73 protein-coding genes, 2 tRNA genes and 1 pseudogene are annotated in these 88,169 nt (G+C 62.9%); 24 read left to right on the forward strand and 52 right to left on the reverse strand.

Going from position 1 to position 88,169, the window contains the following annotated elements; all coding sequences use genetic code 11:
• Positions 1–27 precede the first annotated feature (27 nt).
• The 19 genes from HMJ39_RS08730 to rfaH all read right to left on the reverse strand — a co-directional run bounded on the left by HMJ39_RS08730 (position 28) and on the right by rfaH (position 23,667).
• Entirely contained in the window at positions 28–474 is a 447-nt protein-coding gene (locus HMJ39_RS08730) for a hypothetical protein (RefSeq protein ID WP_194297005.1), read from the reverse strand.
• 385 nt (positions 475–859) lie between these two features.
• Entirely contained in the window at positions 860–2,164 is a 1,305-nt protein-coding gene (locus HMJ39_RS08735; protein ID WP_228462250.1) for a lipopolysaccharide biosynthesis protein, read from the reverse strand.
• Between the two features lie 212 nt (positions 2,165–2,376).
• Positions 2,377–2,997: an acetyltransferase gene (locus HMJ39_RS08740; RefSeq protein ID WP_194297007.1), complete on the reverse strand. Its 621-nt coding sequence runs from the start codon at positions 2,995–2,997 to the stop codon at positions 2,377–2,379.
• On the reverse strand, positions 2,994–4,850 hold the full coding sequence (locus tag HMJ39_RS19230; protein ID WP_194297008.1) for a sugar transferase: 1,857 nt from the start codon (positions 4,848–4,850) through the stop codon (positions 2,994–2,996). The genes HMJ39_RS08740 and HMJ39_RS19230 overlap by 4 nt, the downstream gene beginning before the upstream one ends.
• A gap of 1 nt (position 4,851) precedes the next feature.
• Positions 4,852–6,699: a heparinase II/III family protein gene (locus HMJ39_RS08750; protein ID WP_194297009.1), complete on the reverse strand. Its 1,848-nt coding sequence runs from the start codon at positions 6,697–6,699 to the stop codon at positions 4,852–4,854.
• Positions 6,696–8,828 (reverse strand): bi-domain-containing oxidoreductase, encoded by a 2,133-nt coding sequence (locus HMJ39_RS08755; RefSeq protein ID WP_194297010.1) that lies wholly within the window; start codon positions 8,826–8,828, stop codon positions 6,696–6,698. The genes HMJ39_RS08750 and HMJ39_RS08755 overlap by 4 nt, the downstream gene beginning before the upstream one ends.
• A gap of 3 nt (positions 8,829–8,831) precedes the next feature.
• A complete protein-coding gene (locus tag HMJ39_RS08760) occupies positions 8,832–9,410 on the reverse strand; it encodes an SIS domain-containing protein (RefSeq protein ID WP_194297011.1) in 579 nt (192 codons plus the stop codon).
• A complete protein-coding gene (locus HMJ39_RS08765) occupies positions 9,407–10,423 on the reverse strand; it encodes a glycosyltransferase family 9 protein (RefSeq protein WP_194297012.1) in 1,017 nt (338 codons plus the stop codon). Before HMJ39_RS08765 ends, HMJ39_RS08760 begins: the two co-directional genes overlap by 4 nt.
• Positions 10,424–10,426: 3 nt before the next feature.
• Complete coding sequence (locus HMJ39_RS08770) at positions 10,427–11,338, reverse strand: sulfotransferase domain-containing protein (RefSeq protein ID WP_194297013.1); 912 nt, start codon at positions 11,336–11,338, stop codon at positions 10,427–10,429.
• Positions 11,339–11,340: 2 nt separating this feature from the next.
• A complete protein-coding gene (locus tag HMJ39_RS08775; protein WP_194297014.1) occupies positions 11,341–12,222 on the reverse strand; it encodes a sulfotransferase domain-containing protein in 882 nt (293 codons plus the stop codon).
• A complete protein-coding gene (locus tag HMJ39_RS08780) occupies positions 12,209–13,447 on the reverse strand; it encodes a hypothetical protein (RefSeq protein WP_194297015.1) in 1,239 nt (412 codons plus the stop codon). The genes HMJ39_RS08775 and HMJ39_RS08780 overlap by 14 nt, the downstream gene beginning before the upstream one ends.
• A gap of 86 nt (positions 13,448–13,533) precedes the next feature.
• On the reverse strand, positions 13,534–14,811 hold the full coding sequence (gene wecC, locus HMJ39_RS08785; protein ID WP_194297016.1) for a UDP-N-acetyl-D-mannosamine dehydrogenase: 1,278 nt from the start codon (positions 14,809–14,811) through the stop codon (positions 13,534–13,536).
• 86 nt (positions 14,812–14,897) lie between these two features.
• The gene (gene wecB, locus HMJ39_RS08790) at positions 14,898–16,025 is read right to left on the reverse strand and encodes a non-hydrolyzing UDP-N-acetylglucosamine 2-epimerase (protein ID WP_194297017.1); all 1,128 of its coding nucleotides are present in this window, start codon (positions 16,023–16,025) and stop codon (positions 14,898–14,900) included.
• Between the two features lie 230 nt (positions 16,026–16,255).
• Entirely contained in the window at positions 16,256–18,460 is a 2,205-nt protein-coding gene (locus tag HMJ39_RS08795; RefSeq protein WP_194297018.1) for a polysaccharide biosynthesis tyrosine autokinase, read from the reverse strand.
• A 19-nt stretch (positions 18,461–18,479) separates the two neighbouring features.
• Complete coding sequence (locus HMJ39_RS08800) at positions 18,480–18,908, reverse strand: low molecular weight protein-tyrosine-phosphatase (protein ID WP_194297019.1); 429 nt, start codon at positions 18,906–18,908, stop codon at positions 18,480–18,482.
• The gene (locus HMJ39_RS08805; protein ID WP_194297020.1) at positions 18,908–20,038 is read right to left on the reverse strand and encodes a polysaccharide export protein; all 1,131 of its coding nucleotides are present in this window, start codon (positions 20,036–20,038) and stop codon (positions 18,908–18,910) included. Before HMJ39_RS08805 ends, HMJ39_RS08800 begins: the two co-directional genes overlap by 1 nt.
• 23 nt (positions 20,039–20,061) lie before the next feature.
• Entirely contained in the window at positions 20,062–21,561 is a 1,500-nt protein-coding gene (locus HMJ39_RS08810; RefSeq protein WP_323370872.1) for a capsule assembly Wzi family protein, read from the reverse strand.
• Between the two features lie 110 nt (positions 21,562–21,671).
• Entirely contained in the window at positions 21,672–23,009 is a 1,338-nt protein-coding gene (locus tag HMJ39_RS08815) for a UDP-glucose dehydrogenase family protein (RefSeq protein WP_194297021.1), read from the reverse strand.
• A 142-nt stretch (positions 23,010–23,151) separates the two neighbouring features.
• Positions 23,152–23,667: a transcription/translation regulatory transformer protein RfaH gene (gene rfaH, locus HMJ39_RS08820; protein ID WP_194297022.1), complete on the reverse strand. Its 516-nt coding sequence runs from the start codon at positions 23,665–23,667 to the stop codon at positions 23,152–23,154.
• A 521-nt stretch (positions 23,668–24,188) separates the two neighbouring features.
• Here rfaH and HMJ39_RS08825 point away from each other — a divergent pair.
• Together HMJ39_RS08825 and HMJ39_RS08830 are read left to right on the forward strand one after the other, a co-directional pair.
• Positions 24,189–25,601: a hypothetical protein gene (locus tag HMJ39_RS08825; RefSeq protein ID WP_194297023.1), complete on the forward strand. Its 1,413-nt coding sequence runs from the start codon at positions 24,189–24,191 to the stop codon at positions 25,599–25,601.
• Between the two features lie 154 nt (positions 25,602–25,755).
• Complete coding sequence (locus HMJ39_RS08830) at positions 25,756–27,129, forward strand: hypothetical protein (RefSeq protein ID WP_194297024.1); 1,374 nt, start codon at positions 25,756–25,758, stop codon at positions 27,127–27,129.
• Between the two features lie 131 nt (positions 27,130–27,260).
• Here the strand turns inward: HMJ39_RS08830 and HMJ39_RS08835 are convergent, their stop codons facing one another.
• Positions 27,261–27,875, reverse strand: coding sequence for a hypothetical protein (locus HMJ39_RS08835; protein WP_194297025.1), 615 nt, complete (start codon positions 27,873–27,875; stop codon positions 27,261–27,263).
• A 245-nt stretch (positions 27,876–28,120) separates the two neighbouring features.
• Here HMJ39_RS08835 and HMJ39_RS08840 point away from each other — a divergent pair, with 245 nt between their 5' ends.
• Both HMJ39_RS08840 and HMJ39_RS08845 read left to right on the forward strand, forming a co-directional pair.
• A complete protein-coding gene (locus HMJ39_RS08840) occupies positions 28,121–29,479 on the forward strand; it encodes a GlyGly-CTERM sorting domain-containing protein (RefSeq protein WP_194297026.1) in 1,359 nt (452 codons plus the stop codon).
• The gene (locus tag HMJ39_RS08845) at positions 29,476–31,458 is read left to right on the forward strand and encodes an O-linked N-acetylglucosamine transferase, SPINDLY family protein (RefSeq protein WP_194297027.1); all 1,983 of its coding nucleotides are present in this window, start codon (positions 29,476–29,478) and stop codon (positions 31,456–31,458) included. The genes HMJ39_RS08840 and HMJ39_RS08845 overlap by 4 nt, the downstream gene beginning before the upstream one ends.
• 13 nt (positions 31,459–31,471) lie before the next feature.
• Here HMJ39_RS08845 and HMJ39_RS08850 read toward each other — a convergent pair whose 3' ends face one another.
• From HMJ39_RS08850 to rlmKL, 13 genes are all read right to left on the reverse strand, one after another.
• Positions 31,472–31,993, reverse strand: a complete 522-nt coding sequence (locus HMJ39_RS08850) for a hypothetical protein (RefSeq protein ID WP_228462251.1) — start codon at positions 31,991–31,993, stop codon at positions 31,472–31,474.
• Between the two features lie 2 nt (positions 31,994–31,995).
• Positions 31,996–32,298: a nucleotidyltransferase domain-containing protein gene (locus HMJ39_RS08855; RefSeq protein WP_194297028.1), complete on the reverse strand. Its 303-nt coding sequence runs from the start codon at positions 32,296–32,298 to the stop codon at positions 31,996–31,998.
• A gap of 68 nt (positions 32,299–32,366) precedes the next feature.
• Positions 32,367–32,564, reverse strand: a complete 198-nt coding sequence (locus HMJ39_RS08860; protein ID WP_228462256.1) for a response regulator transcription factor — start codon at positions 32,562–32,564, stop codon at positions 32,367–32,369.
• A gap of 158 nt (positions 32,565–32,722) precedes the next feature.
• Positions 32,723–34,759 carry a sensor histidine kinase gene (locus HMJ39_RS08865; RefSeq protein WP_323370875.1) on the reverse strand — a complete coding sequence of 679 codons (2,037 nt, stop codon included), beginning with the start codon at positions 34,757–34,759 and terminating at the stop codon, positions 32,723–32,725.
• A 146-nt stretch (positions 34,760–34,905) separates the two neighbouring features.
• Complete coding sequence (locus HMJ39_RS08870) at positions 34,906–35,529, reverse strand: class I SAM-dependent methyltransferase (RefSeq protein WP_194297030.1); 624 nt, start codon at positions 35,527–35,529, stop codon at positions 34,906–34,908.
• Positions 35,519–36,799 (reverse strand): lipopolysaccharide biosynthesis protein, encoded by a 1,281-nt coding sequence (locus HMJ39_RS08875; protein ID WP_228462252.1) that lies wholly within the window; start codon positions 36,797–36,799, stop codon positions 35,519–35,521. Before HMJ39_RS08875 ends, HMJ39_RS08870 begins: the two co-directional genes overlap by 11 nt.
• Positions 36,800–36,812: 13 nt before the next feature.
• Positions 36,813–37,427 carry an adenylyl-sulfate kinase gene (gene cysC, locus HMJ39_RS08880; protein ID WP_194297032.1) on the reverse strand — a complete coding sequence of 205 codons (615 nt, stop codon included), beginning with the start codon at positions 37,425–37,427 and terminating at the stop codon, positions 36,813–36,815.
• A 61-nt stretch (positions 37,428–37,488) separates the two neighbouring features.
• Positions 37,489–37,854, reverse strand: coding sequence for a four helix bundle protein (locus tag HMJ39_RS08885; protein ID WP_194297033.1), 366 nt, complete (start codon positions 37,852–37,854; stop codon positions 37,489–37,491).
• 91 nt (positions 37,855–37,945) lie between these two features.
• Positions 37,946–39,718, reverse strand: coding sequence for an SLC13 family permease (locus HMJ39_RS08890; RefSeq protein ID WP_194297034.1), 1,773 nt, complete (start codon positions 39,716–39,718; stop codon positions 37,946–37,948).
• 99 nt (positions 39,719–39,817) lie between these two features.
• Positions 39,818–40,216 carry a DUF1330 domain-containing protein gene (locus HMJ39_RS08895; protein WP_194297035.1) on the reverse strand — a complete coding sequence of 133 codons (399 nt, stop codon included), beginning with the start codon at positions 40,214–40,216 and terminating at the stop codon, positions 39,818–39,820.
• A 111-nt stretch (positions 40,217–40,327) separates the two neighbouring features.
• Positions 40,328–40,633, reverse strand: a complete 306-nt coding sequence (locus HMJ39_RS08900; RefSeq protein ID WP_161383052.1) for a DUF6482 family protein — start codon at positions 40,631–40,633, stop codon at positions 40,328–40,330.
• 13 nt (positions 40,634–40,646) lie between these two features.
• The gene (locus HMJ39_RS08905; protein WP_228462253.1) at positions 40,647–40,892 is read right to left on the reverse strand and encodes a glutaredoxin family protein; all 246 of its coding nucleotides are present in this window, start codon (positions 40,890–40,892) and stop codon (positions 40,647–40,649) included.
• Positions 40,879–42,990 carry a bifunctional 23S rRNA (guanine(2069)-N(7))-methyltransferase RlmK/23S rRNA (guanine(2445)-N(2))-methyltransferase RlmL gene (rlmKL, locus tag HMJ39_RS08910; RefSeq protein WP_194297036.1) on the reverse strand — a complete coding sequence of 704 codons (2,112 nt, stop codon included), beginning with the start codon at positions 42,988–42,990 and terminating at the stop codon, positions 40,879–40,881. The genes HMJ39_RS08905 and rlmKL overlap by 14 nt, the downstream gene beginning before the upstream one ends.
• A gap of 180 nt (positions 42,991–43,170) precedes the next feature.
• Between rlmKL and rmf the strand changes: the two genes are divergently transcribed.
• The 8 genes from rmf (at position 43,171) to HMJ39_RS08950 (ending at position 51,593) form a co-directional block, all read left to right on the forward strand.
• Positions 43,171–43,374 carry a ribosome modulation factor gene (rmf, locus tag HMJ39_RS08915; RefSeq protein WP_194297037.1) on the forward strand — a complete coding sequence of 68 codons (204 nt, stop codon included), beginning with the start codon at positions 43,171–43,173 and terminating at the stop codon, positions 43,372–43,374.
• A 442-nt stretch (positions 43,375–43,816) separates the two neighbouring features.
• Positions 43,817–45,064: a styrene monooxygenase subunit StyA gene (styA, locus tag HMJ39_RS08920; protein WP_194297038.1), complete on the forward strand. Its 1,248-nt coding sequence runs from the start codon at positions 43,817–43,819 to the stop codon at positions 45,062–45,064.
• A 54-nt stretch (positions 45,065–45,118) separates the two neighbouring features.
• Positions 45,119–45,634: a styrene monooxygenase NADH-dependent flavin reductase subunit StyB gene (gene styB, locus HMJ39_RS08925; protein ID WP_194297039.1), complete on the forward strand. Its 516-nt coding sequence runs from the start codon at positions 45,119–45,121 to the stop codon at positions 45,632–45,634.
• A gap of 63 nt (positions 45,635–45,697) precedes the next feature.
• Positions 45,698–46,174, forward strand: a complete 477-nt coding sequence (gene styC, locus HMJ39_RS08930) for a styrene-oxide isomerase StyC (RefSeq protein WP_194297040.1) — start codon at positions 45,698–45,700, stop codon at positions 46,172–46,174.
• Between the two features lie 63 nt (positions 46,175–46,237).
• On the forward strand, positions 46,238–47,611 hold the full coding sequence (locus HMJ39_RS08935) for an OmpP1/FadL family transporter (protein ID WP_194297041.1): 1,374 nt from the start codon (positions 46,238–46,240) through the stop codon (positions 47,609–47,611).
• A 9-nt stretch (positions 47,612–47,620) separates the two neighbouring features.
• Entirely contained in the window at positions 47,621–47,944 is a 324-nt protein-coding gene (locus HMJ39_RS08940) for an EthD family reductase (RefSeq protein WP_194297042.1), read from the forward strand.
• 105 nt (positions 47,945–48,049) lie between these two features.
• Complete coding sequence (locus HMJ39_RS08945) at positions 48,050–50,986, forward strand: ATP-binding protein (RefSeq protein ID WP_194297043.1); 2,937 nt, start codon at positions 48,050–48,052, stop codon at positions 50,984–50,986.
• Positions 50,979–51,593, forward strand: a complete 615-nt coding sequence (locus HMJ39_RS08950) for a response regulator transcription factor (RefSeq protein WP_194297044.1) — start codon at positions 50,979–50,981, stop codon at positions 51,591–51,593. The genes HMJ39_RS08945 and HMJ39_RS08950 overlap by 8 nt, the downstream gene beginning before the upstream one ends.
• Positions 51,594–51,615: 22 nt before the next feature.
• Here the strand turns inward: HMJ39_RS08950 and HMJ39_RS08955 are convergent, their stop codons facing one another.
• The 10 genes from HMJ39_RS08955 to HMJ39_RS09000 all read right to left on the reverse strand — a co-directional run bounded on the left by HMJ39_RS08955 (position 51,616) and on the right by HMJ39_RS09000 (position 61,208).
• Entirely contained in the window at positions 51,616–52,614 is a 999-nt protein-coding gene (locus HMJ39_RS08955; protein ID WP_194297045.1) for a quinone-dependent dihydroorotate dehydrogenase, read from the reverse strand.
• 209 nt (positions 52,615–52,823) lie between these two features.
• Positions 52,824–55,454 (reverse strand): aminopeptidase N, encoded by a 2,631-nt coding sequence (gene pepN / locus HMJ39_RS08960; RefSeq protein ID WP_194297046.1) that lies wholly within the window; start codon positions 55,452–55,454, stop codon positions 52,824–52,826.
• On the reverse strand, positions 55,454–55,738 hold the full coding sequence (locus HMJ39_RS08965; protein WP_161383058.1) for a YeaC family protein: 285 nt from the start codon (positions 55,736–55,738) through the stop codon (positions 55,454–55,456). The genes pepN and HMJ39_RS08965 overlap by 1 nt, the downstream gene beginning before the upstream one ends.
• A gap of 354 nt (positions 55,739–56,092) precedes the next feature.
• Complete coding sequence (locus tag HMJ39_RS08970) at positions 56,093–56,983, reverse strand: NAD(+) kinase (protein ID WP_194297047.1); 891 nt, start codon at positions 56,981–56,983, stop codon at positions 56,093–56,095.
• A gap of 48 nt (positions 56,984–57,031) precedes the next feature.
• Positions 57,032–58,105, reverse strand: a complete 1,074-nt coding sequence (locus HMJ39_RS08975; protein ID WP_194297048.1) for a cyclic nucleotide-binding domain-containing protein — start codon at positions 58,103–58,105, stop codon at positions 57,032–57,034.
• A gap of 65 nt (positions 58,106–58,170) precedes the next feature.
• Positions 58,171–59,532, reverse strand: a complete 1,362-nt coding sequence (locus HMJ39_RS08980) for a hypothetical protein (protein ID WP_194297049.1) — start codon at positions 59,530–59,532, stop codon at positions 58,171–58,173.
• A 621-nt stretch (positions 59,533–60,153) separates the two neighbouring features.
• Positions 60,154–60,230, reverse strand: a tRNA-Asp gene (locus HMJ39_RS08985).
• A 36-nt stretch (positions 60,231–60,266) separates the two neighbouring features.
• A tRNA-Val gene (locus HMJ39_RS08990) sits at positions 60,267–60,342 on the reverse strand.
• Between the two features lie 87 nt (positions 60,343–60,429).
• Positions 60,430–60,618: a hypothetical protein gene (locus HMJ39_RS08995; RefSeq protein ID WP_194297050.1), complete on the reverse strand. Its 189-nt coding sequence runs from the start codon at positions 60,616–60,618 to the stop codon at positions 60,430–60,432.
• A complete protein-coding gene (locus tag HMJ39_RS09000) occupies positions 60,615–61,208 on the reverse strand; it encodes a TetR/AcrR family transcriptional regulator (protein WP_194297051.1) in 594 nt (197 codons plus the stop codon). Before HMJ39_RS09000 ends, HMJ39_RS08995 begins: the two co-directional genes overlap by 4 nt.
• Positions 61,209–61,412: 204 nt before the next feature.
• Here HMJ39_RS09000 and HMJ39_RS09005 point away from each other — a divergent pair, with 204 nt between their 5' ends.
• The 7 genes from HMJ39_RS09005 to HMJ39_RS09035 all read left to right on the forward strand — a co-directional run bounded on the left by HMJ39_RS09005 (position 61,413) and on the right by HMJ39_RS09035 (position 72,311).
• Positions 61,413–63,200 (forward strand): acyclic terpene utilization AtuA family protein, encoded by a 1,788-nt coding sequence (locus HMJ39_RS09005; protein WP_194297052.1) that lies wholly within the window; start codon positions 61,413–61,415, stop codon positions 63,198–63,200.
• Between the two features lie 211 nt (positions 63,201–63,411).
• Positions 63,412–64,287, forward strand: a complete 876-nt coding sequence (locus HMJ39_RS09010) for an SDR family oxidoreductase (RefSeq protein WP_194297053.1) — start codon at positions 63,412–63,414, stop codon at positions 64,285–64,287.
• On the forward strand, positions 64,284–65,894 hold the full coding sequence (locus tag HMJ39_RS09015; protein WP_194297054.1) for an acyl-CoA carboxylase subunit beta: 1,611 nt from the start codon (positions 64,284–64,286) through the stop codon (positions 65,892–65,894). The genes HMJ39_RS09010 and HMJ39_RS09015 overlap by 4 nt, the downstream gene beginning before the upstream one ends.
• Positions 65,895–66,097: 203 nt before the next feature.
• Positions 66,098–67,261 (forward strand): acyl-CoA dehydrogenase family protein, encoded by a 1,164-nt coding sequence (locus HMJ39_RS09020; RefSeq protein WP_194297055.1) that lies wholly within the window; start codon positions 66,098–66,100, stop codon positions 67,259–67,261.
• A 61-nt stretch (positions 67,262–67,322) separates the two neighbouring features.
• Positions 67,323–68,138 carry an enoyl-CoA hydratase-related protein gene (locus HMJ39_RS09025; RefSeq protein ID WP_194297056.1) on the forward strand — a complete coding sequence of 272 codons (816 nt, stop codon included), beginning with the start codon at positions 67,323–67,325 and terminating at the stop codon, positions 68,136–68,138.
• A gap of 158 nt (positions 68,139–68,296) precedes the next feature.
• A complete protein-coding gene (locus HMJ39_RS09030) occupies positions 68,297–70,240 on the forward strand; it encodes an acetyl/propionyl/methylcrotonyl-CoA carboxylase subunit alpha (RefSeq protein WP_194297057.1) in 1,944 nt (647 codons plus the stop codon).
• 241 nt (positions 70,241–70,481) lie between these two features.
• A complete protein-coding gene (locus tag HMJ39_RS09035; protein ID WP_194297058.1) occupies positions 70,482–72,311 on the forward strand; it encodes a long-chain-acyl-CoA synthetase in 1,830 nt (609 codons plus the stop codon).
• Between the two features lie 647 nt (positions 72,312–72,958).
• Here HMJ39_RS09035 and HMJ39_RS09040 read toward each other — a convergent pair.
• The 3 genes from HMJ39_RS09040 to HMJ39_RS09050 form a co-directional block, all read right to left on the reverse strand.
• A complete protein-coding gene (locus HMJ39_RS09040) occupies positions 72,959–73,414 on the reverse strand; it encodes a phasin family protein (protein ID WP_194297059.1) in 456 nt (151 codons plus the stop codon).
• 77 nt (positions 73,415–73,491) lie between these two features.
• Positions 73,492–73,779 (reverse strand): hypothetical protein, encoded by a 288-nt coding sequence (locus tag HMJ39_RS09045; RefSeq protein ID WP_194297060.1) that lies wholly within the window; start codon positions 73,777–73,779, stop codon positions 73,492–73,494.
• A gap of 2 nt (positions 73,780–73,781) precedes the next feature.
• Complete coding sequence (locus tag HMJ39_RS09050; RefSeq protein WP_194297073.1) at positions 73,782–75,002, reverse strand: DUF445 domain-containing protein; 1,221 nt, start codon at positions 75,000–75,002, stop codon at positions 73,782–73,784.
• A 281-nt stretch (positions 75,003–75,283) separates the two neighbouring features.
• Between HMJ39_RS09050 and HMJ39_RS09055 the strand changes: the two genes are divergently transcribed.
• Positions 75,284–76,033, forward strand: a complete 750-nt coding sequence (locus tag HMJ39_RS09055; protein ID WP_194297061.1) for an SCP2 sterol-binding domain-containing protein — start codon at positions 75,284–75,286, stop codon at positions 76,031–76,033.
• Positions 76,034–76,287: 254 nt separating this feature from the next.
• Here the strand turns inward: HMJ39_RS09055 and HMJ39_RS09060 are convergent, their stop codons facing one another.
• Positions 76,288–76,593, reverse strand: a complete 306-nt coding sequence (locus HMJ39_RS09060; RefSeq protein ID WP_194297062.1) for a hypothetical protein — start codon at positions 76,591–76,593, stop codon at positions 76,288–76,290.
• Positions 76,594–76,779: 186 nt separating this feature from the next.
• On the opposite strand from HMJ39_RS09060, the gene HMJ39_RS09065 reads away from it, so the two are divergent.
• The 3 genes from HMJ39_RS09065 to HMJ39_RS09075 all read left to right on the forward strand — a co-directional run bounded on the left by HMJ39_RS09065 (position 76,780) and on the right by HMJ39_RS09075 (position 79,900).
• Positions 76,780–77,517: a hypothetical protein gene (locus tag HMJ39_RS09065; protein ID WP_194297063.1), complete on the forward strand. Its 738-nt coding sequence runs from the start codon at positions 76,780–76,782 to the stop codon at positions 77,515–77,517.
• 110 nt (positions 77,518–77,627) lie between these two features.
• Positions 77,628–78,596 (forward strand): tRNA 5-methoxyuridine(34)/uridine 5-oxyacetic acid(34) synthase CmoB, encoded by a 969-nt coding sequence (gene cmoB, locus HMJ39_RS09070; RefSeq protein ID WP_194297064.1) that lies wholly within the window; start codon positions 77,628–77,630, stop codon positions 78,594–78,596.
• Positions 78,597–78,664: 68 nt separating this feature from the next.
• On the forward strand, positions 78,665–79,900 hold the full coding sequence (locus tag HMJ39_RS09075) for an NADH:flavin oxidoreductase/NADH oxidase family protein (protein WP_194297065.1): 1,236 nt from the start codon (positions 78,665–78,667) through the stop codon (positions 79,898–79,900).
• 245 nt (positions 79,901–80,145) lie between these two features.
• Here HMJ39_RS09075 and HMJ39_RS18865 read toward each other — a convergent pair.
• From HMJ39_RS18865 to HMJ39_RS09095, 5 genes and pseudogenes are all read right to left on the reverse strand, one after another.
• Positions 80,146–81,243 (reverse strand): annotated as a pseudogene (locus tag HMJ39_RS18865) (ABC transporter permease); the annotation flags it as partial.
• Positions 81,240–82,358 (reverse strand): ABC transporter permease, encoded by a 1,119-nt coding sequence (locus tag HMJ39_RS09080; protein WP_194297066.1) that lies wholly within the window; start codon positions 82,356–82,358, stop codon positions 81,240–81,242. The gene HMJ39_RS09080 and the pseudogene HMJ39_RS18865, both read right to left, overlap by 4 nt.
• Before the next feature lies 1 nt (position 82,359).
• Positions 82,360–83,337 carry an HlyD family secretion protein gene (locus HMJ39_RS09085; RefSeq protein ID WP_194297067.1) on the reverse strand — a complete coding sequence of 326 codons (978 nt, stop codon included), beginning with the start codon at positions 83,335–83,337 and terminating at the stop codon, positions 82,360–82,362.
• Entirely contained in the window at positions 83,334–84,719 is a 1,386-nt protein-coding gene (locus tag HMJ39_RS09090) for a TolC family protein (RefSeq protein ID WP_194297068.1), read from the reverse strand. The genes HMJ39_RS09085 and HMJ39_RS09090 overlap by 4 nt, the downstream gene beginning before the upstream one ends.
• Positions 84,720–84,776: 57 nt before the next feature.
• Positions 84,777–87,302, reverse strand: a complete 2,526-nt coding sequence (locus HMJ39_RS09095) for a hybrid sensor histidine kinase/response regulator (RefSeq protein WP_194297069.1) — start codon at positions 87,300–87,302, stop codon at positions 84,777–84,779.
• Between the two features lie 113 nt (positions 87,303–87,415).
• On the opposite strand from HMJ39_RS09095, the gene HMJ39_RS09100 reads away from it, so the two are divergent.
• Entirely contained in the window at positions 87,416–88,042 is a 627-nt protein-coding gene (locus HMJ39_RS09100) for a hypothetical protein (protein WP_194297070.1), read from the forward strand.
• Positions 88,043–88,169 lie beyond the last annotated feature (127 nt).

Below are 88,169 nucleotides of genomic sequence, written 5' to 3' on the forward strand. Positions count from 1 at the left end.
CCCAAGAATGCGACGTAGAGTGGCCGCTCAAGACAGGAAGCTATCCGCCGTTTTAAAACCGTCCGTGGAAACGGGGTAGAACCCGTCAGTCTTCGATAGATCAACGGATTGTTTTTCTAAAGGCGTGTGGCCTTTCCAGCTTGCAGGCGGAGCATCGTAGACGAATATTCGATACAACCTGGATACTCGTCGTCCGCGGGAGTCATTAAGATGATCAAGAGCAAGATGAAGAACTTTTTCCGCCGCAACGGCAGGGGGAAGCGCTCCGAAGATCGAACGTGATCGCTTCAGAAAGAAACCGGCATCCAACATTACCGCCGTCAAAGTGGGGGAAACATGGCGAAGAAGATCAGCCACTTTCCCACCAGGGGAAGAGTTGCCCCCGGGTTCGGCGTACCCTGGATCATTGAGGGAAGACTTACTGCCGGGGGCGGATGACTGGTCAACCATAATAAAACCTGTTTTCTTCTTCAAGCTTCTCCGAGAACGTTCATTGCCCCAAGTGACAAGGCAATTAAATCTCGCAAGTTCCAGAAGCCCAACCCTGCCACCAAATTGCAGTAACGTCTGTCAGCCAAAGGATGCAGTTGATGTAAGAGATCAGCTACCCCCCAACTCCGCCGCCGCAACAATCATCCCTGTAGGAGCGGCTGGGCGGCACTCCGCTTCAGCCGCGATCGGTTTCCCCGCCAACCTGCAAAACCCTGGCCGGCACGCCCACCACGGTGACGTTATCCGGGATATTCGAGACCACGGCCGCCCCGGCGCCGACCACCACGCCCCCGGCGAGATTCGCCTTTGAACTCCGGCACTCAGCGACCGCAGCCTCGGCACGGGAGCATCCCTTTGAGGCACAAATCTAGCGGCCACCGTGCACCCCCAACCTGTGAAGCAAGTTAGGCCCCGGAAGGGTCCAGATACCCAGCCTGCGCCAGACAAAGAACAAAGCGATGAGATTCTGAGTGACCAGAACGAACGCCAAAGCGAGAGCGGCCCCAAGTGCACCAAACAGTTGAGGCAGCAGGAAGAAGCCAGCCAGCCCGAGGCTATTGCACAAAAGAGCGATATTACGCATCAGCCGCTCGTGGCCGGTCATGTTGAGCAGAAAGCCCACCGAGCCAGTGGCTACATTCACCAATTGCGCCAGGGCGATAATGCGCAAAAGGTTAGCTCCCTGTCGAAACTCATCGCCAAACCAACCGAGCACCCAGCCTGGGGCCACCAGGCAAAGTACCAATAAGGGCGCGGCGATCACCAAACCCAACAAAGCCCCTTGCCGCGCCAGCCTACCCAGAGCGCTCAGTTCGCCACGGTGATACAGGGCCGCGAAACGCGGAGGGAAGATGGCATTGATCACAATCAGGATAAAACCAATCAACGTTGCGGTCTGCTGAGATGATTTGAACAACCCCAACTCCGCGCTGGTCAATAACCAACCTGCAATCATCAACCCCAGAACCGACTGCATGAAATTCGCGAGCCCGGTGACAAAAAAAGCCCGGGATACTGCCATAAACTGGCTCCGTGATACCGCTACGTGGATATCGTCCATCATCTGGCCCCGTCCGCACCAGGGCTGCCGACGGCACCACAACCAAGCCTGCAGCCCTCCTTGCAGGGCAACCAGCCAGGCAGCAATGGCATAAGCGTAGCCAATCACTACAAGTTGATTACCGCCAAACCAAAGGCCATAGGCAAGAATCAGAGCCCCCGCCACCAGTGCCACAGACCCATTCTCCAGCAAACATGCTGTAGCGGGCTTGCGGATACCCTTGAAAAATCCGGAGAATAAAAAGCCGAACGCATAGGGCGGTGCCGCTAGAACAATGCCGACCAGGACCGCCGCCAAACCCGGCGCTTCAAACACCCCCTCCAACCGATAGCGCAGCAACCAAATCAACGCACCGGCCACCACGCTAAGCATCAAAGTACGCTGTAGCGCCCAGCGCAAATACACCGGCACGCGATGGCTTCCAGGATCCTGACCAACATAACGCATCAAGCCATTGTCCATACCCATCCGGGCCAGGGTGCCCACGCCCAAGAGGAAGCCATACGCTAGGGCGTACACCCCCATGCCGTCCGGCCCATAAAGCCGGCCAATCACCAGTGCCAGCGCCAACGCGCCCAAAGCTGCGATCGCACGGGCCACGAAAGTGCGCATAAGGGCTTGCCCCATTTCTCCACGCATGCGCCTCAGCCCGGTACGCATAAACGTCTTGATTCGGCTCAAAGAATGCCCCTCTGAACTTGAACCGATTTAATGTCCGTCCTGACCACAAAAACAACGGATATAAGAAGGATCAGAAGTATCATGGCTACTACTAAGAGCGCATAATCCAGATTCATTGGCATAGCGATAGCGTTCTAAGACCTCTACAAAACCCTGGCCGGCACACCCACCACGGTGACGTCATCCGGAATATTAGAGACCACCGCCGCCCCTGCGCCGACCATGACATTCCGCCCAATGGCGACGCCCTGGCGAACACTGGCGCCAATACCCACCCAGGAGCCGGCGCCCACCGTCACACCACCGGCGAGGTTCGCACCCGGGCTAATGTGCACGCCCTCTTCCAAGCAACAATCGTGGTCGACGGTCGCACCGGTATTCAGAATGCATCCGGCAGCGATCCGAGTGTCCACGTTAACCACCGCACCGGCGAACACCATGCAGCCCTCGCCCAGGTGAGCGTGGGCACTGATCACCGCTGACGGATGAACCACCGTGACCAAAGGAATACCCGCCTCCCTTAACGCCGACATCTTGGCCAGGCGTGTGGCGTTGTGGCCAATCCCCACCACCGCCGCCTGAAACGAAGGGCCGCACCCGCCCAGCATCCCAGAGAACGCGCCCTCGACGGACCAGGGGCCATTACGGCTAAGCCGGGGCCAAGCGTCATCAAAGAAGCACACTTCATCCCAGCCAGCACAAAGAGCCGCATCGGCGACCACCTTCCCGTGGCCGCTGGCTCCAAGGATCGCGAGTCGTTTCATACGCCAGGGTCCGAATCGCAGCGCTCTTCGCCGGAAGAGCCAGTAAAGCGGGGCATGGTGGCTTCGCCGCCATGGCTGATACCGTCCCGCTTGATCACCTTGAGGACGGTAAGAAACAGGATCTTGATATCAAGCCAGAGAGTCCGGTTCTCAACATACCAAACATCCAGTTCGAACTTCTCCTCCCAGGAGAGCGCGTTACGGCCATTGATCTGAGCCCAACCGGTAATGCCTGGGCGAACCTCATGGCGCCGGGCTTGGCGCTCCGAATACAAAGGAAGATATTCCATCAGCAAGGGGCGCGGCCCAACAAGGCTCATGTCGCCCTTGAGCACGTTGAAGAGCTCCGGCAGCTCATCCAGGCTGGTGGAACGGAGAAAGCGCCCCAAGGGCGTGAGCCGCTTTTCGTCCGGCAGCAACTCACCATTCTCGTCCCGTTCATCGGTCATGGTGCGAAACTTCATCATTTTGAAGGAGCGACCGTCCAACCCAGGGCGCTCCTGCGTGAACAGGACGGGCCCGCCAAGCTTCCAGCGCACCATTATCGCCAGCACCAGCAAGATGGGAGCCAGCAGCACCAAAGCCGCCACCGAGGCCAGAAAGTCAGAAACACGCTTCATCGGCTGAGACCGGTTGGTAGCGAAGGTCTCCTCCAGCCAGCCCACAAAAGTGCCGCCCAACGCATCGCGGTCAAAACGCTGCTGGCCCAGCTCCGAAGCAGCCCGAGACATGGCAGGCAACTTGTCCCGATGATCCGCAAGGTCAATCAGGGCATCCGCAAAGGCTCCGGCATTATCAGGGGGCACCGCAACACCTGCCCCGGATTCTTCCAAAAGCCGCTCCAACCAGCCCGGGTAGTTGTTAATGACGGGCAGCCCCGCGGAAATGTAGTCAAAGAATTTATTTGGAGAGGTGCCAAAGTAAAAGGCGGGCACGTTCGCCAGAATCTGAAGCCCGACATCGGCCCCTGCCATCAAACCCGCCAAACGCTGCTTATCAACCGGATCGTGAAAGACCACATTCGAGAGGCCTTCACGCTTGGCGCGATCCATCAGCTCAGGCTTCAGCTTGCCGTCTCCCACCAACGCCAGCTTGATATCATCGCGGCCACGGGATTTCAGCTCGGCGGCAACGTCCAGGACAGCGCCCAGGCCGTTAGCCACACCGTGGGTACCAGTGAAGATCGCGAGGAAATCCGCCTCAGCAACGCCTTCGGGCCGCCACGGGTTAGTCGCATCGGCGAAAATGTCGAAATCACAGCCATTAGGAATCATGGCAATGCGTTCCTTCGGGATGCCACGGCTCTCAATGCCCTCGGCCATGCCGGGGGCCAATGCCACCAGCCGATGCGCGGAATGGTATGAACACCACTCAAGAACGGACATCAGCCAGAGCACTACCGGGTTCTTGATCACCCCCATGGCCCTGGGCAGCTCCGGCCACAAATCACGCACTTCAAACACAAAAGCCTTGCCCCGCAGCCAGCGGGCGAAGATACCAGGTATCCCTGCTGTGAGAGGCGTTGTGGTGGCAAAAACCACGTCGTATTGCCGGGTCATGGCCACCCATATGCTCCGCAGAGCAAAGAGAAGGAACATAAGCGACCGCTTAAGAAAACCATCACTGTTGGAATAGGCAAGATCAAACTCGACAATGCTGATGCCATCCACAACACCTTCCCGGCGGCCACGCCGGAATGAAGATTCCAGCCCGGTGTTTCCACCGCCATAAGAACCACACACCATGGTCACTTCGTGGCCGGCTTTGATCAGCCTCCGCGCCATCTCATAGGAACGTATACCCGTGGAGCCTTTGGGGGTAGAAAAATGCTGGTGGAAATACAAAACGCGCATATCAAAAAGTCAACTCAGTAATCAGCTTCCCGGAGTCAGCCACTTCCACTTCCAAAACTGGAAGAGGTGTTTTTCGCGAGTAATAGCGGGATTCCCACCCCTCAACCAGCTCACAACGCACGAATGTTTGGCTAGCCTTGACCCGCAACCGGCACCCATGCCCTAGCAAGCAGACATCGCCGTCGCCGTTCGATTCCCAATGCCATTCGCCGGGGGCCAGACGCCAACGCAAAACCGCCGCTTTTTCGAAGCCGCTGATCTCATCCAGGATGGTTAAGCTATTGTCCGTCAAAGACACGCTTCGATGATGATCCACCCCTTTCCAGTCACGATACCCTGCACCGGCCCGAAGCTGACCTTGCTCATCGAAAAGGGGCACCACCGCCCTCGCCTTCGGCCAGGCGCCAAATAAAAAACGACTAAGCCGGGGCATCGCATCGCGACCATCAAACTGAACCGTATTATGCGCCTCCGAGCCCGGAAAATAGCTTTGCCACGGCTCGTCACAGTTATAGCTGTATGAGCCCGCATCTCTGAGGACGTTGAGCTCACCACGCCAGAAATCCACATGCAAGAGATCCGACTGGCCTGGCCTAAAACCAAAACGCGGATAACGGAACAAAGCCATGGTTTCCTGCTTACGCAGGACCACGTAGCCACCCTCGTCGTACTCACGAGACTCAGAATAGGACACAGAGGCTGACGGTAACTGCAACTTCAGTATGTGAAGAGGCTGGTCGTATGAGCCGGGCTTTGAATAAGCGCGCTTACCGGTAAACAACACCGACGCGAGCTGCACGGATGGCCGAACATCCCGATAGTCCGTATCCGCCAAGGGAAGCAAGAGTGCGCCGTCATTCGCCCCAAGATTTGGGGTATCAGCACCATCCGGGGAAACCATATTTCCCAACCAAGCCGTAGCGGCGGTCAACTTTCGCACCAAACCTGGCGAGAACTGTGGAAGGTCTAGAGCTCGCCTCCAAACCTCCGCCATAGAATAAGTGTCCAACATGACGCGGTGATAGTTAACGGAATACTGACTGAAGGAACCGTCCTCTTCGATCAAGCGCTTGGCCCGATTTTCCAACCACTTGCGGCCCTGCCTCATCCAACGGTGAGCATCCCGATCCTCCTCGGATAACGCCGCCAACCAGCTCCCTCCGATAAAGAGCGCCGCCGCCTCCGATGTACCGTGGTTGTTATCTTGAGCGATAGCGTACTGTATGGTCGGAGCGATACGCTTCAAATGAGCACGGAGCAACGCGATAAGCCCCTGAGCCGGCGCCCTCACCTGGCCAAGAAGACGGGCGCTCATAGCAAGATGCATGACACGGATGGACGCTTCCTGGCCACATTTCCAGTTGGCACCCAGATAAGGCGGATTCTGCTCGCACCAGTCCTGCAGCCAAGTGTTGATGCGATCCAGCGCCCCGCTATCGCCCTGCTCCGCTAGTCGCGCTAACGCAATCAGCCAATCAAAGCGGGATGCCTCCCAGACGCCTTTTATATCGCCCAAGCCATCAACAAAGTCTGGGATTTGCCACCATGGAACAGTCGGCGCAACGCCTCCGGTAATGACACTTTTGTGCCAGTCAGGCGGCCCCTGCGTAACATCAAGGCCCGCAGGCAGGCCGAACGCGGTGAGGGCTACCCCGTCATCCGCCAAGGCATTATCCAGTGGCATACAAGAAGAGCTGGCCAAGAAAAAGGGAGCGGTCGGCTGCTCCGCCGCTATTCTCTTCACCGGATTCCAGCCGAGCCGAAGCCCAAGCCGGTAAAACAACGCACGCCAGATATTAGCGGCGCCCAGCCGCAACGCCGTTTCGATCTTAAGAGGTAAAGGCCTCATTGGCTTCTTAGCTGATCAACCACATCAAGGGTGACCGAAGCCACCTCGAACAACTCGCTGACTGCTATTGGGGCACTGCCCCCGGACTCAATCGCCGACAGGAAAGCTTGGGCACATGCCTTCTGGCCTTTGTCCTGGCGCCAGAGGTTCATCTTCCTAAACCCAGACCAGCCGAACCCCTTAAGCTTCCTGAAGTTATCCAACTGCAGAACCTTGCCTGCAGCGAATACTTCAACCCGCTCTTTGGGAAAACTGGCCGCACCATTCGCCAAATAGTGGATGGTGCCGAAGGAGCCGTCGGCAAAACCCAGTGTGATGGCGGCTTTATCTTCGGTAACCGGTACACCCGGTGTATCGCCCATTCTGCGGGCCTGCACGGAAACGATCTCGGACCCTGCCAGGAACCGCATCAAATCGATAAAGTGGCAGGCCTCACCGATGATCCTGCCACCGCCGACTTCGACATCCTGAGTCCAGTGATCGGCGGGAATCGCGCCTGCGTTCATCGTCATAATAAACGACTTGGGCTCGGAAACCGGCGCCAGAAGGGATTTCATCTTCTGGACCTGAGGGGCAAAGCGGCGATTGAAACCAACCATCAGCAATGGCGCCTTGTCACCCTTATCCCGATACGCCTTCTCGACACACTCAAGATCGGCCCGATTAACCGCCAGGGGCTTTTCCACGAAAACATGCTTTCCAGCATCGAGCGCCGAAGCGACGAAATTCGCATGGGAATTATGACGCGTTACGATAGCGACCGTATTGATCTCCGGATTGGCCAGCATCCCGGCGGTATCGGTGGTTGCATGAGCAAAGCCGGCTTTCTCACCGTGAATAACCCCATTAACCCCTCCCGAGGTCGAGATGGTGTGCAACTGAGCCCTTGCATCCTTGAATGCAGGAATCAGCATTCGGGACGCGTAATTCCCAGCGCCGACAAATCCGACAACCGGCTTATCCGGGTCAATGGTCGCTGCCCCAGGAAGCGAAACAGAACGGATATTCCGGCTCTCAACATCGCTGGAGTACTTCAGAATGATACCAAGCGCTGACTTATCCGTAGTCAGAAGATCATATGCTTTGGGTGCGTCTTCGAATTCAAACCGATGAGTGATCAAGGGCTTAACATCAAGCTGCCCGCTGGCCATCATATCCAGTACGGCTTCAAAATTACGCTGCTCCGTCCAACGCACGAAGCCAAGGGGGTAGTCTATACCTTGCTCTTCATAGGAAGGATCGTAACGGCCAGGGCCATAGGAACACGACACCTGGAAAGAAAGCTCCTTTTCATAAAAATCCGAACGATTAAGATCTAGCCCGGTAACGCCAACAAGAATGATACGTCCGCGCTTACGGCTCATCTGTGCAGCCTGGATAATGGGATCACTCAGCTTAGTTGAGGCAGTTACAATAACTCCGTCGACACCATTACCACGGCTAAATGAGATTCCTTGAGCTACAGCGTTCTGCCCCTTTGAAGGATTGCAGATATCAGCACCACATTCAGCCGCCATAGCCAACTTGGAGTCATCAAAATCTATAGCGAGAACTCGACAACCATGTGCACGTAATAGCTGAACTGTCAGCAACCCGATCAAGCCAACCCCTGTTACTACAAACGACTCTCCCAGTGTAGGCTGGGCCAACCTAACGCCTTGCAACCCAATACTTGCCACCACAGTAAAAGTAGCTTCTTCGTCACTTACACAACCTGGAATTTTCGCACATAGATTCTTATTTACACGAACCGTCTCAGCGTGCGAACCATTCGATACAACCCGATCACCTTCTTTAAAGCCCGGCACACCAGGACCAACCGCTGAAACAATGCCGACATTGCAGTACCCCAAAGCTATTGGCTGGGCAAGCTTAGACCGCACTGCATCAACAGTCGTTATCAGGCCATCAGTACGAACTTTTTCAAATACCATTCGAACCTTCTCTGGCTGCTGCAGCGCTTTATCAAAATAAGATGCGCGCCCAAAATCCATGAGCATCCTTTCAGTACCTGCAGAAATGAGAGAGCGCGAAGTGCAAATATTTAAGAACCCTTCGCGGCAAGCTGGTACAGGAGCTTTTTTAAAAGAAAGTTCACCCGAGGACAGGCTCTGATATAAAGCCAACATTTCTTACGAATCCTGTATTAAAAAAGTCTCGATAGAAGAACACAGAAAATGCCCAACCACCAGATGCGCTTCCTGTATAGATGCCGTTACCTTGCTATTAACAACGAGCGCGTCATCTGGAATACCGACCATATTCCCTCCATCATTACCCAAAATACCTAACGTGTAACAGCCTATATTTTTTCCCGCCTCCAAAGCCAAAGCAACATTCTTACTATTACCCGAAGTACTAATCCCGACAAGGGCATCTCGACCGGAAACCAACGCACTAACTTGTCGCTCGAAAATCGTCTCAAACCCGATATCGTTACAATGAGCAGTGAGAAGAGAGGAATCAGTAGTAAGCGCTACTGACCGTACCGGAGGGCGATCCAGCCTATACCTAACCATAAGCTCCGCAGCGTAATGCTGACAATCAGCCGCACTACCACCATTTCCACACCAATATATCGTACCTCCGGCATCAACAACCTCTATAAGTTTCTTGGAAACAGCAACACAATGATTCTTGATAGCAACAACCGAATCGAGCGCCTGCAAATGTTGACAAATGGCTTGATCAAAATCACTTTCTAAATTCATTTCATACCGCCCACACGGGAAATTTCACTAAGAACCATATCTACCGATATCGAATCCATACAAACAGGATTTCCACAACCAGTTATAAATCCGCGCCTGTAGCAGGGCGAACATTCCATGTTAGATGAAACAACAATTAAGTCCCGCGAATAAACGCCTGTATGCATAGGATCTGTTGGTCCATAGAGCCCAATGACTTTAGTTCCTACAGCTCCAGCCATGTGAGAAACACCATTACAATTTGATACAACAACATCACAACCAGCAAGAAAATCTAACGTCTGAGGAATTCCCATCGAACCCGCAATATTAACAACATTAGAGCGGTCATTGTAACTTGCTATCTCTTCCCCCAAAGCAGCCTCTTCCGGGCCACCAACCACATAAACAGGAAGATTAAAATTCTTATTTATTTCGTGGATCAAATTTGAATATTTTTCAGGCGACCAACGCTTATGCTTTTCTATCTGCCCAGAGCCTGGCGCTATGGCCACTCTCTTTAGCGCGCCCGCTGATTCAAGTCTATAACTTCTCTTTTTTTTGTCCCAAGAAAAAAGCGCATCATCGATATCATAACCAAACCATTGCAGAACCTTGCAATTCTCTATAACTTTGTGCTCTTTAGTGGCCCTAAAATTATACGTATTCAAAAATGAAAGGCGCCCCTTCCAGCCAATTCTTTGAGGCACCAAAAGAAAAATAGATAACAATGAATACAACGCCGTATTAACACCGTACTGAGAAAAAACCACCCCAGGCTTTTTTCTTTTTACCCAACGCCATAACCTAAAAGCTCTCCTGATCAACGTTTCTTTTTGGCCAGAGAGCGAAAAACACTCCAATTGACTTTGATCAAGAAAATATTTCGCGATTTCCACCGAAGCAAGGTCTTTCACGATTAAAACTAGTTTAACTTCTTTATACTGGAGGTAGCTGAGAACTGGCAACATCATAACGAAGTCACCAATACCGTGCGTGCATACAAACAAGGCTTTATTCGGACGATCGCTCATATCTTATTTATCTTCATGATAGAAATGGGGCCACCAGGCTTCCAAATCACCCACCTTGACCGAAACCCGAAGGACATCCCTTTTGTAGTAATCAATAAGAAATTTTTTATCTTCCTCTTTAATAGGCTTATAACTTTTGGTGGAAGAATTTGCTTTTCTAATAAATGAGATCATTCTTTTCCTGCTTCTTTCAGGAATTATTATCTTGGCCAATCTTTTTAAAGGGGAATCTTTATATAATGCTCTTGCCAGCCCCGGCACTAGCGCGACCTTTGCAGAATTAGTAATTTCTTTATCGGGAATCTCGGTGCAGTTTACCCCTATGAAATTGAACACTTTTTCTAGCACATATTCTCTTTGCGAAAGGTATTGCTCATGTAAAATAATCAATAAGTTTTCGCTTCCGAATAAACGTTCAAGCCTAGATATTTGTTCAAAGTAAAGCCCCTTTGCAAGATAGCTCTTGTGCCTATCAACATCTACCCCTTTGATCTCCCGTTCTATAGCTTCTCTAAAATTCGTTTTTCTTTCCGCTCCACGATATCGCTGATACCAGAATGAGGAATAAGCTCGACTAACTGGTTCACGAAGAAGTATGATCAACTTCGTATTCTCGTTGTGTTCTCTCAGCCTTCTCGCTGCTTCAGGCTCATAACAGATACCTACATTCTTCGCCACAACCAGGTGATTTCCAGAAGGAATGTCACCAAATTCATCATAAAAACAGGCTGAGAAAGACCGTTTAAACCGACTCTCAGGCAGAAAGTATGAAAATTCCGGATCATAATTCGTGACTTGCTCCCCCTTAAATTTTCCAGGTATAGCAACATTTTCATGCTTGCCTATATCGCTGAGCAAAGCACTAGTGCCAGCTTTCTCTACCCCTACAATCATTACATCTATCAGATCTTTCATCGTTACTCCGATGACCTATCCAACCAAGACGTCAAATCTCTACCTAAGAGCTCTGACAGTCGCTCTAAATCATTACGGTAAAAAACCTTTAGATTATTGAATTGCTGATCACTAATAGGAGGATACTCATTCTCTTGGTATTTATTCATAATTCCAATAGTTATTTTTCTTTTTATACCAAATGGAACAAAAATTCTAACCAGCCTTTTCACCATCTTATTTCCAGCCAGCTTTAGTAATTTTCTATAAAACTCATTATTATTCATTCCGCCTTTATTGTGAACTATAAAGTCGGCACCCGAGCTGGGCTTTTCCAATCCAAAAAAGTCAAAACACTCACCGCAAACTCTTTCAGGATCACTTTTAAGGTCGTCATAAGTTAAAACTAAAACGTTTTTTTGCCCAAAAATATCTATATAATTTTTAACCTTTTCATAGTATAGGCCGTAGTTCGCGTAATGTAGCTCAAATCTAGCTCCACATTGTATTCTCTCTCGCTCTTTTACCAGAGCTTCATCGAAAGAAAGTTCCTCCGTACCCTCCCTCACCCTGTGCCAATAATCAGAGTAGGCTCTAAATATTGGATTCCTAAGTATTATAATTATTTTCATATCGGGGTTCATTTTATAAATCTGTCCAGGTGCTTCACGTGAATACAGATAGGAGACAGATTTCTCACCTGCTATAATATTTGACGGGATATTATTAAATAGGCTTAAGTACCGATCTTGAGATTCGATTTGGAGGCCTGCGTTTTCATATTCGCCAAAAAACTCAAGCCCTTCCGAAACGACTCGGATTTTTGGGTGCGCATTGAGGTACCTCGATAGCGAGGTCGTACCACTTTTCGCTCCCCCTACTATTAAAAAATCAGGCTTTCTCATTAACGCCTCCAAATGATTTTAATGGCCCCACGACCATAGCTGAGAAAAGAAGCCCGAATACCATAAAATAAATACCGCCGACAGAGCCTCTCAGAACCAACACGCTGGTAACGATGAAGTAGGAAAAAAATACCGATCTGGCGTATGACGAGGATTTTTTTATGTAGACGTTAGCGATGTATAAACCGAGAATAACAAAAAATGGGAAAAACAAGATTCCAGGTATAGCGCCAAAACTGAGCGCAAATAAGCCGATTATTCCGGGGGGCATGTTACCCGCTCGAGCCTCATTCGAAGCCCCGATATCTTTAGCAAACATTGCGGGTATACCTTCAGGTTTTAAGCCGTATGAAATAGACTCGGGAATTGGTAAGAAAATGATACGCCGGATAACAGCAAGTGGATACAAGATATCTTCTTGATCGTTAAGCTTTATAGCTTCAAGCGATGCCCTATAGAAGTAGGTCGTATCCCCACGCCTAAAAAGTTCAGAATTTTCCGATGAACGCTCATATAAAGTAGCCAGAAAATTTTCACTTTCTTCGACACTCATATTTCTACCGTATTGCCATGCATACAAAAATGCAAAGCACAAAAGTAGAATAGCCAATGTCTTTTTTGTCACCACGATCTTGCCTTTCATATCGTAGTGCCCAGCCAAAAAACCAGACATGAGAAACAAGACCCATTTTCTACCGCCTGACACTGAAATCAATGCGAGGATAGTGGCGTACACTAAAATAGAAAGCACCTTGTTTGGAAAGCCCCTTTTATAGTCATAGTATGCATAAGGCGCAACCAATGAAAAAAGGTATAATCCAACATTTAGATAAAAACTATCTACAGTTCCTTCGGCAAACCATGCGAATCTTGCTGCGGAAGCAAGATCTTTTATTGACATTCCAGTTCCGAAGATATAAACCGCTCCACCAGCCAGAACGCCTACGCCCAAAGCATAATGTAGGCGCTGCTCTTTATATCCAGTAACCAAGGTTTTTTTAACTCTCTCCTTTTTTCTCCAAAAAAGGGAAAGGGCAAAGAATGAAAGGGAAAGAAGCAGAACATACATCGAATATAGAAAATAGACGTCATCATTCGTTATGACATGATCATAGCCCCACCTTATTGTGTAGGCATAGCCACCGATATTGCTAATCAACGGCACAAAGATATACAGTATCCCGAACAAGACGCCAAAGTACGTAAAACAAGCGTAGCCATACATGCTTTTCCTATAAAATATATAGCAGGAAAAAAGCATCAAAATGAGACTTAGAGACAGTATAGCGCTACTAACAAACACGTTGGTTCCTACTCTTTCTTTATGGATTGCAGCATACCTGCAACATCGAGAACCTGTTTACCATTAAAATCCAAATCACGAAATTCTTTATGGGCCACAAGAACAACTACAATATCTGCTTGACTCAACCCTTCTTCTATATCAACTAGATGACCTTCGATGTTGGAACCATCAATCTTAGCATGAGGATCACATACATACAGACTTCCTTCATGAATCGCAGCCAAATTATTAATGATCTCCAATGAGGGGCTTTCTCTCATATCGCCCACATCCGCTTTATATGTAGCGCCTAGACACAAAATATTGATATCGCTCTTTTTGGCTGCTCCCGCGCTAATCTTATCGACCATCTCCATGATTTTTTTTACGACCCAAGCGGGCTTCGAGGAATTAACACGACGAGCTGCCGTTATGAGATTGCTTTGGTCAGGGTTATTAGAGGCTATAAACCATGGGTCTACTGCAATACAATGCCCTCCAACGCCGGGGCCTGGCTGCAGAATATTCACTCTTGGGTGTCTGTTCGCCATCGAGATCAATTCCCAAACATCAATGCCAGATCTATCGCAGATCATTGACAGTTCATTGGCAAATGCAATATTTACATCCCTAAACGCATTCTCAGTCAGCTTTGCCATCTCAGCTGTTTTTGCATCAGTTATAAGAAAGTCGCCTCTTACAAATGTTTTGTAGAGATTGCACGCAGCCGCGCTGCATCTCGAAGTCATCCCACCAACAATTCTGTCATTTTCCACTAACTCATGCATAATACGTCCGGGAAGTACACGTTCCGGACAATGTGCCAGATTAATGTCGGCATCCTCACCGACACATTGTGGGAATGTCAGGTCAGGTCTCGCTTGCTTTAACCAGTTCGCCAGAATCTCCGTCGCTCCTACCGGCGAAGTCGATTCTAAGATGACAAGATTCCCTTTTTCTAGAACTGGTGCAATAGAATCAGCAGCCGATTTTATATAGCTTAAGTCAGGAGTCGGTATTTCACCTTCTTTTTGTCCTTTTTTAAAAGGCGTAGGCACTGCCACAAGAAAAGCTTGTGCCGGTTCCGGACGTGTAGTGGCCAGCAAATAACCTTCTCTTACAGCTGCCCGCACCGTAATATCTAATTCCGGCTCATCAATATGAATCTCGCCGCGATTAATAGTTTCTACGGCATCCTGATTGATATCCACGCCTATCACCTTCTTACGACGAGAGGCAAACATTGCAGCCGTAGGCAATCCGATATATCCCAGTCCGACTACACAGATCGTATCAAATCTCATATGATTCCCTGCTTTAGTGGCAATATTGCTTCTATCAATGTCCGCAGACAGAAAGTCTGTTAGCTATAAGGACTGACCTTCACTACTCATAAGAGAGACTTAGCAATATGGTCGGCAATTTGTTCGGAGGCTGTGCCGTCTCCATATGGATTATGCGCCCTGCTCATCTCTTCCCAAACGCCATGTTCAGTCAGTAAACGGTGCGTTTCATTGAAAATACGGTCGCTTTTGGTTCCTATAATTTTAACGGTACCCGCAGAGACAGCATCAGGCCGCTCAGTAGTGTCCCGCATTACAAGAACAGGTTTACCTAAGGAGGGAGCTTCTTCTTGAATGCCGCCAGAATCAGTAAGAATCAGCCGTGCATTCATCATTAACCACACAAAGGGCAGATAATCTTGCGGTGGAACCAAATGTACGTTACTGAAGCTTTTCAGAAATCGATTGACCGGTTCCTGCACGTTCGGGTTTAGATGTACCGGATATACGAATTCTTTATCCTTGTGCACTTCTGCCAACTTAGCGATAGCTTGGCAAATCCGCTCAAACCCCCCGCCGAAACTTTCTCGCCGGTGGCCAGTTATTAAAATGAGATGGCGCTCCAGACCGTAAGGCAGTTGCTCCTTCAGATCCGCACATAGTCCATCGTCACTTTCGATTTTTTCTTTCACCCATAGAAGGGCATCAATAACCGTATTGCCGGTCACTTTTACGGCATCTTCGCTGATGCCCTCCCCTAGTAAGGCCTGACGCGCCGTATTGGTAGGCGCGAAGTGGAGCCGCGCCAGATTTCCAGTCAACTTACGATTGGCTTCCTCCGGCCAAGGGGATAAGAGATTTCCTGTCCGTAGCCCCGCCTCCACATGGCCTATAGGGATTTTCTGATAGAACGCGGCCAACGAGGCAGCCACGGTTGTGGTGGTGTCACCGTGCACTAGGACCATATCCGGCTTTTCATCCTGAAGAATACCTCTCAGGCCTAGGAGGATACGGGAGGTAATATCGTAGAGATCCTGGCCCGGGGCCATTATATTTAGATCGTGATGCGGCGTTAGCCCGAAAAGTCTCAAAACTTGATCCAACATTTCCCTATGCTGGGCTGTCACGCAAAGGCGGCTTTCGAAACGGGGATCGGTATCGAGTTGCTTGACCACGGGGGCCATCTTGATCGCCTCAGGGCGTGTTCCGAAAATGCTCAGTACTTTTTTAGTCATGGGTCCTTGCCGCTATTCAGATTTTGGGCGCGACTGAATGGCCACGCTGTGTATACGAGAATTTGATCGGAGAATAGAAATTCTTTTCGCGGCTAAAGCCACTCCTACGAGGGTCAGCGCGGTGAAAAGATGTCGACGCAATATGTAGATATTGGTTTTGCGCGTATGCTAGCGGGCAGGTCTTTAGCGAGGTGCCACCCGGCGCGCTGATTCACGCGGGTGGCTTGATCCTAGTTAGTACTTTCGTATTTGTAGTTATAGTAACCGTATTCGTTACTGGCACGCCGTTCAATGCAGTTCAAGATTGCACCTTTGATCTCCACCTTGTTCTGCTCGAAGCGGTTGAAGGTAACATCCACTTCTTTCACCGAGTTCTGGCCGTAGCGGGTCACGATCAGACTGGTGCCGGCCAGTTGGCCGATGATGGCGGCGTCGGTCACCGCCAGGATCGGTGGCGTATCCACCAGCACCAGGTCGTATTGCTCGGAAAGGCGCTCCATAAGCTGCTTGAAGCGAGGGTGCATAAGCAGTTCCGCCGGGTTCGGTGGCACCTGCCCGCGCGGGATGAAGTGCAGGTTCTCCACCTTGGTATCGTGGATGATTTCGCTCTCCTGCGCTTGGTCGGCGAGCCAGTCCGAGAGGCCTTTGTCATTCTGGTTCTCGAAGTAGCGGTGCAGGTGGCCCTTGCGCATGTCCGCATCCACCACGATAACCTTCTGTCCAACCTGAGCCAGCACAGCGGCGAGATTGGCGCTGATAAAGGATTTACCGACCTCCGGGCTTGGGCCAGAGATCATCATGACTTTGTTTTCTGCTTCCAGCATGGCGAAGTGCAGACTGGTCCGCAGACTTCTCAGGGCCTCCACCGCCAGGTCTGCCGGATCATCTTGAGCCAGTAAGGGAATGGCCTCATGACGGCCGCGACGGCGGCGGCGCATCAAGGCCACCAGGCGATCAAGCTTCTGTTGATGCTCGGAAAGCGGCACCGCAGCGTATACCGGGATACCCTGCTCTTCCAATTGATCGGGACTTTGGATACCTCGATGCAGGGCTGCATGCAGTAGCACATAGCCCACCGCCCCCATCAAACCCAGCAACGCAGAGAGAGCCGCCAAAAGGCCTGTTCTGGGCTTTACCGGATCGGGTTGGACCAGCGCCTCATCAATGATGCGCACATTCCCTACCGTACTGGCTTTCATGATACGCAGCTCCTGAACCTTATTGAGGAGGCCCACGTAGATCTGCTGATTCACCTCGACATCGCGCATCATGCGAAGCACTTCCTGCTGTGTCTCCGGCAGATTCTTGATCTGCGACTCGATCTGCTCTTTTTCCTGCAAGAGAGACTGGCGCTGTTGGAGTAGCGTCCGATAGGCTGGGTGCGATTGGGTGAAGCGTGCGGAAATCTCGCTTTCCTTGATCTTTAATTCGTTGAGCTTAGCCTCAATACCTACCAGCCGCTCCAGGACAGACTGCGTTTCAAGACTCAGGTCCACGGATTCACTTTTCAGGCGATACTTATTGAGCTGCTCTTCGGCACTGGTCAGCTTTTCCTTGATCTCCGGAAGCTGCTCGTCAAGAAAATCGAGGCTCTTTTCCGCTTCCGCGGCGTTGCGCTGGATGTTTTGGGTTTGGTATGTCTGGGCAACGGCGTCCAATACTTCGAGGATCCGCTGTGGTCTTGGCCCGGTCAGGCTCATACTAATGATGCCAGTGTCCCGGCCTTGCTCGCTGACACTTAAACGAGCCCGCAGGTTATTAATGGCCGTCAGTCTATCTTGACGGATCAATACGAGAGCTTCTTCGCCGGGTTGCCATTCAGCAAGAGAAAGGCGAACTCGACCGTCTTCACTGACCAAAGGCTCCGAGGGGTTACCTTTTGCGATCAGCGCCCCTTCATAAAAAAGAGCGGCGTCGCCGTTCTCCGCCGCTTTCAGGGTAAACGCCTCCCCCTGCCATTTTTCGGGCACGGTGAAGCTTTCGACGGTGACGAAGGTTTCACTGTCGCGGTATCCGGCGAATAGAGGGCGTGGTGCAAACTCAGGAGCGGGGTCAGGTGCACCAAACCGCCCGACTAACGGCAGGCGGTCTGGCTCAACACTAATCGTCATATTGAACTGATCGACGACCTGGCCCAGGACCAAGCGGGAGCGGATGATCTGAATTTCCGCGTCGGAGGACGACTCCTCCGCGAACATCTCGCTCAGTTCTTCAAAACCAGGCAGACCAGATTGCTTCTTTTCGACCTGGAGCAGGGCATCCGACTTATAAATAGGAGTCGCCATAAAGGCATAGCCAAGCCCCAGGAGCAGAGCCAGCAAAGTCGTTCCGAAAATCAGCCAAACATTGTCCACCAACAGGGCCCAAAGACGCTGCAGATCAATCTCGTCATCCGTTACATTGAACCGCTTATTAGTGCCTTGCTGGTCACTCATACCCTGCTTTTCCTCATCATTATACTTTCCGCAGCCAGCCTTCCACGGCCTGGCTCATCATCGGGTAAATCCGCTCGAACACTTCCCTGCCCCGTCGGTAGGGGTCGGGAATGTCCTGCCCGCCGTTCCAATGGCTGAGCAGGAAGGTTTTACCGCTGGCTTCCGGGAACCGCTGGATGATGCGGTCCCGTTGGCGGGCTTCCATCACCAGGATCAGCTCCGCTTCACGGCAGTGCAGGCTCTCCAGCTTGCGCGCCTTGTGGGGTGGGCACGTCAAGCCGTTGGCCTGGGCCACCTCCCGGGCGGTGGCGTCCATGTCGTGGCCTTCCAGGCCCACCAGGCCGGCGGATGCCACGGTCTTTTCCGGCCGGGCGGCCTGAAGCATGGCCGCCACGGTGGGGCTGCGGCAGATGTTGCCGTCGCAGACCACCAGGATCCGTTCAAACATCAGAGGCCGGTCTCTTCCAGTTCGCTGTCCGCCCGGGCCGCGAAGAAGATGGCCTGGGTGGTGGGCAGCAGATTCTGGATCACGCGGTTCCAGCGCGCGATGGGCGCGGTGGTGACGTAGACGATGTCCCGTTGTTCGAGCGGGAAGTTGTCCGCCAGCACCAGCGCCGTGGCGTTCTTGGCATTCAGCTGGTAGACGTCGATCAGGTGCTCGCTGCCCTCCGGCGCCCGGCGCATCACGAAGATGCCGGAGGCATCGGCGGTTTGCTTCATGAAGCCGCCGCTGGCGGAGAGCGCCTCGGCCAGGCTCAGGCCGGTGCGGGTCATGGGGATGGGCTGCGGCTCCATCACCTCACCCAGCACGAACACCTTGTTGTCGTCGTTGCGGGCCACGTGCACCACGTCGCCGGGCTTGAGCAGCACGTTCTGGCTCTTGTCGCCGCTTTCGTAGATGGCGCGCAGGCTCAGAGTGTATTCCTTGCCGTCCCGGCTCAGGGTGACGTTGCTCCAGTTGGCCTGCTCACTGAGGCCGCCGGCGGCGTTCACCGCGTCCAGCAGCCGGGTGGGCACATTGGTCACCGGGAAGGCGCCCGGCTGGGTGACCGCGCCGGTGACGTACAGGCGCTGGCTGCGGAAGGCGGCCACGGAGACGTCCACCTGGGGATTCTCGATGTATTCGGCGATGCGGTCGGCGATTACGTCGCGGATCTCGGTGACGCGCATGCCCGCCACGTGGATCTTGCCCACGTAGGGGTAAAAGATGGTGCCGTCGTTGTGCACCCAGTTGCCGGCTTCCTGGGCGCTGCGCATGGAGCCGGCGGGGATGGTCAGCTCCGGATGGTCCCAGATGGTGATCTGCAGTACGTCACCGGGGCCCACTTCGTAGTCGTAGTTGGCCGGCTCCTGCATCAGGCTGGGGTCCGGGTTGGCCAGGGTGCGCTGCTGGGGGTTGGTGAGCACCGCGGTGCTGATCTGGTGCACTTCCACCACGTCCGGCAGGGCCGCCGCGTCGGCGCCTTCATCCTCGCTGAACCAGCCCGGGGAGTTGGAATAGTGAGGCCCCGGGGCGAAGGCGCAGCCGGTGAGGGCAATGAGCCCGGCGAGGGCAATGGGCAGTTTGATTGTTTTCATAGATCGGGAACTGACTCTGTTGGTTACCAGGCGAAGGTGCGTTGCCACCGCGCCATGGCGGTCACTTGTTCTCGTTCACCGTCGAAGGTATCGATGGTGTCGTCGGAGGCGGCCACGGACCAGCTCATGCGGCCCCCCAGCAAACCGTGTTCCAGGCGCAGCTCGGTGACCACCACGTCCTGTTCGTCGCTGGCCTGCAGGATCTCGGCGCCGCCGTCGGCGATTTCCGTTCGCTTGCCGCCCTTGGCGTTCAGGGTGGCCGCGGTGACGGAGCCGGTGAGCACCACGCCGTTGCGGAAGAACTGCTGGCCGCCCAGGGTCAGGGTGCGGGCGTCGCCTTCGTAGGTGGTGGCCAGGTTGCGGCCGTAATAGCGGAAGCCGCTTTTGTAGGTGCCGTGTTCATAGGCGGTGTTGTAGCGGGCGTCGCTGAAGGTGCGGCCGGCCACGGTGTCGCTGCCTTCCAGGAAGAAGCGCTGGCTGCCCTCCCCCAGGCCGGTGAGCACGTCCACGCCGAGTTGGGTGGAGAACTTGGACGGCAGGCCGCCGGCTTCGTCCTCGCCCATGGCCTGACCATACAGGCCAGTGGGCACGCCGAACACCGGGAAGCTGGCGCGGAAATCCAGGCCGGCCACCTGGTTGCTGGGGTCCTGGCCATCGGCGAAGCCGGTGGTCTGGCCGTTGTCCTTGCCGATCAGGGCGTCGCTGAACGAGTCCCAGCCGTCCGGGCGGCCCTCGCCACCCCATTGGAACAGCCGGGTCAGGCCGATCTGCAGGAAGCCCGCCGGGCGGAAGGTAAAGCGGCCGCCCACCAGCTTGGTGTCGGGCACGGCGCGGTCCTGTTCCAGCTGGCCGACGAAGCCTTGCAGGTCCCAGGGGCCGATCCAGGACAGCCAGCGGGACTCCGGCGCGTAGGGGGTTTGCCGGGCGAACCAGGCGCCGGCCACCGGGCGGGCGTTGTTGGACCAGGCCAGGGAGCTTTGCCAGCCGGGGCCCCACCAGCGGTCGATGGCGCCGGCGCCGAGCTGCCAGTTGCCGAAGCGGCCGGCCACGTAGCTGCCGTCCAGGCGGGCTTCCCGGTCTTCGCGGTTGTTGTGCACGTACTGGGCGCGAACCCGGGCGGCGAAGCGCCGGCCGGTGACGCTCACCGCCGCGGCGGCGTCGGCTTCGCCCCGGGGCTGCTCGCCGTAGTGGCGGAACAGGGGCTCCTCGTTGGCGCCACCCAGGCTCACCGTGGCGGTGCGGCCCTGGTTCTTGGCGCGGTCCAGCCGGGCGCGCAGCCAGGCGGCGTGGTCCGTGGCCTGGCAGGCTTCACTGGCGCCGTTGAGGCCCCGGGCCACGGCGGACCAGTTCACCGGCCAGGTGAGCGTGAGGCCCTCGAAGCAGCCCAGGGCGGAGAGCGCCTCGATGTGATGGCGGGCACGCAGGTCGCCGGTCTCGACCCAAGGCGCGGCGGCGGCACTGCCGGCGGCGCACAGAAGGGTGACCAGGGCCAGGCGCTTCAATGTCGTGGGGGGAGTCGGCACTGAGCTTCCTGTTCGGTTTTTTAAAGTCCTTGGGCGAACCGCTTCAATTTAGCGATTCGAGTACTGCAAAACGACGCATTTTACATGCCGGTTACGGAATTGCGACATACCTATGCGTAGGTGCGCTCGCCGCGACCGATGGCGTAGTAGAGCAAGCCGGCCTGGCGGGCCGCCTTGGGCTCGTACAGGTTGCGTCCGTCCACCAGTATCGGCGTGATAAGCAATTTCTTGATGGTGGCGAAGTCCGCCACCCGGAATTCCTTCCATTCGGTGCAGATCACCAGGGCGTCCGCGCCTTCCAGGGCATCATGGCGATGTGCCACCACTTCCAGGTCTGGGCGGTCGCCGTAGAGCCGGCGGCATTCGCGGCTCGCCTCCGGGTCGTAGGCGCGGATTTTCCCGCCGGCGGCCCAGACCGCTTCCATAAGCACCCGGCTGGGGGCTTCGCGCATGTCGTCGGTGTTGGGCTTGAAGGCCAGGCCCCACACGGCCACGGTGCGACCGGCCAGGTCGCCGTCGAAGGCGGCGGCCAGCTTATCGAACAGGCTCGCTTTCTGGCGCTGGTTGACCGCGTCCACGGCGGCCAGGATGTGGGCATCGTAGCCCACGTCCCGGGCGGTGCGGGCCAGGGCCTGCACGTCCTTGGGGAAGCAGGAGCCGCCGTAGCCGCAGCCCGGGTAGATAAAATGGTAGCCGATGCGCGGGTCGGAGCCGATGCCCAGGCGCACATGCTCGATGTCCGCGTCGAGCCGCTCGGCCAGGTTGGCCATCTCGTTCATGAAGCTGATTTTGGTGGCCAGCATGGCGTTGGCGGCGTACTTGGTGAGCTCCGCGGAGCGCGGGTCCATGAAGATCAGCTTGTCGTGGTTCCAGTTGTAGGGGCCGTAGCATTCGCGCATGAGCTCGCGCACGCGGCCGGACTCGGTGCCCACCACGATGCGGGCGCCCCGGGTGAAATCCTCGATGGCGGCGCCTTCCTTGAGGAATTCCGGGTTGGAGCAGACGTCGAATTCGATGTCCCGGCCCCGTTGTTGCAGCTCGGCGGCGATGGCGGCGCGCACCTTGTCCACGGTGCCCACGGGCACGGTGGATTTGTTGATCACCAGCTTGTAGTCGTCCAGGTGGCGGCCGATGGTGGCGGCCACGGCGAGCACGTAGCGCAGGTCCGCGGAGCCGTCCTCGTCCGGGGGCGTGCCCACGGCGATGAACTGCAGGGTGCCGAAGGCGACGCCGGCTTCGGCGTCGGTGGTGAAGCTCAGGCGGCCTTCCTGGCGGTTACGGGCCACCATGGGCGCCAAACCCGGCTCGTAGATCGGCACCTGGCCCTGGTTGAGGGCCTCCACCTTGGCCGGGTCCACGTCCACGCAGAGGACATCGTGGCCGGCGTCCGCCAGGCAGGTGCCGGTGACCAGGCCCACATAGCCGGTGCCGAAGACGGTAATGCGCATTCCGTACGTTCCCCAAAGCGACTCAAGCGCGAGAGCATACCAGCCCGCCGGCGTTCGGGCACGCTACCGCCCCAGGGTTGGCCGTCTGTTCCCCGTGAACGGTACCGCTTACCGGAGGCGCGGCGCGGGGCCGCGCCGGTTGTCAGGCTTGCGCGGCCAGGGGGCGCACGTCCTTAAGGGCCAGGGTGAGGCGGTGCTGCTTGTGCAGCATGTCCAGCAGCACGATGGCCCTTTCCTCGCCTTTGTAACCGTGGAAGGTGGCTTCCAGGTTGGCGAAGGGTCCGCGTTCGATGCGCAGCCGGTCGCCGCGGCGGATCGCCGGCTCGGCGTCCTCGCCCTGCTCCCGGGCCCGGCTGCTTTGCATCAGGGCCTCCACCACGCTCGCCGGCACCCGCGCCGGCCGCTCGCCGAACGCCACCAGCTTGTTGACGCCGCGCGTGGAGCGCACGGTGTGCCAGCTGGGGCCGTATTCCTCGAAGCGGATGAACAGGTAACCGGGAAACAGCGGTTCGGTGCGGTGGGCGCGGCGGCCGGCGCGGAGTTTTTCCACCCGGAGCCGGGGCTGGAAGCAGGTGAAGCCTTGGTTCTCCAGGTTTTCCTGAGCACGGAAATTCTGGTTGGCGCGGCACTGCACCACATACCAGGCGGTGTCATTCATACCCTACTTCCATAGTTGGGTGGCTGCCCCGGCGTCTCGCCGGGCGGTTCCTTGAATGCCAATTCACCATCCGGGACGGTTGCATGGCAGGGCGCCATCATCGACCGGGATCGTTACCGTGAAATGACCGTGAAAGAATAACGCGAATGCGCCGCGAATTCTTTTTCGGTTGAACACGATTTTGTTGGCATTGTTTTACGGCCCCCCGTAAACGAAGCCTTGATCCTAGTGCAGTTTGTTTATGTGATCAATATCACATAGCAGCACCGGTCAGCGGCCACGGAATCAGGCCCCGAGCGCCGCGCACAGCATGAAAACACAGCCCTCCGGGTTTTGGCATCCGCCGTTTCGGGTAACTCCGGATCGGCCTATCCTCTGATTTTTATCTAATGCTTTTTTCCTTTTTCGAGGGTTTTTCGTCGGGCCGGTTTCTCCCCTGATTCGGGGGTAGTCCCGGGGTGGGGGTAAGCGGTGAGAATGGTCACTAAGGAAAACGACCCATAACGACAAAGGATCTCACCATGCGACACGCCGCTTTTGCGCGCGCGCCCCTCGCCATGGCGGTGGGGGCCGCCCTCTCCGCACCGGCTTCCGCCGCCCTCTTCGAGGAGGCCGCGCCTTCTTTCACCGTTCGCGCCACCGGTGACGACTTCGCCATCAGCGGGTTCGACATCGCCGCCCTGCCCGACGACCGCTTGGCGGTGCTCTGGACCGAGACCGGCGTCGGCCGGGACCGGCTGCGCCTGCAGCGCTTCGACGTGAACGGCAACGCCCTGGCGGCGCCGCTCACGGTGCGGGAGGAACCCGTCGGCGCCAGCGAATCCATGGGCCTGCCGTCGCTGGCCGCCGACGACCAGGGCAACCTGGTGGCCAGTTGGCATGAACAGCCCTACCCCTCCTACGTCCGGAGCTGCCGGAACACCCTGTGGTTCACGCGCATCGACAGCGGGGACACCCTGGCGACGCCCATCCAGGTGCCGGGCACCGACGAGCAGCTTTGCGCTTCCGATATGGACGTGGACGGTGACGGCGACGTAGCCCTGGCCTGGACCGCGGACTCCGGCGATGGCCGGAGCCAGCAGTTCGCGACCTATGACGCCACCAGCACCCCGCTGGGGGACGGTAACGCCGCCGGCGACGGCAGCGGCGCCACCGTGGCTCTGAACGACGACGGCACCCTGATGGTGGTGTGGAGTGCCATGGAAGCCCAGGCGGTGCGCGTTCTGGGGCGGCGTTTCGCGCTCAACGGCAGCGCCCTGGGCGACGCCTTCCGGCTCGACAACGGCGAGGTGCCGGATACGCCCACCCTGGAAGACGACCCGACCGTGGTGCACGCCGGCGACGGCGGCTTCGTGGTGCAGTGGCTCGACCACCTGTCCAACCCGCCGGAGGGCTACCAGGCCTTTGTGGTCCAGGCCCGGCATTGGGGCGCGGACGGCGCCCCCGGCGCGGCCCTGGAGATGGTGAACCGGACCGCTGGTCCGTCCCAGGCGCTCACCGCGCCCAGCCTGGCCGCCGATGACGACGGCGCCCTGGTGAGCGCCTGGGGCTTCGAGAGCGCCGGCGACCCGCCCGAGGCGCGGGCCACCGCCTTCGACGCCAACGGCGACCTGGTGGGTGAGCGCGCCACCTTGGTGGAAACGCTGCCCGAGGACGAAACCTTCTTCGGCAATGAGGGCACTCCCAAGGTGGCCCTGAGCAAGGATCTGGCGGCCATGGCCTGGTACAACGACGGCGGCGACACCCTGCAAGCCCGGGTGGCACCGCGCCAGGACCTGACCCCGCCGGACGGCGGTGACGGTTCCGATGGCGGCTCGGATGGCGGCTCCGGTGGTGCCGACGACGACGATGACCACCTGTTCGGCGGCGCCGGCGGGCCGCTGGCGCTGGCCGGGCTGGCACTGCTGGCCCTGCGGCGGCGATTGCGCCGGTAGCAACCGGGCCCAAACACGCCCTTGGGGGGGCGAAGCGCCGGTTCGCCGGCGCTTTTTTTATCCGCGTGAAACCGTGCGCCGGTTAACCGCCACCTGTGCAATTTATTGCCACCATCCCCCGCTCATAACAACAGCGATCCTGAGGGGGATTTTTATGTCACTGCCCGTGTTTCCACGCACGCCGCTGGCCCTGGCGGTGGGCGCCGCCGTTTTGTCCACGCCCGCCGGCGCCGCTTCCTTGCTCGACGACGCCTCGCCCATGGTGGAGCTGTACGTCCCGAGCGAGGCCATCAGCATTAATGGCTTCGACGTGGCCGGTCTGCCCGACGGCCTGTTCGCGCTGGTCTGGTCCGAGTACGACAGCGACACCCGCCTCTACCACGTGCGGCTTGCTCGCTTTGACGCCGACGGCAACGCCGAGGGCGACGTCCTGGAACTGTTGTCCGGTTCTCCGTCCTCCAGCGGCGGTCCAAACAACCCGGTGGTGGCCGCCGACAACGACGGCGACCTTGTCGTGGCCTGGGAGTTCAACGATGGCGGCTGCGGCACACTGGGCTACACTCGCGTCGACGCCGACGACACCATCGCAAGCCCACAATCCCTGTCCCATGATGCCGGCTCCGGAAGTGACTGCCAGGTTCGGGTCACAATGGACGACGATGGTCGCTACGCGTTCGGCTGGCGCCATGAATCAGCCGCGAACTCTCCGGTGTACGTGGTCCAGACGTTCAATGCCGACGGCTCCACCATCGCGCCCTCCTTCGAGGTGGCGCCGGTGCTCACCATCTTTCCAGGGTTAGCTCTCGCCTTGCGGGACGACACCCTGGCGGTGGCCTGGACCGCGGATGTCGAGCCGGACTACCCGGTAATGGCCCGCCGTTACAACCAGAACGGCACCGCCCTGGGCAACGCGAATTTCCGCCTGGATAACGGCGCCCCGGACCACGCCGTGATTCAAACCTCACCGGTACTTGTTCAGGACCCCGCCGGCGGATTCCTGGGCATGTGGCACCAGGCGCGAAGCCTCAACGGTGAGTTCGTGGACAGCCAGCACGGCCAGCGCTGGGCCGCCGATGGTACCGCCCGCGCGGAGGTTGTGTTCAGCGATGACAATATGGGCGGCAGTGGCGGCAATGCATATGCCCCCTCAGTGGCCACCAATGAGCAAGGCTTGATCCTCGCCGGCTGGACCGCGAGCCTCGACTACGCCGATGGATTCAGCCGGGTGACGGCTTTCCAGAACGGTCAACGCCTGGGCGATGACGCCGTTACCGTCGGGTCCTATACCCAGGGGGATTATTTTTACTCGCCGAACACGGAGGTGGTGCTTAGCGGCCGCACCGCCACCGCCGTGTGGTACGAGCAAAACGCCGATCTGGAGTACAGCATCCGGGCACGCTCGCTGACGCTGCCGGAGGCCGCTTCGAATCCGGCAGCGGGCGGTGGTGGTGGAGGCGGCGGCGGCGCTAACTTCCTCGGGACGTTTGGCCTGATGTTGCTGATGGCGGGGCGGCGGACCCGCCGGTAGCGTCGCCGCGGCCCGGAACCGTACACGAGCCAGTGGCGGCAGCAGCGATATCACCACCGCCCTGCCGCCCCTGCTTACCGCCGGATTCTTGCCCCCGGCGCCGGCGCCCACCAATGACAACCGCCGGGGCGTCAACCTTCCGCCGAATGAGCCCGTAACGCCGTCTGAATTTCCATGATGTTCCAGGCCTGCTCCGCCAACACCGGATTTCCTGCCCGCAATCTCAGGAATTCCGCGGCTGCATTGATGGCTTTACTGACCCCGGTAAGATCGAGCATCGTTTTCACCGCCGCTTGATCGGCCTTCACTAATTTTCCGTTCTGTTCCATCCATGCCAGAACATCATGGGCATGCCATAGGGGCACGGAATCAAAGACTCTCGGCGCCGGAAAGCGTGAACGAGAGCGGCGCAACTCCCCCGCCGCATACTTGCGCATTGCTTGTCGCGTGATGGCAATGCGATTGTCTGATAACCACTCGGCGATGCCTGACAGGTTGAGCAGATCAGGGCCGACGGATTGTGGATGCGCCCCCGGGATCGCGGTTTGTACATCCCCGACGGCGGACTGAACGACTACCATGGCTTCTTCACCTTCTCGGCTGAAATCCAACGATAAATAGCCGGGCCGAGCCAAGCCCACGATCGCATCGTCGCATCCGGCTTCGAAGAGAGCATCCAGCCATTGTTCGGAATCCGGCTGCTCCAATGGCAACTCGAAATGCACCTGAAACTCATACATCGTCATCATCTGCTCCTGACCGCCTGTACAGACAACCATCCACGGCCCTGCGTAAAGCCCGGGCATGCGCTTCCGGATTAGCCGGCGTCGACCAAATCATCCTACTCGCCGTTCACGGACGACAAAGCATGGCTTGCGGTATCCGCAGGACGTCCTGTAACAATGCACCCGACATTTGTCGGGTACTGCCGGCGCGGGGGCGGTTCTAGAGTAAGCGTGTTTTTGCAACCTTACTCTGGGGGTGAATTTCCGTGTCTTACCTGACTTTCCAGCGCACGCCGCTGGCCGTGGCGGTGTGCTCCGCCGTTCTGTGCGCGCCGGTGGGCGCCGCCTCGCTGCTCGACGACGCCGCTCCAACGGTGGATCTGTACGCCGCGCCGGCGGGCTACCAGCTTGATGACTTCGAGGTGACCGCCCTGCCCGGTGGTCGCTTCGCGGTGCTGTGGCGGGAGGCCAACGACGCCGGCGCGGACCTCATCAAGCTGGGGCGCTTCGACGCCGACGGCGCCCTGCTCGACGAGGTGATGGCGCTGGACAGCGGCAATGTCTCCTCCATCGACGTGCTTGAGCCGGCCCTGGCCGCCGACGCGGACGGCGACCTGGTGGCGGCCTGGAGCATCACGGTGGGCGATTGCGGCGGCGTGATCTATTCACGAATCGCCGGGGATGGCTCGGTGATCGCCGAGCGGCAGTCCGTGAATAGCGGCAGCGGCGCCAAATGCCACCCCGCCGTCGCCATGGACGCGGACGGCCGCTTCCTGCTGGCCTGGTACAACGAAGACGCGGCGCAGGAATACCGGGCGCGGGCGTTCAACGCGGACGGCACGGCGATGGGCGACTTCTTCGTTCTCGGCGAGGCGCAGGACGGGGCCCCGGCCGTGGCGCTGCAAGGCGACACCCTGATGGCGGCCTGGTCCACGTATGTGTCGTCGGCCGGCGATGTGGTTCTGGGGCGCCGTTTCAACCTCAACGGCACCGCTTTGGAAGCCGAGCCGTTCCGCCTGGATGATGGCAGCGAAGCGGGCCTCAGCCTGGACCAGACGCAGCCGGCCCTGGCCGCCGATGAGGACGGCGGCTTCCTGGCGATGTGGTCCCAGGAGGTGTGGCCGGACCATGTCAAAACCCTGACCATGCAGGGCCGGCACTGGGCCGCCGACGGCACCGCCGGCGAGACGCTGGCGGTGCCAACCGGCGGCCTGGATACCGGCGGGCCGTCCCTGGCCTCCGACGGCGACGGCCTGGTGGTGGTGGGCTGGAGCCAGGCCCTGCCCGACGAAAACGGCGGCGAAAGCCGGGTGATGGCGTTCCGCGATGGCGCGCCCCTGGGCGACGGCGCGGCGGTGGTGGCGACCTCCACCATTCCGGAAGCGGTGGATCACTCCCTGAACACCGAGGTGGTGCTCGGCGATGGCACCGCCACGGTGGTGTGGTTCGCCCAGGAGGATGGCGGCCCTTCCACGCTGCGGGCACGCACTCTGAGCGTGGAGGACGCGCCGGGGGATGGCGGCGACGGTGGTGGTAGCGGTGGCGGTGGCGGCGGTTCCACCGGTTTGCTTGCGCTGCTCGGCCTGGTGTTGTTCGGGAGGCGGCGGTATCGTTGCCTCCCATGAACGAGAACCCGGAACGGATCCTCAAGCGCGCCCTGGACCACGCCGGCGCCGGCCGGCTCGAGGAGGCCCTGGCGCTGCTGGTGCCGCTGGCGGCGCGCTACCCCAAGGTGCCGGCGGCGGTGATCAACCACGGCGAGATCCTGCGCCGGCTGGGCCGCTTCGACGAGGCGGCGGCGGTGCTGGAAAACGCGGTGGCGCGGCTGCCGGACCTGCCGGTGGCGCGTTTCAACCTGGCCCTGGCCCTGCGCGGCGCCGGCCGCCTGGAGGACGCCCTGGCGGTGTACCGGGAGGCGCTGCGCCGCCAGCCGGACCACGGCGACGGCTGGTACAACCAGGGCAATGCCCTGCTCGACACCGGCCGCGAGGAAGACGCCGTGGCCAGCTACCGGCGCGCTCTCAAGCACCTGCCGCCGCCGCGCCAACCGCGCACCCTCAATAACCTGGCCAGCGCCCTGATTCTGCTGCGCCGCCCCGCCGAGGCGGAAGCGCCGCTGCGCGACGCCCTGGCGCTGAGCCCGGACTACCCGGACGCCCACCTCAACCTGGGCGTGGCCCTGGAACGCCAGGGACACCTGGGCGAGGCCGCCGGCGCCTACCGCCGCGTGGCGGAACTGCGCCCGGACCATTGGTGGCACGCCCTGCACGCGGACCTGCTGTGCCCGGACGTGTTCGACGACAACGCCGCCATCGACACCTGGCGGGACGACTACGCCGCCACCCTGGCGCGCTGGCGGGACCGGCCCGGGCACCTGGACCCGGCTCTGCTGCACCTGAGCGGCGCCGAGCCGCCGCCCACCCTGATGTATCAGGGCCGCGCCGACCGCGCCCTGAAAACCGCCCACGCCGACCTGCTGGCGCCGCGCCTGCCCGCCATCGAACCGCCGGCGCCACGCTCCGGCGGTGACCGGCGCCGCATCGGCTTGGTGGTCAACCACGGCCACGAAGGCATCTTCATCCGCAGTGTCCAGGGCGTGCTGCCGCGCCTGGACCGGCAACGCTTCGAGATCGTGGTGGCGGTGACCCGCCCGGCCCTGAACCGCGCCCGCGCCGCCCTGGGCGACGACGGCCTCACCTGGCTGGCGCTCAGCCCCCAGGTGGACCAGGCCGCCGGGCAGCTGCGCGCGGCGCGGCTGGATCTGCTCTACCACTGGGAAGTGGGCTCGGACTCGTTCAACTACTTTCTGCCCTGGTTCCGACCGGCGCCGCTGCAGTACACCAGCTGGGCCTGGCCGCTGACCACCGGCATCCCGGGCATGGATTTCTTCCTGTCCTCGGACCTGGCGGAACCGGAGGGCGCCCAGGACCTGTACCGGGAAACCCTGCTCACCATGCCCGGCAACATGTTCACCTGGGCCGAGCCGCCCACGCCACCGGAGCGCCCCATGACGCGGGCCGACTTCGGCCTGGCGGACGGCGAGCACCTGTACCTGTGCGCGCAGAACCCGCGCAAGATCCACCCGGACTTCGACCCGCTGGCGGCGGGCATTCTGGAGCGCGACCCGCGCGCCCGGGTGCTGCTGATCGGCAGCCGGGAAGGCGCCGAGACCGAGCCCCTGCGCCAGCGCCTGCAACGGCGCCTGGGCGCCCTGGCGGAGCGCGTCACCCTGCTGCCGCGCCAGAGCCGGGAGCGCTACCTGGGCTTGCTGGACGTGGTGGACGTGGCCCTGGACCCGCCCCATTACAGCGGCGCCAATACCAGCTTCGACGCCCTGGGCATGGCCCTGCCGCTGATCACCCTGCCCTCGCCGCTGCTGCGCGGCGCCTTCACCGGCGGCCTGTACCGCCGCATGGGCCTCACCGGCCTGATCGCCCGGGACCCGGAGCACTACGTCGAGCTGGCCGTGGGCGTCGCCACCGACCCGGCCCTGCGCCAGCACTGGCGCGACGCCCTGCGCGAACACAACGGTGCGATCTTCCATGATGACAGCGCCATCGGCGAGCTGCAGAACGCCTGGGATATCATGCTTGGCGACGTCTAACGCCGCGCCCGTGTTAATCAAAAAGGCGTTCGAACTCCCGGGTGAAGTCGCCGGTGGCGGGTTGGATCCCCAAATCCGCCTCGGCCCGCGCGACAAGATTACGAGCGGTTCGGAATAACATGCCACTGAGTGATTCCAGGGTATTGAAATGCTCGGCGATGGCTTCGTAATTGGTTTCGTAGTCGTGGGCTGCGATATTCCGCGCCATGCGGCTCTGTTGCCATTCCTCTGAGGACTCCAGCACACCCAGCTTTTCGAAAAACGACAGCACCTTGAGGAAGCTGTCCGAGTCTTCGCTCATCAATAGAGCCGTGTGTCGCATGGCCACCGCCAAGGTGTCCTGGAGCTTGGCAAAGCGCTCATTGATGGCCGCCAACGTTTCGAACAACTCGGTATCCTTACGCTTCGCCGCCAGGTCGTCCCCGAGCAAGGGCCAGGCCATCTTGCGCTCTGAGTAATCAAGAAAATAAGCGCAGCGTTGCAGCGCTTCCAACAGGTGGGATAGATGGCGCCGCTCTTCGTCAAGGACGTTCATGATCAGGAAGCCTCCAGCAAGGGTCTGGCGCGGGCCTTGGCCAGCGACTGAAACGAGCTCAACGGCTTCCCGGCTTCCGCGATAACCAAGTCCACGGGCAAGCGCAACGACTCTTCCAATGCCATTTTAAGCGCGGCTCGCCGCAATAAAGATACGGTGCGGTCGGCTTCGATGAAGAGATCCAGATCCCCCCCTCTACGGCGGTCATCCACCCGCGAACCGAACACCGACACAGCGACGCCACCGCCCAGGTGCGCCTGCACGAGTTGTTGAATTCGCTGCCGTTGCTCTTCGCTCAAACGCATACAGATCTCCAGATCACACGGTCGAGAGTAGAACCGGCACGTCGGGCTCGCAAGGGCCGATCACGGGATCAGTCGAGGATGAAGCCGAGGCGGCGGGCCTTGAGGACGACCTGGGTGCGGTTGTCGCATTCGAACAGAGCGAGCAGGTCGGAGACGTACTCGCGCACGGTGGCCGGCGCGATATTGAGCTGGCCGGCGATCTCCTTATTGGGCAGGCCCAGGGCAAGCAGCTCCAGGGTGGCGCGCTGGCGGGGCGAGAGGGTCAGCGGCCGGTCCGGCCGCCGGGCGCCGCCTCTTCCACCAGCCGGCGCAGGCCGTCGCGGAACAGCTCGTGGTCCTCGGTGATCAGGATGCTAATCATGGGCCGGCCTCATGGCGGACTCGCCGGTGCCCGGCGGATGGTCGGCGCGGCGCAGCGCCACGTTCAGCAAGGCGCGCAACCGCGCCGGCGCCGCCGTGGCGTCCACGCTGAGCCAGCCCGGCGGCGGGCCGCCCTCCGGCTCGCCCAGGCACACCGCCACCGGTTCCCCGGGCAGGGACACGGCGGTGTCCAGGTGGGCCGGATCGCACAGCACCAGGGCCGAGGGCGCCCGCCGCCCTGCCCGGCCACCGTGGCGCGGGCCGGCGTCACCGGCAGCCGCGCCAGGGAGATGCCGAAACAACTGCCCCGGCCCGGTACCGACCGCAAGCTCAGCGGGTGGCCCAGCAGATCGGCCAGGTGCTTGACGATGGACAGGCCGATGCCGGTGCCCGCCTCTCCGCCGGCCGGCTCGGAGCGCTGGTAGATGTCGAACACCCGCTCGCGGGCGTCGTCACCGATGCCGCGCCCGGTGTCCCACACCTGGATGCGCACCCGCTCGCCCCTTGGCCGCGCGCTCACCAGCACGCCGCCGCCGTCGGTGTACTTGATGGCGTTGCCGATCAAATTGCGCAGCATGCGCTCCAGCAGCTCCGGATCGCTGTGCACGGTGAGCACCGGGGCGCGCACCCGCAGGCGCAGGCCCTTGGCCTCCGCCAGCGGCCGGTATTCGCGCTCCAGCCGCCGCAGCAAACCGGCCAGCGGCACCGCCCGGGGCGCCGGCGTGACGGCGCCGGCCTCCAGGCGGCCCAGATCCATGATCGACTGGAAAGCACCGCTCATACGCCGGTGGGTCACGCGCAGCCGCTGGAAGAGACGGCGCCCCTCCGCGTCCCGCACATGGGGCCGCAGATGCTCCAGAAACAGGCCCATGGCGTGCAACGGCTGGCTCAGATCATGGCTGCTCTGGGCAATGAACCGGGACTTGGAGCGGCTCAGGAATTCCGCGCGCAGCTTCTCCTCGCGCAGCGCCCGCACCCGCAGAATCAGCGCCACCGCGTGCAGGAACATGTGCAGGATCTGAATGTAGAGCACCGCCACCATCTTGTAGGACGCGGTCAGCACCGGGCCCGGCGCCGCCGAACCGTGGATCACCACCGCCACCTGCAGGATCGACAACACCAGCGGGAACCAGCCAAGCAGGTAGATCACGTAGTAGTACCCCTCGGCGCGCACCTTGGCCACGCCGGAGCCCAGGATCACCAGGGCCAGCACCAGGTAGTTGAACGCGTACAGACGCACCCGCGCCTCGAACGGCACCAGGCCGCTCAGCGCCCACACCGCCAGGGTCACCAGGCCGGCGCCCAGGAACGCCCGGAACCAGGCACCGCCCTCCTCGCGCACGCGCAGGAAGCTGGCGGCGAACGCCAGTTGCGACAGCAGCGCCAAGGACATCAGTAACCAGAACAGCCCGCCCCTGTGATACTCCCCCCGCCACAGCAACGCCGGCAGGCTGCTGTGCTCCAGGTAATAGGCCAGCATCAGCAGCGCCGACAGCGCCCCCCAGAAAAACGCGCGCTCCCGGATGAGCACGCCGCACACCACGCCCAGCAACGCCAGCCCCAGGATCACCCCCACCGCCACCAGGAAGGCGATGTTGAGGCCGGTGCTCCAGCCCTGATACTCCGCCGCGCTCATCAACGCGATGTAGGGATGCCAGGTGGAATGGTCCGCGCTCAACTCCACCACCAGGGACCAGGCCTCCCCCGGCGCCAGGGTCAGCGCCACCGCCCTGCCCAGCGCATTGATGTCGGCCTCGCCGCCGGGCCCGGCGGGCTCGAACCCGAGCCGCCGGCGCCGGCCCTGCTCGTCCACCAGCAGCACCGCCGGGTCCCGAAAACCGAAGTTGCTCACGTGCAGCACCCAATGGCGCTGCTCGGAGCGGTTCACCACCCGGGTATAAAGCCAATAGCGCGAATGCTGATTGAAATCCGGCGCCAGGCCGAAAGCCCGCCCCGCCGGCGGAACGGCCGGCGCCTCCGCCAGGGCCATGCCCGGCGGCGGCGCCACGAACCCGGAAGAATGCTCCAGCGACGCCAGCGGGTAGCGAACGTCCTGCCTCTGCAGCTCCAGGGACGGCACCGCGGCGTTCGCCGCGCCCACCAGCAGCAAGCCATGGCAAAGACACCCGGCAAGGACCGGGAGTAAACGGGCAAGATAGCCGGCGAGGCGCGGGAGATGTGGGTTCATGGCGTTTGCCAAGATGCCCCGCTGGTCTGGGGGAGTCAACGGGCGGCGGCGAACCCCGATTAAGAGAAAACCAGGAAGCGATGATAAGGAAACTGGGCAACCCTGTAGGTTTTCTCCAAACGCACACCTCCAGCGTTCTGAAAATCGCCTATAACCCGCGAAAGGGAAAACCCCTTTTTATTGATTTCCCAATGATGCTGACCATCGAAATGATGAGGCTTGCGGCCAAGCGCTGGACGGGGCAGGAAGAACCAAACCTGCCCGAACTTGGGCAAATAGAATGAAAAAGGCCATAAGGTCAATGCATCGGGAAGACTGATCACCACTTTTCGTCTGCCCACGCGACACATCTCGCCAAAAGCACGAAGACTGATTTCGTACGGCAAATGCTCAAGCATCTGAAACGCACAGACCACATCGTATTCGTCGTTCGGGAATGGAAGTTCATCGGCCGAGCCGACATGATCCGGTTCCAGCTCCGGATCAATATCCAGACTTTCCACGAATACTCCGTAGCAACTCGCCACTTGCTTGAATATCCCCGCGCCGGCTCCAATCTCCAGAACCTTGTTGGGCTGCAAGGAGAGGACTTCGTCCAACTGGTGCCATATACTCGCCCAACGGCGCTGATCCATGTAGCGACTGAACGCATAATGCGATGATTCAACTTGTTTATCGGCCATTTGCTCGTGCCTCTTGCCTGTCTCTGCGCAGTGCTACCTGTATGACCCAGACTATCAAGGCTATATACGATAGCGCACCCGAGACGGAAAACAGGGCCACCGCAATCCCATCGTCCCGCATGATCACAAGTCCCCAGTACATGGCGATGATCTTGAGACCGGTACTGAACAGTTCATAGATCATCAGGCCACGTTGTATTCTCAACGTCGCGGTGGCCACCACACAGGGCCGGTTACAAAACCCGAAGAGCATCATTAAGGCGAGCCATTGGGCATACTCACCCGCCTGCGCCCATTCGCGGCCAAAAATCAAAGCGAACAGGCCTGGCCCCCATATCATGACCACGCCGAAAGGAATCACCACCAAACCCAACAATAGAAGGGTGAGCCTGATCAAGGCACCGGCCAGCGGCATGCCTTGCTGCGCCCGCTTCGTCAGCGCCGGGTAGAACACGTCACCCACCGAGCGTGATACCAGCAAGGACGGCGCATACAGTACCATCCTGGCCAGGGCATAAAAGCCGGCGGCACCGGCGCCGAAGAACGATACAAGCATGATGACGGGCAAGTGCTGAGACAGAGCATTGATGACATTTTGCGGCGTCCGATATAGCGCGAATTCCCGGTACTGCCTCGCCAGACCCCGGCTCGCCATTTCACCGGTGTCCCTCAAGGTCAGCCCGGAACGCAAAGCGGCACGGGCCATCATCAAGGCCTGGCTGCCCAGGCCAGCCACCTGTAATCCGATAAGGATGAGCGCTGAAGGAAACAGCAAACCGCCGCCGGCTTTCAAAAGATTGACAAGCAGAGCGTTCATCGCCAAGGCACCAGCGATACCCTTGAATGCCCGCGTCCGCACCAGCCATTGCTGCGCGATCTGCTGCCAAGCGGCAAAAATCAGCACTAAAGGGACCAACCACAAGTAAGGCCCCAAAGGTCCTACTCCAAGTGTCCCGGCCAACCAATCGTTGTCCGCCACAACCAAGATAACCAAAGCCATGGCGGCGATGGAAAAAGCAATGACAAGGGAAAGCCTCGCTATGCCACGGGCCGCTGAATCGGCTCGAGGTAGAACCATTGCCACGGGATACGACAATGCGGCCAGAGGCGAGATGATGGCGGCTAACGCCATGAAGGTACCAAGCACGCCGAACGCTTCCGGGCCATACAGGCGGGTAATCAATGGCGAGAAAACAATCGCCATTGCCTGTGCTCCGGCCGTTCCACCGGCGAGCACCACAACGTCCCGTAGGAAACGGTTCCTTAGCATTGGCCCAAGAGGCTCACACCCCAATCGCGGCGATCAGCTGCCTCACGCAGGCTTCGATGTCGTTGTCGGCGGTGTTGATCACCACTTCCGGCTTGGCCGGGGCTTCGTAGGGGCTGTCGATGCCGGTGAATTCCTTGATCTCGCCGGCGCGGGCTTTCTTGTAGAGGCCCTTGGGGTCGCGCTCCTCGCACTTTTCCAGGGGGGCGTCGACGAACACCTCGACGAATTCGCCGTCATCGAAGAGGGCGCGGGCGGCGTCGCGGTCGGCGCGGAAGGGGCTGATGAAGGCGGTGACCACCACCAGGCCGGCGTCGACCATGAGCTTGGCCACTTCGGAGACGCGGCGGATGTTCTCGGTGCGGTCCTCGTCGCTCATGCCCAGGTTCTTGTTGAGGCCGTGGCGGACGTTGTCGCCGTCGAGCAGGTAGGTGTGCTTGCCTTGCTCGGTGAGGGCCACTTCCAGGGCGTTGGCGAGGGTGGATTTGCCGGAGCCGGACAGGCCGGTGAGCCAGATGCATTTGGGGACCTGGCCTTTGGCTTTGGCGCGGTCGGCTTTGTCGACGCTGCTCTGGTGCCAGACGACCTGGGCTTTGCTGTCGTGTTCGCGGTTCTGGTAGGGGCCTGACATTTCGTCTCCTTTTGCTCGGTTTGCAGCCTTCGGCTGCGATTCAGGATGCAGGATACAGGATTCAGGTGCGGCGCTGGGGTGCCCCGGGGCGCTGGCTGCCTCGAATCATGGCATGGAGCATTCTGGCTATGCCTTCTGCTTCCCGTTTCCAGTGGGTTCCAGTGTTTGGATCTATGTAACCTGCCTCAATGCCCACCAGGACCTGCGCCCGAAGCTCTCCGGCGGATCCTTTGGCATAATTCAGGAAGTTCAGCTTTTCCCGGAGCGATGCTCGTTCATGCCCTTCCGCAATGTTCGAAGGAATCGAGAGTCCCGATCGGGTTATCTGGTCCCGAAAGCCGTAATCCCGAAAATTCGCGAAGTATTTGTACAGCTCCGCACTAAGGCGTGCCGACCGTCTCCATACGTCCAGTTCCTCGAAGCGCATCCTTGCTTCTCCTCATGATTTGGCCGATCAGTATACCGGCTGTTTTTCCCTGAATCCTGCACCCTGAACCCTGTATCGCGCCCGAAGGGCGCTAGAACGCCCATACCAGGGGGATCAGGGTGGTGCTGACCGCCGCCGCCAGGATCGACATGGGCACGCCGATCTTGAGGTAGTCGGTGAAGCGGTAGCCGCCGGGGCCCATGACCATGAGGTTGGTCTGGTAGCCGAGCGGGGTCATGAAGCTGGCGCTGGCGGCGAACATGACGGCGACGATGTAGGGCAGCGGGCTGACGCCGAGCTGGGCGGCGACGCCGTTGGCGATGGGGAACACCAGGACGGCGGCGGCGTTGTTGGTGATCACTTCGGTGAACAGGGCGGTGATCAGGTAGATGGCGAGCAGGGCCAGCCAGGGGTTGTCGAGGCCCTGGCCGATCAGGGCGTCGACGATCCAGGCGGCGGTGCCGCTTTCTTCCAGGGCGGTGCCGAGGGCGAAGGCGGCGCCGATCACCACCAGCACGGGCAGGTTGACGCTGACGTTCATGCGCGCGCGGTTGACGGTGACGCAGCGGGTGACGAGCAGCAGGCCGGCGGCGATGAAGGCGGCTTCCAGCACCGACAGCAGGCCGAGCACGTTGACGCCGACCATGCCGACCAGGATGGCGGTGGCCAGGGGCGCCTTGCTGAAGTCCGGCGGGGTGGAGTCGCTGAGCGGGCTGACCAGCATGAAGTCGCGGCGGTAGCGGTATTGCTCGACGAAGGCGTTGCCGGTTTCCAGCAGCAGGGTGTCGCCGATGCGCAGGGTCTGTTCGCCGACCTTGCCAGGCAGGCGGCGGCCGCCGCGGCTGATGCTGAGGATGGCGGCCTGGTAGCGGGTGCGGAAGCCGGCTTCCTTGACGGTGTGGTTGAGGCCGGGGAATTCCGGGCCGATCACCACTTCCACCAGGCAGCGCTGGTGGTTGTTGAGGCGCAGCTTGTGGGCGCCGCCGTGGGCGGGCACCAGGCCGTTGATGCGTTGCAGCTCGCGGGCGCAGTCCGGGGCGCCGATAAAGGCGAGCTGGTCGCCGGCCTGGAGCAGCATGTCCGGGCCGACGGCGGTGAACAGTTTGTCGCCGCGCTGGATTTCGGTGAGGTAGCCGTGGGTCAGGTTGCGCAGGCCGGCGTCCTGGATGGTCTTGTTGTGCAGGGGGCTGCCTTCCGGAAGCACCACTTCCACGTGGTATTCCCGGGCGCGCTCGACCTGCTCCACCATGCCCTGGCGGTGGGGCAGCAGGCGGCGGCCGAACAGCAGCAGGAACAAGCTGCCGACGATCAGCAGCGGCACGCCCACCCAGGCCAGGTCGAAGATGTGGAAGCCGTCCAGGCCCCGTTCCTGCATCAGGCCGTCCACCACCAGGTTGGTGCTGGTGCCGATCAGGGTGCAGGTGCCGCCGAGGATGGCGGCGTAGCTGAGCGGCAGCAGCAGTTGGGAGGCGGAGAGCTTGAGGCGCTGGGCCCATTCCTGGACCGCCGGGATCATCATCGCCACCACGGTGGTGTTGTTGAGGAAGGCGCTGAGCAGGGAGGTGGGCGCGATCAGGCGCAGCTGGCTGCCAAGGGCGCTTTTCGGCTGGCCGAGGAGCTTGTGGGCGACCCAGAAGATGGCGCCGGTGTCGCGCAGGGCGGCGGCCACCACGTAGAGCACCGCCACCGTCATCAGGCCCGGGTTGGCGAAGCCGGCCAGGGCCTGGGCCGGGGTGATCACGTCGCCCACCAGCACCGCGACCAGGGCGGCCATCATGGTGACCTCGGCGGGCACCCGGTTGCTGGCCAGGGCCGCCAGCACGGCGAGCACGACCAGCGAGGTATAGATCATTTCCGGCGTCATGGGGCGGCCAAGGCTCCAGTGGTCTGGTGGTCCAGCATTGGCCGGATGGTAGCCGGTTTTTTATAACCTGCAAGCAGAGATTGGTTCTTTGCTTATAGCCTATTTCTCTTGGTTGCAGATCAGGCGCGCTTCGGCGAGGGCGGCGGTGCGGTGTTTGGTGGCTTCCTTGTACTCCGGGTCGGCGAGCATTTGAGCAAACGCCTGGATCGAGGGATAGCGCACCAGCAGCACTTCGTCCCAGTGCTCGTCCTGGGGCGCGATGACGCCGGCCAGGGTGTCGCCGGACCAGACCAGCTCGCCGCCCACGCCTTGCACTTTCTGGAAGGCCACCTTGGAGTAGCGGCGGTAGGCTTCGCGGCCGTCGTAGTCGGCCTCGCCGTCCTTGTAGCGGGCCACGTCGCGAAAGCGCAGCAGGTTGAGCATGACGATGGGGGTGTCCGCGGGGATGCTCTTGAGAATGTCCGGCAGGCGTTTGGGATCCGGGTCGACGATGGGCATGGCGCTCTCCTTGTGGGGTCTGTTGTTATGACCCCACAGGGTGACGCCGTCGGGAATGCACGCCAATGGTCGATTGCGTCATTCCCTTGATCGAATCGCCCGGACCGTCGCTCACACCTCGGCGCGCCAGTTGAAGTCCACTTCCAGGGGCGGCGTGGGCTCGCCTTCCGGCTGGCCGGCCATTTCCGCGTAGGGGGACTGGTGCACCAGCACCGCCTTGTCGGTGGTCATGCGCGAGAGCACGTTGTTGGCGTGCTCGGGGCCGTTGAAGCGGACGATTTTGTCCTTGCCGTCCACCACGTGGTAGCGCACGCCGTCGATGTCCACCTCGACGATGCAGATGGAGAGGGTCACCGAGCGCAGCAGCACCTTCTCCACGTGGCGGTTGTTGAGCTTCTTGAGGGTGATCTTGTTCATCACGACACCTTATTCACAAGGTGAGCATCGCCCGGACCTCGAACAGGCCGAAGGGCCAGACCAGCTCGCGCAGGGGCCCTCGCTGCAGGACCGGGATCCAGCTCGAGTATTCCTCCATGAGGCTATCATCCTCGGCGATGTCCACCTCGTGAATGATGGTGTTGGGGTTGACGGTCAGCACCAGCTCGCGCGCTTTTTCGCACAGATGGCATCCCTTTGTGGTGTAGAGCGTAACTTCCGGTGTCTCAGTCATCTTCATGTCGAATCGCGTAACAGTGGTGAATGGCGCCGTTGCGGCGGAAATCCTCCGGCAGGCTCCAGGCGGTGAGATCCTCCACGGCGTACCAGCGGCGCAGGCTCTCTTCCAGCTCGAAGCGGCGATAGTTGCAGGAGAAGTACAGCACGCCGCCCGGCTCCAGCCGTTTCATGATGCGACGGATCAGATCGCCGTGGTGTTCCTGCACGACGAAGTCCTCGCGCCCCTTATTATTCGAAAAAGTGGGCGGATCGCAAAATATCAGATCGAACTGCTCCTTGCAGTCGTCCAGCCAGGCCTGGGCGTCGGCGCGCACCAGGGGGTGGCGGTCGGTGGCGAAGCCGTTGAGCGCCAGGTTGCAGGCGGCCCAGTCCAGGTAGCGCCGGGAGGTGTCCACGGTGACGGCGCGGCGGGCGCCGCCGGCCAGGGCCTGGACGGTGGCGGCGCCGGTGTAGGCGAACAGGTTGAGGAAGCGCTTGCCGGCGGCTTCCTCGGCGATGCGCAGGCGCATGGGCCGGTGGTCCAGGAACAGGCCGGTGTCCAGGTAATCGTCCAGGTTGACCAGCAGGTGGGCGCGGCCCTCGCGGACCACCTGGTAGCGGTTCTGGTTGTTGAGCTTGTGGTACTGGTCGCGGCCTTTCTGGCGCTCGCGGGTGCGCAAGTGCACCTGCTCGCGGTGCACGCCGAGGGCGGCGCGGGTGGCGGTGACCGCCCATTGGCGGCGCTGGCGGGCTTTTTCCGGGTCCACCGAGGACGGCGCCTTGAATTCCTGCACCAGCACCTGGTCGCCGTAGATGTCCACGGCCACGTTGAATTCCGGCAGGTCCCGGTCGTAGAGACGGTAGGCCTGGATGTCCTCGCGGTCGAGCCAGCGGCGCAGGTGCTTGCCGTTCTTGCGCAGCCGGTTGAACAGCGGCACCGCCGGCTCCGGCAGCTCGAAGCTGGGCGCCTCGCCGACCCGCAGCGGCTCGCGGGGCGCCGTCGGGCGGGGCCGGCTGACGCGGATGAAGTTGGTGAGGGCGCCGTTGCGCACCTTCCACTGGGCTTCCAGGTCCATGCCGGCGCGGTCCAGGGCGGTGACCTCGCCGCCCAGCAACACCGCCCGCCAGGCCGGGGCTTTCTCGCCGAGCAGGCGGCCCAGGCCGGCGTACAGCCAGGCAGCCTGTTCCTGTTCGTCGAGGCGTTCGCCCCAGGGCGGGTTGGTGACCATCAGGCCCTCGGCGGCCAGATCCCGGTCACGCAGGTTGCCCAGTTCGCGGCGCTCGAAGTGGATGGCGCCGGCCATGCCGGCCCGTTCGGCGTTGTGCTGGGCGAACTTGAGGGCGTCGTTGTCGGCGTCGAAGCCTTTCAGGGCCGGTATCGGCGCCGGGTTTTCCAGGCTGGCGGCGGCCTCCGCCAGGGCCTCCTGGGCGAGAGCCTGGCGGCAGCCGCGCCAGGCCAGGAAGCCGTAGTCCTTGCGCAGGGCGCCGGGGGCGATGCCGGCGGCCATCCAGGCCGCTTCGACGAGCACCGTGCCGCTGCCGCAGAAGGGGTCCACCAGTAGCCCGGGGCGGTCGTCACGGTGCCAGCCGCCGGCGCGCAGCAGGGCCGCCGCCAGATTCTCGCGCAGCGGCGCGCGGCCGCCGGCCAGGCGGTAGCCGCGCCGGTGCAGGGGCGTGCCGGCCAGGTCCAGCCACAGGCGGGCGGCGTCCGGGTCGAGCCGGGCGCGCAGGCAGCAGGCGCCGGTTTCCCGGCGCGCCAGGGGGATGTCGTCGGGCAGGCCGCGCAGCAGGCGCTTGGCGCTTATCCGGCTGTCGCCGCGCACACCCTTGCCGTGGTCCAGGCTCAGATGCACGGCGCCGCCGGTTGGCACCAGGGCGCGCCAGTCCACCGCCTCGGCGAGCTTTTCCGGGGCCTCTTCCGGGGCCACCTCAAGCTCCGCCAGGGGCAGCAGCACCCGCTCGGCAAGCCGCGACCACAGGCAGGCGCGCAGGCCGTCCTGCTGGCGGCCCTCGATGGCCACGTGGGCGTTACCGCGATCCGTTACCGACATGCCCAATTCGGTGAGCTCGTCGGCGAGCAGCGGCGCCAGGCCGGGCAGGCAGGTGATGATGAATTGCATGGGCTTCGCCTTGTAAGTACCTGATGGGACTGAATTTCAGGCCATTTCATCAAAATGACCGTTATGCGTCATCCGTTTAACACCCTCCCCTATTATGGCGACTTGTTATTCGACACCCGGGGAGGGCTTTTCCATACTCGACTACGAGGCTTTCGAAAACGACAAGTGAGGACAATGTCTATGAAGCGACAAAAACGCAGTCGTGATGATCGTGCCTACAGCCGGGGCTACCAGGCCGGATACCGAGGAAAGTCCCGCGATTTCTGCCCCTTCGGCGCCCTCCAGGCCCGCAGTAACTGGATGCAGGGCTGGCGTGAAGGGCGCACCAACCAAGTTCAAGGCATGATCGGCGTTGCCGGCATTCACAACCTGAAGGACCTCTGAAAGCTTCAAGCCAGATCAAACAATTTCGATACGTTTTTCCGTTCAGCGCCGGCGCTTCGCGCGTCGACCCCACAGGGCCCCTCCAGGGCCCTTTTTAATGGGCGGCGCCCTACTCTTTGGCCGGTCCCGGGGCGCTATCCTAGCCGGGATCCCGCGACGATTCCAAAATGATTGGCGCCCTTTAGCCATGAGACCGAAGCCCGTAACAGGGATCGCCTACTCTTCGACCTGCGTCACACCGTCTTGCGGGTCTCGACATCACCGATACACAGGTTCCCACCAAGCCTGACCCGCGCCAATCCTTATCGCCGCGACAACATGAGCGCGCGGGCGCCCCATCAACATAAAAACCGCCTCTCTAAACCATGGTTAATTGTTCTGGTTTGGTGCCAAAGCTAGGGTTGAACCGTTCTTAGACAACAACAACACCGAGGTGAGGTTCATGAGAAAACGAATAGCTATCGTAGGCGCGGGCGCGGCGGGCCTGCATTTAGGTCTCTATCTTCGGCGGCATGATATCGATGTAACTTTGTATTCGGATCGGCGTCCGGAAGACTACCGAACCGCCCGCCTTCTCAACACCGTGGCGCATCACTCGATAACCATCGCCAGGGAATCGGACCTGGGCGTGAACAAATGGCCGGTGAACGAAAATGGCTATTATGGCCACTACTACTATGTCGGCTTGCCAACGCCATTGCGTTTCTACGGTGATCTGCAAGCTCCAAGCCGTGCCGTGGATTACCGGATATACCTTCCCGAGTTGATGAAGTCCTTCGCCGAACTGGGAGGACGCATCGTGTACGAAAAGGTAAGCACCGAGGATCTCGAAACACTATCGGAGCAGTACGATCTTCTGGTCGTCTGCACGGGCAAAGCGGGCTTTGGTTCACTGTTCCAGGCACGGGAATCCGCAACGCCCTTCAAAACCCCGCAACGGGCCCTCTGTGTCGGACTGTTTAAAGGTATCGCGGATTCCCCAATCCGGGCGGTCACCATGTCTTTCTCACCCGGCGCCGGTGAGATGATCGAAATTCCGACGCTGACATTCGACGGTATGCGCACCGCCCTGGTAATGGAAAACCATATCGGCGGAGAACTGGAGATCCTCTCTCAGGTTAAGTACGAAGAGAATCCCCGGGCGATGCGGAATCTACTGCTTGAAAAACTCCACGAACACCACCCGTCAGTGGCGGAGCGTATTGATTCCCGGACGTTTGACCTGGCGCGGGACTCCAACGACATCCTCCAAGGCGCGGTGCCACCGATCTACCGGGAAGGTTCCGCCACTCTTAATAACGGCCAGACGATCATGGGGCTGGGCGATGTCATGGCAACCGTGGATCCAATTCTGGGCCAGGGCGCCAACATGGCTTCCCACGCCGCCAGAGTGCTCGGCGAAGAGATTGTCAGCGCCAGCGCCTTTGACGCGCGCTTTATTGAACATGTCGAAGCCCGGCGTGAGGACAGGGTGATCTGCGCCACCCGCTGGACCAACTATATGCTCAAGAACCTCAAGGAACTGCCACCCGAATTCCAGAAATTCATTGGCACCCTCAGCCAGAACCGTGAAATGGCCGATGAATTCACCAACAACTTTAACTACCCCGAAAAACAATGGGATTACTTCTCCAGTATCGACCGCCTGATGGCCTGGTGTGAAAAGTACTCCCACCAACAGGCTGCCTGACATGAGAAGTGGCATCCAGCCGGAAAGCCCGCTCAAACAAGAAAGGAGATGAAAATGACCGCGAACAGCCTTTCAGTTACGGAGAACATTGACGGACAGTCTTTCCGTCGAGCCGTCTCTCTATTCGCCACCGGCATCGGCGTGATCAGTTCCGAGGACTCCGACGGGGATATCCATGGAGCGACCGTCAACAGTTTTACCTCCATCAGCCTGGACCCGCCGACCATCATGATTTCCCTGAAACCGGGAAAAATGCACAGCATGCTTTCTGATGAAGGTGTTTTCGGCGTGAGCATCCTGGGCGAAAAACACAAGGAATACTCCAATTATTTCAGCCGACGTGATGTTCGTGGGGCACGGCCTCCCAATTTCACCAGGCGCCACGCTTCAAGAACCCTGACGGATGCCATTGCCTGGTTTGAATGCAAAGTGGAGAAAACTCTGGACGTTAATGACCATACCTTGTTCATCGCCAGAGTAACGGCCTGCGGCCAGTCCGAGACGGCGTCCCAAGCGCCACTATTGTTCTTCGCCAGTCAATACCATCACAACCCCTCACCCATCGCTTGAATGGCGATTGAAATAAGACAACATCTACAAATTCCAGAATTACAATAAAGACGCGGAGGCATTATGCTTGACTCATTTGAAAAGAAAATGGCTGGACACGGTGTTTTGATGATCTTCTCCACCCTGGTGTTCGGGGTGGCTCTTTGGATGAACCTGGTCGGAGGGTTCGAGATCATCCCGGGTTATATCCTTGAATTCAATGTCCCAGGAACTCCGGAAGGTTGGGCGAAGGCGCACATCGGACCAGCCCTGAATGGCATGATGGTTATTGCCGTGGCGTTCATCCTTCCTCACCTTGATTTTTCGCCCAAGAAAGCCCGGCTTCTTGGCTGGATCGTCGTCGCCGATGGCTGGTCCAACGTTGGCTTCTACTTCTTCTCCAATCTCTCCGAAAACCGTGGCCTGACCTTTGGTCCAAATGTCTATGGCGAGGGAAATATTTTCAGCTTCCTCGCTTTGGCGCCCGCCTATCTGTTCGGGGTTCTGGCTCTGTGGGCTTTGTTCGTGATCGGCTGGAAAGCAATCAGATCGGGGCGCTGAGGCGCCCCCGATCATTGTCTTTACCTCACGACACGGAAAGAAAAACAACAGGCGAGAACCACCATGCGAAATCATAAACTGGTCGCTGCCCTGCTAGGCGGCCCAATACTCACTCTGTCTCCGGGAACCTGGGCGACCGAGGGATTAAGATTGGAAGGTTATGGCGCGATCTCCAGGGCCATGGGCGGCACCGCCATGGCTCAAGATGCCGGGGTGGCGGGAATAATGAGCAACCCCGCCACCTTGTCAATCGCGCCACAAGGCAGTCGATTCACGGTCGGAGCGGATGTTATCACCGCCCGGATCGTAAACGAAGACCTTGTCACTGGAGAGCGGTCGCGCACTTCGGACAGTGGAAAAAATCGAGGGCCCTACGTTGCCCCTCAACTTGGCTACAGCCTGACTCGGGGCGCCTGGTCTCTCGGTACCGGGGCCTTCGCATTAGGCGGTCTGGGTACGGAGTACGGGCGACAAGGCTTTCTTTCCGAGGGGTCCAGCGGTGCCGCCACCGGCCTGGATAACAGCAGCCGCTTGCTGGTCGTTGATATTCCCTTCGCTCTCAGCTACCGGTTCAATGACCGCTTGACCGTTGGCGCCTCCATCGATGCCGTGTGGAGCGGCCTGAACCTGAACATGCTGCTTGGAGCCAACCAGGTTGGCGGCCTGATCGCCGATGGGCGCGTGGAGGGAAGCCTGCTCGGCACGCTATCTACACTGCCAGCACTGGACGGCGCGCACCTTGGCCTCACCAGGGACCACCCTGTGAGCAGCGGCGCTGACGCCTGGGGCCTGGGCGGACGTGTGGGCATGACCTGGGCTCTGACCGAGGACACTCGCGTCGGGGCCGCTTACAACTTCGCCACGCGCCTGAATGATCTGAGTGGTGATGCCACGCTGACGGCCGTCGACCAGGTTGCTGGCCAGATACCGATTAGCGGCCGCGTAAGAATCGTCGACTTTCAGATGCCCGCGTCCTTTGGCGCCGGAGTCACCCATAAGGTCGACGAGAACTGGAGTCTTTCGTTGGATATCAGCAGGGTTCTATGGCGTGATGTGGTCAAGGATCTGGATGTGCGCTTCAGCAGCAATGAGGGTGACGACCTGAACCTGGAGATCCCTCAGAACTACAAGAACCAGACGATAGTGGGGGTTGGTACCGCCTATCGCCTTGGCGATTGGGTATTAAGGGGCGGATACCGGCACGGCACACAAGTAGTTCCTGATCGTGACCTTTTTGTAACACTCCCCGTCACGCCAACCCGAATCCTTTCCGCTGGTGTTTCATATCAGCCATCACCGCGTAGCCGGGTGGACTTTGCCTATTCCCATAACCTGGAGATCGACAGGACCAATCCTGGCAACAGCAATACGGGAAACCCAGTCAGAACCAGGGAGTCCCAGAACAATTTCGTTTTTAGTTATACCCTCAGCTTCTAGGTGCATATGATGAAAAAACTTCTGGTATTGTACCCCCACCCGGTGGACCGAGACGCTTTTCTTTCCTACTACGAATCCAGACATCTTCCAAAGGTTCATGATCTTCCTGGTTTATTGTCCGCCTCGTTTAGCGTGGCCGAGGACAATTCCTCTCCTTACTTTGTATACTTCGAAGCCACCTTCGAGGACAAACAGGCTTTAACCAAGGCCATGATCTCCGAGGCAGGCGGATTCCTGGCCAGCGACATCGCAAACTTCTCCCCCAAAGGCGCCGTCACGATAACATCGGAGACGCGGGTGGTGAAGCATGCGGTCGCCGGCGCGGACGGCTGAAGGATTCCGGGCGGTCAACGACCCTCCGTACTTTTTTGACATGCTCTCACGCGCCACCGCTTTCGAGGACGATCCAAGCATCACGTTGGCACAAAGAGGTCTGGCATGCATGAATTCATAAAAAGAATATTCAACGATGGCGACAAATTCAGAATTGGCAGTGTCAATTTTGATCATCGGGATGACCATCAGACCCAAAAAGAGAAATTCGCACGAATCATTCTCGACCAGATGTACCACTTCGCCGGGCTTCTTACCAGCGACGGTCGAATCCTTGAGATCAATGTCCCCGCCTTGAGCGGCGCCGGGCTTCGCATTGAAGACGTCGTCGGCATTCCCTTCTGGGAAGCTCGCTGGTTCGCGTTATCGGAGGAGAGCAAGGCCCTGCAGCGCGCGATGGTGCAACGGGCCGCGAATGGCGAATTTATTCGCCGGGATATCGAGGTTTATGGTGAAGCCAGTGGTGAAAAAACGATCATCACCGACTACTCGCTGACACCGTTGAAGGATGAAGCCGGAAATGTCCGCTTCATTCTCGCCGAGGGTCGCAACATAACCGAAAAAAAGCAATTTGAATCAGAGATCGCCAGAAAGAACACCGAACTGGAGGAAATTCTAGAAAAAAATCGTGATTTGGATAACAAAAAAGATCACTTTTTCGCCAATATCAGCCATGAACTAAAAACTCCGCTGTCCCTGATCATTGGCCCGGTGGATGACATTCTCTCAAACGATATCGGCCTCTCCAAAAGACAAAAGACCGATCTCGTCGCTATTCGTCGAAATGCGATTACCATGCTCAATCTCGTTAATGAGCTTCTGGACTTGGCGAAGGTGGACGCAGGGAAGGTTCAACTTTTCTATGAAGCCATTCCTCTGGCCGGATTCATTAAGGAAATTGCCAGCCATTTTGACGCCATCGCCCTCCAAAGCAATATCGCGTTCGCGGTGACGGTCCCGGATGAGCTGGAGATCGAAGCCGATTCCGAAAGGCTGGGTCAGATCGTTTTCAATCTGATCTCCAATGCTTTCAGTGTGACCCCCCGAGGGGGCCGAATCAGCTGTAACGTCGAGAGACCGGATTCCCAACGGGTTCTTATCACGGTGAAGGACACCGGGCCAGGCATCGACTCCGATCAGGCGACAAGGATCTTTGAACGCTTTGAGCAAGGCGATGGCCTCCTTCAAAGTTCAAGAAAAGGAACCGGACTAGGGCTGGCGATCGTAAAGGAGTTCGTGGATCTTCATGGAGGGATCGTCACGGCCACCAATTCATCAGTGGGTGGCGCGGTTTTCAGCGTTGAACTGCCCTATAAGGCTCCGTGTGGCACGGGGGTGCGCCCGAAACCGACGGATATGACGCGCGAGACGGGCATCCTGGTGCCCCGCCAAGGCATTCATGAGGAATCCTCGCCGGATGTGCCGGGCAATGGGCGACCGCTGATCCTGGTGGTTGATGACAACCACGAGATGAGGAACCTGATCGGCCGTATCCTTGGCAACGAGTACAGGGTGCGAACCGCCGGTGGAGCGCGGCAGGCTCTAGCGGCCCTCGAAACGGAGCCACCGGACCTGATCATGACCGATCTCATGATGCCGGAATACAGTGGCGATGAGATGATCAAATCGATCCGCAATCGTATCGATTCCGGACAAATTCCCATTCTCGTCCTTTCGGCCCATGCGGACATTACGGTTAAAAACGAGCTGCTGTCGAAATACGTCCAGGACTACGTCACCAAGCCTTTTTTTGTTCCCGAACTGTTATCACGGGTCCGAAACCTGTTAATGATGCGTGAGACCCGCCTGGTACTACAGAAGGAATTGAAGTCCCGCGACACCGACCTTATTCAGCTTACCCGGGAACTGATCGAGGGCCGCAGGGAACTACAGAACAGCGTCGATGCATTGCGTAAATCGGAAGGCCGTTGGCGAGCGATTCATGAAAACTTCGCGGTCGGCATCGCCGCCGTGGATGGCAACTGGATGTTCGTGAATGTCAATCCGGCATTCTGCCGCATGCTCGGATATGGCGCAGACGAGCTTCTCGGCCGTTCGATCATGGAAATAACCCACCAAGCCGATCGATCGTTTACCGGCCATCGCCTGACCCAGCTTCTATCGGGGGAGATCGACAATTACCACCACCGCAAGCGGTTCATCAACAAACAGGGGGAAGCGGTCTGGACGAGTTCCAGTGTCTCCGTGATACCACAAACCGAGGACACTCCTCCCTTGCTGATAGGCGTAGTGAAGGACATCAGCGAAACAAAAAAGGCGGAACTTGAACTGGAGGAGGCCCGTCTAGAGTTGGCTCGCGTTATGCGGGTCACATCCATGGGCGAGTTGGTGGCATCGATCACGCATGAGATTAATCAGCCGCTCTCCGCCATCGTTTCGAATAGCCAGGCCGCGCTGCAATGGCTGTCCCATACCCCTCCGAACCGCAACGAGGCCATAGGCGCCATCAAGAGCATTCTGAGAGATGGGGAGCGGGCCGCCAATGTAGCCATCCGTATTCGTGGGTTCATGAAGCGGGATGCCACGACTTCCCAGCCCGTCGCCTGGCCTACCCTCATTACCGACGTACTGGATTATGTGAACGAAACGGCGCGAAAAAAAGGCATTGAGATCCACACTGATCTGGCCCGCGATCTGCCCGTGATCAACAGTGACAAAGTGCAACTGCAGCAGATTCTCCTGAACCTGGTCCTTAATGCCATGGAGGCAATGGATGGCATGGATGCCAGGGCGGGCCCTTGGAACGGCGGCAAGATACTTCGAATTCGGGTCTGGCTTCGCTCACACACCATCCTGGTTTTGGTCGCCGATAACGGGCCAGGCGTTGCCTCCGAGGTCAGGGCACGGGTTTTCGAGCCGTTTTTCACAACCAAATCCAATGGCTTGGGAATGGGTCTTCCCCTGTGCAGAACGATCGCGAATCGACTCGGCGGCGATCTCGTTCTTCTTGATAATGAGAACGGGCGCGAAGGCGCTTCGTTTCAGCTGAGTTTGCCGCTGGAGAACAAAAAGAATGATTAAAGAGCACACCGTTTACATCGTCGATGATGATATCTCAATGCGCGAGGCGATAAGTACCCTGCTTCGCTCCCATGGTTTTCGGATTGTCTCCTGCGAGTCCGCGGAAACCTTTCTGGACCAGGTGTCTTTCGAAAGGCCCTGCTGTGTGGTCCTGGATGTAAGTATGCCGGAGATGACGGGCGTCGAGCTTCAGAACTACCTGATTGCGATCAACGAGATGATCCCGATTGTCTTCGTCACCGCGCACGGGGATATCCCTATGTCCGTGAAGGCGATCAAGTCCGGTGCGATCGAGTTCCTTCAAAAACCGGTTGACCAGGAGCACCTTCTGGCGGCGGTGAGACAGGGGCTAGAACGGGATGCCAGAAAACACGACGAGCTCAGTCAACGGGCAAGTCTGAAAGAACGGGTAAACCTGCTGACACCGAGAGAACGGGAGGTTCTGAAGGAGGCGGTGACCGGCAAGCTCAACAAGCAAATCGCCGCAGACCTTGGCGTCACCGTGGTCACGGTTAAAGTACACCGGCACAACATGATGCAAAAACTGGCCGTCAGGTCCCTGGCGGAACTTGTCCGTATCGTCGAGCGTCACGCTGACCTTTTCTAGTCACGATCCATCGACAAGACCTTTACCACGCCCTGACCACCTGCCTGACAAGGTCCGGGCCCTGGTAGATCAGGCCGGAATAGACCTGCACCAGGTCGGCGCCCAGGCGCCGCTTCTCGACGGCGTCGGCGCCACTCTGGATGCCGCCCACGCCGATGATCGGCAGGCGGCCATCCAGGGCGCGGCGCATGGTGGCCAGGGCCCGGTCGGCGATGGGTTTGAGCGGGGCGCCGCTCAGGCCGCCCTGCTCGCCGCCGTGCTGGAGCCGTTCCACGCCGGGGCGCTCCAGGGTGGTGTTGCCGACGCACACGCCGTCGATGCCGTGGCGTACGAAGGCTTCCGCCATGGCGCCCAGTTCCTGCTCGTTGTTGTCCGGGGCGATCTTGATCACCAGGGGCACGCGCTTGCCGTTTTGCTGGTCGAGCCGGGTTTGCGCCTCGCGCAGGGTGCCGAGCAGCGCGTCCAGGGCGTCGCCGTGTTGCAGGCTGCGCAGCCCCGGGGTGTTCGGCGAGGACACATTGACCACCAGATAGCTGGCCAGGGCGTGGACCTTCTCCTGGCAGATCAGGTAGTCGTCCACGGCGTTTTCCACCGGGGTGTCCTTGTTCTTGCCGATGTTGATGCCCAGCACGCCTTGATAGCGGCTGGCGCGGACATTGGCCACCAGGGCGTCGACGCCGTGGTTGTTGAAGCCCATGCGGTTGATGATGGCGCGGGCCTCGGGCAGGCGGAACAGGCGCGGCTTGGGGTTGCCGGGCTGGGCGCGCGGGGTGACGGTGCCCACTTCCAGGAAACCGAAGCCCAGGGTGGCCAGGCCGTCGATGCAGTCGCCGTTCTTATCCAGGCCGGCGGCCAGACCCACCGGGTTGGGGAGATCCAGGCCCATCACCGAAACCGGCCGGTCCGGCACGGTGCCGGGCAGCAGCTTGCCGGCGCCCCGGCGCAGCATGTCCAGGGTCAGGTCGTGGGCCTGTTCGGCGGACAGGGTAAACAGCAGTGGACGGGCGAGGCGGTACAACACGGGGCGGCTCCAGAGCGATCGGCGCGGGGAGTATACACCGATGCAGGATTCAGGATGCAGGATACAGGCGCGAGAAGGGCCCTGTCGGCGGCGGGGCCGTGCCCGCGCGGAGAGCCACGACAGGATCTCAGCGCGGAGTGAACACCCACGCGGCCCCACTCATGCCATCCCCGCGCCTGCATCCTGCATCCTGAACCCTGTATCGCGCTTCAGGCGCCGAGGATGCGGTCGAGCACCTCGGCGAGGTTGGCGGAGGCGCCGGGGCGGATGCCACGCAGGGCGTCGCCGAGCTTGCCGGCCAGGTCCGGCTCCAGGCGCTTGAGCCGGGCCCCGCCGTTGGCGAGCCGGGCGGCGATCTGCGGGTTGATGCCATCGAGTTTCTTGAGCGCCCGGGCGAACAGGGCGTAGCCGCTGCCGTCCGGGGCATGGAAGGCGGACGGGTTGCCGTTGACCAGGGTGCCGATCACCGCGCGCACCCGGTTGGGCAGGGTCCACTCGAAGGCCGGGTGGTCGAGCAGCGCCTCGGCCCGGGCCACGGTGTCCGGGCCGGGCACGGTGGCCTGGATAGCGAACCACTGGTCCATGACCAGCGGTTCATCGGCCCATTGCTCGGCGAAGCGGGCCAGGCGGCCCTGGTCGTCCAGGCCGTTGTGCACCAGGTCGCGCAGGGCGCCCTGGGCGTTGGTCATGCAGGTCGGCTGGTCGAAGTCGCGGCCCAGGTATTCGCCCACCCTGGTCGCGTCGAGGGCGCCCTGCCCGGCGGCGGCGGCCAGGTAGGCGAGGGCCAGCCGGCGCAGACGGCGGCGGCCCATGGCATCGCCGCCGCTCTGGTAGCGGGGCTCGTCGAACTGCTCGGCCAGGCGCCACCAGTGGTCGGCCAGGGCCTCGCCGAGAGCGGCGCGCAGGCCGCTCACCGCCTGATGGACCCGTTGCGGGCGCAGCGGCGCGTGGCGGTCGCCGACCGCGTTTTCGGCGGGCAGGCCGAGCAGCAGCGCGGCCTGGGCCGGGTCCTCGGCGGCGCGGGCGATGACCCGCTCCAGCACCGGGGCGAGCCGGGGCAACTGGTCGGCGGCGCTTTCGCCATCGTCGATGATGCGCGCCAGGGCGGCGAAGTAGAGGCGCTGAGCGGCATCCCAGCGGCAGAAGCCGTCGCTGTCGTGGGCCAGCAGCGTGACGAGCTGCTCCTCGCTGAAGTCGTAGCGCAGCGACACCGGCGCGGAGAAGCCGCGTAGCAGGGACGGCGTGGGCTGTTCCGGCAGCCGGAAGCGGAACACCTGGCGGGGCTCGCGCAGGATCGCCACGGTTTCGGTGCCGCCCTGGTCGTCCAGGGGCAGCGGCCGGCCCTGGCCGTCCAGGAGGGCCAGTTTGATCGGGATCATCAGCGGCTGCTTGTCCGGTTCGCCGGGGGTGGCCGGGGTGTGCTGCTCAATGGTGAGCTGGTATTCGCCATCCCGGTAGTCGTCGGTGACCGTGAGCACCGGGGTGCCGGCCTGGCTGTACCAGCGTTTGAACTGGGTCAGGTCGAGCCCGGACACTTCTTCCATGCAGGCCACGAAGTCGTCGCAGGTAACCGCCTGGCCGTCGAAGCGCTCGAAGTAGAGGTCGGTGGCGCGGCGGAAGTCCTTGGCGCCGAGCAACTGATGCTGCATGCGCACGATCTCGGCGCCCTTCTCGTAGACGGTCAGGGTGTAGAAGTTGTCGATCTTCTGGTAGGCCGCCGGGCGCACCGGGTGGGCCATGGGGCCCTGGTCCTCGGGGAACTGATGGTTGACCAGGAAATCCACGTTTTCCACCCGCACCACGGCGCGGGAGTTCATGTCCGAGGAGAACTCCTGGTCGCGGAACACGGTGAAGCCTTCCTTGAGGCTGAGCTGGAACCAATCGCGGCAGGTGACCCGGTTGCCGCTCCAGTTGTGGAAGTATTCGTGGGCGACCACGGATTCCACCCGCTCGAAGGCGGCGTCGGTGGTGGTGTCGGGGTGGGCCAGCACGCAGGAGGTGTTGAAGATGTTGAGGCCCTTGTTCTCCATGGCGCCCATGTTGAAGTGGCTGACCGCCACGATCTGGAAGATGTCCAGGTCGTATTCGCGGCCGAACACCTGTTCGTCCCAGGCCATGGCGCGCTTGAGTGAATCCATGGCGTGGTCGAGCTTGTCCAGGTCGCGGTGCTCGGCGTACAGGCGCAGGGCCACTTCACGGCCGGAGGCGGTGGTGAAGGTGTCCGACAGGCAGGCCAGGTCCCCGGCCACCAGGGCAAACAGGTAGCAGGGTTTGGGGAACGGGTCTTCCCAGGTGGCGAAGTGGCGGTCGCCCTCTTCCTCGCCGGCGTCCACCGGGTTGCCGTTGGAGAGCAGCAGCGGGTAGGCGCTCTTGTCGGCGTGGATGGTGGTGGTGAAGCGGCTGAGCACGTCCGGGCGATCCGGGAAAAAGGTGATGCGGCGGAAGCCTTCCGCCTCGCATTGCGTGCAGTACATGCCGTTGGAGCGGTACAGGCCCTCCAGGGCGGTGTTCTTTTCCGGCTCGATGCGCACCACGGAGGTCAGGGTGAAGGCGTCCGGGGCGCCGGGGATCACCAGCTTCGGGCCGTCCAGGCGGTAGTCGTCGCCGGGGTTCAGTTCACGGCCGTCCAGGGTCAGCGAACGCAGCTCCAGGTGCTCGCCATCGAGCACCAGATCCTCGGGCTTGTCGGCGCGCTCCGGGTTGCGGCGCAGGGTCAGGCGGGCGGTGACCAGGGTGTGGCCGTCGCGCAGGTCCACATCCAGGGTGGTGTCCGGGATCAGCCAGGCGGGCGGCTGGTAGTCCGCCAGGCGGGTGACCGGGTTGGGCTGTCCGTCTCTCATCAGTGTTCTCCGTTTCGGCCGGCGGGGCGCAGGGAGACCGGCTGCTCGCCGTCCTCGTCGGCGGCCTGGCTCTTGCAGTGGCTGGGCACGTAGCCGGTGCGCTCCTCCTCGGGCAGGTTGCGGATTTCCCAGGCGATCACCGCCTGCAGGCACAGCTCGCGCTGCTCGTCGCTGACCTGACGGCCGTCGGGCCAGCGGCCGGTTTCCACGGCGGTGCGCATGTTGTGCCAGACCTCCAGGGTCATGGAATCGATCATCTGGTCGAAGGAGGGAGCGGAAGACATCGCGGGTACCTGTCGAAAACTGTGCGTTATGGAATGGGGGGTAAGGATACAGGATTCAAGATACAGGATGCAGGCGCGAGACGGGCCTTGCCGGCGAAGGGGCCGCTGCAAGTTGAAAGTTGCAAGTTGAATGGAGGTGGCCGCGCGGCTTTCCCGCGGCCTTCGGCTGGGAAAACCTTTCGCGGCTCGCCTTCCCTTAAGCGCGGGCATGGCCTTTCGTCTCGCCGGACCCCGCCCGCGCTTCAACTTGCAACTTGTGACTTGCAACCAACGGCCCGCGGCGGCGGCATCGCGGCTGAAGCCGCTCCTACAGCCCGGTCGAAGCGGTGGGAGCGACTTCAGTCGCGATCGGGTTCAATTGCCGTCGCCGGGGCGGGTGCTCCAGCCCAGCTTGGAGCGGCAGGCCTGGTAGAAATCGTGCCCCGGGGGGTGAATCAGCCGCAGGCGGTGGGGCTTCTTGCGGATGGCGATGACGTCGTCGACCTTGAGGCGGATGCCGGCGGTGCCGTCGCAACTGACCAGGGGGTTTACCTTCTCGGTGGTGATCCGGATCTTGATCTCGCTGTCACCGTCCACCACCAGGGGCCGGCTGGTCAGGGTGTGCGGGTTGAGCGGCACCATCACCATGGCGTTGAGGCGCGGGTGCATGATCGGGCCGCCGCCGGACAGGGCGTAGGCGGTGGAGCCGGTGGGCGTGGACACGATCAGGCCGTCGGAGCGCTGGGCGTAAACGAAGTGCCCGTCGATGGCGAGCTCGAAGTCGATCATGTGGACGCTGTCGCCGGAGAGCAGCACCACGTCGTTGAGGGCGCTGCCCTCCCCCACCACGCTCTTGCCCCGGCGCACTTCCATGTCGAGCAGGAAGCGGCGCTCGGTGGTGTAGTCGCCGTCCAGCACCTGGCCCACCCGGGATTCGATTTCCGAGGGCAGGATGTCGGTGAGGAACCCCAGGTGGCCGCGGTTGATGCCCAGCACCGGGATGTCGTAGCGGGCCAGGGTGCGGGCGGCGCCCAGCAGGCTGCCGTCGCCGCCGATCACGATGATCAGGTCGCAGGCCTCGCCCATTTGCGCGGTGCTGGCCGCCTGCAGGCCCATTTCAGCGAGGCTGTCGGCAATCGCCTTGTCGAGAATCACGGTGCAATCGCGGCCGTGCAGGAAGTGAATCAACTGGCGCATGGAGTACAGCGCCTGTTCGCTTTCCGAGCGGGCGATCAAACCGATGATGCGAAATTTTTCCTGGGACACGTTGCGGAGCCCGTTGCCAGCGCCGGCCCCCGCGCGGCGCGGGGACGGCTATTCGGTAAGGTATTCGTGCAGGGTATCAGCATTGCCGTTGAGGCCGCCATCCAGCACGTACACGTCCAGACCGGCGTTTTTTAACAAAAATGCCGCCGTGGCGCTACGCCGGCCGGTGTCGCAGTAGGCCACGTAGGCCCGATCCGGGTCCAGCAGGCGGGATTTCAGGCGCAGGGCACTGAGCGGCATGTTGGCGGCGCCTTCCAGGTGCTGCTGGTCGAATTCGTCGGCGGTGCGCACGTCCAGCCAGCGGCCGCCCTGGCCGACCCGTTCGCGGGCCTGGTCCGCGTCCAGGGTGTGCACCACCGGTTCGCGCAGCAGGCCGTCGAAGTCCTGGCGGTCCAGGCGCATCAGCACGCCGTCGGTGGCCATGGTGACGGTGGCGTTGCGCGGCTTGCCGGACAGCAGCGCCTCCTCGCCGAACCACTGGCCTTCCTCGAGCATGGCCACCGGGGTGGCCTCGCTCTGCCCGCCCAGGGTGATGGCCACCTCGCAGACGCCTTCCTTGATGATGTAGCAGCAGTCCGCCTCGTCGCCCTGGCGGACGATGGCCTCGCCCTCCTTGCAGCGGCGCGCGTTGAGGCGCCGGAAGATCTCCAGGATGTTGGACGGCGGCACCCGGTGGAACAGGTTGGACTTGAGCAGCCGGATCATCCATTCGCGGTCGTGCTGGTAGGCCGCGTTGGCGTTGATGTCGAGGATCACGTAGCCGGCGGACTGGTCCCAGGACAGGATGGTGTCCAGGCGGAAGCTGTCGAAGCGCACCACGCTCACCTCGGTGAGCGCGCGGCAGTCGTCACGGCGCGGCTGGAAGTGACCCAGCGGGTGCCAGGAGGCGCCGTCGCCGGCGCTCACCAGGGTGCGCTCGCCCCGTTCGCTGAACAGCTCCACCTGGCCGCTGAGCAGATAGATGGTGGTGTTGTCCCGGTCGCCTTGCCGGAACAGGATGTCGCCGGCTTCGTAGCGGCGCACTTCCTGCTGGTCGAGCAGCCAGTCGAGCTGGTCGCCGGACAGGGCGTTCACCGGCACGAAGGTCTGCAGCAGGCGTTTATCGATGGATTCCTGAGCCATTCCGCGACTCCCCCTTGCATCGGATTCTTTTTCATAGCCCTGCAAAAAACTTACCAACCTCTCGCTCACCGGAACTTCAACACATTGTCGATGGAGGAATCCGAGCGACAGTGCGGGCAGCGGTTGGAATTGCAGTCGGACACGCCGGGCTTGAACTGGTTGGGCACATCCACCCGGATCACCCGTTTGCCGCAGGGCGTCTGCTCCGGCCCCACCACCACCTGGCACACCGGATTCTCGTAGTGTTCCAGCCAGGCCCGGTAGTGATCCTCGGTGACCAGGCACTTGCGGGCGGCGAACGCCTGCGGGTTGTCCATGTAGTCGGAGATCTGCTCGGCGGGCACCGAGACATGGCCGGCGCCGGGGTGGAAGGCGATGAAGCTGAGGCCCAGATCCTCCAGTTTTTCCAGCATCTTGCGGGCGCCGGAGTGGGCCACCTTGAGCTGGTCGCGCTTGAGCTCGGAGAGCTCGCCGCGCAGCTGGCCGATCACCTCGTCGCGGTTGAGCACGTCCATTTCCCGGGTGTGAATCTCGTCGGCCAGGCGCGCCCGCTCCTCCTCCAGACGCTGCTCCAGGGTGAGCTTGTACTGCTCGGTGAGGCGCTCCACCTCGCTGCCCTGGGCCGCGTCGCGGCCGGCCTGCTCCTCCAGGCTGCGGTTGAGGGCCTCCACCTGGGCCTTGAGCGAGCCGTTCTGCTCGCGCAGGGCGGCGTTCTGGGATTTGAGGGTCTTGAACTGCATCAGCACCTTTTCCAGCTGGGCGCTGAGAATCTCTTCCTTCTGCTGCTGGGCGTAGCGCAGCTGCGCCAGCTCTTCCTTCTGGCCGCTTTCCAGGGTGTGGATGCGCAGCCGCAATTCCTTGATGGTGCGCGCCAGACGCACCCGCTCGGCGTCCTCGCGCTGATCCGCGCGGGCCGCCTTGACGGTGGGCACCGGCTCGTCGGAGAGGGTCGGCACGGCGCGCGGCGGCGGCAGGTCCTCGTCCACCTCCAGGCCCATCTTGGCGCCGCGCTGGCGCACCAGGTCCCGGGCCGCCACGAAGTCGTTGGCGCCGGGCTTCATGGAGGGGTCCCAGAGCTGATCCTGGTGCCAGGCCACCGGGCACTGGCTGCGGCAGGCCAGGCGGATCGGCCCGGCGCCCATGTCCGGGCCGGGGCCGCCGTGCTCGGCCAGGTGGCGCAGGGGCACGTTCCAGGTGTGGTCGGCCATGCCGTCCTCGTCGAAGCCGATCAGAAACAGCACCAGGGCCTTGATCTTGAGCTGCCCGTTGACCAGGCAGTAGGCGCCGCGCATTTCCCGGCGCGCGTACTCCGGCACCCCGACCATGCCGTCCAGAATCGCCTCGAAATCGGCGTACAGCATGCTCTTGGCGATGCCCTTGCGGTCGTAGAACAGAATCGCTTCGGAGGTTACGGACGAACCCGCCATGACGCCCTTCCTATCGTTGTTATCGGCTTCGGCCAGTGACACGGGACGTCACTCCCTGCCGTTGCCGGTCAGTCGCCGCGACGCTTGGCCCCCGCCGTCGGCCCCCATACCTGCGCGGAGAATAGGCAGTGTCGTAATGCCAGCACAAGGAAGCGGGTCACCAAATTGGCAAGACGTCGGCGGCGCCGGGGATGGCGAGAAACGGGATGAGTCGGGTGAGTCGAGGGAGAGGTGTTGGAGAGGTGGATCAGGGAAGCGGGTTGGCGACGGAGGCCGGAGCTACAGCTCCACGCCGTCGTCGCACAGGTCGTCATCGAGTTCGTCGAGGCTTTCCAGCCACAGTTTTTGTTCCAGTTGCTCTTCGAGATATTCGTCCATGGTGTACTCCTTTCTTTCTTTGCTTTCTCTGCTTTGCTGTTGGTCGTGTGGAGAATAGCCGCCGGGTTGTGACGGCTTGATGAACGGCCGTTCCCGTGGCCGTTCGGGTATTTGGAGGGAGAAATCCGCCGGGAGTTCCCCAGCGGTATGGTTTCGGCGCCACATAGAAAAAGGGCACCGGCGTGAGCCGATGCCCTGAACTTCAACCTTACAAACAATTAAGGAGGAAGGATCATGAAGAAGTGGCGGAGCGGACGGGACTCGAACCCGCGACCCCCGGCGTGACAGGCCGGTATTCTAACCAACTGAACTACCGCTCCGACTCTCCCCGTGGGCTCTCAAGCCCGGTGGGAAACTGGTGGGTGGTGACGGGATCGAACCGCCGACCCTCTGCTTGTAAGGCAGATGCTCTCCCAGCTGAGCTAACCACCCTGGGTGCTTCGCGTCGCGAAGTGGGCGCCATTTTAGGGATTGGGCCCGGGGTGTCAACGGCTTTTTTCACCCGGCGACACCGTTCGGTCATAATTTGTCCTGATCGTCGATGAACGCCTTGGCGGCGTCCAGGGTCGGGAAGCGTCGGGGCAGCGCGCGGCCGTCCGGGCCGGCCACCAGATAGTGGCTCACGCGCAGTTGCCAGGTGTCCCGGTCGAGCTCGCCCTCCTCCATGATGGTGTAGCCGTCGCCCCAGGGGTAGCCGTTGCCGATCATGACCGCTCCCCCACCACCCGCTCGACCACGATGTCCGCCAGGTCGTCCAGGGACAGGCGCCGGTTGGTGCTGAACCAGTTCGGGGTCCAGCCGATCATGCCGGTGATCAGGCGGCGCAGGATGAAGGGATCGGCGCGGAACGCGCCCTCGGCGTGCAGATCGCCGAGCACGTCCAGCCACAGCCGCTCGTAGACGTCGCGCAGGGCCAGCGCGCGGCGCTGGTTGTCCTCGCCGAGGCAGCGCCACTCCTGGACCATCACCGTCATCGCCTCGCGGGTGTCGCCCACGGTGGCGGTGAGCTCCGCGCGCACCAGGTTGCGCAGGCGCTCCAGGGGTGTGTCCGCCGACGCCACCGCCTGGCGCAGGCGCTCGGTATTGAAGCGAATCACCTCCTCCATCACCGCGTAGAGGATGTCCTCCTTGGTCTTGAAGTGATGGAAGATGGAGCCGCTCTGAATGCCCACGGCGGCGGCGATGTCACGCACCGTGGTGCGGTCGAACCCCTTGGCGCGGAACAGCTGGGCGGCGGCGCTCAGCAGCCGGCCCCGGGGCGAATCATCGATGCCGTGGATGGACGGATTGTCGGGCATGGGGTCGTTCCTCCTGGCGGCGCATTAAAAGACGGCAAGCCGCGAGTCGCAAGCGGTAAGCTTCAAGCAGGCCCTATCGCGGCTGAAGCCGCTCCTACAGCATGCCCTGCTCATGCCCTGCTGGTAGCTTGCCTCTTGCCAAACCAAGCGCTTGCTTGGTAGCTTACGGAATCCCATCAATCACGGCAATCAGGAGCCGGTCCCATGAGCGATCCCGTCCGTATCGGCTGCGCCGCGGCCTTCTGGGGCGACACCAACAGCGCCGCCTTCCAATTGGTGCGCAAAGGCGACATCGACTATCTGGTGTTCGACTATCTGGCCGAGGTCACCCTGTCGATCATGGCCGGCGCGCGCATGAAGGACCCGTCCGCGGGCTACGCCCACGATTTCGTGCACCAGGTGATGGCGCCCCTGGCCAAGGAGATCAAGGACAAGAACATCAAGGTGATCAGCAACGCCGGCGGCGTTAATCCCCGTGCCTGCCGGGAAGCGCTGCGGGCGGTGTTCGCCGAGGCCGGCGTGGATCTCAAGATCGCCCTGGTGGAGGGCGACGACCTGAACGGCCGGCGCGACCAGTTCGCCGCTTGCAAGGAGCTGGACAGCGGCGCCTCGCTGCCGCCCATGACCCTGACCATGAACGCCTACCTGGGCGCCCTGCCGATCCAGGCGGCCCTGGACGCCGGCGCCGACCTGGTGCTCACCGGCCGGGTGGCGGACTCCTCCCTGGTGCTGGGCCCGCTGATGCACGAATTCCAGTGGGCCGACGACGATTACGACAAGCTTGCCCAGGGTTCCCTGGCCGGCCACGTGATCGAGTGCGGCGCCCAGTGCACCGGCGGCAACTTCACCGACTGGCGGGAGGTGCCCGATTTCCACGACATGGGCTTTCCCATCGCCGAGTGCCACGCCGACGGCCAGTTCGTGGTCACCAAACCCGCCGACACCGGCGGCCTGGTGACACCGGCCACGGTGGGCGAGCAGGTGCTCTATGAGATCGGCGACCCGCGCGCCTACATCCTGCCCGACGTGGTGTGCGACTTCACCGCCGTGACCCTGGAACAGGACGGCGAGAACCGGGTGCGGGTGAGCGGCGCCCGGGGCCGGCCGCCCACCGATACCTACAAGGTGTCCGCCACCTGGCCGGACGGCCAGCGCATCACCGTGTCCTTCCTGATGGCGGGCATCGACGCCCCCACCAAGGGCCGGGTGGTGGCGGACGCCATCCTCAAAAAGACCGGCGCCCAGTTCCAGGCCCTGGGCCTGGCGCCGTTCCGCGACACCAGCGTGGAAATCCTCGGCAGCGAGGCCACCTACGGCGCCCACGCCCGCCGCGACGACACCCGCGAGGTGGTGGTGAAAATCGCCGCCCTGCACGACGACCGCAAGGCCCTGGGCCTGTTCGCCCGGGAAATCGCCCAGGCCGCCACCGGCATGGCGCCGGGCCTGTCCGGCCTGGTGGGCGGGCGGCCCAAGCCGGTGCCGCGCATCCGCTTGTTCTCCACCCTGGTGCCCAAGGTGGACGTAACCGCCACCGTGGACCTGGACGGCGAGCCGGTGGAGGTGGGCGTGCCGGTGGGCGAGCCCCTGGACCCGGCCTCCCTGGCCTTCAGCCAGGGCACCGACACCGCCGTGGGCGAGGTGAGCGTGCCGCTGGTGAAGCTGGCCTGGGCGCGTTCCGGGGACAAGGGCGACCACGCCAACATCGGCGTCATGGCGCGCAAACCGGAGTACCTGCCCTACCTGCGCGCGGCGCTCACCGACGGCGCCGTGGCCGACTACATGCAGCATGTGCTGGACCCGGAGCACGGCACCGTGAGCCATTGGGAGCTGCCCGGTTTCCACGCTTTCAATTTCCTGCTGCGCCACGCCCTCGGCGGCGGCGGCATCGCCAGCCTGCGCATCGACCCGCAGGGCAAGGCGTTCGCCCAGCAGTTGCTGGACATGCCGATTCCGGTGAGCCAGGACATCGCCAGCGAGGTGAGCGCGCTCTAGGCGCGCGATTCAGGATGCAGGATTCAGGATGCAGGCGCGAAGAAAGGTTCGTGGAGGCTGCTTGCCCCAGACTTCGCGCTGAAAAGTTTATTCGCGGGCACGGCTTCTGGCATCACGAGCAACCGATCCGCGCCTGCATCCTGAATCCTGCATCCTGTAACGGCGCCGCCGGCGCCACCGACTTAAATGAATTGCAGTGAGGATATTCTGAATGCCGTACCGTTCCGTATTCCGCGACGACCTGTTCGCCGGCAAGACCGTGATCGTCACCGGCGGCGGCTCCGGCATCGGCCGCTGCACCGCCCATGAGCTGGCCGCCCTGGGCGCCCGGGTGGTGCTGCTCGGCCGCAAGCAGGACAAACTCCAGGTGGTGGCCGGGGAGATTCTCGAGGACACCGGCCAGGAAGCGCTCTGCTTCGCCTGCGACATCCGCGACGAGGACAAGGTGCGCGACGCCGTGGCCGCCATTTATAACGCCGTGGGCCAGGTGGACGGCCTGGTCAACAACGCCGGCGGCCAGTTCCCCTCGCCGGTGGCGCTGATCAGCCAGAAAGGCTGGGAGACGGTGATCCGCACCAACCTCACCGGCGGTTTTCTGATGGCCCGGGAAGTGTTCATGCAGGGCATGAACAAGAACGGCGGCAGCATCGTCAATATCGTCGCCGACATGTGGGGCGGCATGCCCGGCATGGGCCACTCCGGCGCCGCCCGCGCCGGCATGGACAACTTCACCAAGACCGCGTCCCTGGAATGGGCCTGCGCCGGCGTGCGCGTGAACGCGGTGGCGCCGGGCTGGATCGCCTCCTCCGGCATGGACACCTATCCGGAAAGCATGCAGCAAACCATCAAGACCCTGCGCGACGCGGTGCCGCTCAAGCGCCTGGGCATGGAGGCGGAGGTGTCCTCGGCGATCTGTTTCCTGCTCAGCGAGGGCGCCGCCTTCATCAACGGCGACACGCTGCGCATCGACGGCGGCGCCAGCCAGGGCAACGTGGCCATGTTCCCGCTGCCCGACCACGCCAATTCCAAACCCTACGACGGCTTCCACCGGGCCGTCGTGCCGGCCGTACTGAAGGACATCCAATGACCGTGCTCGACTCCGCCCTGGACCCTCACAGCGAGGCGTACCGGCACAACCGCGAAGCCCTGCTCAAGGCGGTGGAGGAATTCCGCGCCATCGAGCAGGGGGTGGTGGACACCGCCGAAGGCAAGCGCGAAAAGTTCGAAAAACGCGGTCAACTGCTGCCCCATGAACGGGTGGCGCGACTGCTGGACCCGGGCTCGCCGTTTCTCAGCCTGATGAACCTGGCCGGCTACAAAATGCACGACGACAAGGACGGCACCGAGGCCGGCGGCGGCACCATCGCCGGCATCGGCTATGTGTGCGGCGTGCGCTGCCTGGTGACCGCCTCCAACTCGGCGATCAAGGGCGGCACGGTGACCCCGTCCGGCCTGTACAAGACCCTGCGCCTGCAGAAGATCGCCCTGGAGAACCGGCTGCCCATGGTGAGCCTGGTGGAGTCCGGCGGCGCCAACCTGAACTACGCCGCCGACGTGTTCGTGGAAGGCGCGCGCAGCTTCGCCAACCAGGCGCGGCTGTCCGCCGCCGGGGTGCCACAGATCACCGTGGTGCACGGCAACGCCACCGCCGGCGGCGCCTACCAGCCGGGGCTGTCGGACTATGTGGTGCTGGTGCGCAACCGCGCCAAGATGTTCCTGGCCGGCCCCCCCCTGCTCAAGGCCGCCACCGGCGAGATCGCCACCGACGAGGATCTGGGCGGCGCGGAAATGCACACCGGGGTGGCCGGCACCGCCGAGTACCTGGCGGAGAACGACGCAGACGGCATTCGCCACGCCCGCGACATCATGAAGAAGCTGGGCCTGCGCGACGCCCCGGCGCCCGCCGGCGACTGGCGGCCGCCCCGCTACGACGCCGAGGAACTGCTGGGCGTGGTGCCCGACGACGCCAAGAAACCCTATGACGTGCGCGAGATCATCGCGCGCATCGCCGACGATTCCGACTTCCTCGATTTCAAGAACGATTGGGACGCGGCCACCCTGTGCGGCTGGATCGAGATCGAGGGCCAGCCGGTGGGCGTGCTCGGCAACAACGGCCCGATCACGCCGCGCGGCGCCGCCAAGGCGGCGCAGTTCATCCAGCTCTGCGATCAGACCCGCCGGCCTCTTCTGTTTCTTCACAACACCACCGGTTTCATGGTCGGCACCGACGCGGAACAGAACGGCGTGATCAAGCACGGCTCGAAAATGATCCAGGCGGTGGCCAATGCCCGGGTGCCCAAGGTGTCGATCCTGGTGGGCGGTTCCTACGGCGCCGGCAACTACGCCATGTGCGGCCGTGGCCTGGACCCGCGCTTCATCTTCGCCTGGCCCAACAGCCGGGTGGCGGTGATGGGCGGCCAGCAGGCCGGCATGGTGCTGCGCATCGTCGCCGAGGCGAAACAAAAGGCCAACGGCCTGGAACCGGACGAGAAGGTGCTGGACATGCTGCAGCAAAGCACCGCCGAGAAACTGGACGCCCAGTCCACCGCGCTGTACGCCACCGCGCGGCTCTGGGACGACGGCATCATCGACCCCCGCGACACGCGCAAGGTGCTGGCCTACGTGCTCGACATCTTCCGCCAGGCGGAGCAGCGGGAACCGCACGCCAATACGTTTGGCGTGGCACGACTATAGAGAGCAGTTAAAAGTGAATAGTGAACAGTTAATAGCGAAAACACCGTTGCGGAAAGGCTCGGTGCGTACGGCGAAGCCGGACCGCACCCTCTTTCGCTCTTCACTGTTAACTATTAACTGTTAACTAAAACCACCAGGTTTTTTGGTTACCGCCGACATACCAGCGCTCGACCAACGAGCCGAACAAAACACAGGACATGGCCATGTTGTTTACTCAGGAACACGAAGAACTGCGCCGCACGGTGCGGAATTTTGTCGAGAAAGAGATCAACCCCCACGTGCCGGAATGGGAGGCGGCGGGCCGTTTTCCCATTCATGACGTGTTCAAGAAGATGGGCGACCTGGGGCTGCTGGGCGTCACCAAGCCGGAGGAATTCGGCGGCATGGGCCTGGATTATTCCTATGGCCTGATCGTCGCCGAGGAAATCGGCGGCGCCGCCTGTGGCGGCGTGCCGCTGTCCATCGGCGTGCAGACCGACATGGCCACGCCGGCCCTGGCGCGGTTCGGTTCCGACGCGCTCAAGCGCGATTACCTGGCGCCGGCCATCGCCGGCGACATGGTGGCGTCCATCGCCGTGTCCGAGCCCCACGCCGGCTCCGACGTGGCCAACATCAAGACCACCGCCCGGAAGGACGGCGACGATTACGTGATCAACGGCACCAAGATGTGGATCACCAATTCGCCCAGCGCCGACTTCTTCTGCCTGCTGGCCAACACCTCCGAGGACAAGCCCCATGTCAACAAGTCGCTGATCATCGTGCCCAAGGATGCCGGCGGCATCACCGTGGACAAGCACCTGGACAAGCTGGGCATGCGCAGCTCGGAAACCGCCCAGGTGTTTTTCGACGACGTGCGCGTGCCGCAAAGCAATCTGATCGGCCAGGAAGGCATGGGTTTCATGATGCAGATGATGCAGTTCCAGGAGGAACGGCTGTGGGGCGCCGCCAACGCCCTCAAGGGCTGCGACAACCTGATCCACGACACCATCGAGTACGCCCGCGAGCGCCAGGTGTTCGGCATGTCCCTGCTGGATAACCAATCGGTGCATTTCAAGCTGGCGGAATTGCAGACCGAGGTGGAATTGCTGCGCGCCCTGGTGTGGCAGGCCTGCGAGACCTATGTGAACGGCGGCGACGTGCTGCGCCTGGCGTCCATGGCCAAGCTCAAGGCCGGCCGGCTGCTGCGCGAGGTGGCGGACGGCTGCATGCAGTACTGGGGCGGCAACGGCTTCATGTGGGACAACCCGGCCAGCCAGCTCTACCGGGACGGCCGCCTGGCCTCCATCGGCGGCGGCGCCGACGAGGTCATGCTGGGCATCATCTGCAAGACCATGAACATGCTGCCCGGCAAGAAAAAAGGCGGCTAACCGATACCGGTGAATAGTTAAAAGTGAACAGTTAACAGTGAATAGCGGAAGCGGTGGAGCCATGAGGTTACCCGAGACGACGACATTGACGCTTTCCCAGCAACAGGGTGTGTTGCACATCGTGCTGGATCGGCCCCAGGCGCGTAATGCCATGAGCCTGGAAATGGTCGAGGAATTGATGACGGTGTTCGACCTGGTGGAAAGCGAGGCCGGGATTCGTGCCCTGGTGCTGCGCGGCGGCGGCGGGCATTTCTGCGCCGGCGGCGACATCAAGGACATGGCCGGCGCCCGGCAAAAAGCCGCCGAGGGTGATCCGGAGGCGTTCTTCCGGCTTAACCGCCGCTTCGGCGAGATGATCACCCGGGCCAACCGGCTGCCGGCGGTGCTGATCACGGTGCTGGAAGGCGCGGTGATGGGCGGCGGCTTCGGCCTGGCCTGTGTGTCCGACGTGGCCCTGGCCGCCGGCGATGCCCGCTTCGCCCTGCCGGAAACCGGCCTGGGGGTGATCCCCGCCCAGATCGCACCCTTCGTGGTGCGCCGGGTGGGCCTCACCCAGGCGCGTCGGCTGGCGCTCACCGGCGCCCGCTTCGACGGCCACCGGGCGCTGAACCTGGGCGTGGTCCACGAAGTGGCGGATTCCGCCGAGGAGCTGGACAAGAAACTGGCGGAACTGCTCGGCCAGGTGCGCCGCTGCGCCCCCGGCGCCAACCGCGCCACCAAGGCGCTGGTGCTGGACGTGGACCAGGTGCCCATGGAGCAGCTGCTGGACCGGGCCGCCCGGGAATTCGCCGACGCCGTCAACGGCGACGAGGGCCAGGAAGGCACCCTCGCCTTCGTGCGGAAACGGGCACCGTCCTGGGCCGGGGATCGCGACTGAAGCGGAACGCCGCTACCGCAATGAAAACCGCTGTAGGAGCGACTTCAGTCGCGATTCCCGGGCCGATTATCGCGGCTGAAGCGGAACGCCGCCCGGTCGCTCCTACGGTGCCGTCCCCCCAGTGGGAGCGACCGGGAACAACCAACAAGGAATCACCGATGAGCTTTGAAAAGATTCTGATCGCCAACCGGGGCGAAATCGCCTGCCGGGTGATCGTCTCGGCGCAATCCCTGGGCTACCGCACCGTGGCGGTGTTCTCCGAGGCGGACGCCGGCGCCCGCCACGTGGCTCTGGCCGACGAGGCGGTGTGCATCGGCCCGGCCACGGCGGCGCGGTCCTACCTGAACATAGAGGCGTTGCTGGACGCCTGCCGGCGCACCGGCGCCGACGCAGTGCACCCGGGGTACGGTTTCCTGTCCGAGAACGCGGACTTCGCCGAGGCCTGCGAAGCCGCCGGCGTCACCTTCATCGGCCCGCCGCCGGCGGCGATCCGGCTGATGGGCTCCAAGCGCCTGTCCAAGATCGCCATGCAGGAAGCCGGCGTGCCCTGCGTGCCCGGCTACCAGGGCGAGGCCCAGGACGACGACACCCTGATCCGCGAGGCGCAACGGGTGGGCCTGCCGCTGATGATCAAGGCCAGCGCCGGCGGTGGCGGCCGCGGCATGCGGGTGGTCACCGACGCCGCCGAGATCCCGGCGCAGCTGAAAAGCGCCCGCCAGGAAGCGAAAAGCAGCTTCGGCAACGACGAGCTGATCCTGGAGCGGGCGGTGGTCAACCCCCGCCACGTGGAGATCCAGGTGTTCGGCGATCGCCACGGCAATGTGATCCACCTGGGCGAGCGGGACTGCTCGGTGCAACGCCGCCACCAGAAGGTGGTGGAGGAAGCGCCCTCCCCGGCCGTGGACCAGGCGCTGCGCGAACGCATGGGCGAGGCGGCGGTGAACGCCGCCCGGGCCTGCGACTACGTGGGCGCCGGCACGGTGGAGTTCCTGCTCGGCGACGACGGCGACTTCTTCTTCCTGGAGATGAACACCCGGCTGCAGGTGGAGCACCCGGTCACCGAGCTGGTCACCGGCCAGGACCTGGTGGCCTGGCAACTGCGGGTGGCCGCCGGCGAACCGCTGCCGCTCGCCCAGGCCCAGGTCACCCTTACCGGCCACGCCATGGAGGTGCGCCTCTACGCCGAGGACCCGGCCCGCGACTATCTGCCGCAAACCGGCACCGTGGAACGCTGGCGCCCGGCCAGCGGCGACGGCGTGCGCGTGGACCATGGCCTGGTGGACGGCGCCGAGGTGGGCAGCCACTACGACCCCATGCTGGCCAAGATCATCGCCTTCGGCGCCAGCCGTGACGAAGCCCGCCGGCGGCTGATCCGCGCCGTGCAGGACACCGAGCTGATGGGGCTGGACGACAACCGCCGCTTCCTGGCGGCGATCCTGGCCCATCCCGGGTTCGCCGACGGCGGCGCCACCACCGCCTTTATCGGCGGCGACTTCGCCGACGACCCGGCCCTCCAGCCGCTGGCCGTGCCCGAGGCGCTCTGGGCCCTGGCGGCGCTGGTGCTGAGCCGCTGCGACGCCGCCGCCGGCCGTGGCTATGCCGGCTGGCATTCCAGCGGCCTGGGCGCCCAACCCCTGGTGCTGGCCGCCGGCGAGGAGGAACGCACCCTCTACCTGACCCCGGACGGCGTGCACGGCGGCCCGGCCCTGACCCTGGACCGGCTCGACGACGATGGCGACCTGGTGGCGACCCTGGACGGCGTGCGCCGCCGCTACCGATGGTGGCGCCAGGGCCCGCTTCTCTGGCTGCAGGACGGCACCACGCGGGTGGCCTTCGAGGAACGCACCCACCGGGCCGGCGCCGGCGCCGAGGGCCCCGGCTCCGGGCAGTTGAAGGCGCCCATGGACGGCGCCGTGATCGAAGTGAACGTGGCCCCCGGTGACACGGTCGAAAAAGGCCAGACCCTGGCGGTGCTGGAAGCGATGAAGATGGAGCACGCCCTGAAGGCGGACCGCGATGGTCGGGTGGAGCGGGTCGAGGCCCGCGCCGGCGATCAGGTCAAGCGTCAGCAGCTACTGATCGTCGTGGAAAATGAGCTTTAAGGACAAGCCAGGCAATTCCCAGGGCCAAGGCACGAGGGTGCCAGAATATGGTTCACTGGCGGCGGCCCCGTGATAAAGGAGGCGACCGACCGGTCGCACGGAGCGCCTCGGATGGATTGCCGGTATATGAAACCGCCGGTAAGGTATACCTCGCTTCCGAGGCCCGGCGGGTCCCGTTTGCAATCGGTTTGAGCTCCCGGCGCGGTCCGGGCATTCCAAGAACACAGACAGTGGAGACCCCATGAGCAACGCCGACGTGATTACGTTGCCCAAGCTGCTTTCCAAGGTGCCTGAAGTGATCGGCAATCTGCCCGGTCTGATCAAGGGCTCCAAGATGAGCAAGATCACCGATACCTCCAAGCCGCTGGGGCTCGGCGTGGCCTTCGAGCAGGCCACCGCCGGCAATCCCAACGGCGTCGCCGTGCTGCAGGACGATCGCGAGCTGACCTACAAGCAGTTCAACGCCTGGGCCAACCGCATCGCCGATTACCTGGCCTCCATCGGCCTGAAGAAAGGCGACACCGTGGCGGTGGACGTGGAGAACCGCCCGGAGCTGCTGGCCGCCGTGCTCGGCTGCGCCAAACTGGGCGTGTGCGCCGCCCTGCTCAACACCTCCCAGAAAGGCAAGGTGCTGGTGCACAGCTTCAACCTGGTGGAGCCCAAGGCGGCGATCATCGGCGAGGAGCTGGTGGCGACCGTCCACGAGATCCGCGATGACCTGGACCTGAAGAAGAACTTCTTCTACTTCGCCGACCAGGACACCCTGGCGGACCCGGGCACCGCGCCGGAGGGCTTCGCCAACCTGGCCACCGAGATCAAGGACTGCTCCAGCGAGAACCCGGCCACCACCAACCAGACCTTCCTGCGCGACCCGCTGTTCTACATCTACACCTCCGGCACCACCGGGCTGCCCAAGGCGGTGGTGTTCAACCACGGCCGCTGGGAAAAAGCCTATGGCGCCTTCGGCTACTCCGCGGTGCGCCTGGGCAAGGACGATCGCCTGTACTGCACCCTGCCCTTCTACCATGCCACCGGCATGGTGATCTGCTGGGCCTCGGTGATCGCCGGCGAAGGCGGCCTGTCCATCGCCCGCAAGTTCTCCGCCAGCCGTTTCTGGGACGACGTGCGCAAGCACAACTGCACCGCCTTCGGTTACGTCGGCGAGCTGTGCCGCTACCTCAACGAACAGCCCGAGAAACCCGACGATGCCGACAACCCGGTGCACACCATCGTCGGCAACGGCCTGCGCCCGAGCATCTGGAAGCAGTTCAAGGCGCGCTTCGGCATTGAGCGCGTGGTGGAGCTGTACGCCTCCTCCGAGGGCAACGTGGCGTTCACCAATGTGTTCAACTTCGACAACACCGTGGGCTTCTCGCCGGTGAGCTACGCCATCGTCAAATACGACAAGGAAGCCGACGAGCCGGTGCGCGACAAGAACGGCCACATGATCAAGGTGGGCAAGGGCGAATCCGGCCTGATGCTCGGCGAGATCACCGACAAGACCCCGTTCGACGGCTACACCGACCCGGAGAAGACCGAGAAGGCGATCTTCCGCGACGTGTTCAAGAAAGGCGACGCCTGGTTCAACACCGGCGACATGATGCGCGACATCGGCTTCCGCCACGCCCAGTTCGTGGACCGCCTGGGCGACACCTTCCGCTGGAAAGGCGAGAACGTGTCCACCACCGAGGTGGAGCAGATCCTGGACGGCTTCGAGCAGATCGTGGAATCCGTGGTGTACGGCGTGGAGATCCCCGGCACCAACGGCCGCGCCGGCATGGCGGAGCTGCGCCTGGACCGCCCCCACGGCGACGTGGACTGGCCGGCCCTGTGCGCCTACCTGCAGCGCGAACTGCCGCCCTACGCGATCCCGGTGTTCCTGCGCATCACCGACCACGGCGTGGAAACCACCGGCACCTTCAAGCACCAGAAGAACAAGCTGAAGGAAGAGAAGTACGACCTCAGCAAGCATGACGACCCGGTCTATGTGCTGCTGCCCGGCGAGAGCTGCTACCAGCGTCTCACGCCGGAGATTCAGCAAGGCATCGACGGTGGCGAATACCGCTTCTAAACCGCCGGGCCATCACGGCTGAACGGAAACGCGGGCCTTCGGGCCCGCGTTTTTTTATCCACGGATGCTGTGGATAAAGGTGTGAAAAAACGCTGGAAGACCGTGCCCCACGCGGTCATTCCGGGGGGCGGCACGGAATGCGGTGAATTTAACCAATCTTTCACATCGTGGACTGGACGTCCGGAGAGCGATTTTTCCACCGCTGGGGTTTTCCACAGATCCTGTGGATAAACCTGTGAAGAAAATGCGGAAAAGTGGCGCCAGCGGCGTAAAAAAGGCCCTTCCCTCTCTTTGACGTTTTTTTGACCAAAATAAGAAAACCCAATAAAAACAATGCTTTATGTTTGAAGTTAAGGCTATTTCCGGTGTTACCGGCGGCCTTGTTACCTTCTTTCCCAATTTTGCTCAAGCTGTGCACAGTTTCGGGCTTTCACGATCTTGTCAATAGTGAAATCACGTCACCGCGCGGTGCGGCCGGAACGCACCGTGATGGCGCTCACGGCCGCGAAGGGCCCGGCCATCCCCGGACGCTCACGCACCGCTTTGGCGCGGCCACGGGCCGAACTGTGGATAACTCTGTGAATACTCTGGTGGGAACCGGCGTATAACCGGAGTGGGCGGGACGATTGCCCCGCCCTGGGGCGGGTTCAGCGGGAATCGTCCTGGCCGCCGTTCTGGCCGTCCTGCTCATCCTCTTCCATGTGGTCCAGGGCGTCGGTGAGCTCCTGGACGCGCTGGCGCAGGGCATCCACTTCACGCTTGTTGGGAATGCCAAGCCGGGACAGGGCCTTGCCGAGCCGGTCGTCGAAGGCCTTTTCCATGCGGTCGATGGTTTCGCCGGTGTGGTGGCGCACCCGTTCCTTGATGTCGCCCACCCGCGGGGTCTTTTCCTTGGCGCGGCGTTCCACTTCGCGGCCGGCTTCCACCAGGGCATCGAAGAAGCCACTGCCCTCTTCCTCGGCGCGGGCGTAGGCGCCCAGGCCGGCCAGCCAGATCTGGTGGGTGTATTTGCGCAGGTCCCGGGAGGCGCCGGACAGCGCCCGCAGGGGATGGCCGCGCTCGTCGTGCTGTTCGCTATCCTGGTGCTCGTCGCGGTCGGACATGGGCCTCACTCTCTCTCAACGCAGCGCGGCAGTATAGGCCAAAAATGACAGGCCCGGCCAACGTCTTGTCGGACAAGCTATTCCTGTCCGTCCTCCTCCTCGCGGGGGCGGCGGCCGCCGACGAAGCGCGCCAGGTCCCGGGCGCGATCGCGGATCAGATCCCGGGACTTGCCGGTGAGCACCGCCACGAAGCGCTCGGTGAGCCGGTCGGCGCCGGCCTCGAAACGGGCGTCGATGTGCCGCTCCAGGCGCGGGCCGAGCCAGAATTTCACCGCCAGCCCCACCGCCACCAGGGTGACCAGGGACGACAGCAGGGCGCAGCCGATCAGCAGCAGCGCCAGATCCGATGGGGTCAGGGTATCCATGCTCAGGCCACTCCGAACACGAAGATCAGTTGCGCCAGGCCGGCCATGGCGCCCAGGAAACCGCCCACCAGGATCAGGATCCATTCGTCCTCCTGGAAGGCCGGGCGCAGCAGGTCCTGGAATTCATCGGAACTGAGCGCCTGCATGCGCTCGCGCATGAGGCGCTCGATGATGCTGCTGCGCTCACGGTTGAAACGATCGTCCTCGAACGGCTCCACCGCCAGGTCCACGGCCTTGTCCTCCACCGCGCGCTTGAGGTCGGCGTAGCCCCCCGGGCCCACGGTGAGCTGGGCGGCGGTGCGCACGAAGCCGCCGTTGAGCAGCGGTTTCAGGTGGCGCTTGATGAGCGCCTTGGTGCGGTCGCCACGGGGGCCGTTGATCACCTGATACATGATGTTGCGCAGGGTCACCAGCTCCTCGGTGGTGAGCCGGGCGAAGGACTCGGCCACGTCCTTCTGGCGCTTGAGAAACAGGCCCTGGAGCCGGAACGGGCCCACCCGCACCGGATTGAGGGGCCGGAAGATCACGTTCAGCGCCAGCCAGTTGGTGGCGATGCCGACGATGAAACCGAACACCGGCAACACCCAGTTGCTGGGCATGAAAATGAACACCGGCACCTGGATCAGGCCGAACAGAAAGCCGAAATAGAAGCCGGAGTTGGTGACGAAACGGAACTCCGGCTCGCCCACTTCCTTGAACATCTGCACCATGAGCGCCTTATCCGAGCGCATGCGCTCGACGATCATGTGCTTCATGTCCACCAGGTTTTCCAGGTTGCGGCTGATGTCGTCGACCACGTTGTCCATCACCGCCGGAATCGCCCGGCGGGCGCGGGCGTAGACGCGCTTGCGCACGGCCAGGGGCAGGTTCTCCCAGAGCACCGCGTTGCGTTCGGTCATTACCTCGTCCACGTATTCCTCGATGCGCGCCTGGATGCTCTTGGTGAGGTGGGCGGCGATTTTTTCCGGTTCCATCTCGCGGAAGAACTCATCCAGGCTGCCCAGTTTCTGCAGGGTCTTGTCCACCACGATGGCGGCCATCTTCTCCACTTTCGAGGGAATGATGCCCTGCCAGCCGAAAAACGGGCGGATGCCGATGAATTCCAGGGGATAGAACGTCATTTGCACGGCCATCCAGTTGGTGGCCCAGCCCACGGCGCCGGCGATGAACGGCAGGCTGAAATACTTCCAGAAATCCGGATGGGAAAACAACGAATCCAGCATGTCGGGCAACAACCCCCTCCCAGGGTGGACGCGGCGAGCCTTCGGCATCTTCCAAACACCGAGGAGCCACAAGCCTAGCCGCCCGGTCCCGCCGAGAACAGCTCCCTCGGGGCGCGCGCGCCGGTCACGAAAGCCAATGTTATGGTAATAATCCGCTTCCTAGTATAGGGACACTGGCGGTCGTCCACTCAGCGTCGGCGCGTAATTTTTGGCAACCGCCCCCGCTTGCCCCATACTTCCAGCCAGTATTCGCACGCCAGAACAGAAGGATTTCTTATTCCATGACCACGCCGTCCACCCTGCCCGGGCTGCTTATGTACGGCGCCCTGGAAACCCTGCTCAACCAGGCGCTCACCGGCGACCCGCGCGGCCGCGAGCAACTGGCGGCGTTGCACGGCACCGCCGTGCGGGTGCGCGGCGAAAACCCCATGTGGGTGCTCTACATGCTGATCTACGAAGACGGCGTGGAGCTGCACGACGAATACGAAGGCCCGGTGGACGTGCGCGTGCGTGGCCCCCTGGGCGCCATGCTGCACTGGCTGCTGGCGCCCAACAGCGGCGACGCCGAGGAGCGCCTGCGCATCACCGGCCCGCCGGAGACCCTGGAACGCCTGCAACGCATGATCAGCGAGTTCAGCCTGTGGCCGCTGGCCCGCAACTGGCTGGACGACCATGTGCGTCTCAAGGAACTGCTCGCCGTGCTGCGCCGGGAAGACCCGGTGTGGCTGGAGAAACTGGCCGGCCTGCCCGATCACCTGGGCGACCTGGCGGCGCAAATGGCCCGCCAGCAACTCCTCCAGGAAGACCTGATCGAGGAAGTGCGCGGCCTGCGCCGGGAGATCCGCCACGCGCGCCGGCTGGACCTGGCGTTCCTGGTGGCCGGGCTGGGCCTGATGCTGGTGGCGCTGCTGCGCGCCCTGGGCCAGTGGCAGGACACCTGGCGGGCCTTCGCCCACGATTATGTGTCCCTGGCGATGGTGAGCTTCGGGCTGGCCCTAATCGTCGGGCGGCTGATGCGCCGGGAGCGTTGAGGCGGGCTGCGCCCGCATCGCGACTGAAGCGGAGTGCCGCCCAGTCGCTCCTACAAGCACCGCCAACCCTACGGAGTCGCGCTTGACGTTACCTCGTAGCGTCTCGTCGTGGTGCCCCTTCCGGGACCCTGTCAAACAGGATGTTTGACCGGGAGTCTCCAGGGACGGATTTACGACGTTCCCGGAAGGGGCACCACGACGAGACGCGGGCCCGATGGAAGGACCCCAGGCTTCCCGCTAAAGCGCGATGAAGTTTATTTCTTGCCGAAGAATTTGCTGATGCGCTCGCCCACCAGCTCGGTGCTGGAGCGCGCCAGGCTGCGGCTGGTCTCCTCCAGCATCTCCCGGGTGGGCAGATTGCGCACGCCGTCGTTGATGCCCCGCTTCACCGCTTCCTCCACGCTCGCCGCGATCAGGTCCGCGGCCTTGCGCGCCTCTTCGTCCAGCTCCCGCTTCAGCGCCCGCTTCAAACGCGGCTGTAAATGGAAGTGCCCCCAAAGCGCCACCACGAACAGCGTAATGGCGGCGGTGATCACGGAGGTGAGCAAAATCGTGGTCATACAGAACGGTCCCGGATAACGGGTTCGTAACCAAAACCGGTATTCCTGTAACCGTTGGTACGAACCGGAAGTATTGCTTAGCGAAACACTTACTATGTGACAAGTGGCAAGCACGCTGCCATATCCGTGCTAAGGAAGGCCCGTGTAACGCAGGAGCAGATAATAACTTCAACACGGGATCACAGAATGACTTCCGGGACAGACTCGTCACGCACCCAGAGCCAAGGTCTTGCCCCGCTGGCCCAGCTTTTTTCATTGTGCCACCGGCATCGTTTGCCGCTCTCCCTGCTGGCCCTCCAGCTCAAGGAACTGCCCGCCATCGGCCGCGAACTGGGCGGCGGCCGGCTGCGTCAGCTGCAACGGCAACTGGCCGAGGCGGTGGAGCAGCGGATTCGCGCCGAGGACGGCCTGGTGGCCTGGCAACGGGGCTATCTGGTGCTGTGTCTGCCCGGCACCCGCGTGGAAGGCGCCGTGTGCCTGGGCCGGCGTCTGGGCGCCTGGTTCGCGCGCACCCGCTTCACCCTGGAAACCCGGAACCTGCGGTTCACCCCGAGCATGGCCGTGCATGTCTCCGAACTGGACGACACCGCCAGCCGGGAACCGATTCGCGAATTGTTGATGGACACCCTGTGCCTGCTCGCCACCGAGGAGCACGGCGGCGAGCCGGTGCTGTCGCGGCGCGCCCGCGCCGCCCTGGACCGTTTCACCGCGCCGCCGGCCACGGTGGACGAGGCGGCGGACCACGGCGAGGAGGCCCGGCCGGGCCAGCTCCATGAGCTGGTGGAGCGGCTCAGTGAGCGCGACGACGGCATCCTGGTGCGCGAGCTGTCGCCGGCCCTGCGGCGCCTCGACGAACCGACCCGCATGCGCCTCATCGACCACCTGCTGGAGGCGTCCCTGATCCCCGGTGCCACCCCCTCCTAGGCCCACCCACCACCACGAAGAACGATGACGGTGAGGGCCACATCGCTCCGCGCCCCGGCTAGCGCCATCCCCCATTGCGGCAACCACACCCCACCGGGATAATCCGCGCCATGCTGGAAACCTATCTGGATGAACTGGCCACGGCCCTGCCCCCGGTGCTCGGCGACGCCGCCGACCCGGTGCTGGCGCTGAGCCGCCACCGCCTGATCGACAAGCCCCACGGCGACCTGCCCCGCTGGCGGGCCGCCGTGGCCGCCCTGCCGCCGGGCCCGGCGCCCCACGCCCTGGACCGCGACACAGTGACCCTGGGCGAACCGGGCGACGTGGACGGCGCGGCCCTGAACGCCGCCCTGGAAGGCCTGATCCCCTGGCGCAAGGGACCATTCGAATTCTTCGGCCAGACCGTGGACACCGAATGGCGCTCCGACTGGAAATGGCAACGGGTGGCCCCGCACCTGTCCGACCTGAGCGGCCGCCGGGTGCTGGACGTGGGCTGCGGCAGCGGCTACCACGGCTGGCGCATGGCCGGCGCCGGCGCCCGCTTCGTGCTCGGCATCGACCCCACCATCCTGTTCCTGATGCAGTATCTGGCGGTGAAACGCTACGCCCCCGAGGCGCCGTTCTGGTTCGCGCCGCTGCGCATGGAGGAACTGCCCACCAACAGCGCCGCCTTCGACACGGTGTTCTCCATGGGCGTGCTCTACCACCGGCGCTCGCCCCTGGACCACCTGCTGGAGCTGGCCGGCGCCCTGCGCCCCGGCGGCGAACTGGTGCTGGAAACCCTGGTGGTGGAAGGGGACGAGCGCGCCGTGCTGATGCCCGAGGGCCGCTACGCCGCCATGCGCAATGTGTTCTTCCTGCCCAGCAGCGCCCACCTGGCGATCTGGCTGCGCCGCTGCGGCTTCGAGGACGTGCGCTGCGTGGACGAGACCGTCACCACCACCGACGAACAGCGGCCCACGGACTGGATGCGCTTCCAGTCGCTGCCGGACTTCCTGGACCCGGATCACCCGTCACGCACCCGGGAGGGTCACCCGGCCCCTCGCCGGGCCACCCTGGTGGCCCGCAAGCGCCGCTGATTGGCCCGCAAGGACCCGGCGTTCCGGGGCACACTGCGCGGGCCTGTTCATCGAGTGCGAGGACCGCCATGAGCGTCACCCTGGAGCAACCCCTGACCCTGCCCTGCGGGGCCATCCTCAAGAACCGTCTGGCCAAGTCGGCCATGAGCGAGACCCTGGGCACGCCGGGCAACCGGGTCACGCCGCGCCTGCCGCGCCTGTACCGCACCTGGGCCCGGGGCGGCACTGGCCTGCTGATCACCGGCAACGTGATGGTGGACCGCCACGCCCTGGGCGAGCCCTGCAACGTGGTGGTGGAGGACCGCCGCGACCTGCCGCGCCTGCGCGACTGGGCCCGGGCCGGCCAGGAAACCGGCGCCGCCATCTGGGTGCAGCTCAACCACCCAGGCAAGCAGGCGCCGGCGGCGCTCAACCGGCGCTCGGTGTCGCCCTCCGCCCTGCCCTTCGAGGACCCGGGCCTGAAGCGTTTTTTCCACACCCCCAAGGCGCTCAGCGTGGCGGAGATCCGCGACATCGTGCGCCGCTTCGGCGAGACCGCCGCGATCATGAAGGAAGCCGGCTTCAACGGCGTGCAGATCCACGGCGCCCACGGCTACCTGGTGAGCCAGTTCCTGTCACCGCGCCACAACCAGCGCCAGGACGACTACGGCGGCAGCCCGGACAAGCGCATGCGCTTCGTGCTGGAGGTGTATGACGAAATCCGCGCCCGGGTGGGCGATGACTACCCGGTGTCGATCAAGCTCAATTCCGCGGACTTCCAGAAGGGCGGCTTCAGCGAGGAGGAATCCCTGGCGGTGGTGGAGGCGCTGGCGACCCGGGGCATGGATCTGATCGAGATTTCCGGCGGCACCTACGAGGCGCCGCGCATGGCCGGGGCCGGGGTGCGCGAGTCCACCCGGCGCCGGGAGGCCTATTTCCTGGAGTACGCCGAGCAGGTGCGCCGCCGGGTGGCGGTGCCGTTGATGGTGACCGGCGGCTTCCGGTCCCGGGAGGGCATGGCGGCGGCGCTGGCGGACGGCGCCACGGACCTGATCGGCCTGGCGCGGCCGCTGGCGGTGGACCCGGCGTTCAGCCGGCGGCTGCTGGAGGGCGGGGCGGTGACCAGCCCGGTGGCGCCGATCCGCACCGGCATTCGCGCGGTGGACAACGCGGCGATGATGGAGGTGTCCTGGTACACCCTGCAGCTGGCGCGCATTGCCCGGGGCAAGGCGCCGCTGGCGGACGCCGGCGGGCTCAGTTCGCTGCTCAAGATCGCCGGTACCATCGGGTGGCGGCGGCTGCGGATGGGGCGATTACGGGCCTGAGTGTGGTGGCTCCCGGGTGTGGGAGTCTCTCCAGAGGGACCGCGAGTCGACCTGGGCCCCTTTCCGGGAACGCCGTGAACCCGTCCCTGGGGGCTCCCGGTTTGACATCCTGTCAAACAGGGTCCCGGAAAGGGGCCCAGGCCGACTCGCTCCGGGGTAGCTTCAACCGGGGGCCCATTGGGTTGGTTTGGTGGAACCCAGAGCGGTTGTGGGGGGCGGCGGTGGCGGGCGAGCAGGATGAGCAGCGCGCCGTAGCCGAGGCACTGGCCGGCCAGCAGGGCCAGCTCCGGTGCCAGCTCGTGGACGGCGGCGCCCATCTGGTTGAGCTTGAGGAAGGCCTGGATGCCCGGGGTGGCGGGGACCAGGTCCGCCAGCCAGCGCAGCGCCGTGGGCAGGCTTTGCGAGGGCCACACGAAGCCGGCGCAGAATACGATCGGCAGGGACGACACCAGCACCACCAGAGTGGGGCCTTCCAGCCGGTTGACGGCGTAGCCCAGGGCCAGGGCGCACAGGGTGGTGGCGCTGAGGAACAGGGTCGTCAGCGCCAGCAGCGTCAGCGGGTCGGCGTGGCGCGGCACCTGGTAGTACTGAAAGAAGACGCCGAAATAAAGCATCGCGAACAGCAGATAGATGGCCACGAAGTTAAGCAGCCGTAGCGGCAGCGCCAGGCGCAGTGGCACGGCGGCGTCGCCCTGCCCGCGCCGCCAGCGGTCGCGGGCGGTGAGGCAGCCGGCGGCGATCAGCAGGGTCTGGTGGAGGATCAGCACGAACACCGCCGGCACCACGTAATCGATGTAGCCTTGCACCGGGTTGAAGGCGGCCAGGCGTTGCAATCGCACCGGCCGCAGCTCGCCGGGGATGCGGGTCATCTCGCGGCCCTGCATCAGGGCCCGGCGGGCCTGGGTTTCCAGGCTCAGGGTGGTGCCGGCGGTGAGCAGCCCCTCCACCACCCGGCTGTAGATCAGGAAGTAGCTGGCGTCGCCGGCGTAGCTCAGCGTGGTGGGCCGGCCCAGCATCACGTCGCGCTGGAAGTGGGCGGGGATCACCAGCAGGCCGTGGGCGCGCCCCGCGGCGATCCAGTCCCGGGCCTGGTCCTCGTCGCCCAGGCGCGCCACCACCCGGGCCTCCGGCGTGGCGTCCACCCGCCGTGTCAGTTCCCGGGCCAGGGCGGAATGGTCCCGGTTGACCACCACCACCGGCTGTTCGCCGGGTACGTTGTGGCGGTACGGCAGGGGGTACAGAAACGCATAGAACAGCACGCCGCCGAGCAGCACCATCATCACCGTGGTGTCGCGGTACAGGGCGCGCCACTCGTGCCCCCAGGCCCGGGCCAGCCGGCTCATCGGTCACCGCCCCCGGGTAGCGCCCGGACACTCAGCGGCAGCGGTACCAGGAACAGCAGCAACGCCGCCAGTGACGGCCACAGCGTGGCGAAGGGGGCGGCGTGGTCGGCCACCGCCACCTGCAGATTCATGTAATGGGTGGAGGGCATCAACGCGCCCCACCACCAGGCCAGGGTGTTCATGTCGGCGCGCGGGAAGGTGATGCCCATGAAGGCGAACGCCGGCGCCAGGTAGGCGGCGCACACGCTGAGCGCGTGCAACGGCTCCGGCAGCAGGGCCACGATCAGCACCGCCATGGCCTGCACCGCGAGCACGGTCAGCGCCAGGCCCAGCCACAGCCAGAGCAGGCCGCCGGCCGGCTGCCAGTCCAGCAGCAGGCCGAACAGGGCCAGCATCAGCAGCCCCTGCAGCCAGAACGCCAGCCCCACCGGCGCCATCGCCGAGGCCAGGGCGGCCAGGCGCGGGCCGGGGCGGGCCGGCAAGGGCGCGCGGCGCAGCCGCCAGAACACCACCAGCACCGTGGCCACCACCAGCAGCACCTGCCAGAGCGCCGGCACGATGGCGGTCACCAGGAAGCGGGCGTAGCTCATGACCGGGTTGAACAGGGACACCACCTGGGGGCGCACCGCCTTCACCGCCAGGGCCACGCGCGGCGCCGGGTCGCCGTGGGCCAGGCGCAGGGCGGCGCCGGCCCGGGCCGAGTAGTCGCCCACCGCGTCCACCAGGGCGGAGCCGATGAACTTGCCGGCGAGCAGGTACTGGGTGTTCTCGAAAGCCGCCAGCCGGGGGCTGCGTCCCTGGCGCAGATGGGCGGCGAAATCCTCGGGGATCACCACGGTGGCAAGCACCTCGCCGCGCCGCAAAGCGCGCCGCGCCGGCGCCCGGGAGCGGTACTCGCGGTACACCGCCAGGCCCGGGCTGGCGTCCAGGGCGCGCACCAGTTCCCGGGAGGCGCTGCCCGGGTCCAGATTGACCACCGCCAGGGGCAGGTCCCGGGGCACGCCCTGGGCGAACACCGCCAGGAAAAACAGGGTCCCCAGCGGCGGCAGCCAGAGCGTCAGCAGCCGCAGCCAAGGGTCCTCGCGGAGCGCCTGGCCGCCATGCAGCCCGGTCATCTCAGGGCTCCGCGTCCAGCAGCACGCTCATGCCCGGGCGCAAGCCCGGCACCGGGGCGCGCGGTCGCAGCTCCACCTCGAAGGTGCGCATGTCGTAACCCTGGCCGTCGCGGGTCGCCCGCCAGGTGGCGTAGTCGCCCCGGGCGGCCACATGGGACACCTGGAAGTCGGCGCGCCGCTCCAGGGCGGGAATGCGCAGAGTGAATACCTCGCCGGGCTGGAACCGGGCCAGCCGGTCCTCGCGCACGTTGAACACCGCCCAGGCGTCGTCCAGGTCGGTGAGGGTCACCACCGGGAAGCCCTGGGGCACCAGCTCGCCGGGTTGCAGGGCCACGTCGTCCACCTCGCCGGCGTGAGGCGCGGTCACCCGGGCGTCATCGAGCAGGTTTTGCACTTCCCGGCGCAGGCTGGCGGTGACGTCGCCGGTGGCGGCGCTGGCGTCGCGGGCCTCGGAGCGCGGGCCCTCCTCCGCCAGCTTGAGCACCTGGCCGGCGCTGAACCGGGTTTTCACCGCCACCTGCCAGGCGGTGTAGGCCTCGTCCAGTTTCTGGCGCGCCACCACGCCCTCGTCGGCCAGCGCCCGTACCCGCCGGTAGGTGGTTTCCGCCAGTTGCTCGGCCACCTTGGCCTTCTCGAATTCGCTGCGCGCGGCGCGCACCTTCTCTTCCCGGGTGCCGCCTTCCACGGCGCTGATCAGGGCGCCGGAGATGCGGTCCAGGGCCTCCACCTGGGCCAGCTTCTGTTCCAGCTCCGGGCTGTCGATGGTGAACACCGGGTCGCCCTTGGCCACTGTGTCGCCCTTGCGCACCAGGGTTTCCGACAGGCGCCCGGGCACCTTGGAAGACACCAGGTACTGGCGGGCTTCCACCTGGCCCTGGAAAACCGGCGCGCGCGGCCGGTAGGCGTTCCAAAAGCTGACCGCCACCAGGGCCACCACCACGGCGGCCACCAGCGCGAACAGAACGGTACGGGCTTTCACGGTGTCGGCTCCCCCTGTTGCTGATAGTCAATAAAACGGCCCGGCTGGCCGGTCAGCGCCATCACCCGGGCCAGGGCCACCACGTGGCGGAACGCCGCCGCCTGCCGGTGGGTGCGCGCCGCGGACAGCGCCGTTTGCGCGTCCACCACGTCCAGCGAACGCCCCAGGCCTTCCTCGAAGGCGCGCCGGCGCAGGTGCAGGTTTTCCCGGGCCAGTTCGATCTGGCTGGCCAGGGTGCGGTACTCATTGAGGGCGCGGCGCGCCTCCCGGTACTGGCTGTCGAGCATCACCGACAGCTCCCGGCGGGCCCCGGCGCGCAGCCGCCGCACCCGCTCCACGGCGGCTTCGGCGGCGCGCACCTTGCCGCCACGGCCGGCGCGGTCAAGCAGCGCGAAACGCACGCCCACGCCCACCATCCAGTCCGGGGTCAGATCGCTGATCAGGGCGTCGTCCTCGTGCAGGTTATAGCTGCCGTACAGAAACAGGTTGGGATGAAACAGGCCCCGGGCCATGTCGCCCCGGGTGCGGGCGCCCTGCTCCTTGATCGCCAGCACCCTCAGGCCGGGGTGATCCTCGAGGCGGTCCCGGAGGCGGTCGTCGTTCTCGGGCAGGGCGTGCACGAACAGGGGCGAGGCCGGCGTCACCGGGGTGTCGCCGTGCACCAGCCGGGTCAGGGCGAGACGCGTGATGTCGCGCTTCTCCCGGGCCGAGGCCAGGTCGATGCGCGCCTGATCGTAGGCGGCCTGGGCGGCGAGCCGCTCGACCCGGGCGATCTGGGCGTGCTCCTCCAGTTTGCGGGCGGCGCGCAGATGGCCGGCCAGGGTGTCCGCGGCGGCCTGGCGGGTGGCCACCAGCTGGTCGGCGGTGACCAGCCCGAAATAGGCGCCTACCAGCTCCAGGAAACGGGCGCGGCGCAGTTCCTCGCGCAGGGCGCCGGCCTCGTCGCGGCCCAGCTCCAGCAGCCGGCGTTGACCCTGGACGCGGCCGCCGGTGTACAGCGGCCAGAAGGCCAGCAACGACGAGCGGGCGATGTCGCGATCCTCGGTGAGCGGGGTGCTGAAGGCGTCCGGCCCGCCCAGCAATTGCACCAGCACCTGCCCCACCGGGGTGCCGGACAGGCTGTCCAGGGGTTCCAGGTCCAGGGTGTTGAGTTCCGGACGCTGGTCCAGACGGGTATAGGTACCGAGCAGTTCCACCTGGGGCAGCAGCAGGGCCCGGGCGGACTCGGACAGGGCCCGGGCGCCGTCCTCGGCGGCGGCGCCGGCGGCCAGGTTGTCATCCTCGGCGAGCAGCCGCCCCCAGGCCTGCTCGAACGTCATCGGGGCCGCCCCGGCGCCCATGGCGGCGACGCCCAGTATCAGCGCCACCAGAAGCCTCCACATACTCATCCTCCTTATGGAAGGAAACATAATAGCACCGGTTGATTACCGGTTCCCGGATCAGGGGATCAGATATTGATGCAGGGCAGCCTGCAGGGCACTGAGGGTGAGCGGCTTGATCAGCTGGCCGTCCATGCCCACCTCCTTGATGCGCTCGGCGTACTCAGGCATGACGTGGGCGCTGAGCGCCAGGATCACCGCCGGCTGCCAGCCGTTCTCGGTTTCCAGGCGGCGCATGCGCCGGGCGCTTTCGAAGCCGTCCATGACCGGCATGTCCAGGTCCATGAGCACCAGCCGGTAGGCGCCGCCGCCCTCGATGAAGCGGTCCAGGGCCTGCTGGCCGTCGTCGCCGAGCACCGGCGCCGGCACCCCGAGCCGTTCCAGGTAACCGCGCGTGACCATCTGGTTGACCGGGTTGTCCTCGGCCACCAGCACGCGCAGCCCGCTGCGTTCCTGTTCCGGCTCGCGCCGGGAGAGCAGCGGCACCTGGCCGGGGCCGGTGTCGCTGAGCAGCTGCTGCAGTTCCATCACCGTGAGCACCGCCCGGCGCACCAGGGTGATGTCGTCGCGCATCACCACCTCGCCACTCTCGCGCATGCCGCACAGCAGCACCGGCCGCGGGGCGGCGCCGCGCTCACGGGCCGGGCGCAGGCCCTGGTCGAGCAGCACGCCGTCGGTGACGCCGTTGACCAGCAGGTGGCTTACCGCCGGGTCCGCCAGGGCGGCGCGCACGCCTTCCAGGTCGGTGACCACCCGGGCGTGGGCGAAGCGGCGGTCGCCGTCGAGCAGGCTCTTGAGGTTGCCCACCTGGTCCCAGATCAGCGCCGGCTCCCGGGTCGGTTCCGGCATCGGCACCGCCGGCGCCGCCACCGGCACGGTAAGCGCGAAGTGAAAGCGGGCGCCCTGCCCCGGCGCGCTGCGCAACTGGATCTCGCCGCCCATCAGACGCACCAGTTCCTGGCTGATGGACAGGCCCAGGCCGGTGCCGCCGAAGCGCCGCGACACCGAGGCCGACGCCTGGCTGAAATTCTGGAACAGGCGGCGCTGCTCCTCGCGGCTCATGCCCAGGCCACTGTCGGCCACCGAGAACGACAGGATCACCTGGTGCTCGCCGGCGGGCTCGCAGCGGGCGCGCACCCGCACCCAGCCGTGGCGGGTGAACTTCACCGCGTTGGAAATCAGGTTGGTGAGCACCTGGCGCAGGCGTGGCGCGTCGCCGCGCACCTTGGCGGGCAGCGCCCGGTCCACGTCCACCAGCACCAGGTCGCCGTTGTCGCTGGCCGGCAGGCTGAACATGTGGGCGCAGTCGATCAGCAGGGCGGCCGGGTCGAAGTCGTCGATCTCCAGCTCCAGCTTGCCGGCTTCCAGCTTGGAGTAGTCGAGCACGTCGTTGACCAGGGTATTGAGGGTGCGGCCGGCGTTCTCGATCAGGGCGATGTAATCCTGCTGGCGCGGCGAGGGATCGGTTTCACGCAGCAGCTCCGCCAGCCCCAGCACGCCGTTCAGGGGCGTGCGGATCTCATGGCTCATGCGCGCCAGGAACTCGCTCTTGGCGCGCACTTCGGCGTTGCCGCGCACGGCCCGGGCGGTGAGGCGCAGGAACACCAGGCTGGCGGCGAGCACCACCGCGTAGGCCAGGGCCAGCCCGGCCAGCATCCAGGCGGTATCGCGCACCACCTTGTCGTGGCCGTGCCTGGACAACGCCGAGGCCATGTCCACCGAGGCCCGGGCCAGCGCGTGCAGGCCGGTCACCGCCCCCTCGGAGCGGGCCAGCGCCTCGCGCCAGGACACCGCCAGATCACCGGACATGTCCACCGCCTCGCCGCTCCATTGCCGGTAGGCTTCCAGGTCCTCGCGCACCCGCTGCCAGCGGCGTTTGAGCACCGCCATCTCCTCCCGGTCCGGGGCCGCCAGTTGCTGATCCACGTCGGCCATCGCCGCCGCCAGTTGATCGCGGGCCTTGTTGAGCTGGTAAAGGGAAAGCGGATCCAGGGTGTTGCCGGTCACACCGCCATGGAGCAACAGCGCGCGCATCATGCCCAGGTCCCGGCGCACCTCGCGCAGACCATTGAGCGGCAGCGACAGCGCCCGGCCCGGGCTGGCCAGGCGGGTATCGGAAAGACGCGACAGATAGAGCACCGAGGCCAGCGAAGCGTGCAGCCGACCATTGATCTGATCGAGCGCCCGAAACGGCGCCAGCACCCCGCCCACCGCCGCCCGCGGCTCGGTGTTTCGCCAGGCGTTGCGCACCCCGGCGACGATGTTGGTCAGATCCGGGGCGTCCAGGCTGTCCATGGCCCGCTGGTAGGCGGCGAGGCCCTCGTCGGTATCCGCCAGGGCGGCCCGATAGCGGTCGGCCAGATCCTCGGAGCTGCTCATCACCACCGCCGGAGCCAGGTCGCGGCTGCGCTCCAGGGGCTCGCTGGCGCGCAGCCCGGCGGCGAACACCGCCAGATCGTCCTGCAACACATGGTGCCGGTCATGCAAATCAAGGCGATATTGATAGAGCAGCGTCGCCATCATCACGAACGGCACCGTCACCAACGACACCAGCAAAAACACCGCTGGAAAATGTCGTTCCTTCATCACCTGCGTCCTCCCTGGTCGCGTCCCCCGTGCCGGGACTTGCGGTGGCCACGCCGAAAGCGCCAGACTTCCGGCTACTCTAGCGGCGAAGCCCGCGTGACAGGATGGTCTTCATGTATCTTCCGGGTATCCATATCCTGCCGGTGTTGTGCATTGTTGTATTGCTCGGCGGCTGTGCAAGCGCGCCACCCACCACTGCCACCATACCGGAATTGCGGGCCCGCGACGCCGCCGAAACCCCGTCGCCGGCACCGCCGGCCATGCCCGCCTGGCTGGCGGCGGCCCAGGCGCCGCCGCGCCTCGCCGGCCTCGACCGGGACGGCGAGATCAGCAACGACGAGCAAGGCTGGCGACGCTGGGTGTACGGCGCCCCGCACCGGCGGCTGACCCTGACCCTCTACGGCCTGCCCGCCGGCTGGGACGGTCTCGACGACACCCGCCTGGTCTCCGGACACTACGGCCAGCTCCGCCAGCAACGCGTCAACCGGGTGTACAACAGCGACGACCTGTCGCTGCGCTTCGTCCAGGAACGGCTGTTCGACCTGGAGGGCCACGTCACCGCCAGCGGCGCCTATCTGATTAATCGACCCAACCGCCGGCCGCTTTACGAGACCCTGCTGCTGACCCTGGACGGCGACCGTTTCATCCGCATCGAGGCCGCCAGCCGGGAGCAGGACACCACGGCGCTGTTGCGGCTGAGCAAGCGGGCGCTGGCCGAGTTTCGGGCGTTCGAGCCGTGATCGTGGCGAATTTCGGGGTGGGTTCTCCATCCGGGGCGCGGAGCGGCGTGGCCCCCTTTCCGGGAACGCCGTGAACCCGTCCCTGGGGGCTCCCGGTTTGACATCCTGTCAAACAGGGTCCCGGAAA

Origin of the sequence: Alloalcanivorax profundimaris, from assembly GCF_015265435.1 — a bacterium.
Taxonomy (GTDB): domain Bacteria; phylum Pseudomonadota; class Gammaproteobacteria; order Pseudomonadales; family Alcanivoracaceae; genus Alloalcanivorax; species Alloalcanivorax profundimaris.

Coding starts and splice junctions, on each gene's coding strand:
- HMJ39_RS08835 (WP_194297025.1), bottom strand. CDS start 27,875: ATGACGATGTATGAGTTTCAGGTGCATTTCGAGTTGCCATTGGAGCAG.
- HMJ39_RS08815 (WP_194297021.1), bottom strand. CDS start 23,009: ATGCGCATTACCGTCTTCGGCACCGGCTATGTGGGCCTGGTCACCGGC.
- rmf (WP_194297037.1), top strand. CDS start 43,171: ATGAAGCGACAAAAACGCAGTCGTGATGATCGTGCCTACAGCCGGGGC.
- HMJ39_RS08740 (WP_194297007.1), bottom strand. CDS start 2,997: ATGAAACGACTCGCGATCCTTGGAGCCAGCGGCCACGGGAAGGTGGTC.
- wecC (WP_194297016.1), bottom strand. CDS start 14,811: ATGAGATTTGATACGATCTGTGTAGTCGGACTGGGATATATCGGATTG.
- HMJ39_RS08995 (WP_194297050.1), bottom strand. CDS start 60,618: ATGATCGGCAACGGCTACCCCTGGGGCGACGGCTACACCATCATGGAG.
- HMJ39_RS08980 (WP_194297049.1), bottom strand. CDS start 59,532: ATGGCGGGTTCGTCCGTAACCTCCGAAGCGATTCTGTTCTACGACCGC.
- HMJ39_RS08975 (WP_194297048.1), bottom strand. CDS start 58,105: ATGGCTCAGGAATCCATCGATAAACGCCTGCTGCAGACCTTCGTGCCG.
- HMJ39_RS08875 (WP_228462252.1), bottom strand. CDS start 36,799: ATGCTAAGGAACCGTTTCCTACGGGACGTTGTGGTGCTCGCCGGTGGA.
- HMJ39_RS08950 (WP_194297044.1), top strand. CDS start 50,979: ATGATTAAAGAGCACACCGTTTACATCGTCGATGATGATATCTCAATG.
- HMJ39_RS09080 (WP_194297066.1), bottom strand. CDS start 82,358: ATGACCGGGCTGCATGGCGGCCAGGCGCTCCGCGAGGACCCTTGGCTG.
- HMJ39_RS08890 (WP_194297034.1), bottom strand. CDS start 39,718: ATGACGCCGGAAATGATCTATACCTCGCTGGTCGTGCTCGCCGTGCTG.
- HMJ39_RS08940 (WP_194297042.1), top strand. CDS start 47,621: ATGAAAAAACTTCTGGTATTGTACCCCCACCCGGTGGACCGAGACGCT.
- HMJ39_RS08775 (WP_194297014.1), bottom strand. CDS start 12,222: ATGAGAAAGCCTGATTTTTTAATAGTAGGGGGAGCGAAAAGTGGTACG.
- HMJ39_RS09025 (WP_194297056.1), top strand. CDS start 67,323: ATGAGGTTACCCGAGACGACGACATTGACGCTTTCCCAGCAACAGGGT.
- HMJ39_RS08735 (WP_228462250.1), bottom strand. CDS start 2,164: ATGCGCACTTTCGTGGCCCGTGCGATCGCAGCTTTGGGCGCGTTGGCG.
- HMJ39_RS08945 (WP_194297043.1), top strand. CDS start 48,050: ATGCATGAATTCATAAAAAGAATATTCAACGATGGCGACAAATTCAGA.
- HMJ39_RS09075 (WP_194297065.1), top strand. CDS start 78,665: ATGAGCGTCACCCTGGAGCAACCCCTGACCCTGCCCTGCGGGGCCATC.
- HMJ39_RS08935 (WP_194297041.1), top strand. CDS start 46,238: ATGCGAAATCATAAACTGGTCGCTGCCCTGCTAGGCGGCCCAATACTC.
- styB (WP_194297039.1), top strand. CDS start 45,119: ATGACCGCGAACAGCCTTTCAGTTACGGAGAACATTGACGGACAGTCT.
- HMJ39_RS08900 (WP_161383052.1), bottom strand. CDS start 40,633: ATGAACAAGATCACCCTCAAGAAGCTCAACAACCGCCACGTGGAGAAG.
- HMJ39_RS08765 (WP_194297012.1), bottom strand. CDS start 10,423: ATGAGCGATCGTCCGAATAAAGCCTTGTTTGTATGCACGCACGGTATT.
- HMJ39_RS09090 (WP_194297068.1), bottom strand. CDS start 84,719: ATGTGGAGGCTTCTGGTGGCGCTGATACTGGGCGTCGCCGCCATGGGC.
- HMJ39_RS08830 (WP_194297024.1), top strand. CDS start 25,756: ATGTCACTGCCCGTGTTTCCACGCACGCCGCTGGCCCTGGCGGTGGGC.
- HMJ39_RS09065 (WP_194297063.1), top strand. CDS start 76,780: ATGACTTCCGGGACAGACTCGTCACGCACCCAGAGCCAAGGTCTTGCC.
- HMJ39_RS09035 (WP_194297058.1), top strand. CDS start 70,482: ATGAGCAACGCCGACGTGATTACGTTGCCCAAGCTGCTTTCCAAGGTG.
- HMJ39_RS09030 (WP_194297057.1), top strand. CDS start 68,297: ATGAGCTTTGAAAAGATTCTGATCGCCAACCGGGGCGAAATCGCCTGC.
- HMJ39_RS08965 (WP_161383058.1), bottom strand. CDS start 55,738: ATGTCTTCCGCTCCCTCCTTCGACCAGATGATCGATTCCATGACCCTG.
- HMJ39_RS09055 (WP_194297061.1), top strand. CDS start 75,284: ATGACCACGCCGTCCACCCTGCCCGGGCTGCTTATGTACGGCGCCCTG.
- HMJ39_RS08895 (WP_194297035.1), bottom strand. CDS start 40,216: ATGCCCATCGTCGACCCGGATCCCAAACGCCTGCCGGACATTCTCAAG.
- HMJ39_RS09010 (WP_194297053.1), top strand. CDS start 63,412: ATGCCGTACCGTTCCGTATTCCGCGACGACCTGTTCGCCGGCAAGACC.
- HMJ39_RS09050 (WP_194297073.1), bottom strand. CDS start 75,002: ATGCTGGATTCGTTGTTTTCCCATCCGGATTTCTGGAAGTATTTCAGC.
- HMJ39_RS09100 (WP_194297070.1), top strand. CDS start 87,416: ATGTATCTTCCGGGTATCCATATCCTGCCGGTGTTGTGCATTGTTGTA.
- HMJ39_RS09015 (WP_194297054.1), top strand. CDS start 64,284: ATGACCGTGCTCGACTCCGCCCTGGACCCTCACAGCGAGGCGTACCGG.
- HMJ39_RS08845 (WP_194297027.1), top strand. CDS start 29,476: ATGAACGAGAACCCGGAACGGATCCTCAAGCGCGCCCTGGACCACGCC.
- styA (WP_194297038.1), top strand. CDS start 43,817: ATGAGAAAACGAATAGCTATCGTAGGCGCGGGCGCGGCGGGCCTGCAT.
- HMJ39_RS08855 (WP_194297028.1), bottom strand. CDS start 32,298: ATGCGTTTGAGCGAAGAGCAACGGCAGCGAATTCAACAACTCGTGCAG.
- HMJ39_RS08770 (WP_194297013.1), bottom strand. CDS start 11,338: ATGAAAGATCTGATAGATGTAATGATTGTAGGGGTAGAGAAAGCTGGC.
- cysC (WP_194297032.1), bottom strand. CDS start 37,427: ATGTCAGGCCCCTACCAGAACCGCGAACACGACAGCAAAGCCCAGGTC.
- HMJ39_RS08760 (WP_194297011.1), bottom strand. CDS start 9,410: ATGAATTTAGAAAGTGATTTTGATCAAGCCATTTGTCAACATTTGCAG.
- HMJ39_RS09040 (WP_194297059.1), bottom strand. CDS start 73,414: ATGTCCGACCGCGACGAGCACCAGGATAGCGAACAGCACGACGAGCGC.
- HMJ39_RS09020 (WP_194297055.1), top strand. CDS start 66,098: ATGTTGTTTACTCAGGAACACGAAGAACTGCGCCGCACGGTGCGGAAT.
- HMJ39_RS08825 (WP_194297023.1), top strand. CDS start 24,189: ATGCGACACGCCGCTTTTGCGCGCGCGCCCCTCGCCATGGCGGTGGGG.
- HMJ39_RS08805 (WP_194297020.1), bottom strand. CDS start 20,038: ATGAAAACAATCAAACTGCCCATTGCCCTCGCCGGGCTCATTGCCCTC.
- HMJ39_RS09005 (WP_194297052.1), top strand. CDS start 61,413: ATGAGCGATCCCGTCCGTATCGGCTGCGCCGCGGCCTTCTGGGGCGAC.
- wecB (WP_194297017.1), bottom strand. CDS start 16,025: ATGACTAAAAAAGTACTGAGCATTTTCGGAACACGCCCTGAGGCGATC.
- HMJ39_RS09095 (WP_194297069.1), bottom strand. CDS start 87,302: ATGAAGGAACGACATTTTCCAGCGGTGTTTTTGCTGGTGTCGTTGGTG.
- HMJ39_RS08795 (WP_194297018.1), bottom strand. CDS start 18,460: ATGAGTGACCAGCAAGGCACTAATAAGCGGTTCAATGTAACGGATGAC.
- HMJ39_RS19230 (WP_194297008.1), bottom strand. CDS start 4,850: ATGCGCGTTTTGTATTTCCACCAGCATTTTTCTACCCCCAAAGGCTCC.
- HMJ39_RS08885 (WP_194297033.1), bottom strand. CDS start 37,854: ATGCGCTTCGAGGAACTGGACGTATGGAGACGGTCGGCACGCCTTAGT.
- HMJ39_RS08800 (WP_194297019.1), bottom strand. CDS start 18,908: ATGTTTGAACGGATCCTGGTGGTCTGCGACGGCAACATCTGCCGCAGC.
- HMJ39_RS08870 (WP_194297030.1), bottom strand. CDS start 35,529: ATGGCCGATAAACAAGTTGAATCATCGCATTATGCGTTCAGTCGCTAC.
- pepN (WP_194297046.1), bottom strand. CDS start 55,454: ATGAGAGACGGACAGCCCAACCCGGTCACCCGCCTGGCGGACTACCAG.
- rlmKL (WP_194297036.1), bottom strand. CDS start 42,990: ATGCAATTCATCATCACCTGCCTGCCCGGCCTGGCGCCGCTGCTCGCC.
- HMJ39_RS08755 (WP_194297010.1), bottom strand. CDS start 8,828: ATGTTGGCTTTATATCAGAGCCTGTCCTCGGGTGAACTTTCTTTTAAA.
- HMJ39_RS08780 (WP_194297015.1), bottom strand. CDS start 13,447: ATGTATGGCTACGCTTGTTTTACGTACTTTGGCGTCTTGTTCGGGATA.
- HMJ39_RS09000 (WP_194297051.1), bottom strand. CDS start 61,208: ATGCCCGACAATCCGTCCATCCACGGCATCGATGATTCGCCCCGGGGC.
- HMJ39_RS08905 (WP_228462253.1), bottom strand. CDS start 40,892: ATGAAGATGACTGAGACACCGGAAGTTACGCTCTACACCACAAAGGGA.
- rfaH (WP_194297022.1), bottom strand. CDS start 23,667: ATGAATGACACCGCCTGGTATGTGGTGCAGTGCCGCGCCAACCAGAAT.
- cmoB (WP_194297064.1), top strand. CDS start 77,628: ATGCTGGAAACCTATCTGGATGAACTGGCCACGGCCCTGCCCCCGGTG.
- HMJ39_RS09060 (WP_194297062.1), bottom strand. CDS start 76,593: ATGACCACGATTTTGCTCACCTCCGTGATCACCGCCGCCATTACGCTG.
- HMJ39_RS08850 (WP_228462251.1), bottom strand. CDS start 31,993: ATGAACGTCCTTGACGAAGAGCGGCGCCATCTATCCCACCTGTTGGAA.
- styC (WP_194297040.1), top strand. CDS start 45,698: ATGCTTGACTCATTTGAAAAGAAAATGGCTGGACACGGTGTTTTGATG.
- HMJ39_RS09045 (WP_194297060.1), bottom strand. CDS start 73,779: ATGGATACCCTGACCCCATCGGATCTGGCGCTGCTGCTGATCGGCTGC.
- HMJ39_RS08750 (WP_194297009.1), bottom strand. CDS start 6,699: ATGAGGCCTTTACCTCTTAAGATCGAAACGGCGTTGCGGCTGGGCGCC.